99 protein-coding genes, 2 pseudogenes and 1 other annotated feature are annotated in these 111,035 nt (G+C 36.8%); of the genes and pseudogenes, 29 read left to right on the top strand and 72 right to left on the bottom strand.

Annotated elements, in window-relative coordinates:
- Window positions 1–494 (bottom strand): IS110 family transposase (locus AAFN87_RS12735; RefSeq protein ID WP_347791445.1); only part of this gene is annotated, 494 nt, incomplete at its 3' end.
- 360 nt (window positions 495–854) lie between these two features.
- Here AAFN87_RS12735 and AAFN87_RS12730 point away from each other — a divergent pair.
- From AAFN87_RS12730 to AAFN87_RS12720, 3 genes and pseudogenes are all read left to right on the top strand, one after another.
- Entirely contained in the window at window positions 855–986 is a 132-nt protein-coding gene (locus AAFN87_RS12730; RefSeq protein WP_347791444.1) for a hypothetical protein, read from the top strand.
- Window positions 987–1,144: 158 nt separating this feature from the next.
- A pseudogene (locus tag AAFN87_RS12725) lies at window positions 1,145–1,901 on the top strand (ISL3 family transposase); the annotation flags it as partial.
- A 554-nt stretch (window positions 1,902–2,455) separates the two neighbouring features.
- A complete protein-coding gene (locus AAFN87_RS12720; RefSeq protein ID WP_347791443.1) occupies window positions 2,456–3,649 on the top strand; it encodes an MFS transporter in 1,194 nt (397 codons plus the stop codon).
- Window positions 3,650–4,342: 693 nt separating this feature from the next.
- On the opposite strand, the gene AAFN87_RS12715 is transcribed toward AAFN87_RS12720, so the two are convergent.
- The 10 genes from AAFN87_RS12715 to AAFN87_RS12670 all read right to left on the bottom strand — a co-directional run bounded on the left by AAFN87_RS12715 (window position 4,343) and on the right by AAFN87_RS12670 (window position 14,497).
- Window positions 4,343–5,233: a LysR family transcriptional regulator gene (locus AAFN87_RS12715; RefSeq protein ID WP_347791442.1), complete on the bottom strand. Its 891-nt coding sequence runs from the start codon at window positions 5,231–5,233 to the stop codon at window positions 4,343–4,345.
- A 112-nt stretch (window positions 5,234–5,345) separates the two neighbouring features.
- Window positions 5,346–5,792 carry a cyclic-di-AMP-binding protein CbpB gene (gene cbpB / locus AAFN87_RS12710; protein WP_347791441.1) on the bottom strand — a complete coding sequence of 149 codons (447 nt, stop codon included), beginning with the start codon at window positions 5,790–5,792 and terminating at the stop codon, window positions 5,346–5,348.
- A 140-nt stretch (window positions 5,793–5,932) separates the two neighbouring features.
- Window positions 5,933–6,175, bottom strand: a complete 243-nt coding sequence (locus AAFN87_RS12705; protein ID WP_481886474.1) for a short-chain dehydrogenase — start codon at window positions 6,173–6,175, stop codon at window positions 5,933–5,935.
- 122 nt (window positions 6,176–6,297) lie between these two features.
- A complete protein-coding gene (locus AAFN87_RS12700; RefSeq protein WP_347791439.1) occupies window positions 6,298–7,911 on the bottom strand; it encodes a putative bifunctional diguanylate cyclase/phosphodiesterase in 1,614 nt (537 codons plus the stop codon).
- 47 nt (window positions 7,912–7,958) lie between these two features.
- Window positions 7,959–10,070 carry an RNA degradosome polyphosphate kinase gene (locus AAFN87_RS12695; RefSeq protein WP_347791464.1) on the bottom strand — a complete coding sequence of 704 codons (2,112 nt, stop codon included), beginning with the start codon at window positions 10,068–10,070 and terminating at the stop codon, window positions 7,959–7,961.
- Between the two features lie 65 nt (window positions 10,071–10,135).
- Window positions 10,136–11,683: a Ppx/GppA phosphatase family protein gene (locus AAFN87_RS12690; protein ID WP_347791438.1), complete on the bottom strand. Its 1,548-nt coding sequence runs from the start codon at window positions 11,681–11,683 to the stop codon at window positions 10,136–10,138.
- Between the two features lie 138 nt (window positions 11,684–11,821).
- Window positions 11,822–12,724, bottom strand: a complete 903-nt coding sequence (locus AAFN87_RS12685; protein WP_347791437.1) for a chemotaxis protein — start codon at window positions 12,722–12,724, stop codon at window positions 11,822–11,824.
- A gap of 245 nt (window positions 12,725–12,969) precedes the next feature.
- Window positions 12,970–13,833 (bottom strand): NAD(P)-dependent oxidoreductase, encoded by an 864-nt coding sequence (locus AAFN87_RS12680; RefSeq protein WP_347791436.1) that lies wholly within the window; start codon window positions 13,831–13,833, stop codon window positions 12,970–12,972.
- A 203-nt stretch (window positions 13,834–14,036) separates the two neighbouring features.
- Window positions 14,037–14,216, bottom strand: coding sequence for an aspartyl-phosphate phosphatase Spo0E family protein (locus AAFN87_RS12675; protein WP_347791435.1), 180 nt, complete (start codon window positions 14,214–14,216; stop codon window positions 14,037–14,039).
- 92 nt (window positions 14,217–14,308) lie between these two features.
- Window positions 14,309–14,497, bottom strand: a complete 189-nt coding sequence (locus AAFN87_RS12670; RefSeq protein ID WP_347791434.1) for a hypothetical protein — start codon at window positions 14,495–14,497, stop codon at window positions 14,309–14,311.
- Between the two features lie 255 nt (window positions 14,498–14,752).
- On the opposite strand from AAFN87_RS12670, the gene AAFN87_RS12665 reads away from it, so the two are divergent.
- The 4 genes from AAFN87_RS12665 to AAFN87_RS12650 all read left to right on the top strand — a co-directional run bounded on the left by AAFN87_RS12665 (window position 14,753) and on the right by AAFN87_RS12650 (window position 17,483).
- A complete protein-coding gene (locus tag AAFN87_RS12665) occupies window positions 14,753–15,673 on the top strand; it encodes an S-layer homology domain-containing protein (protein ID WP_347791433.1) in 921 nt (306 codons plus the stop codon).
- Window positions 15,674–15,862: 189 nt separating this feature from the next.
- Window positions 15,863–16,051, top strand: a complete 189-nt coding sequence (locus AAFN87_RS12660) for a YkvS family protein (RefSeq protein ID WP_347791432.1) — start codon at window positions 15,863–15,865, stop codon at window positions 16,049–16,051.
- Between the two features lie 82 nt (window positions 16,052–16,133).
- Window positions 16,134–16,745 (top strand): CPBP family intramembrane glutamic endopeptidase, encoded by a 612-nt coding sequence (locus tag AAFN87_RS12655; RefSeq protein WP_347791431.1) that lies wholly within the window; start codon window positions 16,134–16,136, stop codon window positions 16,743–16,745.
- A gap of 54 nt (window positions 16,746–16,799) precedes the next feature.
- The gene (locus AAFN87_RS12650) at window positions 16,800–17,483 is read left to right on the top strand and encodes a hypothetical protein (protein ID WP_347791430.1); all 684 of its coding nucleotides are present in this window, start codon (window positions 16,800–16,802) and stop codon (window positions 17,481–17,483) included.
- Between the two features lie 35 nt (window positions 17,484–17,518).
- Here the strand turns inward: AAFN87_RS12650 and AAFN87_RS12645 are convergent, their stop codons facing one another.
- Window positions 17,519–17,965: a MarR family winged helix-turn-helix transcriptional regulator gene (locus AAFN87_RS12645; RefSeq protein ID WP_347791429.1), complete on the bottom strand. Its 447-nt coding sequence runs from the start codon at window positions 17,963–17,965 to the stop codon at window positions 17,519–17,521.
- 169 nt (window positions 17,966–18,134) lie between these two features.
- Window positions 18,135–19,586 carry an ATP-binding protein gene (locus tag AAFN87_RS12640; RefSeq protein WP_347791428.1) on the bottom strand — a complete coding sequence of 484 codons (1,452 nt, stop codon included), beginning with the start codon at window positions 19,584–19,586 and terminating at the stop codon, window positions 18,135–18,137.
- 219 nt (window positions 19,587–19,805) lie between these two features.
- Between AAFN87_RS12640 and AAFN87_RS12635 the strand changes: the two genes are divergently transcribed.
- On the top strand, window positions 19,806–21,545 hold the full coding sequence (locus AAFN87_RS12635; RefSeq protein WP_347791427.1) for a B12-binding domain-containing radical SAM protein: 1,740 nt from the start codon (window positions 19,806–19,808) through the stop codon (window positions 21,543–21,545).
- Between the two features lie 465 nt (window positions 21,546–22,010).
- On the top strand, window positions 22,011–22,127 hold the full coding sequence (locus tag AAFN87_RS12630) for a YjcZ family sporulation protein (RefSeq protein WP_347791426.1): 117 nt from the start codon (window positions 22,011–22,013) through the stop codon (window positions 22,125–22,127).
- A gap of 146 nt (window positions 22,128–22,273) precedes the next feature.
- On the opposite strand, the gene AAFN87_RS12625 is transcribed toward AAFN87_RS12630, so the two are convergent.
- From AAFN87_RS12625 to AAFN87_RS12600, 6 genes are all read right to left on the bottom strand, one after another.
- Entirely contained in the window at window positions 22,274–23,623 is a 1,350-nt protein-coding gene (locus tag AAFN87_RS12625; RefSeq protein WP_347791425.1) for a TrkH family potassium uptake protein, read from the bottom strand.
- Between the two features lie 94 nt (window positions 23,624–23,717).
- Window positions 23,718–24,479 carry a TerC family protein gene (locus AAFN87_RS12620; RefSeq protein WP_347791424.1) on the bottom strand — a complete coding sequence of 254 codons (762 nt, stop codon included), beginning with the start codon at window positions 24,477–24,479 and terminating at the stop codon, window positions 23,718–23,720.
- A gap of 431 nt (window positions 24,480–24,910) precedes the next feature.
- The gene (locus AAFN87_RS12615; protein WP_347791423.1) at window positions 24,911–27,961 is read right to left on the bottom strand and encodes an efflux RND transporter permease subunit; all 3,051 of its coding nucleotides are present in this window, start codon (window positions 27,959–27,961) and stop codon (window positions 24,911–24,913) included.
- Between the two features lie 292 nt (window positions 27,962–28,253).
- On the bottom strand, window positions 28,254–29,825 hold the full coding sequence (locus AAFN87_RS12610) for a peptide chain release factor 3 (protein WP_347791422.1): 1,572 nt from the start codon (window positions 29,823–29,825) through the stop codon (window positions 28,254–28,256).
- A gap of 124 nt (window positions 29,826–29,949) precedes the next feature.
- Window positions 29,950–31,422 (bottom strand): UDP-N-acetylmuramoyl-L-alanyl-D-glutamate--2,6-diaminopimelate ligase, encoded by a 1,473-nt coding sequence (locus AAFN87_RS12605; protein WP_347791421.1) that lies wholly within the window; start codon window positions 31,420–31,422, stop codon window positions 29,950–29,952.
- 3 nt (window positions 31,423–31,425) lie between these two features.
- Window positions 31,426–32,487: a M42 family metallopeptidase gene (locus tag AAFN87_RS12600; protein WP_347791420.1), complete on the bottom strand. Its 1,062-nt coding sequence runs from the start codon at window positions 32,485–32,487 to the stop codon at window positions 31,426–31,428.
- A 99-nt stretch (window positions 32,488–32,586) separates the two neighbouring features.
- Here AAFN87_RS12600 and AAFN87_RS12595 point away from each other — a divergent pair, with 99 nt between their 5' ends.
- Complete coding sequence (locus AAFN87_RS12595) at window positions 32,587–34,158, top strand: two-component system sensor histidine kinase NtrB (protein ID WP_347791419.1); 1,572 nt, start codon at window positions 32,587–32,589, stop codon at window positions 34,156–34,158.
- 122 nt (window positions 34,159–34,280) lie between these two features.
- Here the strand turns inward: AAFN87_RS12595 and AAFN87_RS12590 are convergent, their stop codons facing one another.
- Window positions 34,281–35,669 carry an aldehyde dehydrogenase gene (locus tag AAFN87_RS12590; protein ID WP_347791418.1) on the bottom strand — a complete coding sequence of 463 codons (1,389 nt, stop codon included), beginning with the start codon at window positions 35,667–35,669 and terminating at the stop codon, window positions 34,281–34,283.
- 219 nt (window positions 35,670–35,888) lie between these two features.
- Between AAFN87_RS12590 and AAFN87_RS12585 the strand changes: the two genes are divergently transcribed.
- The 3 genes from AAFN87_RS12585 to AAFN87_RS12575 all read left to right on the top strand — a co-directional run bounded on the left by AAFN87_RS12585 (window position 35,889) and on the right by AAFN87_RS12575 (window position 37,746).
- Entirely contained in the window at window positions 35,889–36,035 is a 147-nt protein-coding gene (locus tag AAFN87_RS12585) for a hypothetical protein (RefSeq protein WP_347791417.1), read from the top strand.
- Window positions 36,036–36,650: 615 nt separating this feature from the next.
- Window positions 36,651–37,145 carry a hypothetical protein gene (locus AAFN87_RS12580; protein ID WP_347791416.1) on the top strand — a complete coding sequence of 165 codons (495 nt, stop codon included), beginning with the start codon at window positions 36,651–36,653 and terminating at the stop codon, window positions 37,143–37,145.
- A gap of 142 nt (window positions 37,146–37,287) precedes the next feature.
- Window positions 37,288–37,746: a hypothetical protein gene (locus tag AAFN87_RS12575; protein WP_347791415.1), complete on the top strand. Its 459-nt coding sequence runs from the start codon at window positions 37,288–37,290 to the stop codon at window positions 37,744–37,746.
- A 771-nt stretch (window positions 37,747–38,517) separates the two neighbouring features.
- Here the strand turns inward: AAFN87_RS12575 and AAFN87_RS12570 are convergent.
- The 4 genes from AAFN87_RS12570 to AAFN87_RS12555 all read right to left on the bottom strand — a co-directional run bounded on the left by AAFN87_RS12570 (window position 38,518) and on the right by AAFN87_RS12555 (window position 42,049).
- Window positions 38,518–39,453, bottom strand: coding sequence for an NAD-dependent epimerase/dehydratase family protein (locus tag AAFN87_RS12570; protein ID WP_347791414.1), 936 nt, complete (start codon window positions 39,451–39,453; stop codon window positions 38,518–38,520).
- Between the two features lie 463 nt (window positions 39,454–39,916).
- The gene (locus AAFN87_RS12565; protein ID WP_347791413.1) at window positions 39,917–40,441 is read right to left on the bottom strand and encodes a YceI family protein; all 525 of its coding nucleotides are present in this window, start codon (window positions 40,439–40,441) and stop codon (window positions 39,917–39,919) included.
- A 277-nt stretch (window positions 40,442–40,718) separates the two neighbouring features.
- Entirely contained in the window at window positions 40,719–41,369 is a 651-nt protein-coding gene (locus tag AAFN87_RS12560) for a thermonuclease family protein (RefSeq protein WP_347791412.1), read from the bottom strand.
- Window positions 41,370–41,467: 98 nt separating this feature from the next.
- A complete protein-coding gene (locus tag AAFN87_RS12555) occupies window positions 41,468–42,049 on the bottom strand; it encodes a phosphatidylglycerophosphatase A family protein (RefSeq protein WP_347791411.1) in 582 nt (193 codons plus the stop codon).
- 103 nt (window positions 42,050–42,152) lie between these two features.
- On the opposite strand from AAFN87_RS12555, the gene AAFN87_RS12550 reads away from it, so the two are divergent.
- The 3 genes from AAFN87_RS12550 (at window position 42,153) to AAFN87_RS12540 (ending at window position 43,903) form a co-directional block, all read left to right on the top strand.
- A complete protein-coding gene (locus AAFN87_RS12550; RefSeq protein WP_347791410.1) occupies window positions 42,153–42,872 on the top strand; it encodes an alpha/beta hydrolase in 720 nt (239 codons plus the stop codon).
- Window positions 42,873–42,957: 85 nt separating this feature from the next.
- Window positions 42,958–43,470: a YjcG family protein gene (locus AAFN87_RS12545; protein ID WP_347791409.1), complete on the top strand. Its 513-nt coding sequence runs from the start codon at window positions 42,958–42,960 to the stop codon at window positions 43,468–43,470.
- Between the two features lie 4 nt (window positions 43,471–43,474).
- A complete protein-coding gene (locus tag AAFN87_RS12540; RefSeq protein WP_347791408.1) occupies window positions 43,475–43,903 on the top strand; it encodes a GNAT family N-acetyltransferase in 429 nt (142 codons plus the stop codon).
- A gap of 49 nt (window positions 43,904–43,952) precedes the next feature.
- On the opposite strand, the gene AAFN87_RS12535 is transcribed toward AAFN87_RS12540, so the two are convergent.
- From AAFN87_RS12535 to AAFN87_RS12510, 6 genes are all read right to left on the bottom strand, one after another.
- Window positions 43,953–44,201, bottom strand: coding sequence for a stage VI sporulation protein F (locus AAFN87_RS12535; RefSeq protein WP_347791407.1), 249 nt, complete (start codon window positions 44,199–44,201; stop codon window positions 43,953–43,955).
- A gap of 12 nt (window positions 44,202–44,213) precedes the next feature.
- Window positions 44,214–44,357, bottom strand: a complete 144-nt coding sequence (locus AAFN87_RS12530; RefSeq protein ID WP_347791406.1) for a YjcZ family sporulation protein — start codon at window positions 44,355–44,357, stop codon at window positions 44,214–44,216.
- A 64-nt stretch (window positions 44,358–44,421) separates the two neighbouring features.
- Window positions 44,422–44,784 carry a stage V sporulation protein AE gene (spoVAE, locus tag AAFN87_RS12525; RefSeq protein WP_347791405.1) on the bottom strand — a complete coding sequence of 121 codons (363 nt, stop codon included), beginning with the start codon at window positions 44,782–44,784 and terminating at the stop codon, window positions 44,422–44,424.
- 10 nt (window positions 44,785–44,794) lie between these two features.
- Window positions 44,795–45,790, bottom strand: a complete 996-nt coding sequence (locus AAFN87_RS12520; protein ID WP_347791404.1) for a beta-ketoacyl-[acyl-carrier-protein] synthase family protein — start codon at window positions 45,788–45,790, stop codon at window positions 44,795–44,797.
- Entirely contained in the window at window positions 45,784–46,239 is a 456-nt protein-coding gene (gene spoVAC / locus AAFN87_RS12515; RefSeq protein WP_347791403.1) for a stage V sporulation protein AC, read from the bottom strand. The genes AAFN87_RS12520 and spoVAC overlap by 7 nt, the downstream gene beginning before the upstream one ends.
- Window positions 46,239–46,634 (bottom strand): YhcN/YlaJ family sporulation lipoprotein, encoded by a 396-nt coding sequence (locus tag AAFN87_RS12510; protein ID WP_347791402.1) that lies wholly within the window; start codon window positions 46,632–46,634, stop codon window positions 46,239–46,241. The genes spoVAC and AAFN87_RS12510 overlap by 1 nt, the downstream gene beginning before the upstream one ends.
- 141 nt (window positions 46,635–46,775) lie before the next feature.
- On the opposite strand from AAFN87_RS12510, the gene AAFN87_RS12505 reads away from it, so the two are divergent.
- Window positions 46,776–47,288, top strand: coding sequence for a CotY/CotZ family spore coat protein (locus tag AAFN87_RS12505; protein ID WP_347791401.1), 513 nt, complete (start codon window positions 46,776–46,778; stop codon window positions 47,286–47,288).
- A gap of 39 nt (window positions 47,289–47,327) precedes the next feature.
- Here the strand turns inward: AAFN87_RS12505 and AAFN87_RS12500 are convergent, their stop codons facing one another.
- The 6 genes from AAFN87_RS12500 to AAFN87_RS12475 all read right to left on the bottom strand — a co-directional run bounded on the left by AAFN87_RS12500 (window position 47,328) and on the right by AAFN87_RS12475 (window position 52,044).
- Window positions 47,328–47,657, bottom strand: a complete 330-nt coding sequence (locus AAFN87_RS12500; RefSeq protein WP_347791400.1) for a 4-diphosphocytidyl-2C-methyl-D-erythritol kinase — start codon at window positions 47,655–47,657, stop codon at window positions 47,328–47,330.
- Window positions 47,658–47,706: 49 nt separating this feature from the next.
- Window positions 47,707–49,083 carry a magnesium transporter gene (gene mgtE, locus AAFN87_RS12495; RefSeq protein ID WP_347791399.1) on the bottom strand — a complete coding sequence of 459 codons (1,377 nt, stop codon included), beginning with the start codon at window positions 49,081–49,083 and terminating at the stop codon, window positions 47,707–47,709.
- A 135-nt stretch (window positions 49,084–49,218) separates the two neighbouring features.
- Window positions 49,219–50,115: an RluA family pseudouridine synthase gene (locus AAFN87_RS12490; protein ID WP_347791398.1), complete on the bottom strand. Its 897-nt coding sequence runs from the start codon at window positions 50,113–50,115 to the stop codon at window positions 49,219–49,221.
- A gap of 11 nt (window positions 50,116–50,126) precedes the next feature.
- Window positions 50,127–50,921, bottom strand: a complete 795-nt coding sequence (locus tag AAFN87_RS12485; protein WP_347791397.1) for an NAD kinase — start codon at window positions 50,919–50,921, stop codon at window positions 50,127–50,129.
- A gap of 2 nt (window positions 50,922–50,923) precedes the next feature.
- Window positions 50,924–51,595: a GTP diphosphokinase gene (yjbM, locus tag AAFN87_RS12480; RefSeq protein WP_347791396.1), complete on the bottom strand. Its 672-nt coding sequence runs from the start codon at window positions 51,593–51,595 to the stop codon at window positions 50,924–50,926.
- A 74-nt stretch (window positions 51,596–51,669) separates the two neighbouring features.
- On the bottom strand, window positions 51,670–52,044 hold the full coding sequence (locus AAFN87_RS12475; RefSeq protein ID WP_347791395.1) for a UPF0738 family protein: 375 nt from the start codon (window positions 52,042–52,044) through the stop codon (window positions 51,670–51,672).
- Window positions 52,045–52,175: 131 nt separating this feature from the next.
- Between AAFN87_RS12475 and AAFN87_RS12470 the strand changes: the two genes are divergently transcribed.
- The 4 genes from AAFN87_RS12470 (at window position 52,176) to AAFN87_RS12455 (ending at window position 54,977) form a co-directional block, all read left to right on the top strand.
- The gene (locus AAFN87_RS12470) at window positions 52,176–52,769 is read left to right on the top strand and encodes a CYTH domain-containing protein (RefSeq protein WP_347791394.1); all 594 of its coding nucleotides are present in this window, start codon (window positions 52,176–52,178) and stop codon (window positions 52,767–52,769) included.
- A gap of 152 nt (window positions 52,770–52,921) precedes the next feature.
- A complete protein-coding gene (locus tag AAFN87_RS12465; RefSeq protein WP_347791393.1) occupies window positions 52,922–53,617 on the top strand; it encodes a lytic transglycosylase domain-containing protein in 696 nt (231 codons plus the stop codon).
- A 155-nt stretch (window positions 53,618–53,772) separates the two neighbouring features.
- The gene (locus AAFN87_RS12460; protein ID WP_347791392.1) at window positions 53,773–54,174 is read left to right on the top strand and encodes a globin domain-containing protein; all 402 of its coding nucleotides are present in this window, start codon (window positions 53,773–53,775) and stop codon (window positions 54,172–54,174) included.
- On the top strand, window positions 54,171–54,977 hold the full coding sequence (locus AAFN87_RS12455; protein WP_347791391.1) for a DsbA family protein: 807 nt from the start codon (window positions 54,171–54,173) through the stop codon (window positions 54,975–54,977). Before AAFN87_RS12460 ends, AAFN87_RS12455 begins: the two co-directional genes overlap by 4 nt.
- Window positions 54,978–55,543: 566 nt before the next feature.
- Here AAFN87_RS12455 and AAFN87_RS12450 read toward each other — a convergent pair.
- The 5 genes from AAFN87_RS12450 to spxA all read right to left on the bottom strand — a co-directional run bounded on the left by AAFN87_RS12450 (window position 55,544) and on the right by spxA (window position 61,793).
- A complete protein-coding gene (locus tag AAFN87_RS12450; protein WP_347791390.1) occupies window positions 55,544–55,804 on the bottom strand; it encodes a hypothetical protein in 261 nt (86 codons plus the stop codon).
- 613 nt (window positions 55,805–56,417) lie between these two features.
- Window positions 56,418–58,223 carry an oligoendopeptidase F gene (gene pepF / locus AAFN87_RS12445; RefSeq protein WP_347791389.1) on the bottom strand — a complete coding sequence of 602 codons (1,806 nt, stop codon included), beginning with the start codon at window positions 58,221–58,223 and terminating at the stop codon, window positions 56,418–56,420.
- A 56-nt stretch (window positions 58,224–58,279) separates the two neighbouring features.
- Window positions 58,280–59,413 (bottom strand): competence protein CoiA, encoded by a 1,134-nt coding sequence (locus AAFN87_RS12440; protein WP_347791388.1) that lies wholly within the window; start codon window positions 59,411–59,413, stop codon window positions 58,280–58,282.
- An 886-nt stretch (window positions 59,414–60,299) separates the two neighbouring features.
- Complete coding sequence (gene mecA, locus AAFN87_RS12435) at window positions 60,300–60,950, bottom strand: adaptor protein MecA (protein WP_347791387.1); 651 nt, start codon at window positions 60,948–60,950, stop codon at window positions 60,300–60,302.
- A 444-nt stretch (window positions 60,951–61,394) separates the two neighbouring features.
- On the bottom strand, window positions 61,395–61,793 hold the full coding sequence (gene spxA / locus AAFN87_RS12430) for a transcriptional regulator SpxA (protein WP_347791386.1): 399 nt from the start codon (window positions 61,791–61,793) through the stop codon (window positions 61,395–61,397).
- 513 nt (window positions 61,794–62,306) lie between these two features.
- Window positions 62,307–62,521: a binding site (T-box leader), on the top strand.
- Between the two features lie 127 nt (window positions 62,522–62,648).
- Here spxA and trpS point away from each other — a divergent pair.
- A complete protein-coding gene (gene trpS, locus AAFN87_RS12425) occupies window positions 62,649–63,638 on the top strand; it encodes a tryptophan--tRNA ligase (RefSeq protein ID WP_347791385.1) in 990 nt (329 codons plus the stop codon).
- A 280-nt stretch (window positions 63,639–63,918) separates the two neighbouring features.
- On the opposite strand, the gene fabF is transcribed toward trpS, so the two are convergent.
- Together fabF and AAFN87_RS12415 are read right to left on the bottom strand one after the other, a co-directional pair.
- The gene (gene fabF, locus AAFN87_RS12420; protein ID WP_347791384.1) at window positions 63,919–65,154 is read right to left on the bottom strand and encodes a beta-ketoacyl-ACP synthase II; all 1,236 of its coding nucleotides are present in this window, start codon (window positions 65,152–65,154) and stop codon (window positions 63,919–63,921) included.
- A gap of 19 nt (window positions 65,155–65,173) precedes the next feature.
- Window positions 65,174–66,112, bottom strand: coding sequence for a beta-ketoacyl-ACP synthase III (locus tag AAFN87_RS12415; protein ID WP_347791383.1), 939 nt, complete (start codon window positions 66,110–66,112; stop codon window positions 65,174–65,176).
- Window positions 66,113–66,325: 213 nt separating this feature from the next.
- On the opposite strand from AAFN87_RS12415, the gene AAFN87_RS12410 reads away from it, so the two are divergent.
- On the top strand, window positions 66,326–66,517 hold the full coding sequence (locus AAFN87_RS12410) for a YjzD family protein (RefSeq protein WP_347791382.1): 192 nt from the start codon (window positions 66,326–66,328) through the stop codon (window positions 66,515–66,517).
- 36 nt (window positions 66,518–66,553) lie between these two features.
- Here AAFN87_RS12410 and AAFN87_RS12405 read toward each other — a convergent pair whose 3' ends face one another.
- Window positions 66,554–68,674, bottom strand: a complete 2,121-nt coding sequence (locus tag AAFN87_RS12405; RefSeq protein WP_347791463.1) for an ATP-dependent Clp protease ATP-binding subunit — start codon at window positions 68,672–68,674, stop codon at window positions 66,554–66,556.
- Window positions 68,675–69,317: 643 nt separating this feature from the next.
- On the opposite strand from AAFN87_RS12405, the gene AAFN87_RS12400 reads away from it, so the two are divergent.
- Window positions 69,318–70,010 (top strand): Crp/Fnr family transcriptional regulator, encoded by a 693-nt coding sequence (locus tag AAFN87_RS12400; RefSeq protein ID WP_347791381.1) that lies wholly within the window; start codon window positions 69,318–69,320, stop codon window positions 70,008–70,010.
- A gap of 144 nt (window positions 70,011–70,154) precedes the next feature.
- On the opposite strand, the gene AAFN87_RS12395 is transcribed toward AAFN87_RS12400, so the two are convergent.
- Entirely contained in the window at window positions 70,155–70,469 is a 315-nt protein-coding gene (locus tag AAFN87_RS12395; RefSeq protein ID WP_481886473.1) for a metal-sulfur cluster assembly factor, read from the bottom strand.
- Between the two features lie 54 nt (window positions 70,470–70,523).
- Complete coding sequence (locus AAFN87_RS12390) at window positions 70,524–71,273, bottom strand: prolyl oligopeptidase family serine peptidase (RefSeq protein WP_347791380.1); 750 nt, start codon at window positions 71,271–71,273, stop codon at window positions 70,524–70,526.
- Between the two features lie 126 nt (window positions 71,274–71,399).
- On the opposite strand from AAFN87_RS12390, the gene AAFN87_RS12385 reads away from it, so the two are divergent.
- Window positions 71,400–72,206: a Cof-type HAD-IIB family hydrolase gene (locus tag AAFN87_RS12385; RefSeq protein WP_347791379.1), complete on the top strand. Its 807-nt coding sequence runs from the start codon at window positions 71,400–71,402 to the stop codon at window positions 72,204–72,206.
- Window positions 72,207–72,989: 783 nt separating this feature from the next.
- Here the strand turns inward: AAFN87_RS12385 and AAFN87_RS12380 are convergent.
- From AAFN87_RS12380 to AAFN87_RS12315, 14 genes are all read right to left on the bottom strand, one after another.
- Complete coding sequence (locus AAFN87_RS12380; protein ID WP_347791378.1) at window positions 72,990–73,127, bottom strand: hypothetical protein; 138 nt, start codon at window positions 73,125–73,127, stop codon at window positions 72,990–72,992.
- Window positions 73,128–73,741: 614 nt separating this feature from the next.
- Window positions 73,742–75,601 carry an oligopeptide ABC transporter substrate-binding protein gene (locus AAFN87_RS12375; RefSeq protein WP_347791377.1) on the bottom strand — a complete coding sequence of 620 codons (1,860 nt, stop codon included), beginning with the start codon at window positions 75,599–75,601 and terminating at the stop codon, window positions 73,742–73,744.
- Between the two features lie 282 nt (window positions 75,602–75,883).
- Window positions 75,884–76,789 carry an ABC transporter permease gene (locus AAFN87_RS12370; protein ID WP_347791376.1) on the bottom strand — a complete coding sequence of 302 codons (906 nt, stop codon included), beginning with the start codon at window positions 76,787–76,789 and terminating at the stop codon, window positions 75,884–75,886.
- 32 nt (window positions 76,790–76,821) lie between these two features.
- Window positions 76,822–77,784, bottom strand: coding sequence for an oligopeptide ABC transporter permease (gene opp4B, locus AAFN87_RS12365; RefSeq protein ID WP_347791375.1), 963 nt, complete (start codon window positions 77,782–77,784; stop codon window positions 76,822–76,824).
- A gap of 1 nt (window position 77,785) precedes the next feature.
- On the bottom strand, window positions 77,786–78,733 hold the full coding sequence (locus AAFN87_RS12360; RefSeq protein WP_347791374.1) for an ATP-binding cassette domain-containing protein: 948 nt from the start codon (window positions 78,731–78,733) through the stop codon (window positions 77,786–77,788).
- Complete coding sequence (locus AAFN87_RS12355) at window positions 78,733–79,743, bottom strand: ABC transporter ATP-binding protein (protein WP_347791373.1); 1,011 nt, start codon at window positions 79,741–79,743, stop codon at window positions 78,733–78,735. The genes AAFN87_RS12360 and AAFN87_RS12355 overlap by 1 nt, the downstream gene beginning before the upstream one ends.
- A gap of 723 nt (window positions 79,744–80,466) precedes the next feature.
- The gene (locus AAFN87_RS12350; RefSeq protein ID WP_347791372.1) at window positions 80,467–81,939 is read right to left on the bottom strand and encodes an alpha-amylase family glycosyl hydrolase; all 1,473 of its coding nucleotides are present in this window, start codon (window positions 81,937–81,939) and stop codon (window positions 80,467–80,469) included.
- A gap of 242 nt (window positions 81,940–82,181) precedes the next feature.
- Window positions 82,182–82,550, bottom strand: coding sequence for a YisL family protein (locus AAFN87_RS12345; protein WP_347791371.1), 369 nt, complete (start codon window positions 82,548–82,550; stop codon window positions 82,182–82,184).
- 110 nt (window positions 82,551–82,660) lie between these two features.
- Window positions 82,661–83,563 carry a fumarylacetoacetate hydrolase family protein gene (locus AAFN87_RS12340; protein WP_347791370.1) on the bottom strand — a complete coding sequence of 301 codons (903 nt, stop codon included), beginning with the start codon at window positions 83,561–83,563 and terminating at the stop codon, window positions 82,661–82,663.
- Window positions 83,564–83,615: 52 nt separating this feature from the next.
- Window positions 83,616–84,788, bottom strand: coding sequence for a DUF418 domain-containing protein (locus AAFN87_RS12335; protein ID WP_347791369.1), 1,173 nt, complete (start codon window positions 84,786–84,788; stop codon window positions 83,616–83,618).
- A gap of 403 nt (window positions 84,789–85,191) precedes the next feature.
- Window positions 85,192–88,893 (bottom strand): helicase-exonuclease AddAB subunit AddA, encoded by a 3,702-nt coding sequence (gene addA / locus AAFN87_RS12330; protein ID WP_347791368.1) that lies wholly within the window; start codon window positions 88,891–88,893, stop codon window positions 85,192–85,194.
- Complete coding sequence (gene addB / locus AAFN87_RS12325; protein ID WP_347791367.1) at window positions 88,865–92,419, bottom strand: helicase-exonuclease AddAB subunit AddB; 3,555 nt, start codon at window positions 92,417–92,419, stop codon at window positions 88,865–88,867. Before addB ends, addA begins: the two co-directional genes overlap by 29 nt.
- Window positions 92,420–92,559: 140 nt before the next feature.
- On the bottom strand, window positions 92,560–93,189 hold the full coding sequence (locus tag AAFN87_RS12320) for a TVP38/TMEM64 family protein (RefSeq protein WP_347791366.1): 630 nt from the start codon (window positions 93,187–93,189) through the stop codon (window positions 92,560–92,562).
- A 12-nt stretch (window positions 93,190–93,201) separates the two neighbouring features.
- The gene (locus AAFN87_RS12315) at window positions 93,202–93,753 is read right to left on the bottom strand and encodes a helix-turn-helix domain-containing protein (protein WP_347791365.1); all 552 of its coding nucleotides are present in this window, start codon (window positions 93,751–93,753) and stop codon (window positions 93,202–93,204) included.
- 110 nt (window positions 93,754–93,863) lie between these two features.
- On the opposite strand from AAFN87_RS12315, the gene AAFN87_RS12310 reads away from it, so the two are divergent.
- Both AAFN87_RS12310 and AAFN87_RS12305 read left to right on the top strand, forming a co-directional pair.
- Window positions 93,864–94,583, top strand: a complete 720-nt coding sequence (locus tag AAFN87_RS12310; RefSeq protein ID WP_347791364.1) for an AzlC family ABC transporter permease — start codon at window positions 93,864–93,866, stop codon at window positions 94,581–94,583.
- 15 nt (window positions 94,584–94,598) lie between these two features.
- A complete protein-coding gene (locus tag AAFN87_RS12305) occupies window positions 94,599–94,913 on the top strand; it encodes an AzlD domain-containing protein (protein WP_347791363.1) in 315 nt (104 codons plus the stop codon).
- A gap of 154 nt (window positions 94,914–95,067) precedes the next feature.
- Here the strand turns inward: AAFN87_RS12305 and AAFN87_RS12300 are convergent, their stop codons facing one another.
- The 7 genes from AAFN87_RS12300 to ftsE all read right to left on the bottom strand — a co-directional run bounded on the left by AAFN87_RS12300 (window position 95,068) and on the right by ftsE (window position 101,601).
- A complete protein-coding gene (locus tag AAFN87_RS12300; protein ID WP_347791362.1) occupies window positions 95,068–95,292 on the bottom strand; it encodes a DUF2198 family protein in 225 nt (74 codons plus the stop codon).
- A 12-nt stretch (window positions 95,293–95,304) separates the two neighbouring features.
- Window positions 95,305–96,474: a PDZ domain-containing protein gene (locus AAFN87_RS12295; protein WP_347791361.1), complete on the bottom strand. Its 1,170-nt coding sequence runs from the start codon at window positions 96,472–96,474 to the stop codon at window positions 95,305–95,307.
- A 100-nt stretch (window positions 96,475–96,574) separates the two neighbouring features.
- Window positions 96,575–97,996, bottom strand: coding sequence for a S41 family peptidase (locus AAFN87_RS12290; protein ID WP_347791360.1), 1,422 nt, complete (start codon window positions 97,994–97,996; stop codon window positions 96,575–96,577).
- Between the two features lie 72 nt (window positions 97,997–98,068).
- Window positions 98,069–98,635 carry a peroxiredoxin family protein gene (locus AAFN87_RS12285; protein ID WP_347791359.1) on the bottom strand — a complete coding sequence of 189 codons (567 nt, stop codon included), beginning with the start codon at window positions 98,633–98,635 and terminating at the stop codon, window positions 98,069–98,071.
- Window positions 98,636–98,743: 108 nt separating this feature from the next.
- Complete coding sequence (locus AAFN87_RS12280) at window positions 98,744–100,003, bottom strand: murein hydrolase activator EnvC family protein (RefSeq protein WP_347791358.1); 1,260 nt, start codon at window positions 100,001–100,003, stop codon at window positions 98,744–98,746.
- 25 nt (window positions 100,004–100,028) lie between these two features.
- Window positions 100,029–100,925, bottom strand: a complete 897-nt coding sequence (gene ftsX / locus AAFN87_RS12275) for a permease-like cell division protein FtsX (RefSeq protein ID WP_347791357.1) — start codon at window positions 100,923–100,925, stop codon at window positions 100,029–100,031.
- Window positions 100,915–101,601, bottom strand: a complete 687-nt coding sequence (gene ftsE, locus AAFN87_RS12270) for a cell division ATP-binding protein FtsE (protein WP_347791356.1) — start codon at window positions 101,599–101,601, stop codon at window positions 100,915–100,917. Before ftsE ends, ftsX begins: the two co-directional genes overlap by 11 nt.
- A 599-nt stretch (window positions 101,602–102,200) precedes the next feature.
- Here ftsE and AAFN87_RS12265 point away from each other — a divergent pair.
- Window positions 102,201–102,349: pseudogene (locus AAFN87_RS12265) on the top strand (IS5/IS1182 family transposase); the annotation flags it as partial.
- A 222-nt stretch (window positions 102,350–102,571) separates the two neighbouring features.
- Here the strand turns inward: AAFN87_RS12265 and AAFN87_RS12260 are convergent.
- From AAFN87_RS12260 to AAFN87_RS12245, 4 genes are all read right to left on the bottom strand, one after another.
- On the bottom strand, window positions 102,572–103,789 hold the full coding sequence (locus AAFN87_RS12260) for an SHOCT-like domain-containing protein (protein ID WP_347791355.1): 1,218 nt from the start codon (window positions 103,787–103,789) through the stop codon (window positions 102,572–102,574).
- 81 nt (window positions 103,790–103,870) lie between these two features.
- Window positions 103,871–106,738, bottom strand: coding sequence for an excinuclease ABC subunit UvrA (gene uvrA / locus AAFN87_RS12255; RefSeq protein ID WP_347791354.1), 2,868 nt, complete (start codon window positions 106,736–106,738; stop codon window positions 103,871–103,873).
- 7 nt (window positions 106,739–106,745) lie between these two features.
- Complete coding sequence (uvrB, locus tag AAFN87_RS12250) at window positions 106,746–108,728, bottom strand: excinuclease ABC subunit UvrB (RefSeq protein ID WP_347791353.1); 1,983 nt, start codon at window positions 108,726–108,728, stop codon at window positions 106,746–106,748.
- Window positions 108,729–108,894: 166 nt separating this feature from the next.
- On the bottom strand, window positions 108,895–109,155 hold the full coding sequence (locus AAFN87_RS12245; RefSeq protein WP_347791352.1) for an IDEAL domain-containing protein: 261 nt from the start codon (window positions 109,153–109,155) through the stop codon (window positions 108,895–108,897).
- Between the two features lie 192 nt (window positions 109,156–109,347).
- Here AAFN87_RS12245 and AAFN87_RS12240 point away from each other — a divergent pair, with 192 nt between their 5' ends.
- Window positions 109,348–109,839: a competence protein ComK gene (locus AAFN87_RS12240; RefSeq protein ID WP_347791351.1), complete on the top strand. Its 492-nt coding sequence runs from the start codon at window positions 109,348–109,350 to the stop codon at window positions 109,837–109,839.
- A 312-nt stretch (window positions 109,840–110,151) separates the two neighbouring features.
- Here AAFN87_RS12240 and AAFN87_RS12235 read toward each other — a convergent pair whose 3' ends face one another.
- Window positions 110,152–111,003 carry a DegV family protein gene (locus AAFN87_RS12235; RefSeq protein WP_347791350.1) on the bottom strand — a complete coding sequence of 284 codons (852 nt, stop codon included), beginning with the start codon at window positions 111,001–111,003 and terminating at the stop codon, window positions 110,152–110,154.
- Between the last annotated feature and the right edge of the window lie 32 nt (window positions 111,004–111,035).

Below are 111,035 nucleotides of genomic sequence, written 5' to 3'. Positions count from 1 at the left end.
TTCTCAAGTTCAGGAAATGTTTCATGGACGACCTTATGCAATCGACTGCGGGTGACGCTCAATTCATCATCCAATTCGCTGTAGTGTCTCGATAATCGTTTTAACTGACGGTAAACATCATTGGAATCTGTTTCAATCCGTCTTTCGTGCGTAAAGTGTGTGAGTGCCAATCGATGTGCATCACTTCGGTCCGTTTTATGGATCCGTAAGGAATCACATTGGAGTTTTGCTTCCAAGGGATTTAATAGGCAATAACAATAGTTGTTCTCTTGCATGAAACGTTCCAGTGTTCTTGAATAGACTCCGGTAGATTCAAATACGATATGAGGTTGCTCATCATATCCTTCAATTAAGTCATCAATTAACTTTTTAAGGTCCATAAATCCCGGACGATTGTGCGCGATTTCCTTTTCCAACTGACATTTTTTCAGCGCGTTATAGACAACCATATAACTCTTTCCCATACTAATATCAAAGGCGATGACATGTTTCATGTTCTCCCTCCCTATGTGTTTTGAAGTCTTCACATTAGCCTTATTGATTCCCATTTCTTATACACGATCTCAAAGGATCCAACATACTTAAACCTGATTCAAATAAGGTTGTGAAGTAGGTCAGTTTTTTTTACGGATTCAAGATCCAAAGAGCTGCCCGACCTTTTCTTCACCTCTACTATATAAAAAAATAGTAGTACGAACCAATGCCTTGGTCTGCACTACTAATCTTAGTATGTTTTTTATTATTTTTTGGGGTTCTATAATATTTGTTGGGGTGTTCGCACAATTTCACACAAAAAAAGCACACTCTTTTTTATATACTTGAATTGACTAGAAACAAGAATAAAAAGGTGAGTTATGAATATTAACATGTATATCCCAGGATTAAAAAACGTCATCATTGATCACCTAGAGGAACAGAAGCAACGTATCGTTCTGTACATTTCTGGTTCACCACTTTCACTTGGGGTTGATTTCCGTTCCTGTTGAGCGCTTTCCGGGGGCGTCTGATGAGCCGCTTCCCTCGCAAGCTCAGTCCAGGGTCTCATCTAGGACGCTAATCCCCCAGGAGTCGCCCAACCTCCACTACAATCAACACTCTCAATAAATTGTCACCCCTTATTTTTGTTGTTGCACCATTTTTATACAAAAAGGAACGCACTTGTCCGGCATATGGCCCAAAAACAATGAAAATACATGAATATCGGATACAAAAAATTAAACACCTAAAATGGTTTGAACGATTAACGATTTTATTTTATAAACGTCGTCGTATGCCTGTACATGTGGCAAACGTTTTTCCGAGAACCCCACTTTTATAGACCGCTATCAACGCTATTCTAAGGAATGGAATCAGGTTGTTCGAATTCGTTCAGTAAAAGCGAAAACGTTTAAAGAAGCAGCTGAGGTACTCGGCACTTCTTCAACAACAGTGATTCGACGTTTTAAGCAGTTGATATCAACCCTTCCAAGTGGCGTGCAGTTACCACGTGCCATTGCGATAGATGAATACAAAGCTGATACGGATGCAGGGAAGTATCAGTTGATCATTGCGGATGCCGAAACTCATGCGCCAATCGATATTTTACCGAAAACCGCCGTAAAGAAACAATTAAGCAGTATTTACAAGAGAACCGAGCCAATGTAGAAATTGTCGTAATGGACATGAACCCAAGTTTTAAGGCAGCTGTAAAAAAGGCATTGAATCGTCCGGTTATTGTCGCTGATCGTTTTCATTACAGTCGCTATATTCACTGGGCAGTGGATGAAGTACGCCGAAAAGTGCAGAAAGAATGGCATGCATATGATCGTAAAAAAGCGAAAAGAATGCGTTACGTATTAAATAAATCACCTGATGCTTTAACACTGAAAGAACGTCGGTATATAAATCGCTACATCAATATGGATTACGTTGATTGGAGCTCAGGGCAGCCGACTTCTGCGGGAACAGCACGGGCGGAAAATCAAATTGTTTCGGTTCCATCCGAAACAATTTAGTTGGAGCCGTGCCCGCGAAAAGCGTGCTGCCCTGAGTGGAAATCAACCTCTTTCGCAAGAAAGAGTGCAGTGAAATTATTCACTACACCCCAACATTTGAATTAGAACCTTTTTTTGTAGTAAATTTACGCTTTTACTAATAGTTAATGGCGTGGCGGTGCGATACTCCTGCTCGGAAAAGCATAATTCATGTAAACAACGAGACATAAAAAGTAATAAATGCAGCTCTTTTTCCTTATTAAATTCTTATTCATTGGGATATTTATTTTACGGCGTATTTTATGTTAATCAATGAGCAAGCAAATAGTAGCGCCCCCACTTACAATCTCCTAATATACACTCATTCCCCCAAAAATTAATTGTTTTTTTCGTTTGTCATTCTAAATCTGAATAAATAGCTGTCTATTAAAAGTTATGGTAGACTTTAAAGTATCGAATATATTTACAGAAAGAGGCAGTGTATGTCACAACAATCGAATAAATTCGCACTTTATATATTAATGTTTAATATGTTTATTACGATGGGCGGTATTGGTATTATCGTTCCTGTTATGCCTGCATACTTACAAATTTTTGGCGTTGGAGGACAAGTATTAGGCTTTTTAATTGCTGGATATGCACTTGCCCAATTCTTACTTTCTCCGATAGCTGGTGATTTATCTGACCGACACGGACGAAAAATGTTTATTATAGCCGGTCTTGTCGTATACGGCTGTGCGCAAATATTATTCGGGCTTTCAACACATGTATGGATGCTGTTTGTTGCACGTTTCCTTAGCGGAGCGGGAGCAGCCTTTATTATGCCACCAATTATGGCGTTCGTGGCGGATATTACAACTCACAAGGAACGCGGGAAAGGTATGGGGATGATTGGTGCTGCAATGTCACTCGGCTTTATGATCGGTCCAGGTGTCGGTGGCCTTTTAGCAAACATTAATTTGCATTTCCCTTTCTATATAGCAGGTGCCGTATCTTTAATTGCGGCTATCGTATCCTATATTGTATTGCCAAATATTAAAAGTACACCGAAAGAAATGGCGCCTCGCGAAAATATAGTTAAGCAATTGGCAAAATCTGTCCGCATGCCATATTTCGTCATATTGATCGTTGTCTTCACATTTAGCTTTGGCATTGCGAATTTCCAATCAACATTATCACTATATTTAGATAATAAATATAGTTATTCACCAACAGATATTGCGATTATTTTAACAGTAGGCGGATTTATCGGTGTAATTTTACAAATGTTTATTATTGATAAATTATTTAAGCGCTTTGGTGAGATGAAAGTAATTTTACTTAATTTAGTGCTAGCTGCTGTTATGATGTTCCTTATTATTTATATTAGCGGCTTCTTCATTATTTTAACTGTCGCAACACTATTCTCTGTTGCAACAACATTTATACGCCCAGCTGTTAATACCCTTATTTCGAAACTTGCAGGAGCTGAGCAAGGCTTTGCTGCCGGGATGAATAATGCGTATATGAGCTTAGGTAATATGATCGGTCCAGCACTTGCTGGTATTTTATTTGACTGGAACATAAATTCACCATATATTTTAGGAACAAGCATTTTACTCGCATGCTTCTTACTAGCATTCATGTGGACAAAGCAAAAAGCACCTCACTTAATGCAAGCTAGTACTAGTGAATAATTATAAAGGACTGAATTAAATGGAAGCAAAAAAGTAATACAACATTGCGAACAATGCGGTGAGGAATTTATTATAGATTTCGCTAAAGCGAGCCTATCCGTACAAATAGCACGCGTTAACGGCAAAACAATCGAAAACCGTACCTATATAGAAGCATGCCCAAACTGCAACAAAATCCATACAGTTGTAAGCGACAATCCGTCCGAATGGGGTAATCGTAAAACACCATCACCGAAAAAAATATTTTACGGATTAGGAATCGGCTGTGCCCTCACAGCTATTGCAGCCATTGCAATATTATGGTTTGCTGGCAAAGGCCTCGCAATTGTATGGAGCTGGTTGTTTTAATTAAAAACATAAAAAACTATCCTAAAATGAGAAAATAACTCATTGTGGGATAGTTTTTTATTTAGCCAGGTGTGTCGATTATACAAATATCAGAAAAAAGACACTTTCTAGTTGATTGGAGCGAAGGTGACTCGACTCCTGCAATTTTCTTTGCGACGAGTAACCGCAGGAGCAGGAAAAGCACGAGCTGAAAATCCATTTATTTCGGCTATAAGCCGAACTAAATTAGTTGAAGCCGTGCCTGCGGAAAGCGAGTCAGCCGTAGCGGAAATCAACGTATTCTTAATCTATAATTAAAAATAAAAGGTAAATCAACACACTTTTTATTTAGCTTTTAAAATTGACTCACTTCTTATATTCATACAAACAACGTGCATGATCTTGTACTACATTTGCAAATGCTGCAACTTGGCGTAACTCAAACGATGAATCATAACCAATTAACCATGTATCCCTCGTTAAGCCCAAATCCTTTTCAGAATTGGTCAGCGGAATTTTATTCACTTTTTCTTCTCCGTTTAATGTTATAGATGGTAAAATCGCATAGCCAATCCCATTCATAGCCATTTGTTTACATGTTTCAATTTGGTCAACAATTATTTGATGGCGCGGATTGGAATTGAAATGACGTTGCCACCAATGCTGAATTTCCTGATAATAATTCGAGTCACTTTTAAACTGTATAAACGGTCGATCTGTTGTTTGAATTTCTTGTAAATCGGTTATTTCTTTATCTACGAAATACATCATATCGCGAAATAAGTGGATTTTTGTCCCCTTCCAATCAACTTGACCGCGCACAATACCTACATGCGCCTCTCCTTCGTACAAAGCCTTAACAATTTCCGAGCTCCATCCCGTCATTAAAGAAATTTTGGCATCTGGATATAGCGTTACGAAATCTTTTAGTACTTTAGGCAACCAATTTTGACCAACAATTGAAGCACAGGCGATTTTTAACGTCCCATGAATTTTAGAATTTAGTGCTTGAATCGTTTCGAAAATTTCTTCCCTTCTTGCAATAGTTTCAATCGCATATTGTACAACTAGTTCGCCTGCTGGTGTTGGCGTTAAGCCTTTTGGTGAACGTAGGAACAACTGTATCCCCCAATCCTTTTCGATCGATTGAAGACGCTGTGAAAGTGCAGGCTGCGTTAAAAATAGTCGCTCTGCTCCCTTCCGCATATTTCGCTCCTCTGCTAATATTTTAATGATTTCAGCTTCAGTTGCCGTCATCTAACCACTCCATCCTAAACAGACAGCACTACAGTAGTATTGTAAGTGCTAGAATTCCTAATAAAAATCGACAAAACCCTTAATTAAGGACTTTGCCGACTCTATGAATCTGTTATTTTTCATTTGAATAAATATATTTTTTCAATTGCTTTAAAATTACACGGCGCGTCATAATACCGGCAAATGTTCCTTCTTCTCCATCGACAACACATAAAAAGGCATGATTAATAACTAAATCAAGCGCTCGTTGGAAAGTATCGGTCGTTTTTAAATAAGCAACTTCACTTTCCATTACATCTTCTACCTTTATTGATGCAAGCTTATCATATTCGATCCGTTCTAATCCTAAAATCGCTTCTGTAATCATTTTTATGCTGAGTAAGCCTTGTAAACGATATTTAACATCTAACACAGGAATTGAAGAATACCCTGTTTTTGTTAATACGAGTAAAGCATGTTCTGCACTATTACCACTTTGAACGTGCGCAACTTTTTCAGAGGATATAATAAAGTCGCTAATTGGCATGTCTAGTAAAGCTCTGTTGTTTAATGAAATCATGACGTTCTACTCCTTTTGGCGTCCCTAAAAAAGAACAACATACTACCTTTCTTTATAATATCACAGTTCTTTTCAGAATGACTATGCAAAAGGAGCAGAAGTTGCCATGAAATCCATAAGATACTATTCACTAAATTAAGTTAATAAGAGCTAGAAGTTGCCCAATAATAAAAAATCATAATTCCCATAAAAAGGCCGACAATAAGATACATCATAATAATTGGGTTTAAAATAAATGGATGATCTTTAATTGCTTCATGTATTGGTACGTCTTTATTACTATCGAGTTTTTCTGTTTCTTTTGCAACACGAACAGTCACATAATAACTCCATGCACAAAGCAAAATGACAACAAAAATAGCCGGGTAAAGCCATATACCCAATCGAAACACTCCTTCCGTTTCAGTTAGTATGCACTCATCCAGCTATTCATTATTCAATTATTAATATGGAGCAATTATGACAAGTATACTCCCTATTTTGCACTAGGCAACGTTAGAAATGTTTAATTCATAAAGTACTGTTCCACAATTTGGTTAGCGGGTAATGGCCGGTCGTATAAATAACCTTGGACTTTTTGGCAGTTAAACTTCCGTAAAAACTGTTCTTGCACTTCCTCTTCAACGCCTTCTGCAATTACTTCCATCCCTAAAGTATGGGATAATAAAATAATCGCTGCTACAATGGCCTCATTCTTTTTGTCCTTTTGGATATCCGCTATAAATGATTGGTCAATTTTAATAATATCAATTGGATATGTTTTTAAATAACTAAGCGATGAGTAACCTGTGCCAAAATCATCAACCGAAACATACACACCAAGCTTTTTTAAGCGGATTAAAATAGATGTTGTTTCATGCAAATTTGTCATAGAGCTTTCGGTAATTTCTAGCTCTAAATATTGCGGGTCTACTTCATATTTTTTTAATAACTGCTCTACACGCGTTACAAAATTTTTCTGTTTAAACTGCTTTGGCGAAATATTGACAGCAATTCTTACCGGACGGAATCCTTGTAAACGCCATTCTTTTTGATATTGGCAAACACGCTCCAACACCCAATCACCAATCGATAAAATCAGCCCTGATGATTCTGCTAACGGTATAAACTGCCCCGGAGATACCATACCGAACTTCCGATTATTCCAACGAATAAGAGCCTCAAAGCTATTAATCCTATTCGTATTTAAATCGATTTGTGGTTGAAAGTGTACCGTCAATTCATCTAGCTCTATAGCACGGTGTAAATGCGCCTCCATTAAAGCTTCATTCGGAAAATAATGACTCAATTGTTTGTCATAATAACGATAAGTAGTTCGCCCATTATTTTTCACATAAAATAATGCTTGATCGGCTTCATTTAATAATTTATCTAAATTCCGATGTTCATTTCCTACAGTCGCAATACCAATAGAGGCATTCATAAAATAATCTTGCTCATCTACAATAAATGCCTTTTTCAAGCAATTGAATATGTTTTTCGTGAATTCATCTACTTCTACTCTATCTACATAGTACATTATGAATACAAACTCATCACCACTATACCGAAATACATCACAACATTCACTGCTCAATTTTTTAAAACGACGACTTACTTCACGCAGTAAACTATCTGCTTTTGTCTTCCCGAGTGATTCATTAAATTTTTTAAAACGATCTAAATCAACTAAAATTAAGGCAATGCTTTTTTCATCTTTCAAGCTATTAATTTTTTTCCAGCGCTCATATAATGCACGGCGATTATATAAATCTGTAAGCTCATCACGATATGCATTTTCTCCTGCTGACATTACTCGAAGTACTAAACATACATAATGTACATTATCTTCTATGAAAGATTGGATACTGACTGCGAATTCCGAGTTATCGTCCAAAGTTATCATATAAATATCATGAGCATCTTGCATAATATTCGGCTTTAATAGCTGCCAATTAGACGTTTTAAAATATGCTTCTGCCTCCATACCTTGCTCAAACGTGTTAAATAAAGCTAATGCCTTTTCATTTACTCTCTCTACAATAAAACGATCGTCAAATTGTTGTAATACGGCAACTGCATCAAACGGATTTAATTGAATTAATTTTTCTAATATATTGTTCATATGTTTTTTCGTCATAAGCTGTTATAGTATCCTCCACTATTCATAGATGTCGTCGATGCTTGTTATTCTTCTACTTTTACAACGCCAATCGCTTCTTGTAAAAATGCTTCTTGGCTATTAATACGCTTCGTTCCGTTATGATCTTCCTTGTAATGATATTTACCGTTTGCATCTTGAATGCGTGCCTTTTGATTATCTTCAAGCTGTAAATTCATAATCGAAATAATACGCTTTTTAATATCTGAGGAATATACAGGGAACAATATTTCAACTCGTTTAACCATATTTCTAGTCATCATATCTGCCGATGATAAAAACATTTTATTTTCACCATTATGATGGAACCAAAAAATGCGAGAATGCTCTAAAAAACGACCGACAATACTAGTGACCGTAATATTTTCACTTATGCCCGGTATGCCTGGGCGAATACAGCAAATTCCCCGAATAATAAGCTCAATTTTCACGCCTGCTATTGATGCCTCATATAGCTTCATCATTAAATCTTTATCCGTTAAAGAATTCATTTTCGCCTTAATAAAACCATTGCCATGCTGTTGATGACACTTTATTTCCTCATCAATAAGTGCAATAAATTCATCACGAATATCGAATGGGGCAACAACCAAATGATGGAATTTTGGCTTTTCAGTATATCCACTTAAAAAATTAAAGAAGTTTGTCGCATCAATACCGAATTCTTTATTCGATGTGATGATCCCCATATCCGTATAAATTTTCGCTGTTGCATCATTGTAATTCCCTGTACCTAAATGGACAAACCGCTCAATTTTCCCTTGTCGACTACGTACTACTAATGTGATTTTCGAATGTGTTTTCAAGTTATTCATACCGTAAATAACTAAACAACCTGCTTGCTCAAGTAACTTTGCCCAATGGACATTGTTTTCTTCATCAAAACGTGCCTTTAATTCTACTAGCACAGTTACTTGCTTGCCATTTTCCGCTGCTTGCTTTAATGCTTGAATAATTGGTGAGTTCCCACTTACACGGTACAATGTTTGCTTAATCGCCAAAACAGATGGATCATTAATCGCTTCCGTAATAAAATCAACAATAGGCACGAATGATTCATACGGATGGTGGAAAAAGAGATCTTGTACAAGTGCTTTTTCAAATAAATTTTCATCAGACCTTAAATCTTGAGGGGGCTGTGGAATAAAACTTTCGAATTCTAAATGTTCCCGTCCAGCTGAAATTGCTTTTACAAACGAAAACATAAATGTTAAATCCAGCGGTCCATCAATTTTAAAAACGTCTGATTCTTCAATTTCAAATTCATCTAATAAGTATTCAAGTACATCGTCATTCATTTCTCCATCACGTACTTCAAGGCGACTTCCTACGCCCCATTTACGTTTTTTTAACTCTTTTTCAATTTCAACAAGTAAATCTTGTGCACCTTCTTCATGGATTGTTAAATCGGCATTTCTTGTTAAACGAAATGCTTGCGAAGATTTCACTGTATAGCCATAAAATAATTTATTGATTTGACTTGAAATAACATCCTCAAGTAACACAACGACTGTTTCTTTAGAATTACTTGGTACTTTAATGAAACGGTCTAGCACAGATGGTACTTGGACGATCGCAACCTTTTCATTATTTTCTATACTAGAGCTATTATTATTTTCCAGTAATACTAGTAAATTTTGTGTTCTTCCGAGTAATGTCGGAAATGGGCGATACGCATCTACTGCAACAGGTGTTAACACCGGGAAAATCTTTTCTTCAAATAGTTCATTAATATATTTTTTTTGCTCAGGTGTTAGTAGCTTTAAATCACGGATATAAACATTTTCCTTAGGTAATAAAACGCCAACTAAATGACGATACACTTCCGTTTGACGACGTACAAGTGCTTGTGTACGTTCTGCGATTTTCGTTAGTTGTTCTTTCGGTGTTAAGCCGGATTTATTTTCCGGTTTGTGGAAGCTTGCACGTACTTGATCTTGCAAACCGGCTACACGCACCATAAAAAACTCATCTAAATTAGAGCTAAAAATAGCTAAAAACTTTAAGCGTTCCAGTAGCGGATTGTTCTCATCCTCCGCTTCCTCTAGTACACGCTCATTAAACGCTAACCAGCTTAATTCACGGTTATTATAATATTGAGGTTTTGCAATTTCTTCTAATAGTATATTTTTCGACAGCAATGTATTCGCCTTGTCCTCGTCCTTTGCTACATGTTCTACATCAAAGCTTGTAGTCAACTTTCTTACCACCCTTCCTCTGTAAATCGAATACATACATATTGTTTAAAGACACGCTCAATATGCTTTTTCTGTTTTTCTGCCTCGTAAATTTCAGCAGCAGCACTACCCTTTGTCGTTACAAATATATGAATTTCTCCTTTAATTCTTGCAAATTTTACCGCGTTTACGATATTTCGCTTTGAGACGTTCAGTGCATAAACGAATTTTAGAAGGGCGCCAATATCACGTAATTCCTTTAACTCTTCGCGTGATATCCATGTTGCAAATGGTTGCGCAAAACGTCTGAAATAGTCACGATTTTTATAAGAGGCAAGTAATGCAAGTTTAATTCGCTCTACATGACTCATTCCAACAACGGACTGATTGGCAATTAAATAAAATGTATGCTGACTTGCTGAATCAAGCTCGATATATTCACCAATTGCAAACACTTTCGCGGCCTTTTTGATGAGTTGAAAATGCGCTTCATTAAAATTAATTAATTTTAAATGACAGCATTCACGATATATTTGCTCTGTTAAGGTGTATAGGGTATTTACTTCCTCTTCAGATCGACCATACTCGAATGCCATCCGACGCGCATTTTCTTCAAATACATTATATTTATCCAATGCCTTCATATCCGTTTGAAGTATGCGATTAATAATCACTCCTTCACGCAATCCTTTTTTGCTTAGCTGAAATTGAGTTGTCTGAACAATTTCCATAAGTAGTGCAAATACTTCAATTGCTAGTACGATACTATCTGCTCTGTCTGAAGATAAACCGTCTAATTGATGTAACTGTTCTAAAGTCATTACGCCAAGCTCTTTTTTTAATTCATCAATATCCTTTTTAGACATTTCGTATTGGTGCATACCAGAGATTGGGTAATCAATTTTTTGCTGATGTATTTGAGCTATATTACGCGCACTGCCACCGATTGCGATTACAGGTAAACACGCTTCGTTGATCCAATGAATTGATTCAAACTGCCGACGGACATATGCACGCAATTTTTCTTTTTCTTCTTCTGTAATGACCGCATTACTAACAAAATTTTGCTTTAACGATACAGTACCGAACGGGAAACTATATGTTTTTTGCAACTTTTTATTATTAAACATCGTAATCTCGGTTGACCCACCACCGATATCGATTGTCACAGCGGACGGTGTATGCATAGAATTGGAAACTGCTAAAAACCCCAAATATGCTTCCTCTTCTTCAGTTAAAATATTGATTTCTATACTTGTTTCTTCTTTCATACGGCTTGCGATATATTCATTATTCGTAGCTTGTCGCACTGCTGCTGTTGCGACTGCTTGAATATCTGTTACACCATAGTCTTGCAATATTTTTTTAAAGGACAGTAATGTTTTTGCTAATAATCGAATTCCTTCCTCCGACATTTCTCCATTCGGTAAAATATACGTACGTAGCCTAGCAACTGTTTTAATATTTCCAAATTCATGTAAACCTTCATTTTTATCATAACGGTACATAACTAAACGGACAGTATTCGAACCGATGTCAATAACAGCTGTTTTCAATTTTTGCTTAGCCCTCATTTCTCTTCTTGTTAATTCAAGTCATACAGCTATTTATCAATTTCTCAAAAATTTCTGATTTTATTTTTTGCTCCAAAAAAGCCGGAACAACTTTTCAAAGTATCCGGCTTTTGTAAAACATATATTATTTCGCAGCAATTACAAAATTAATTGGTCTATGCGTAAAATTAACTCTGCAATTTCAGGCTTAGAAATTTGATCCTCAGCACCAACTTGATCACCTTTATGGCGTAAATCATCTGTAATTAAGCTTGAGAAAATAATGACTGGTAATACTTTCAAATCAGCATGATTCTTAATTTTTTTCGTTAAATGGTGACCATCCATTTGTGGCATTTCGATATCAGTAACTACTAATTGCACATGCTTTGCAATATTACTATCCGCTTTTGCCAATGTCTCTAAATATTCATATGCATCTCGACCATTTTCGAAAAACTCTACATTCACATAACCTGCTTCATTCATTGTATCGTAAAGTAATTTACGTAGTAGCGGTGAATCTTCTGCTATAACAATTTTCTTTTCAGAACGTTCTCGTTGGCCTAGCTTTTTAACGGCTTCTACACTAATACCTGACTCTGGATTAATATCGACCATAATTCTTTCGAAATCGAGAAGTAAAATCATTTCTTCGTTTTGCTTAATAACACCAATTACTTGAGAATTACCACCTTGGTACATATCTGAAGGTTTTTCTATTTGATCCCAAGAAATGCGATGAATTTGCGTTACATTATCTACACGAAATACAACACGTTGTTTATTAAATTCAGCAACTATGTACTTTTGTTGTGGATTGCGATCAGCATTTTGGATACCTAATACTTTTAACATATCTACAACTGGTAAAACTTCACCGCGTAGTTGGATAATACCCTCTACATGAGGATGTGCATGTGGAATAAATGTCACTGGAATTGGTTGAATAATTTCTTTGACTTTAATAACGTTAATACCGAATTTGTTATTTGCAACCTCAAATTCAACAATTTCAAGTTCGTTTGTCCCACTTTCTAATAAAATCCCTTTATGTTCCAAAGGATGCCCGCTCCTTCCTTAAACCACTTGATTTATACATTAATTGTATCATAGCACTGTAATTTGTTATATAAGTGATTTTTATTTTTGACAGAGTTGTCATTATTTTTACATATTTTCTTCTTTAAAAATAAGACTAATGAACTATTGATTACAATATACCTCTTATTACTTCTTTACTTTACAATATGTGACATTTTACATCAATATAAATATGTCTAATTAGTGACATTTCTAAACTTACATTATTTATCGTAGTATTTAATTAAAGCTTGAGTCCCTTTTTCACCATACCCCTGTATAAGTAATTGGTCGTACATATCTTTTGCTAGCTGTAGCCCTGGTAATTGGATATTCATCTGTTCAGCTTCATCTAAAGCAATTTTCATATCTTTAATAATGTGCTTAATATAGAAACCTGGCTCTAAATCTTGCTGTAAAATACGTGGTGCTAAATTTGATAATGACCAAGAGCCTGCTGCACCTGAAGAAATTGATTTTAATACTTGCTCCATTGTTAATCCCGCTTTTAACCCGTAAGCGATTGATTCACAAACGCCAATCATCCCTGAGGCGATAGCAATTTGATTACACATTTTCGTATGTTGACCAGCACCTGCTCCTCCTTGATAGACGATATTTGTACCGAATGTTTCAAGAACAGGACGAATACTTTCAACAACTGCAGCATCTCCACCAATCATAATCGATAAAGTCCCATTTTGTGCGCCTATATCCCCTCCAGAAACAGGTGCATCTATACTATGCAAACCTTTTTCTAGCGCAATCATATATAACTTTTTAGCAAGTGTCGGCTCTGAAGTTGTCATATCAACTACGATTGCCCCCTGCTTTGCCCCTTCAAAAATACCATTCTGGCCACAAAAGACTTCTTCTACATCTTTTGGATAACCAACCATTGTAAAAATAATGTCCTTATTTTCGCTAGCTTGTGCTGGTGTTTCTGACCAAGTAGCACCAAGCTCTAATAACGGTTGCGCCTTACTTTTTGTACGTGAATACACCGTTACTTCATGTCCTGCTTTTAGTAAATGTTTTACTATACTTGCCCCCATAACGCCTGTTCCGATAAATGCAATTGCTGCCATTAATATTCCCCCTTAATATTTGTTAAATTAAGTGTATCAAAACTAATTGCAATAAAGTAAAAAAAAAACAAAAAAAGAGAGCAGATAGCGTATTTAGCGCTACTGCTCTTAAAGGGGGAAATGAGAATGTTGCTGTGTTCAAAGTTTATTATTCCCAACATCACGTGATTTAAACTCTATTTTAAAAATTATAATAAATTTTTTCAATTCATCATCCGATCATTCATTTCTATATATTGTGCTTCTTTAGCGTATTTGTTCATAAGGTGATCTAATTCTTTACTTAAACGGATTGTTTCGGCATTCAGCAGCCCTTTTTTCAGTCCTGATTGTATCATCATTTCACGAGTACGCTCTAGCTGCTTTAAAAAACCTTTATCCACCCTCATTTCCCCCCTAAGTTTAATCTATACTGTAATTATTATACTTATTTTCAAATCGATCATCAAAAATAACTTGCGACACTCTTCGACAGCTAAGTTCTAGCATTGTCTAAAAATGTAAAAACTATATCTCCACCTTGCTTCGCTTCTCCTCTAAAATGTTTGAATTGTGGATCTTGTATTAACACTTTCCGAAACTCTAAAAAGTTTTCTTTTGATAATTGTATTGATTGAACTTCCCCATTCCGTAATTCATCGATCATTTTTTCATAATTATTCATTTATTACACCCTTTCTATACATATCTTTGGACTTGAGTGAATACAACAAATCTCAAAGGTCTTTACAGTATTTTAAGCCATTTATCACTTAGACGTTATTTAGTTTCCTAAAGTCACCCACTTTATAGATTATCCTTGACGGAAATCAAATGTAGTTTATTAAAAACCACCTAAAATGACAAATGTAAAATTAATGACGCTCCTTTCAATTCAACAACCTTTCACTTATACTACACTTTAAAAGGAGGGTATAAATTGAAAAACTGGGTAATGACTATAATTTGCACTTTTGGACTACTTTTTATTTCGTCAGAGGCAAAGGCAGCAATGCAATATAAGGATGTTCAACCAACACATAATTTTTATTCCGCAGTAGAAAGCTTAATAGAACAAAAAGCAATTAGTAGCCACCTTGATTATTTTCGTCCGAATGAATATGTTACACGTGGGCAAGCAGCAAAAATAATTGCCATTGCAGCAGGTTTAGATTATGAGAATGCAACTGATCTTGACAATTTTAAAGATGTACCGAAATCCCATCAATTTTACAAATATATTCGCATTATGCATAATAAAGGAATTATCACAGGCTATAATTTTTATGAGTTTGGCGTTAATGATTATTTAACACGAGGGCAAATGGCAAAAATATTAGTGCAGAGCTTTAATGTACCTCTTCTTTCTATTCATACCTTTAATAATCCAGAAAAGTTTACAGATCTTCTGAAAGAGTACGATGGTGGGTTTGGTTATAAACAGTTTGGTAGAGAGGTAATGACATTAAACTACTTTAATTTAGTTGCTGGAATTTCTGAGTCAGAATACGGCTTATCTAAACCAGTTACGCGTTCCCAATTGGCATTAATGATCGAAAAACTCCAAAAACATAAAGATAGTTATACAAATTTACGAAAATTTTATATGTATGAACAATTCACAAATCCAGATGACATTCATAAATTAGTTATTGAAGATGAATCAATAGCCCGTATTGTAGCCTATACATCCGATTATGGAACAATAATCTCCTATGAAAATCCAATAAAACCGGCGATTGTGTTCATTAAACCAGTTAAAGTAGGAACGACCGTTATTACCGCCGATAATGGGGAATCCATTCGCGTAACCATTTTCGAACGGGATGGCGTACTGCGAGCATCTTATGAAAAATTGTAATGGATGTAGTCTATGTCATTGTGTTGTTCAATAAACTTTAAGGAAGTTACTTTCTGTTCGATTAGCAATTTCACTCCAATTTAGATGCAGTTACACTAATATTTTGAAGAAATTTTCAAAAAACTCTTTACGTTTACTGTATTTTATTGCAAACTGTTAGTTATTAATCGATAAAGGAGCTGACTGCCTGTGAAAATAGCTGAAGTTGGAAATATTGTCGAGTTTAAAGATGGTTTACAAGGTATTGTTGAAAAAGTAAACGAAAACTCTGTTATAGTAGATTTAACGATAATGGAAAATTTCACTGAACTTGAGATGGAAGAAAAAACCGTAATTAACCATAAACGTTATAAAATTTTGAATAGTAATGAAGTGTAATTTTTGAAAATTCCCTTTTTATCTTAAAAGATGAAGAAGGGGATTTTTTTTGTTACTATAACGTTATGGAGGTCATGTACTTATGAAATTATCCAAACAGACAATAGTGCTCCTGCTTTCTTTAGTTTTCATGTATGCAATGCTATTTTATACGTTTGAAGAAAAAGCGATTTTTTGGTACTTATATGCTTTTACAATATTAATCGGTATAGCCATTTCTCTCTTGTCAGGCAAATTTGAAGATCGCCTGCCTACTTGGCAATATTTATTGTACGGTATAGGCTACGGTACTATTACGTATGGGGTAGTAAAGCTAGGCTATATTGTATTACCTCTCATTAATGCAAACGTCGCTAATGACATTGAAAAATTTTTAGCAACTTATGGTCCAACTTCGATTTGGCATTATTTACTGCTAATATTTATTATCGCAGTTGGTGAGGAAATGTTTTGGCGTGGTTACGTACAGCAACAGCTAAAACGTTACACAAATAGGCGATACGCTGTTTTCATTACGGCAATACTATTTTCTTTATCAGTTGCGATTAGCGGCTTTACAGCAGGGGTAATCGCTGCATTTGTAACCGGATTAATATGGGGTACACTTTATGAGTGGAAAAAAAGTTTACCACTAATTATTGTATCGCATATTGTATTTGTTTTGTTACTATTTCTAGTTCTACCACTCGTATAATCGGAAACTTTACAGCAATATTCGCGTCTATACTACCAGAAGGGGGAATGTTCTATGCAAAAAAACATAATTTTACTTTCATTCTTAAGCATGCTACTTCTTGCAGCATGTAATACTACAACGAATGAGCCAGTAAATGAACAAGAACAACCTACTAATATTACAGCAAAAGATGAAAACAGTGAACTTGAAAAAGATAATGAAGCGGCCCAAAATAATGAGGAAATTACGGAAACTGGGCAACAAGAAGGCACTAATGAAGAGTCGAATGGAAAATTGCATTCCATTACTTATACAACTAAAGGAAAAGCTGTAACAAGCCCTACAGTTAACGTTAATAGCTCGCAGCAGGATTATACGATTAATTTACTCGATGGCTACACATTAACTGCAGAAGAGCCTGGGCGTGATATGGTACTTAATAATGAAAATAATGCTGTATCAATGCGTATTGAAACATTTAAGAAAGCAGAAGTAGTGTATGAAGAGTTATTAAATAACACAAAGGATAGTGTTTTGGCAATAGCCCCTGAAGGTCAATATAAAGAAATGGATTTGACTAATGTCGAAATCGGAAAGCAAATTTCAAATATTCATACTTTTCATGTTGAACTAGAAGCAGAAACAGTTTCAACAGTGCTTTACGAAGCAAATAACAAATTTATACGTCTAACTATTTTTGATGACGAGTCAGATTTAACAGACGCCTTTTTAAAAATGGGATTAACAATTCAATAATAAAAAACAAGTTCAGGCTTGCCTGAACTTGTTTTTTAATACGATAAATCTTTTATAGACAAACCTAATTTTTTCAGTAAATCAATTGCCGTATCTTTTTCTTCTGGTGACAATGCACTAAGTAGGTCATGTAAATGCTGCTCGTGCTGCGGGAAAAGCTCTCCCATAAACTGTGTGCCCGCTTCTGAAATTTCTGCATATGTTACACGACGATCAGACGGGCAAGATACACGCGCTAAATAGCCCCGTTTTTCTAGCTTATCAATTACATAAGTAATAGAGCCGCTTGCTAACAATATTTTATTACCAATTTGTTGCAACGGCTGACGTCCTTTATGATAAAGCAACTCTAAAACGGCAAACTCTGTTGGGTTGAGTCCATGCTGTTGAAAAAATTGATTTGTCGATTCGTTAATTGCTTTATGAGCTCGTGATAATACGATAAATAGCTTTAACGATTGTTTTACTTCCTCTGAAGACATGACAAATCATCCTTTATTTTCGAAAAGTTATACTTGCATTATAGCTATTCGTGGAAAGCTTTGTCAAAAAAATAAATATTATTATATATGGCATTTTATAATTTACTGAAAGCTTCCATTCATTCTATAATACTAAATTTTTATACATTCTATATACTGGTAGATTTAATCAATTTTGTGTACGTTTAGATGTGGGTATAAAAGGCTCCTGCTGTGATAATACACTTAATAAATATTCATTTTGTACAATTGGAATAGTAAATATGAATTCTGTACCTACTCCTTTTTGGCTCTTCACATTTACTTGACCGTTGTGCTCTGTAATTATTTTTTTCACGAGTGGAAGCCCTAGCCCTGAACCTGTTTCTTTCGTTGTGAAAAAAGGGGTAAACAAAGCTTGTTTCGTTTCATAACTCATACCAAGTCCTTCATCTTTAATAACAATTTCAATATCACCATTGACATTGAAATTCAAAGTAATTGTAATTGTTCCACCTAAAGGCATTACTTCAATCGCATTTTTAATAACATTAATTAATAATTGCTTTAGACGCGCATCATGTCCAAACATAATAAATCGTTCCATCGGAGGACATTGTAAAAGCAATAATACTTTATGTTCAATTGCTTGGGGCTGCATAATATCGATTACTTGTTTTACAATATTAAGTAAAGAGACTTCAGTATTTAAATACTGAGGCGGTTTTGATAAATAAAGAATTTCCTCTAATATCATTTCTAATCGTTCAAATTCAGAATCAATTATAGAAAAATAATACAATCCTTCTTCATCTGTATTAGTTTTTAGCAATTGTAAAAAGCCTTTTAATGATGTCATTGGATTGCGGATTTCATGGGCGATCGTTGCTACCATTTGATTCATAGTACTTAATAAATGTGAATCTTTTCTATCCACAGACTCCATTTTTGATGTTACATCCTTAAATGTTGTTATTAAAAGATTATATGCGAAATCTATACTCGTATAAAGCTCGTAGTATTTTGTTTTAAAACCAGGAATTTTGTTCTCGAAAATAATAGACCCAGTTGATTTGCGAATAATATCGTGAAAATATTGAGTAATTTGAGTTTCAGTAAAACCTAAAGTTAATAATAATTGTTCGTGTCTTTTATGTTGTATTTGGCTTTTTCTAAACCCTAATATTTTTAATACTTCAATATTAACATCGATGACGACCCCATTTTTATCTGTTAACAGCACGCCTTGTCCAACATGGTTTAAAACAGAGAAAAGCTGATTTTTTTCTAAAAGAGGCTGCTCGCTATTTATTGATGGATTTGTAATAAGCCGTGCAAAAATAATTTTTTGTTCTTTATGATAAGAACCAATCACTCGTGTATAAAGACGTTCATTTTCTACAATAATGTATACATCACAAAATGATACACTTGTACTTTGCATTTGTTTTACGAAACAATCCCATTTTTCAATAGAAGATTCATCAAGAATTAATTGATTCGGCATGTTTTTATCCACTTTTAAAAAATTTGCAGCTTCTTTATTAATCTTTTGAATTTGACCATTTTCGTGAATCGCAATTATCGACTCTTCGTTATCAACAAAAAGCTTATCCAACATAGTAATATCAATATAACCCAAAGAAAACGAACCTCCTATTATAGTTTTATCACATAGCGAAAATAGCTTGTATTTATATCCTATTAACTATTTTACCTTTTTATAACTCAATTTTCTATATTTTCCGAAAATTATTTTCATATTGTTCCAAAATTATACACAAAGTTATATCCCATAACAATAATATTGTCGCCACACCAGCACACTGCTACAATAAATAACATGTAGAGGAGAGAAATTATGAATATCGTACTAGCAACATTAAACGCAAAATATATCCATACGAACTTAGCAATTCGTTATTTAAAGGCAAGTGCTCGACCTCAATTCGACCCAGAGCTTGCTGAATATACGATTAAGGACCCCGCTTTTAATATCGTTTCAGATTTGTTTCAAAAACAGCCGGATGTTGTCGGCTTTAGCTGCTATATTTGGAATATCGAAGAAACAATTCGTGTTATAAAAATGCTAAAAACAGTTTTACCTAATACCAAGATCGTACTAGGCGGTCCTGAAGTATCTTATGACGTACATGATTGGCTAAAAAAATACGAGGAAATTGACTTTATTATTATGGGAGAAGGCGAAGTTTCCTTTAAAGAATTAATGCACTATTTTAATGGGGACATGCCACTTGAGGACGTACGAGGCATTTGCTATTTAGTAGATGGCAAAGTAAAAATCCATGCGCAGCCACCCAAAATTGATTTACGTGAGCTTGCTACACCATTCCGTTTTGAAGAGGACCTACCACATCTTGGCAAGCGCATTCAATACATTGAAACGAGTCGCGGCTGTCCTTTCCAATGCCAGTTCTGTCTATCGAGTATCGAAGTCGGTGTACGTTATTTTAGCCGTGATAAGATTAAAGAAGACATTCGCTTTTTAATGAACAACGGGGCGAAAACAATTAAATTCGTCGATCGAACATTCAATATTAGTCGAAGCTATGCAATGGAAATGTTCCAATTTTTAATTGATGAACATCAGCCAGGTGTTGTATTCCAATTTGAAATTACAGCAGATATTATGCGTCCAGAGGTTATTCAATTTTTAAATGATAACGCGCCAAAAGGTTTGTTCCGATTTGAAATAGGTGTCCAATCTACTAATGACTTAACGAATGAGCTTGTCAAACGCCGTCAAAATTTTGAAAAATTAAAGCGTACTGTCACAATGGTAAAAGAAGGCGGAAAAATTGATCAGCATTTAGATTTAATTGCTGGCTTACCTGAAGAAGATTATTCATCGTTCAGAGATACGTTTAATGATGTTTTCGCGATGCGTCCTGAAGAATTACAACTTGGTTTCTTAAAATTATTAAGAGGTACTGGACTGCGCCTAGAAGCCCCAAAATACGGCTACACATATGTCGATATGGCACCTTATGAAATATTTTCAAATAATGTGTTAACATTTGATGATATTGTGCGCATTAAACATGCTGAGGACGTACTAGAAAAGTATTGGAATGCACATAGAATGGACAATACGATTGAATATTTAGTGACGGATATTTTCGACACACCATTCGATTTCTTCCAAAGCTTCGGTACTTATTGGGAAAATAAAGGCTGGTCACGTATCGGTCATCAATTAGAAGACTTATTCCGCCGGTTAATAGAATTTTTACAAACGGTGCCAAATATCGAATTAGATGTTTTGAAAAATATTATGCAAATAGATTATTTATTACCACATCAGTTCCAACCGCGCAAGCCTTGGTGGGATGAGCGTGCAAATAGTGAGCAGTTAAAAGAACTTTACTCTGCAATACGTAATAATCCAGCAATTGTAGGAGAAGATTTTGCTGCAATGCAAGTAAGTGAAAAAGATTTATTTAAACACTCACTCATTATTCCATCTACAATTTCATATGAAGATTTTACAAATGGGCAAGTGTCGAAAAAGCAAGGTTATTTATTCACCTATTTCCGTCATGGACAGCAGCCATATTTTGCAGATTTAATACTTCAATAGGATATCCACTATATACCATTCCGACTTTTTGCACCTGTAAATAAAGATCAAGAATGTTGATTTAAAAACATTCTTGATTTTTTATTTACCGCCCCCTTCTGTAATCTAACGTACACTGTATTTTACAACATCTCAAAATTATACATCTGCAACATGCTATATCCTTGTGACAACAGCTTTGTAACCCCAAGGAGGCTATATTATATCCTTCGCCCGCGGAAAACTTCGGCAAACAACTGAAAAACTGCATAAAAAAAGAGTTATTAGACGATTTATCCCCCTAATATCTCTATAAGTGAAACTATAATGATTTTTTTAAATGCCCTTGCATGGATGCCAGTTTTTTTTATCCGCAAAATAGTTTGCATGTAATTTAAAATCTCAAAAAAAACTATTGATTAGATGATTAACCCTTCTCCCTTCTATAACTACACATATTATAAGTTGTAGAAAGGAGGTGTTTTCATGGGAAACTATGACAATGAAAACGACAACTATGGTCGACGCAATAACTCAGCATTCGCTCTAATAGTTGTCCTGTTCATTCTTCTAATTATTGTCGGGGCTAGCTTCATGTATTAAAAAAGACCTCTATTGCTATTAATGATAGCTATTTATTGAAATACTTCGGCACTTCCAATCTAATTTTTTTGTTAAGGGGTCACTTTCTTCCGAGTGACCCTTTTTTAGTACCCTGTAACCCCTTATAAACCAAGCTTTACAAGCCATCACCCGATAATGACGCGCTCTTTTGGATAGCGATATTTTAGTTTTTGCGATTTTCCACCAAGTGTATATAGGAATGATATTAAACCAACACGTCCGATGAACATTAGTATCATTATTACAACCTTACCAGCCGTTGATAAATCTTCGGTTATACCGAGCGACATCCCGCATGTTCCGAAGGCTGACGTAATTTCAAAAACAATTTGCATTGCTGTTGCATGAGGCTCTGTAATGAGTAAAATCATCGTTGCTAGTAACACCATAAAGAGCGCCAAAATAATAACGACGAATGAACGGAACACATCGATGAAATGGATTTCGCGGCCAAAAATTTGGATTTCATCTCGCCCATTCGCATACGTTATTAAAAATAATATCGCAATTGCAAATGTTGTCGTACGAATCCCGCCTCCTACAGAACTAGGAGATGCACCGATAAACATTAAAAAGCTCATAAAAATATCTGTTGCCTCACTAAATGTTCGGACATCATATGTTGTTAGCCCAGCAGAGCGCGTTGAAATTGAATGATACATCGCAGAAAATAACGCCTCATGCCATTTCATCCCTTTGAATGACTGAAAAGATTCGATTAGTAATATAACAAATGCACCAACAACAAACAAAATGCCATATGTTGTAGTAGTTATTTTTGTAAATAAACTAAAGCGAAAGCCAGGATTTTTGTTCTTCAAATATGTTTTCACTTCAATCAGCACGGGGAACCCGATTGCACCGAGCACAATTAACACCATCGTCACAAACTGCACAAAATAATCTAAATGGTATTGTTGCAAGCTTATGCCGGTAATATCAAATCCTCCATTTGTCGTTGCAGAAACAGATGTAAATATACCGTGAATAAATGACTCTTCCCATGTTTCAAAATAACGTTTGAAGTGCAATGATAAAATAATTGCTCCTAAAGCTTCAATTAAAAATAAAATTTTTGCAATTTCACGAATAAGCTGCACTACCCCAGCTAAATTGTACTGATTATGGTCTATCATAATAAGCTGACGTTCACGCATGCCGATTTTTTTCCCAACAAGAAGCCAAACAAACGTTCCGAGCGACATGATACCAATTGCACCTAACTGTAAAATAAGTAAAATTATAGCCTGTCCAAATACGGAGTACGTTTCAGAAATATTAATAGTCGTCAAACCCGTTACACTTACTGCACTAACAGCTAAAAATAAACTATCTAAATAAGCAACATGTACACCTTCCTGATGTACTCCTGGGAGCCTCAGCAATAAAAAAGACGTAGCAATAGCAATAAAATAATACGAAACAAGTACTTGGAACGGCGTTATTCCTTTTTTTTGTATTCTCTTGATGCGCATTTTAACGCCCCTCTCTTTACTTTGAACTTAAGTATAGAGAATTACGCGGAAAATGAAAAGAGGAAGCATAGTCGCCTCCTCCTTCTATTCAATATTAAGCTTGTTGTTTTTTGTTTTTTACAACGCCTGTGAAATAACCACCTACTGCAATACCGATTAAGACAGTCCAGAAAGTTAATTCCCATGCAGTAGAATGTGGGAAGTCGTGCGGTAAAATACCTACTTTATCGTGCGCAAGCGTTAATACTGCTAATTTCACACCTACCCAGCCGACAATTAAAAACGCTGCCGTCTCAAGCGATGGATAACTGTTTAGTACTTTAACGAACCATTGTGCCGCAAAACGCATTATTATTAAACCGATAATACCACCTAAAAACATCACAGTGAATTGACCTGCGTTAATACCTCCAATATGATACTCTGTCACATGTGGTAATGTAACTGCAATTGCAACTGCTGCTAACATTGAGTCAATAGCGAAGGCGATGTCTGCAAGTTCTACTTTTACAACAGTCATCCAGAAACCAGAACCTTTTTTCTGTTCTTTGTGATGCTCTTCTTCTTCCTTCTTGAATTTAACATCATATAAATGCTTAAGCGAAATGAATAATAAGTAAATCGCACCTATCGCTTGGATTTGCCAATAATTCACGAGAAAAGTAATTAAAAACAGTGCGATGAAGCGGAAAACAAATGCCCCGAGTAGTCCATAAAATAGTGCTTTCTTTTGCTTTTCTTGCGGTAAATGTTTTACCATTACTGCCATTACTACGGCGTTATCTGCTGCAAGTAATCCTTCTAAGAATACTAATACAACTAGTACCCAAGCGTATTCTAATAAAATTGCTTCCATTAAAATTGCCTCCTTTTGTTGTGATATACCTAAGTTCTAGGCATATTTAATTATCATTTTCTACAGAAATATCCATTTTTAAGGCAAAAATAAAAGACCTCTGCCTAAAAAGGCAAAGGTCTTGCTAAGCAAATTAATTGCTATCACACCCGATGGCTCCTACCATGTCATGACGAATGTGAAGTAAGTAGTGAAAGGCTGTTGCGAATAAAATCAATGCAAGCAGTCCCTAAACAACTTATAGCTACTCCCCTTTGACAAAATGTCAACGGATATTTAGTTGTTCTGCCAAACTATTATAACTTACATTTCCTATGTTTAGCAACAAAAAATATCCAAGCTTATTTTGCTTCTTTTAAATGGTGTTTCGATACTTAACAATCTCCTAAAGAATACAAGGTGAAGGAAAATCATTATAATTTAATTCCACATTATAATCTCCTTGTTTCCTTATCTAATAAGCTATATATAATCGGCACAATAAATAGCGTCAGCAATGTTGATGTTAGTAGCCCTCCAATAACAACAATTGCCATTGGTTCATTTATTTCTGTACCTTCACCTATACCGAGCGCGAGTGGGACAAGCCCGAGTATCGTTGTTAGGGCAGTCATTAAAATTGGACGAAGACGATCTTGGCAAGCAATAAGGATCGCATCCAAGGAACTATGACCTTGTGCTTTTTTCTGATTAATATAATCAACAAGCACAATACCGTTATTCACAACTATACCGACAAGCACTAAAATTCCGATAATCGCAGTTACACCTAGTAGTGTATTCGTTAAAAATAATGCTATCGCTACACCAATTATCATAAGAGGTACACTAAACATTATTACGAATGGATACTTAAATGATTCAAATTGTGCAGCCATCACAATATAAACGAGCACTACTGATAATAAAATGGCCATCAACATATCGTTTTTCGCACTGTCGAATAATTCACGATCTCCGCTAAATACGATTTTTGTCGTATCTGGTAAATCGATGTCATTTAATGCTTTGTCTACTTTTGATGAAATACCACTTAACGATTCGGATGTTTTATATTTCACGAAAAATGCTACAGCAGAAGCTTGATCTGAGCGTCTTATCGAAGTTGGGCCTGTGGCGATTGATACATCCGCTACTTCATCAAGTGTGATAAATAATCCAGCTGGTGTGCGAAGCTTCATATTTTTAAGTGCTTCTACACTTTCGTTAAATACGCCACCAAAGCTTGTATAAACAGATAATACTGTCCCGTCATCCGCAATTATTTGTGTAGTAAATAATCCCCGCGTCATACTATTAACCATTTGCGCAATTTGTGCGGGAAGTAGCCCGTAATCTTTCGCTGCTTCTCGGTCAACCTCAATACGAATTTCATCTGTCACACTATCTAAATCCGTCGTTACTTCTACGACTTCATCAATACTCGCAACTGCCCGTTGAATAGTTGCAACCGTCTCTTGAAGGCGTAATTCATTTGAATCTGTCGCACGGAATGATAATGTATTCGGTGTTGAACCTGAGGAGGATGCTAATGAAAAGGAAACTTCTGCTCTTTTATCAACGACGTCTGGCATCTTATTTTCAAGCATTTCAACAAATTCAAAAATCGATTGCTCTCGCTCAGCAACGGGTACAAGCTTTATATATAACTCCGCTTCATAGGCATTGCTCGTTCCACGGGATAATGTTTGCTGATTACCACCAATTAAACTAACAAGTACTTCTACTTCCTCATATTGCTTCATATGCTGCTCAATGTCTGCTACTACAGATTGTGTTGCCAGTAACGAAGATCCCCGTTCAAGCTTCACATTAGCTGTTACAAATCCTTCATCTGTAGGCGGAATAAATTCTGTCCCTGTACGATAAAGTAAAAGGCTAGAAATCGCAAATAAAATCACAGTCGTAACAAGGACAATCGCACGGTGATGAAGTGCCCATTCAACTGCTTTTTTATATGCGCTATATAGCTTTGATGGCCCTCTCTCCGCTTTTAAATTTTGCGCTTTCGGTTTTAAAAAGCGGCTAGCGAGCATCGGAACAACCGTTAAAGCTACAACTAATGAAGCAAATAAACTAAAAGAAATTGTCAGCGCGAATTCTGTAAATATTTGTCCGATTAAGCCTGTAATGAATATTACAGGCACAAAAACGGCCACTGTTGTTAAAGTTGAAGCAGTAATTGCTTGACTGACTTCCTTCGAACCAATTGATGCAGCTTCCTTAGGCGACTTGCCAAGTGCAATATGGCGTTCGATATTTTCAATTACAACGATTGTATTATCTACTAGCATCCCGATTCCTAATGCCAGTGCCCCGAGCGTCATAATATTCAGTGAAAAATGAGCAAAATACATTAGAACAAACGTAACAATAACTGAATATGGAATAGCTATCCCAACAATTAGTGGGCTTTTGAATCCTCGTAAAAAGGCAAATAATACGATCATCGCAAATATACCGCCGAATATTAAAGTAGAGCTAATATTACTAATAGCTAGCTTTACATAATCTCCTTGGTCAAATAAAATATGTGCCTTAACACCTTCATATTGGGGTTTCGTCAGTAATGTATTTAACTCTTTTTGAAAAGTATCGGAAACTTTCGCTGTATTAGCACCCGATTCTTGTAGCACGGAAATTAACACAGCTGGGTAATCATTTGCACGTGTTATTGTTTTTTGTTGTTGTTCTACACGTTCAACTTTCGCAACATCTTGTAGTCTTAACGCTTCCCCCGTTAACGGATTAACGGAAAGAATAAGGTTTGCTATTTCTTCTGGTGAAGTTAATGTACTAATAATACGTGTAGTTAAAAGTTCACCTGCTGCTGTATTAACTGATTCGCCCGGTAATGAAATATTATTCGCTTGAACAAGCTGGACAATATCACTCTGTGTTAACCCTTTTTCCTCAAGCTTGACAGCATCAGCAATGATTTGTACTTCCTCAATCAGTTTACCTGATACTGTAACACTTGCGACTCCCTCAGTTCGTTTCAGCTCCTGTTCAAGTGCTTCTGCAATAGCACGCACATCTACGTCTGGGCGCTCTGCTTGTAGTGATAATTGGATTATTGGAAACTGTGATGGGTCAAATTTTAAAAAGGAAGGCTTGCCCGCATTATCTGGTAACTTTACTATGTCAAGGCGCTGTAATATTTCCATTTGAATTTTGTCCATATCAGTAGACCAATTAAATTCTAAAATGATTAAATTGGCACTTTCTTGCGCTGTAGATTGTATCTTTTTAATACCTGGTAACGTTGCTAAGCTTTGTTCTAAAGGCTTTGTCACCTTTTCATTAACTTCTGTCGGACTTGCACCTGGATAGTTAGTAACAACAACTCCGATTGGCGGATTCAAGTCAGGGATTAGTGTCACCGGAATTTTAAATAACGACACAATACCTAATATTATGACAAGCGCCATCATTACGAGTGTAAATACCGGTCGCTTTATTGAAAAATCGCTTAATTTCATTATTGAAAACTCCTAACTTGAAACCGTAAATTGTTCGTTTTATTTTTCCCTCTATAAAAGTTATTATTCGACATTTTACTAGTAATCCCTTTCTTATTGTCGACAAGCATAGTTTATATATCTAATTTTTGTATTGTTTATATAATTTTGCAAGTTATTTATCTTATCTAATTAGAAATCATCTTTACGGCAAAAGTTGTCCTTGAACACAACCACGCTTTAAAAATCCACATAAAAAAAACTGCACCTCTAATTTTAGGTGCAGTTCACTTTTCGACAGCTCTTTCACAAATTAAAGCAAGCTGTATAATTTAATATCTTCGTTTTTATCTGAGAACCAACGCATTGCAAATTCGTTTTCAAATAAGAAAACATATTTGTCAAAACGGTCTTTTACTAACATTGAACGTGCAGAAGACATTGATTCTTTTACTGAATCTTCATTTTCAATCCAACGAGCGATTTTGCTACCGATTGGTTCCATTTTTACTTCTACATTGTATTCGTTTTTCATGCGGTGCTCGAATACTTCAAACTGTAATTGACCGACAGCACCAAGGATTACTTCTTCAGTATGCAGTGTTTTATAGTACTGAATTGCCCCTTCCTGTACAAGTTGCAAAATCCCTTTATGGAATTGTTTTCCTTTCATTACGTTTTTCGCTGTTACACGCATGAAAATTTCTGGTGTAAATTGTGGTAATTTTTCAAATTGGAATGTTTTCTTACCGCCAACTACTGTATCACCAATTTGGTAAGTACCTGTATCATAAAGCCCGATAATATCGCCAGCTACTGCTTCTTCTACTGTTTCACGATCATCCGCTAAAAATTGTGTTGATTGTGATACTTTAAATGATTTTCCTGTGCGGGAAAGCGTCATATTCATACCGCGCTCAAATTTCCCTGACACGATACGAACAAACGCGATACGGTCTCGGTGAGCAGGATTCATATTCGCTTGAATTTTAAAGATGAAGCCAGAAAATTCCCCGTATTCAACTGGATCGATAAATTGTTCGTCTTCCGTCAAGCGTGGTTGAGGCGTTGGTGCAAAATGTAAATATGTTTCAAGGAATGTTTGTACCCCGAAATTTGTTAACGCTGAACCGAAAAATACAGGTGTCAATTCACCACGGCGAATTTTTTCTTCTGAATATTCGTTACCTGCTTCGTTAAGTAGCATAATATCGTCCATTGCCTGTGAATAATACGACGTTACTTTCATAGGATGATCTACAGCTAATTCACCGTTTTCATCGATTGGTAAGAAGCGCTCGTCTTCCTCTGTACGGAACTGCTCAATTCGCTTATTGTAACGATCATAAATACCTAAAAATTCTTTCCCCATACCAATTGGCCAGTTCATAGGATACGCGCTAATGCCAAGTACCTCTTCTAATTCTTCAATTAGCTCGAGTGGCTCTTTCCCTTGTCGGTCTAATTTGTTAATGAAGGTGAAAATAGGGATACCTCGCATTTTACACACTTTAAATAATTTTAATGTTTGTGCTTCAATCCCTTTAGCCGCATCGACTACCATGACAGCACTGTCCACCGCCATTAATGTACGATACGTATCCTCCGAGAAATCTTGGTGCCCTGGTGTATCAAGAATATTCACACGGTTACCGTTATAATCAAATTGCATAACAGATGAAGTTACAGAAATCCCACGCTGCTTCTCAATCTCCATCCAGTCAGATGTAGCGAACTTCCCTGTTTTTTTACCTTTTACTGTTCCAGCATCGCGAATCGCGCCGCCGAATAATAATAATTTTTCTGTTATCGTCGTTTTACCAGCATCCGGGTGACTGATGATCGCAAATGTTCGACGGGATAATATATCTTGTTCTAAAGTCATTTTTTTGTTCGTCTCCTTTTTTCATACTTACTTATTTTAAAAGAAAAGGTGTACCCCGTACAACCATTTTTACTTTAAACGAAAAAAACCCCTTATTTGCTTGTTCACAAATAAGGGTTACAATTTACACAAATTTCAAGCGACCAGCTTCAATTGCTATATTCGCATCGCTATGCGGATATTTTGTATCTTCAATAATTTGATAATCCTCATGACCTTTGCCAGCAAAAATAATAATATCTCCTGGCTCAGCAACACTAATTGCATGACGTACCGCTTCTGCGCGATCGCCAATGCAAGCAAATTGGTCATGCTGCATACCTTTAGCCAAATCACTCGTTATACTGTCATATTCCTCGTAGCGCGGATCATCTGTCGTTAAAATAACATAGTCAGCTAATGATGCTTTTTCAGCCATCGCTGGACGTTTTGATTTATCCCGATTTCCTCCTGTACCAACTAAGAAAATCAGTTTTTTACCTTCTTTTTTATAAGGCAGTGCAGCATGTATTGCCTTTTCAATCGCATCTGGTGTGTGTGCATAGTCGATGAAAATTTGAATCGGTAAATCAGTCTGCACTTTTTCCATACGCCCTTTTACCGGAGGCAATTTTTCGACCTGCTCTAAAATTTGCTCTAACCCGAAGCCACTTGCATAAAAATATGCACACACCGCTAGCACATTATAAATATTAAATTCACCAAGTAAATGCATTGTCACCGGGAATGTACCTATTGGTGTAATCATATCAAAGCTAGTCATGCCATTTTCATAACGGCAATTTTCTGCTCGGAATAATGCATCTTTATTTTTCAAGCCATATGTCCATATAGGATACGGTGTCATTTTGGCATAGCGTTCTGACCACGGATCGTCGGCGTTCAATACAACATGTTTATTTTTTTCTAAATCTTGTCCCAGCTGCGAGAATAACAAGCCTTTCGCATGACCATATTCCTCCATCGTACCGTGGAAATCTAAGTGGTCATGTGTTAAATTCGTAAAAATAGCTGCATCATAGTCAACACCAGCTAATCGTCCAAGTGTTAATCCGTGAGATGATACTTCCATAACCATAGCACGGCAACCTTCCATTTTTGCACGGAATATCATTTGTTGCGTATTTAGTGCGTCACTAGTCGTATTCGCCGATTCGTACAAAATACCATTTAAGTTAAAGCCAATAGTGCCTGACAATGCTGACTTTTCACCTAAGCCAATTAGTATATTATGAATAATGCCCGCTACACTTGTCTTTCCGTTTGTTCCTGTCACACCAATCATGACAATATCCTTTGAAGGATATTCGAAAAACTTCGCAGACAATAAACCAAGCGCTCGGTCTGTACTATTTACAATTACTTGTGCAGCATTACCTGACAACTCTAATTCGCGCTCCGTCACAATAATTGTTGCGCCTGCATCCACTGCTTTTTGCGCGTAATCATGCCCATCGTGTGTATAGCCTTTTATACAAATGAAGACACTATTCGGCTGAACACTGCGTGAATCAATTGCAATATCTTTAACATTTGTCGGTAAGTGACCTATTATTTTCTTTTGCGGAATCGCAAATAATAATTCCTCTGCGTACATAAATTAATCCTCCATTTCAACCATTGGCGAAGTAATGTAAGCATATAATAACGCAGCTGTCGCTTGAAGGGAATCAATATGTGTTCGCTCGTATGCATGAGACGACTCAATGCCTGGTCCGAATAATGCATGGCGCACATCATAGCCCGCACGAATTGCTGCTGAAGCATCCGAACCGTAATACGGATAAATATCTAGCTTATAATCAATATTCCCTGCTTTTGCAAGACCTATTAAATGTTGAGTTAATTCATAATGGTAAGGACCACTCGAATCTTTCGCACAAATCGAAACCGTGTATTCATCAGAAGCTTGACCGTCACCGATCGCCCCCATATCAACTGCGATATATTCAACAACTTGCTCTGGAATATTTGAATTGCCGCCATAGCCGATTTCTTCATTATTTGAAATATAAAAATGTGTAGTGTATGGAAGTTTTACACTGTTTTCTTTTACGTATTTCATTAATTGCAGTAAAAGAGTTGTACTCGCTTTATCATCTAAATGTCGAGATTTAACAAATCCAGATTCCGTTGTTTCATAGCGCGCATCAAATGATACAAAATCGCCTACTTCAATACCTAGCGCACGTGTATCTTGTGCGCTGAATACTTTCTCATCAAGACGCACTTCGATATGATTTTCGTCGCGTTTCAAATCGCCTGCACCACGGTAAACATGGACCGTCGTTTCATGCATTAAAATTGTACCACGCACTTTTTTACCGCTCGCTGTATGAATTGTGCAATATTCACCTTCTACAGCGTTCCAGTTAAAACCACCAATCATTGCAAGCTTTAAACGCCCGCTTTGTTTTACTTCCTTTACCATTGCACCAAGCGTATCTGTGTGCGCCGTTAACAAACGATGCTGATCATCATTATCACCTTTAAATGTGACTATAATGGCACCTTTATTCGTTTTAGTATATGGAATATTGTGGTCTTGTAAAAATTGTCCCATAAAACGCATAATATTTGCCGTATAGCCAGATGGACTTGCAATATTCACTAGTTGTTCTAATAAAGACAATGTTTGTTGTTGATTAAATACATTATTCATAAAAAGCCCCCCATTTCCATCAATCATAACAAAATTTAGCATTTATCGACACAGTTAAATCATGTATCATAAAAATATTAACGAGATTAGGAGTGTGCAATGCAACAACTAGAAACTTTACATAAACGTAATTTATTCGTTTTCTATTCATTACTTATAAGCTTAACAATTCATATGACGGCAATTGCAATCGGTATTTATGAATATCTTTATTATTACCCAATGTTCGCCATTACTATCGTCATATTCATCGGGGCGTTTTTTTATTTCAAAGTCCATCCTCAAAAAATACAGTTAATATTAATGGTTGGATGGAATGTGGTAATCGTGTTTATAGTAACTCAAAGCTCACAAATATTTTCTTTATACTGGTTTCTTTATTACTTACTATTAATGTGTATTTACCGGTCATTAAAGGTAAATATTACTCTCACGTTACTAACGACAATAGAAGTTGCACTCATTTTAAGCTGGTTATATAAACATGGTGCTATAAGTGGAAATGTTACTACCGAGACTTACTTATTATTTTTATTGCTCAGTTGCTGCTTATTTCTAATGCAAACCCTTTATATAAAACAGCTTTGGGAGCATATTGAGAAAAGAATATTAGATAAAGAGCATGAACTATCTTCTACTGAAGCATATTTAAAACTGTTTTTTGAAAATGCGGATGATGCGATTGCTGTATTTGATTTAGACAATAAAATTATAGAAGTAAACCCTTCATTTGAAAAGCTATACGGGTGGACTCGTGAAGAATGCATCGGCAACATTTTACCTTTAGTACCTCCCGAAAATTTTGACGTTATGCAACAACGACTCCAAAAGATATTGAGAGGTGAACGTTTTCATTTAATTGAGACGCAAGATATGCGCAAAGATGGCACTTTATTTGACGCCCAAATTTCACTTGCTCCAATCTATAATTCGTATGGAGAAATGCTCGCTGTTTCCGTTATTTCTCGGGACAATTCATATATTAAAGAAAATGAAAAACTAATTATACAATCTGAAAAATTAAAACTTGCAGGTGAAATCGCAGCAGGTGTTGCACATGAAATTCGTAATCCTATGACTGTCATCTCAGGTTTTGTACAAATAATGAATGAAGATAAAGATTCCCCATATCATCCTTATACTGAAATTATTAAATCCGAAATTGAGCGCATTGATTTAATTATTTCTGAGTTTTTAGTGCTTTCAAAGCCACAAGCTGACACGAAGGAAATCATTGATGTTCAAAATATTTTAAATGATATTGGATTATTTTTCCAAATAGAGTTCGAAAATAGGAATATTGAATATTATACAAAAATAAATACCGTAAACCCCTTTATATTAGGGAATCGGAATCAAATTAAGCAAGTATTTATTAATATTATGAAAAATGCTATTGAGGCGATTCAACACGATGGAAAAATTACACTTGATATATATGATGACAAACAAAATGTTTATTTTGCAATTTGTGATGATGGGATAGGCATATCTGATTATTTAGTGGAACGTATTTTTGAGCCATTTTATACGACTAAATCAACAGGTACTGGCCTCGGCATGATGATAACGAATAAAATCGTCCAAGAACATAATGGCTTTATTAAAATTAGAAGTAAAGAAAATGTCGGTACTCAAATTATTATTAGTTTCCCTATTATTGAAAAATAATGCTTTTTATAAAGCGTTGATTATGTAGCAGTTGCAATTGTTCTAATGCAAGCTGTTCTTTACGACAGGTATTTGCAAAAGTGCCGATAATAAAAAGAGCTGGCAGTCGCCAGCTCTTTTTACTATTTTATTATCGCTCGCACAAGCTTTACTTTTTTCTTATATGGAGGGAATAATAAATTATTTGCCAATTTAGTAGAACGCTGTAAGATCGATTTAGGATGTGTAAAGCATTCGAAGCTCGCCTTACCGTGGTATGCACCAATTCCAGATGGTCCAACACCACCAAATGGTAAATGGGTGTTTCCAACATGGGTCATAATATCATTAATACACCCTCCTCCAAACGGTAATTCATTTAAGAAATAGTTCATCGCATTATCATTTTCTGTAAATAAATAAGCTGATAAAGGCTTCGGTAATTTGCGTACTTGGTAAATCGCGTTAGCTAAATCGTTATACGCCATAATCGGTAAAATAGGTCCGAATATTTCGTCCTCCATTACTTTACTGTCCCAACCAGCACCTTCGATAATCGTCGGCGCAACAAATAAATCTTCGCGATCCGTTTTTCCTCCAAATGTTATATGATCTGTTTCAGCATCTAAAATCATTTTTAAACGGTCAAAATGTTGTGTATGAATAACTCGGCCATAGTCTTTGCTCGTTTGAGGATCTTCCCCATAAAATGATGTTATCGTTTGCTTTAAAATTTTAATGAATTTTTTGTAAACAGATGAATGCACGAGTACATAATCAGGCGCGACACAAGTTTGCCCATTATTATTAAATTTCCCCCAAGCAATCCGTTTTGCTGCTACATCTAAATTTGCTGTTTGGTCAACAATTACAGGGCTTTTGCCGCCAAGCTCTAGCGTAACCGGTGTGAGTCTATCGGCCGCTGCACGCATAATTACTTTTCCAGTCGAGACACTACCTGTAAAGAAAATATAATCAAATGAAGCATGAATAAGTGCCTCAACTTCCGCTTTTTCCCCTTCCACTACACGTACATAATTTTCTTCAAATACTTCTGCGATGATTTTTTTTATAATATTTGTTGTATTCACTGACGCTTCAGATGGTTTAACAATCGCTGTATTACCAGCAATAATCGCACCAATTAACGGCTCCATAACGAGCTGGAATGGATAATTAAAAGGGCCAATAATAAGTACTACTCCATAAGGCTCCCGAATAATATAGCTTTTCCCTGGCTGAAACTGTACAGGGGTTTTCGCTGCTATAGGCTTTGCCCAGTCATTGATATTTTTCACCATATAAGAAATGCTATCAAGCACAATACCAACTTCTGTCGTGTACGCCTCAAATTCACTTTTATTTAAATCTAATTTTAAAGCGCGCATAATGTCGGCTTCATATTTTTTTATTGTTTCTTTTAGCTTAATTAATTGCTGTTTACGAAACTCGATATCCTTTGTAACGCTTGAAAAATACAAGTTTCTTTGCTCTGAAATCCAATCTTCTACATCTTGGGCTGTAAAATTCACAAAAAAAACTTCCTTCCCTTTTTTAATTTTTATGCATATTTCAATAGTTTTCACACATATTAACTACTATAACGGTCACGTGAAATCCTTTTTACAGCATATTCAAATTGAATTTGGTAGCATCTTAACACTTCTACAACTCGTTTACAAACAAACACAATTGGGAATACACTGGTAAATAACAAATTTATTTCTACAGTGAACAAGGGGGCAATTTCAATGATTATAACAGAAACTTGGTGGGAAGCTATTTTTTCTGGACCTTTATCTATTGGTATTAATGAGCAAAAAATGGTAGAACTTGAGGATGAATCATTTTTATATTTCATAGTACAACATTTGCCGCAGGAAGAACATACATCTTAATAAAAAATATGCCTAAATATAGGCTTCGACTCTCTCAAAGAAAGGGGTTGTTTCAAAAGTCTTTTTTTGAGACAACTCCTTTTCATACATTATTAAATGAGTATCGTTTTCGGTTCACACAATTTAAACCGTTACCTTGCTCATACATGACATTTGTTTGTATCACGATGACCGTTTACATGAACTGAATATAAGAAAAAGCACATTTACGACAAGATTTATCTTTAATTAGGGCATAAATTCAAATTACTCAAAACTTCCATATTACAGTAGTATGCCACTCTACTCCTCATTGAAAAGCCACCGTTTGCAATTATACAAAAAACATCGTATAATTTTTTATTAGGTGCCAAACCTATGTGACATTAGTCGGAACAACTAATGCCACTACAAAAGACCCCACTAACGGCGCGGATTGCCGGGGGTCTTTTTCATATTGTAATGCAGTGCATTGCTATAAACTACATAGACCTTATTTAAAGAATTATTTAGTGAGCAAAAAATATAGTAAGCCTTTATACTTAATAATGTAGAATACAAAAAAAATCTATCTAAAATCAATGTTTTAATTATTACTGTTCTTTATCATTCAATAAACAATGGGGGACACAGTCAATGAAAAAATTCGTAAACTTTTATATAGTACTACTTGTTCTATTTATTGTATTGGGTCTTTTTGGAATATCTATTACAAATGACAAAGAAACTGAAGACGTAATTGAAAAAAACGTTTTAGAAAATACACCTGGCTATGAAACGATGTTAGCTATTAGTGAAATGACGAAAGAACAGCAATTACAAGATGCGGTTTTAGATATTCAAGTAACGCCTGAAAAAAATAATGAAATTGTATTAGTAAAAATGCAAAGCTCGGAGTTTATGACAGCGGATATTTTATTAAAGGATAGCTATAACATGCTAGTAAAAATAGCGAATTCCCCACAAATTGCGGAGTTTACATTCGTTTGGTACCAAGTTATTAATAGTGAAAACACTGAAGTACTTACTATGACGTTTGACAGAGCTGCTCTCGATCAACTGCAAGCTGTTTCTTATAAAGATTTGGCAACTATTGCGACCGTTTTTGAGCAACATAGTGAATTAAAATAAAGGGCTGTTCCAAAAGGGCATAATAATGACTTTTTGGAGACAGCTCTTTTCTTTTTACAAAGTATGACTGATTTCCGAAGTAAATCGATATTCGGTAATTCAAATAAAGGGCATGCCCACATGACAGTAGGAGTATTATTTCATGAAAAAGTTTAATATAGTAGGAATATTGTTAGTAGTGATGGTGATAGGTGCGGTTTTTTATCAGCAGCATAAGTTAATAAAAGATTATAGGGCACTACTTTACGATCAACTGTACATAATACAAATGCCAATAGAACGTATTTTGATATTCCAAGAAACAGCAGAACAATATACGCATGAGCATAGGGCGCAATTAATTAAGCAATTATACGATGCATTTGCAGATGTTGCTAATCATACTGGTGGTGGACTTCAATTAGAGCCACATATTAAAGAATCGTATTTTATGGATTATATGGATACGAAGAACAAATATGTTCAAAGCGTAAATGCCTATATAGAGGCGAGAACACCAGAAGAGCGTGAAGAAGCGCATAAGCATCTCAAAAAGCAATACGAATACTACCAAAAATTTTTAATAAAGGCTGAAACAGAGTTAGTTGAACGATATGAGTAAGGATCGCTATTATTGAAAAACGTTTTATTAAGGGGCGAGGGCACTGAAAAAGTGTATTTACCCGAAATTTTATGATAGAAATTCGCTTTCTAACTAACAATGATTTAGCATTCTGTTGATATATTTATCAAGTCAATCGCGCTAGCGCATGAGACGCACAAGCCAGTTGTACTGTCTTATACGACTCGTTTTTGCGCTTCATGCAAGGCGCGATTGAGTATGAATTTTCCTTCTGAACCTATTGAATTAGTGTCTCTAACTAAGTAGGAATTGTAATGTACATAGTGATTAGAAGATAATAAGCGTGTTTCTTTAGTGGACTATTTAATAAAAGACTTGATAGTTGATTGGAGCGGAGGGGACTCGACTCCAGCAATTTTTATTTGCGACGAGTAATCGCAGGAGCAGGATACACACGAGCTGAAAATCCATTTATTTCGGCATTAGCCGAAATAAATTAGTTGAAGCCGTGCCTGCGGAAATATTGGAACGAATACTAAAAGCGTCACATCTTCTGACAACGTATTCGTGACCAACATCGTGTTGGCCTCTGCAGTAGCGGAAATCAACGTATTCCAATTCGACATTTAACAATAAAAGGTAAATAAACATGCTTGTAATAGAAATTTACTAAAAAAATAACGACTAAGTTTTCAGTGCCCTCTTAAGGGGCTGCATCATCTTTTGATGTAGCCCCTTAAGTTTTTTTCCAAGATGCTCTTTTATGCAATATTATTGATTTATCCGAATTACAGACTAGCGTCTACAATCTCAACTAATTTGGGCTGAAGCCTGATTTTTGCTTTCAATACAACGCTGAATACCTTCTTTTATCGACACAGTTGGCTGCCACTGAGTCGTCTTGACAATTTTTTCGTTAGATAACAATGAATGCTTAATATCGCTATCCTTTGCCTGCTCATTATTTACAGTAAGCGTATAACCTAATTCTCGTACAGTTTGGATAAGTTCATTCAATGAAATATGCTCATTAGTTGAAATATTGTATATGCCTTGTAAACGGCTTTCAACACCTCTTATAATCGCATTTGCTATATCATCTACATAAATAAAATCACGCGATTGGTTACCATCTCCGTAAATTGTTAGCACTTCATTATTAATAATTTTCTCTGTTATTCTCGGAATAATGGCATCAGTCTGATTAGCTCCTGGACCATATACGTTTGAAAAGCGGTAGATCAAAGTAGGGAGATTGTGAAATTGCTGCCACCGCTCACAATACATTTCTCCAATTTGCTTATTCATACCGTACACCGACAAAGGGTTTAACTGTCGATCTTCAGTAATTGGCAATTCTAGTTGATCGCCATATACAGCTGCAGAGGATGTAAAGACAAAATGTTCAACATTATATTTTTGAGCCCACATTAACATTCTAATTACACCAAATACATTGCTATAACTATCTTGTATCGGATCTTTCATAGATGTAGTAACACTAGTTTGTGCAGCGCAGTGTATAATAATATCAATTTTATGTTGCTTAAAAATCGTTTCACATAGTGCATCTTCCACATTCATTTCGTATGCATTATGCGGGAATGGCACCGTTCGTTTATTCCCCGTGCTACAATTATCAACAATAGTTATTTCTGCTCCCTGCTCGTATAACTTTCGAGCAACAACACTTCCTACAAAACCGTATCCACCTGTGATTAATATACTTTTATTATTCATTTCCATATAATAAGCTCCTTTTTTTACATTCTATTTACTATATGAAATGAACTTATGAAATATTTAGTAATAGTGTAAATTTTGTTTTCAATAATAAGAAAAAACTGCTATTCACAAACCGAATAATGCCTTCATACTCTTCTATGATATTGACCTAATTTTTGATTCTATTGACCTTATTTTCGATTCTATTGACCAAATGCTCAAAAATGCCCCTCGAGGCCATGAAAAAAACCACTATCCCAAACCGAATAGTGACTTCCTACTGACCATATCCCAAAAATCCCTTCGCCGCTAAGAAAACTGCCTGCGCTTGCGAACGGCTCCTAGCGTGTTTGCCACGCGTAGAGACTTTCGAAGCTACCTCGATCGTCTAGCGTGAATGACTAGACATCTCTAAAAACTTATACTTTCTTATTTTTCAAAAAAAGCTTAAAAGAGTGCGTCTCTTTTAAGCTTTTTACATTTATTACGCTGGATTTAATTCTAGTTCAACTTGAATTTTAATGTCTTTGCCAACAAGTACCCCGCCTGTTTCAAGTGCAGCGTTCCAAGTCAATCCAAATTCTTCGCGGTTAATTTTAGTTTCCGCTTCGAAGCCGTAAACATCCACGCCCCATGGGTTCTTCCCTTTACCGTTGAATTCTGTATCAAATGTCACTGATTTTGTAACATCTTTAATTGTTAAATCACCAGTCACTTTATAAGTATCATCTGATTTTGTAATATTAGTTGATTTGAATGTAATTTTTGGATATTTTTCTCCATCAAAAAAATCAGCTGATTTTAAATGATTATCACGGTCTTCACTACGCGTATTAATGCTTGCTATATCAAAATCGAAACTAATATTAGCACTTGTTAAATCCGTTAAATCCTCTGCTTCAACATCTGCAGTATAAGAATCAAAAACGCCTTTAACTTTCGAAACCATCATGTGTTTCACTGTAAAGCCAATGCTTGAATGCGAACGATCAATTGCCCATTTTGCCATTTAATAATTCCTCCTAAGTACGATGTGATTTTATCTCGAATTCGAGATAATGGATTAAAAATATAATAGCTTGACGATAATTTAGATTCCCTAATAATAGGTACTAAAAATCGTGCCGCTATTTATATATGTTGAATAGTACAGTTTTATAACTTACTATTCATAACTTAGTTTAATTTAACAACTTCATTACGTCAAGTAACCTTTTTTTAGAAGATCATCTTTTTACATCAAACTAAAAGGGGATGAGCTATGCTGTCCCTATCCCCTTTTGTTATTATTGTACTGCTTCTACGTGGAATTGGTTATTTTCAAAATACCCTTCGTGCGCCCAAATATTCAGCTTGCTTGCTTCTGCCTGTGCTTGCACATCACGCAGCTCTTGTTCTAGTGTATTATTCGGTTTATTCATATAACGCATTACTGCTAGTCCATTTTCCAGTAAAGCCTCTTGTAAAAGTACACCATCTACATAAACATACGCTAGTAATCTGTCGTATTTATCTGTTTTAGGTCCAACGTCAAATAGCAACTCAATTGTAGAAGCATTTTTCAATAAATCTTCAGTGAAAGCTTTTGCTTCTGCTGCATAGGGCATCGGTTCGCCTTTATTGTAGTTCATTTCCGTAGTATCTACCATTAATAATCGAACTTTTTGTTTTTTACCATCAAGTTCAACACTAAATGTATCGCCGTCATTTGCAGCAAGGAATTTTACTTGCTGTAGTTCATTTCCAGTTGCTTGCTTTGCATACTCCGCTGGAATTTTCACTTCCGAAGTAGTTTGTTCTGTAGCAGTTCCTTGCTCTATTTGATAAGGCGTATCTTCTACTTTCTTTGGCGGTGGATCAGCGAAAATAAAATATAATGCTAGTCCAAGTAATATAGTTCCACTCGTAATAAGTGTTTTAATATCTTGCAGTTTCATACAAATTGATCCTCTCTCGTTCAATACTTATATCCTATCAAAAAAAGAAATTAATCGCCATTCACAAATCGTAGTGAATGGCGATTTACATGTCTATTTTAGATTTCTGTTTTTGGCTTTGGCTGTGGTCCAAGTACAATTGGCGGTATATCTGCAAACGTTTCGCCTTCCTCCTCTAAATCGCGCATACGGTGAGCGATACGTGAAGCGGCACATGCAGCAATACTTCCGACTAAATCATCTAGGAATGTATGTATACCATGCCCAGCTTTTGTATCAAGTTTTTCAATAATTCCAATCTTTTGTTTATCTAAATGACCAAATGTTGTCACCGCAATACTACCGTATGTAAACACTGATCCTAATGCAATTGTTTCATCCACACCAAATAACCCTTCATCTGCTTCTATAATTGATTGTAATGGCTCTGATAATAATTTCTTCTCAGCTAATTCGTCAAGCTCTATACCAACTAAAACAGCATGCTGAACTTCACGTTTATTTAAAACTCGCTCAACCGATTTAATGCAATGCTCCATCGTTAAACCTTCATTATATGAGTTTTGCATTTTATATACGATATCTGCAATATCAGCAACTTTTACACCCCGGCGTTCAAGAGCAGCATATGTTGCAGCCATTACTTGATCTGAATGAACACGAATATTTTTGTTATGCATAGAAAAATCCTCATTTCATTAATTATTTTTCTTCTCACCATATTATACCTTTAAATGTGGATATGATACAATTTCGGTACAACTGTGAGAGGGAGTGACTTTTGTGAATAAAGGAACAGTAAAAGACTTAACCTTTTTTAGTGATGCACTGCAAGAACAAATGCAGCTGCTCATCTATATTCCAGCAAATTATTCTCCACTATATAAATATAACATTTTAATCGCTACTGATGGCAAAGACTATTTTCAATTAGGGGGAATTCCTCGATTAGCTGATGAACTTATTGATAATTATGAAATGGAACAAACGATAATTGTCGGCATTCCATATAAAGATGTTTATGATCGTCAAAAAAAATATATCCCTTCAGGTGAAGAGCATGATTCTTTTCTTCGTTTTTTGGCACACGAGCTTGTACCTTATTTAGATGAAGAATTCGCAACTTATCAGCTCGGCTCTACTCGTGCTGTAGTTGGGGATTCAATGGCTGCTACTGCTGCATTAATGGCCGCAATAAAGTATCCGAGCGTATTCGGTAAAGCAGTACTACAATCACCATATGTAGACGATCTTGTACTCGCTGCCGTTACAAATGCCAAAAATTACGAAGCGTTATTTATTTATCAGATTATCGGTACAGGCGAAGATCGAGTAGTAACAACCGATAAATCAGTAAAAGATTTTTTAACGCCTAATCGCGCACTCCATACATTGCTTGCAGAGAAAAATTTCCAAACCTTTTATGAGGAATTCGACGGCAACCATACGTGGAAATATTGGAAACCTGACTTAAAAAGAGCTTTAGTAGAAATTTTCGGCTAAATGGGCGTATGAAATGTCGAAGGCTACAACTTCTGTTATACTGATAAAAAGAAAAAATATTAAAACTATTCGGGAGGTTATGAACTTGAAATATGGTATTGTTGCGTTTCCATCGAACAAACTGCAAGATTTAGCGAATAATTATCGGAAAAGGTATGACCCGCATTATGCGCAAATTGCCCCTCATATGACGCTAAAAGATGCTTTTGAAGCGGATGAAAGCAAATTAGAAGAAATTACTTCAAAGCTGAGCGAAATTGCATCGAAATATGCACCTCTGACGATTCACGCATCGCGCATTAGTTCGTTCTTCCCAACGACGAATGCAATTTTCTTCCGTGTTGAGCCGACAGATCAGCTTGCAAGCATTCATAGTGCGCTCCAAGAACAAATCACATATGGCACATCAAAACATGTCTTCGTCCCACATATTACTATCGCACAAAAACTTTCCTCAGCTGAACATGACGACATTTTCGGGCAATTACGAATGGCAGGTATAAATGAAAAAGAAACAATTGATAGCATTCATCTACTAAAAGAGGATAACGGTAAATGGGTAACTATCGAAACGTTTAGATTGAGTGGAGTTGAATGATTTCATGTTTGAAGTAAAATCCGTAACAACAAATGAACAATTACAGCAGGCATTTGCAATTCGTACAAAAGTGTTCGTTGAGGAGCAAGGTGTACCTGTACATTTAGAGCTAGATGAGCATGATAAAACTGCTCTTCATTTTATTGTAATGGACGGTGACACAACGATTGCTGCCGCGCGCCTACGTGAATTCGAGCCACAAGTAGGCAAAGTTGAACGTGTATGTGTGCTAAGCGAATACCGCGGTAAACGCTTAGGTATTTTATTAATGGAGTATATCGAACAAGTTGCTAAAGAAAGTAATTTGAAAAAGCTTAAGCTGAATGCACAAAGCTATGCTGTACCATTTTACGAAAAGCTGCAATACGTCGTTACTTCTCCAGAATTTATGGACGCTGGTATTCCGCACCGCGCAATGGAAAAAAATATTTAACAAAAGAGAAGGGGGTGTTTCAAATCGTTTTGAAACCACCCTCTTCTTTCTATCTCATCATTTTCTCAATTTTACTCATATCAAGAGAATGGCCATCTTTTATTATAGACTGAACAATTTGGTCTTCTAATTGTGGTGATATATTTCTATTTGCGACTTTACTTACTTTTCGAACAATTTTTCTCACTTGTTTTTCGCTCGTAAAATCTGCATGTTGAATCGCTCGGGCTAGTGCAAATACTTCATCCATTTGGACACCCGTTTTTTTTTCAAATTGTTTGAAAAACTTGTTTTCCATTATCCTCCCTCCTTATAAAAATACACTTCCGACAATAATCAATAAAATGAATAATACGACAATTAATACAAATGTCGAACCGTTATTATGACCACTGTAACAATTGTTATAAGCAGGTTGCACGTTTCCACATTCTTGCCATCCATAGCCAGACATACATACCCCTCCTTTCTACATTTTAGTGTATGCTTCACTAAAAATGAAAAGAGGGCTAAACGCCCTAGTCTACTTTGCCTTTTGAGCGGAAAATAAGTGCACCGATAAAGCCAAAAATAATGGCTGCACTAATTCCTGAGCTTGTTACTTCAAACATTCCTGTTAAAACTCCTACTAATCCATGTTTTTCTGCTTCAGCTAGCGCACCATGTGTAAGTGCATTACCAAAAGATGTAATTGGTATCGTGGCACCAGCACCTGCAAAATCAATGAGTGGCTCATATAAACCAAAACCGTCTAAAATCGCGCCCAATACGACTAATGTAGATAATGTATGCGCTGGCGTTAGCTTTGCAACATCCATTAATAATTGGCCAATGACACAAATGATGCCTCCTACTAAAAAAGCAAATAAAAAAGTATACATTTATCCTACCTCAGTTCATCGCTATTTCAATTGCATGGGCTGTACAAGGAATCGATTCACCCTGTTGGAAAGACAAAGGTGAAAGTAAAGCACCAGTTGCCACAAGTAGAACCCGTTTATAACGCCCTGTTTTAAACTGACTTAATACGTAACTAAAAAACACCGATGCTGAACATCCTGCTCCACTTGCTCCTGCTAGGAATGATTTATCTTCACCATAATATTCAGCTCCAGCATCTCGAATAAGCTTTAATTCATCATTGCTTATTCCATCTTGTGCGAGCATAGCCTTTACTAATTTCAAGCCGATATTACCTAAATCACCCGTCATAATCATGTCGTAATCATAGATTTTCTGTTTACGCTGCTTTAAATGTGTTGTAATGGTTTCATAAGCTGCTGGTGCCATTGCCCCGCCCATATGAAAGGGATCTGTATCATTAAAATCTACAACCTTTCCAACAGTAGCTGCAACAACATAAGGAAACTCAGGATTATACTTTCCAACAAGAGTATAACCGGCAGCTGTAACAGTCCATTGTGCAGTAGCAGGCTTTTGTGCACCGTAGTCCACTGGATATCGAAATTGACGCTCTGTTGCATTATGATGACTTGAGGAGCCCGCAATCGCTAATTGCGATGCACCAAGTTCAGTTAGTAAACTTGCAATAATTACGGAGGATACAGATGTTGCACATGCAGAAAACAAGCCAATAAACGACACCGCTAGTTCGCGTGCTGCGAAATTTGTCGGGGTCATTTGATTGACTAAATCGCCACTTAAAAAATAATCCACATCTAAATTTTTTATTTGTGCCTTGTCCATCACTAGCTGGCAAGTATCTGTAATTAAACGACTCTGCCCACGCTCATTCGTTTTCTCCTGGAAAAGCTCATCTTCTGCTACTACATCGAAATAAGAGCGAAATACACTACGAGATTCTAACGGGCCTACTATTGCAGCTCCAGCTAATAATGACGGCTTCGTTTGAAAAAGTATTACCATTGAAGTACCCCCATCATTACAAGAAGTGTTTTAATGAGTGCGACAAAAAATGCAGATACGGTACCAAATACAATAACAGAACCCGCAAGCTTAAACATATTGCTACCAACCCCTAAAACTAGCCCTTCAGTTTTATGCTCAATCGCTGCTGAAATAACCGCGTTACCGAATCCAGTTACAGGAACAGCGCTCCCCGCTCCAGCGAATTGTCCCAGTTTGCGATAAAGTCCAAATCCAGTTAAAATCATAGAAATAAATATCATCGTCGCAACGGTTGGATTGCCTACAGTTTTTTCAGTGAAGTCAAAAAATATCATATAAAAAAAGGCAATAGCTTGTCCTATTACACAAATTAACCCTCCTACGACAAACGCTTTAAATGCATTAAGTACATACGGAGTAGCTGGTGTAATTTGTTGTTCTATTGTTTTGTATTGTTGTTGCTTCATTAAGACTCCTCCTTCGCTAGTTTTTTCAATTCCTTCACTTTTTCACTTACTCTTTGCCTATCTTTTTCAGCAATTAATTTCGAGGTTTCCCAATATAATTTAAAATCTGACGATACGAGGATGTCATAGTTCGGCCATTTTTCTTCTAATTTATCTTGTAGTTTTTTTGCTGTTTTTCTTTCTTTAAATGAGTTCAACGGTTTTGTTTGTACCGCCACAAGTATTTCGTCATCGATTTCTACAACATTTGCCTTCTCTACTTCCTTTGTTTTTTCCAACTGTTGTTTTATTTCCCTCGCCTTATCACTTTGTTCATCGTACATCACAATTTTTTCAGCTGATGCACAAGCAGACAGTAGGAGCACACATCCTACAATGCTCAAAAAATATTTCACCTTTGTGCCTCCTTTTTTGCGAAGTATGTGCGTATTTTTATTTCTTTATTCACAAATATAGGCAGTTGTTTCTATGCGAACGCCCTATTCAGTCGGGAATCCTCTCATATTGTAGAGAGAAATTATCTAGGAGGTGAGAGCATGGGTTGTGGAAGAGGAGAAGTTAGCCCTACAAGCTCGGGTAGAGGTTGTGTTTGTGAAGTTGTACGTTCCATTTTAGACATCCAAAATCAAGCAGTACAAGATGAGTGTTCGACTTGTACAACAAACTGTTTTTTAGAGCCATTAGGTGGAATTGTTAGTCCTGCGAGATCTTCAGCAGATACACGTGTATTTATGCTATTAACAAAATTCGGTACACCGTTTGTAGCAACTTTTAGTACAGATGATTCAACAGATTGTGTTTGCACATCAGTATTTTTCCGAGTAGAAGATGTATTTGATGATTGCTGTGCAACATTACGTGTATTAATTCCATTAGATCGCGGTGGAGACGTAGTAGATTTATTAAATGGTGATGGTACTAAAGTATCATTAAGAGCAATTTGTGAAGTAACGGATTTCAAAGCATCAGATAGCTGTATTACTGTAGACTTAGATTGCTTCTGCGCAGTACAATGTATCGCAGACGTCAACTTAGGTATTTGTAACTAAAAAAAGCGGCAAAGTTCTTTTAGACCTTTGCCGCTTTTTTTATTTTTTTGATACATAAATTGCTACGATGTCATTGCCATCAATAATAACTTTTTTCTCAAATATTTTCATCGTTACATCAACCCCTTGCAGGCGCTCCACCGTCCCGACTAAGCGTTCGTCATTTTTCAAAACGACAAGCAACACCCTATCTTTTTTCGTTGGTCGAGCAAAAAAGCGTAGCTGATGCGCAATCAATGCGTTTTCTATTACTCGTGGAGCCTGTATTTCATAAATGGACGTACTTTCATCAAATAAAGTACTTTCATTAATTGCGAGCTGCACAGCATATGACGGCGTTTTTATAAAAAGTAACGGTTCATGTTCCATCCATTCGCCCACCTTTTTTCCTTACGATATGCAATTGCTCTCTGCGTTGTTACATTATCTGATTGATAAACGTCGTCGCTAGACCTAAGTATATTATTATACTTGTTACGTCATTTAAAGTTGTAATAAATGGACCAGATGCAACAGCAGGGTCAATACCAAGCTTATGCATTAATAACGGAATAAAGGAACCTGCTAATGTAGCAACTACAATGGAGCAACAAATCGCGACTCCTACAAGTAAACCAATAATAATTTGATGCTTCCAAATGAATACTATACCGACAACGATTATTCCGCATACAACACCTGTTATTAAACCAGTTAAGCATTCCCTTGCTAATAGCTTAAACTTGCTATGACCTCCAACTTCACCCGTTGCAATACCGCGTATCGCAACGGCCAGTGCCTGTGTACCACTATTCCCGGATGTACCCGAAATAAGTGGAATAAATACTGCAAGCAATGCTACTTTATCAAGCGTTTCTTCAAATTGCCCCATTAAGTTTGCAGTTAACATTCCTAAAAATAGCAAAATTATTAGCCACGGTAAACGCTTTGTTGCAGCTTTAAATGGACCAGAATCAATATCGTCCATATTAGAAATACCGGCAAGCTTCGAGTAGTCATCTGACGCTTCTTCATCGATAACGTCGATAATATCATCGACAGTAATAATCCCTTGCATTTCACGATTTTCATCAATTACTGGAATCGCTAAGAAATTATAGTCTCTCATAATTTGAGCAACGTCTTCCTGGTCATCTGTAACTTTTACCGACACGACACGTTCACTCATAATATCGCTAATTAATGCATCCTCCTTAGCGATAATTAAATCTCTGAGCGAAATAACACCGGTTAATTGACGCATATCATTAACGACGAAAACATAGTAAATTGTTTCAGCATTCGGGGCTTCATTACGCAGCACCGCCATGGCAGAACGTACTGTCGAATTTTCTAAAATCGACACATATTCCGTCGTCATAATCGCTCCAGCAGTATATTCTGCATAGCCTAACAGTTCATTAATTTCATCTACTGTTTCACTATCCATCATTTCTAAATAGCTTTCGCGCTGCTCATTATCTAGTTCATTTAATACGTCTACTGCGTCATCTGTATACATAAACGAGAGCATAGCGGCTCCATAAGACGTATCCATTTCACTTAAAAAGTGTTCATATTCATCATCTTGGAGCTCTATCGCTTCAAAAATAACCGCCAGTTCTTCAGGAGACAAGTATGAATAGATAGTACGTCGTATATCAGGTCCCACCTTTTCATAAAACTGGGCTTGATCATACGGATGTAGCGCTAAAAATTGTTCACGGAATACTTCAATTTCTTCTTCTAATAAAAGCATTTGTAAAAATTCTTCATTATAACGCACTTCATCATTATCATATTTTGGTTCTTTCATCCTTGTCCCCTCCTCTCAAAACTTATCATATTTCGATATTGCGAATTCGTAAATCTTTATTTTCTTATATACAATCTTTTCAATTTTACATCTTAAAATAAGGAAAAGATGTTCGTATTAAGCGAACATCTTACTTTAATCATTGTCATTTAATAGCTTTTTTAACGATTTAGGTAGCTCCCTCGAAAAGGTTAGCTGCTGTTTCGTTAATGGATGTTCAAATGTGAGCGACACGCAGTGAAGTGCTTGTCTGTCAATAATTTGATTATCGCCACCGTATAATTCATCTCCGACTAGAGGATGTCCGATGTACGCCATATGCACACGAATTTGGTGCGTGCGTCCAGTATGCAGTTTTAAACGAATATGTGAAATAGGTGTACCGCATGTTTTAGCACGCTGTAACAATATCACATCTGTATGAGCAAATTGCCCATCTGATCGTACCTCGCGCTCAATAATGCTCGTATCCTTACGCCCTATTGGTTCGATAATGGACTGACTTTGTACTTCACCATGAACAATCGCCTCGTATTGTCTTTGTACATCGCCACGTTTTTGCGCTTCACTCATTAAATGATGAATATGTCGATGTTTGGCAATACACATTAGCCCAGATGTATCACGGTCAAGACGAGTTACAATATGAACTGTCGATGCAAGTCCTTGTTGCTGAAAATAACCATAGACAAAATTCGCCACACTACTATCAGGATGCTCCCGCGAAGGAATCGAACTCATATATGGTTGTTTATCAATGACAAGCAGTGCGTCATCTTCATATACAATATTTAACTTACCATACTGTGGGACTAGCCCTTCACTTACCTCTTCTGCAGGAAAAATGATTTTCACAACATCTCCCTGCACTAATCTATATCGAACATTGCGCTCTATATTATTAACAAAAATACCGCCACCATCAAATTTTATTGATGTAAGAGCCCGCTTGGAAATCCCCCAAGTAGCAATGGCCTCGCGCAGTAGTATTTCCTCAGTTGCAACAAATTGAATTTCAAATCTATTATTCATATTTCCCTCATTTATTCATTTGAAACGAATGAATCATGCACACGCTCCCAAAACGGGAATGGACGAAATCTCGCGAACCGCACACGTTCATTTGCTACATTAAATGTAATTGATTTGACATCAGATTCTGTTAACTGCACATGGTCAATCGTCATGTTAAACCTTTGATCATTAACCGGCTTTAATACGCAATTATGATGGGCTGGCAACACAAGTGACGATCCAACAGTACGGAACACACGGTTATTAATTGATGCCATTTCCGTTAATTGAAATGCATGCAATGTCGGATGGATTATTGCTCCACCTAATGCTTTATTATATGCCGTACTACCAGATGGGGTAGATACACAAAGCCCATCTCCTCGGAACCGCTCAAAATGATTGCCATTTAGCTCGACATCCATCACAAGTGTCACATCAGGTGATTTTATCGTCGCTTCATTCAATGCTAAATATGCACTAGGCTCAGACTTATGACGGTGCACCTGTACTTCGAGTAACGGATATTCTACAACATTGAATTCCTTTTTGGCAATGGATAATACTAACTTTTCTAGCTCAGATGGCTTCCAATCCGCATAAAATCCTAAGTGTCCTGTATGGATTCCAACAAATGCTACTTTATCTAAACGGTGCGAATAACGATGGAATGCGTGTAGAAGCGTACCGTCTCCCCCGATAGATAGGACAATATCCGGCTCTTTTTCATCAAATTGTAAACCAAAGTCTTGCAAATAAGTTTTTGCGAGATCCATCAGTTCATTCGATTGAGAATCTCGGCGTGATTGAATTGAAAATTTCATCTTTAGTCACGCTCCTTGTCCTTTGTTGTGTGTAATGCTGGATTGGTTGCTTCTTTAAATTCACTAAAATACGCCTGTGCTTCTTGAATTTCATTACGTATAAGTGACATTTCTTCATCAAGACGAAAAGCTGCTTCCGCGGCACTTTGCAAGCGATTTTTAATTTCTTCTGGGAAAAGACCTTTATATTTATAATTTAAGGAATGCTCAATCGAAGCCCAAAAATTCATAGCGAGTGTACGAATTTGAATTTCGGCTAGGACAATTTTCTTTCCTTGAATTGTTTCAACCGGATACTCTACAATCATATGATGTGAACGATAACCACTTGGCTTACTATGCGTAATATAGTCTCGTTCTTCAATGACTTGCATATCTTTTCGCTGACGGATAAGCTCCGTTACAGTTGATATATCATCAACGAACTGGCACATAATGCGCAATCCCGCAATATCTTGAAGCTCTGTTGCTAATTCATCCGCAGGTTCAAATGGGATACCTTTTTCAAGCGATTTATCGTAAATACTCGCTAATGGCTTTACCCTACCTGTTACAAATTCAATTGGTGAATTCGCATTAACGATACCAAATTGCGAACGCATACCTTTTAATTTTACTTTCAACTCATCAACAGCTTGTTTATACGGACCTAGAAAAACATCCCACTGTCCCATAATGAAAACCTCCCAACATGAAATAGTAAGTAACCCTATTTCATCAACAAACTACTACTAATCATTTTACTATGTTATGCATTAAAAATAACGCCAAAACTTTCTTCAACTGCTTGCACAAAAGCACTGCCATAATTATCGTTACCTTGAATATTCCAAAGTAGTGATTCGAGTTCCTCAAAAAAATTCGTCAACTCTATATTCGGGTATAAAAATGGGTTGCGCCCGTTTTGTACTACTTGGACAAGCGCTGGCCATACTTTTTTAGGGAAACTTAAATAACTATATACACCCGCTTCTTCTACGATATAAATAAATGCCTCATTGTCCGAATCTGCAATTACTTGACCAACAGGTTGAAATTGAACTGCTAGCCCGCTATTATTTAGACTAAAGTAAATGTCGTTATGTAATTCTTCAGTATGATGAATGGTATAAATGTTACGCACGAGATTGTTCTCTCCTTCAAGTCATTCTGTTCATATTTTATCATACCGCAAAGTTTGATGCAGTGTGGTTTTTACAGCATTGAAAGAAGAATGTATTTTACTATAAAAAAACACCGAATAAAGGATGGAAAATGATGAACCAAGAAATTGAGATCGAATTTAAGAATATGCTGTCGAAATCGAAATATGACGAACTACTTACAGCATTCGACATAAATAGAGATTCGATTATTCGGCAAGAAAACCATTATTTCGATACACCTGATTTCCAACTAAAAGCTTTAGCGAGTGGGCTGCGTATTCGCATTTTACCGAATAAAATTGAATGTACATTAAAAGAACAAGCGAATGAAAATACACATATTGAAACTACTGATTTATTAACTGTAGATGAAGCAACACAAATGACTAATGGGCTAATATTTCCTGCAAGCAATGTGAAAGCAAGACTTATTGAACTCGGCATTGATGTTGAGAGCCTCTCATTATTCGGTTCATTAGTAACTGATCGTGTCGAAATAGCATATAAAGGTGGTTTATTAGTACTTGATCATTCTTATTATTTGCAGTGCGACGATTATGAGGTAGAATATGAAACACAAGATGAAATAGTTGGAAAAAACATTTTCCGACAATTTTTAGTAAAATACAATATCCCTGTCGCGCACGCTCAGAAGAAAATTGCGCGTTTTGCTGCCGCTTTAGCTGCTAGTCAATCCGAATAATAATACAAGCGCTTTCTTGCCTTTTTACACGCGAAAAGCGCTGGAGAAAATTACCGAAGCGACCTTGAGCATGTGGCGTGAATTCCGAATGCCTGGACGCTCTTTCAACTCAAAATTATTCTTTTTTATCTTTTATAGAAAGGTTGGTCATTATGGATATCCAATCAATAAAAACACTCATGGAACTACAAGCTCTACAAACGATAAGTGGGACTAACTCCAATTCAGCTAGTCCATCCGTTTTTTCATCAATGGTTGACGACTTACTGCAATCAGAACTTACAGACGCAACTAAAAATGCCGCAAGTTTGTTAAATAGCTACAGCTCAATGGCATCTGCTGACTCATTAGCTATCTCACCTAAAAATTATTTAGACGCCTTTCTTTTGGAAGGACAGGCGAACACTACAATAGATCAATATTTAAATGATTATACTGGACAAAGCGGTTACGAAAATGTGTTAGCTGGAGCGAGTAGCTATAGCGAAACTATTGCACAAGCCGCAAATACATATAATGTACCTGAAAAATTAATTGCTGCTATTATTAAACAAGAATCTAATTTTAATCCGAACGCAGTTAGTACTGCTGGTGCAACTGGACTTATGCAGCTAATGCCTTCTACAGCAAAATTTTTAGGTGTTACCGATCCAACTAATCCTGAACAGAACATAATGGGAGGCGCTAAATATTTACGTCAAATGTTAAATCAATTTGACAATGACATTGAAAAAGCACTAGCCGCCTATAACGCCGGGCCAGGAAACGTAAAAAAATACGATGGCATTCCACCATTTAACGAAACAACTAATTATGTGAAAAAGGTATTAAACTATTATCGTACTTAGTAATTTAGTAGTTCTGTAATTTTGTGTAGAGCTGTTTGTTTGTTAAATCGAAAAGACGTTGTTAGAATAAGGCTATCACTAATATAATTAACCAACTGTAAATACAACTTAAATATACGAATACAAGTAACTGCAAGTACAAAGGAGTATCACCTATGAATCGAAAATATACGATTCCTTACGAGGAGCTTGGTGCTGAAAAACTTTCTGAGCTTTTGCATGCTTTTTACGCCCGTGTTGGGAAACATCCTGAATTAATCCCGATTTTCCCAGAAGATTTAACTGAAACAATTCGTAAGCAAATCCAATTTCAAACCCAGTACTTAGGTGGACCTAATCTATTTACAGAAGAGCACGGTCACCCAATGATGCGTGCTAGACATATGAATTTCAAAATAACACCTGATCGTGCACAGGCTTGGCTAGAATGTATGGCAGAAGCGATGGATGAAGTTGGTCTAGACGGTAAGTTCCGTGACGTCTATTATCAACGCCTCGTGTTAACTGCTCATCACATGGTCAACTCACCGAACGAAGATGAGGAGGGATTTGAGTGAATAATATCCAAATGTTACCGCAACCTACCGCACCTTCTACACTAAATAAGCCAGTAGAATTATATGTATTCATTGACCCTTTGTGTCCGAATACTTTTGCAATGCAATCTATGCTTCGTAAACTACAACTAGAATACGAGCATTATTTCTCTTGGCGTTATGTGTTAAGTACGGAGCTATCAACTCTGAATTGTGTAAGCAACCGTATTAAAGGCTGCGTGTCAGGTGCAGAATTGGATATTACCCATCCAGTATTACCTTCAATTGCAATTAAAGCTGCTGAATTACAAGGTAAGCGTGCTAGTTTTCGTTATTTAACGAAAATACAAGAACATGCTACATTGAAAACAAAAAATGTACATTCCCATGCTGCTTTACTACAAATTGCACAAGAAGTGAATTTGGACATGAATGAATTTCGTGTTGATTTTGGCTCAAGAGAAGCAGCACATGCTTTCCAATGTGATTTATATATTAAACGGGAAATGCAAGTTGAAGAAGTACCGAGCATCGTCTTTTTTAGTGAGTGCATTGAAGAAGAGGGCTTAAAAGTAAGTGGTGTTTATACATACGAAGTGTATGAACATATTTTACAAGAAATGATTCAGGAACAATTAATCCGTCAGCCTCTACCGACACTGGATGAATTACTCAATCGCTTCCAAACGTTAACAACAGCTGAAGTAGCAGAAATTTATCAAATTAAAGAACAAACAGCTGAGCGAGAATTAAAAAAACGTATGCTGCAGCAAAAAGTAGAACGTATTACGAATGATGATGTAACACTTTGGCGACAAAAATAGTCCTAATTAGAAGACTACTAGAAACTCACTTTTTAACTACGAAATTATTTTTAGCATTATATACAAGGCACTTTTCGTCAATTTTGACCGAAGAGTGCTTTTTTTCTATTCTTTAAAATTTGTTGGAGTATATAAAAAAAGCGTAAAGTGCATTAAGAATGGCATGCATATGATTGTAAAAAAGCGTAAAGAATGCGTTACATATTACTTAATCACCTGAAGCTTAACACCGAAAGAACACTGGTATTTAAACCGATACATCGACATGTCACCAGAATCGAAAGAAGCGTATGAATTAAAAGAACTGTATAAGAAATGGCAAGAGAGTGCGAAAGAAAAACAGAACATTTCTGTCGATCCTGTATTTTTAAAAGCAATCAAAATGTTTAAAAATTGGCAGGTAGAAATTCTAAAGTAGCTATGTGTTCGGCTATTTGGATGTTTTTTAGAGGCGATTAATAATGCCTCAAAACTGATAAAAAGAAACGCTAATTGTTTTCGAAAGCATGACCATTTTAAAGCGAAGATATTATTGAATTATGAATATAAAAATGTAGGAGTGCATCTTAGTTAGAAAGATTACGTTGATTGGAGAGGAGGGCAGCCGACTTCTGCGGGAACAGCAAATTACTATCTGTGACGAAAGCAGAGCGGAAGTCACAATGTTTTCTACGGCGAAAGGACAGCGACAGTCGCACGTGCGGAAAATCCATTTTTTCGGGATTAATCCCGAAAAAATTAGTTGGAGCCGTGCCCGCGAAAAGCGCGCTGCCCGGAACCGAAATCAACTTCTTTAGCAAGAAAGAGCGCAGTGAATAGCAATCCATTGATCCAGTGCCTGCCGCTACGCTTTCGTCAGAGGAAGAATTCGCTTTAGTGGGTACGGGTGAAGCACAGTTATTTGTTTACTACATCGTCCTATTTATCTAATGTGGTCAGCTATTTATCTTAGGATTTTTCAAACTAATAAGTAGCTAGCAGAAAAACAAAAGAGGCGCCCTATTCTCGACAAATAGGACGCCTCTTTTTCACAAAGGGGATGGGAGAAATGTTCACGTTCAAACAAAGGGGTGTATGTTTGTTATGTGATTTATTTCACGTATATTACTTTATCATGGAATAATAATTGTTGCAACGCTCTATGAGTTGTTTCACAAAATCGCCATATAGTAAGCGGTTGCATTCATATTATTTCCCAAAATTCCTGATTTTATACTTAAATCTCATAATAGTTGTGAAATCAACTTTTTCAGCTACTTATTATTCCAAATAAATAATAATATAGTAATTAAAACCTTTATTTCTTTTAAAATAATAGAATTACAATGCAACTTTTCATTTCACAAAGTCAAATTAATTGAGTAGATTAACGTTATCCCCACAAAAACATTTCATAATAAAGCAAAAAGCTACAGATAGTGACCTGTAGCTTTCCAGCCATTAATTATTCAACAATAACTTTTCTAACTCAATTAGTTTTTCTTCAAACACTTTACACGCCTCTGCAATCGGTGCTGGAGATTCCATATCGACACCTGCAGCTTTTAATACTTCAATTGGGAAGTTTGAGCAACCCGCTTTGAGGAAGTTGTTAATATAACGATCTACTGCCGGTTGACCTTCTTCTAAAATTTGTTTGCTTAGCGCAGTGGCAGCTGATTGACCTGTAGCATATTGGTATACATAGTAATTGTAGTAGAAGTGTGGAATACGTGCCCACTCTAAACCGATTTCCTCATCCACTACCATTGCATCTCCGAAATATTGTTTGTTTAAGTTGTAATAAACTTCAGTAAATTTTTCTGCAGTTAATGCTTCACCATTGCGATCCATCTCGTGGATGATGTGCTCAAACTCAGCAAACATTGTTTGACGGAATACAGTTCCACGGAATCCATCTAACCAGTGATTTAATAAATATATTTTTTGTTGTGGATCTTCAATTGTTTTTAATAAATAGTCAAACAATAATTCCTCATTACAAGTAGAAGCTACTTCCGCTACGAAAATTGAGTAGCTAGCGTATGGATATGGCTGATTTGCACGTGTATAATAACTATGCATACTATGACCAAATTCATGCGCTAAAGTAAATAAGTTATCCATATTATTTTGCCAGTTCATTAATACGTATGGATTCGTACCAAATGTACCCGAAGAATACGCACCACTACGTTTACCTTTGTTTTCCATTACATCGACCCAGCGACTATCTAAGCCTTTTTGAACCGTTGCTTGATATTCTTCTCCAAGTGGCGCAAAGCTTTCTACCATTAAGCCTTTCGCTTTGTCGTACGGCATATCCATCTTTGATTCTTTCACAAGAGGTGTGAATAAGTCATACATATGCAGTTCTTCTAAGCCAAGTACTTGTTTACGTAATGCTATATAACGGTGTAGCAATGGTAAATTATCATGAATTGTAGAAATTAATTGATCGTACACTTTTTCCGGAATGAAGTTATTACTCATCGCCGCATGACGTGCCGATTCATAATTGCGCACTTTTGCATCTGCATTTTGCGCCTTCACATTACCTGATAAAGTAGAAGCAAATGTATTACGGAATTTACCATAAGTTTCGTACATCGCTTTAAATGCGCCTTCACGCACTTCACGGTTGGCACTTTCTAAGAACGAAATGTACGAGCCATGCGTTAATGGCACTTCTTCACCTTCATCATTTTTCACTTTTGGAAACTCGATATCGGCGTTATTTAATGCACTAAAAGTTTGACCTGACGCATTAGAAACTTCCGATAATTGTGCTAAAAGCTCTTCTTTGTCAGCTGACAATATATGCGGACGACCTAAGTTTAATTCTTTTAAGCTTTGCTCGTATAATTTTAAGTCATCATTTTCTGCAATATATGACGCAATAGTTGCTTCGTCTAATGATAAAATTTCCGGAATCATAAATGACATTGCAGTACTTAATTTTGCACTAAGTGATTTGACGCGGCTATCCATTGCTTGATATTTGCTATTTGCCGTATCTTGATCATGCTTTAAATGGCTATAAACATATAATTTGTTAAAGCGTTGTCCAACATTATCGCTAAATTGTAATGTTTCAAACAAGCCTTTTGCGCCTTCTGCTACTTTTCCTTTATAGTTTTCTGCTTGTCCTATTAGTGATTGAATTTCTGAAAATTCTTGCTCCCATGCTTCATCTGAAGAAAAAATTGATGTTAAGTCCCACGTCAATTCTGTAGGTACTTCCTCACGCGTTAATAATTTCGCCATATTTTAACAGCCTCCATACTATTTATTTCAAAATTCGAAATTGCTCTTCTATTTTCTCAATTATCCTGTAAAAAAGCAATATATTCTCCGTATAATTGATTGAATATTGAATTTTCATCAATTTCGGTATGAATATATTTTACGCCTATTTTTTTCAAAAATGCCACATAGCGCGAAATAAGTCGCTGGGCATTATTTGTTTCTGATAAATTGTTCCACATTAAAAACGCATGAATCACTTGGTCACTTATTTGCGTAAGCTTCATATTTGTTATATGCAAAAAATAAAATAAATTTAACTGCCATTCTGCGCTAAATAAAGGAATCGCTTCGCTTCCCAAAATTGGGATTCCTATAAAGTGCGGCAGTGCCTCTCGCGATAAACGAAGTTCATAAATGCCCCGCAAAAAAACATCATTTACTCCGCTACGGCTTAGTAATATTCTTGATTTCAAAAAGTTTTCTCGATGTATTTTATAAGTTATCCATAGTAGATTATACTCCTTTTCGGTTAATCGTTTCGGGACAAAGAAGGGAAATTGTTGGCGCTCAATCGGCAATGTTTGGACTTTACCTAACCACATACTTCCTTGAACATAATGTAAATTACTAAAGTACGTAAAGACACGCTTTTCTGAATTATACGTTAATAAATAGCGATCATTTTGATAGTGTGCGATAAATTGCTGATAAAATTCATTTAATGAAATTTTTGAAATGCCTTGTTTTCGAAACTGGTGGGGTGTTTTCACAAGCCAAAGTGGGGTAATTTGAAAGTTTTTATAACCAGCGGATCTTTCATGTATTTGCGTAGTAGGGATACGGCTACATTGAAATTCAACTGCATATTGTTTATTTTGATGTGTTACGAGTAGATCAGGCCGCTGCTTTAGCTGAGGGATATAGCTCTCAAGTGCAACAGCGTCCGTTCGTTTAGAAAAGAAAGTAAAAAGTTGTTGTTTACCTTGTAAGTGTGTGGCTGATTCACCTTCTGAAAAAGTAGTATCACAAAAATTAGTTTGCAGGTGGGCAAAGTGAGGAATCTTAACTCGTCCAATTTTCAATTGCAATTTACTCTGACATTGCGGGCAAAAAAAGCTTGTCCTTTTACGCAATTCGCTTAGTTCATTAGGACATAAATCGGCAGTTAATATTAATAACTCTCCATTCATTGTACGTGCAACTAACACACATACTCAACTCCTTTACTTCTATTGTAAAAGTAGCTGGCATCATTTTCAAAGGAAAGTTAAAAAAAGCTCCAAAGTTAATAAATCGCACTTTGCGTTAACTTTTGGTTGAAACTTATAGGGTAGCTTTCTAACAGGGTTCAGATACCTGCCCTGTCATTACATCTCGTACACTGTTTTTTTATCTAATTTTGCATGTTATCGGTTCATCACCGTAACTTGGCGTCGATCTCCGTTCCAGTTGGGCGCTTTCCGGGGGGCGTCCGATGAGCCGCTTCCCTCGCAAGCTCAGTCCAGGGTCTCATCTTGGACGCTAATCCCCCAGGAGTCGCCCAACCTCCACTCCAATCAACTCGTGCTATATTAAATAATTGGTTATCCCTGATTTTTAGTGGTAAACCATTATTTATTCAGAATTTGTAGAACATGGAACGGAGAACGGCTACTCCAGCGGGAATAGCAAATCATGTGACGAAAGCGTAGCGACAATCACATGGGCTGATGGCCCCACAGGAATGAGGTACGAGCGACGAGGAGACTGAGGCCATGCCCGCGGAAAGCGTCAGCTTGGAGTACAGTATGCCATGTATATATAACACCCCCAACTTTTGGGTAACGAATCAGTTATTTATCTAATCCACTAACAAATCAACCTTATCGCATATATTATTTACCTAAGTGCTTTGTAAACAGATAAAATTGATTTTGATTGAGTGATTCATATGTGGTTTACTATGAAAAGTGCATTCACGTCCGCTTCACACGTCACAAAATCGCACAAAAAAATCCCTAGCTCACATATAGACTAGGGATTTCAGCGTGACGACAAAGTAATAATTGACTTATTCTTCACGTAATTTTATAGATAAAAAATCAAGCTATTCATTTAAGCAAAGTATTGTATAACCGTTTCAAAACAATCTTGTGGCATTACTGGTATACCATATTCCTCAATACGGTGAATTGTTATTCTTGTAGGCTGTAAATACTCTTTTAATATCGCTAACGCATTGCGGCGCTCTCGTGCATCATTTACTGTTGTGAAATCAACCGATAAAAAGTATTCATTTTCCATTTTATATAGGGAAGATGCTGTTCCATATGCGACAATCCGTTTCGCAACAGGGATTAATTCATCTATATCTTTAAATTTAAAGCGTGCACTTAATAAAATGGATTCTTCCTCTTGTTCTTCAGAGTCAGTTGTTTCATAAATCGACTCTTCCATTTCACGTAATTGCGCTGCGACATCTCGATTTTCCTCAAAGTTTTGCATCAAGCTTTCGCCTTCCATGCCCATATTCGCACGTGTTACAATTACTTCAAGCCCTTGCTCCGATGCGTTTATATGAATCCATATCGGGCCTTCTAAATCGAAATAATCATCTGTATTAACTTCGCTGATGACATCCCAAAATAGTTCCTCACCTTTGGAACGATTATACCAAATCTCTTCACGTGAATAACCACGGTCTTCAATATCACTGTACGTGATGAACAGTTTTAATGTATTTTCATTGATACGTTCAATGTCCATTCGACCTCAACTCCCTTCACAGTCATTTGTTGAGTAAACATGTACGGGCTAATTTCTTTATCTTTCAACTTTTAAAGCTTTTTCATACATGCACTTTCAACAGTTGAACATGTCACTACAGCTGTAGAAAACAAACTATTTTCTATAACTCTATTGTATGATGTTCCGTCGTAAAATGAAAAGGAAAAACATTAACAAAATATAAATTATTTGAATATTAAAATTGTATTGTACTATAGATATGAAAACAAGACAAATTTTGCAACAAGGAAAAGGGCTGTTGCCCATTTTTCCCTTAAATAACAGATTTTACAGTTCCGCACTACAAAAACGGGGATGCAAGACATTTATTATGTAATTTAATACCCTGTTTGCTATCCCTATAAACAATAAAAAGATGCTACGGCATATAAAAGACGCAACATCTCAAGAGTCCATTATTCATTAGTTAACCATACGCTGTGCTTCTTGCAATTGGTAGGCACGTACTTTTCGTGGTAAGAAACGGCGAATTTCATCTTCATTGTAGCCAACTTGTAAACGCTTTTCATCTAAAATAATTGGTCGGCGAAGTAAGCCGGGATATTCTTGGATAAGCTCGTACAATCGTTGTAGCGGTAAATTTTCAACATCGACATTCAACTTTTGGAAAATCTTCGAACGAGTTGAAATAATTTCATCTGTGCCATCTTCTGTCATGCGCAAAATTTCTTTTATTTCACTAATTGTTAACGGTTCAGAAAAAATATTGCGTTCTGTATATGGAATCTCATGCTCCTCAAGCCATGCTTTCGCTTTTCTACATGATGTACAACTTGGAGAAGTAAATAAAGTAACTAGCATCGTAACCCTCCCTTTCCTAATAAGATCATCTATTTCATACAGAGTTATTAGTTTAGAATTAATTTAATTTAAAATCCTATGTCCATTATACACCATTTGTTTTCTTTTGAATATAGAATGTCAACAAAAAACCCCTTTCATCTATCTAATAAATATTCGATTTTTAGCTCGAAAATACAATTATTTCATCAGATTATTGAAATTGGAATTTTTTAAATACTCATTCAATAAAAGACTAGTACACCAATTTGACGTATTTTTTCTCAATTATAAAAAGGTAATCGAGAAAAAATAAGGAAACAGTTTACTTACATATACGTTTTTTCAACTAATTAGTTCCATAAGATGAAACTTCCATTAGCTTTGAAGTAAGTTTTCAGTCCTTTTTACACCGTTAGGAAAATGCTTACGCGATTATATTCCTATAAAAATCGTATCCAAAAAACGCGGTTATTATTCATGCGGAAAAATAATTTGCATTTTTGTACATGTCTATAATATAATTTAGCAAATATAAAAACGATGACGAAGAGTAGTATGTTTGATTTTGATGTGTAGAGAGTCTGTGGTTGGTGTAAACAGACCATCATGCAAACAGAATGGACTTCCGAGTTAGCTTTATGAACGGATTAGTAGTAAAGCTCGTTCACTTCACGTTACGAAGGTAAAGTGGCTCGTTGTGAGCAAGCTGGGTGGTACCGCGGATTTAAACATCATTCGTCCCATGTCGAAAACTCGACTGGACGCTTGATGTTTTTTTATTTATAAAGAAATTTTTGGAGTTGAAGGAGTGTCTAGGTATTCGTGTCTAAACGAGCGAGGATGCGCATTCCTTAATTCGAAGGAGGAAAAAGGATGACAACTATTTTTTCAGGTGTACAACCAACAGGCACGATAACAATTGGCAACTACATCGGAGCAATTAAACAGTTCCCCGCTCTTCAAGATGAAGGGCAAGCAATTTATTGCATTGTAGACCAACATGCGATAACAGTGCCACAAGACCGTCTCGAGTTACGTAATAATATTCGTAGCTTAGCTGCAATGTATATTGCAGTCGGTATTGATCCAGAAAAGTCCATTTTATTTATCCAATCTGAAGTTCCAGCACATGCGCAGGCAGGCTGGATGCTACAATGCGTTGCTTCAATCGGTGAATTAGAGCGCATGACACAATACAAAGACAAATCAGACGGTAAAGAATCTGTACTTGCTGCATTATTAACATACCCGCCATTAATGGCAGCCGATATTTTACTTTACAACACAAATATTGTACCGGTTGGGGATGACCAAAAACAGCATATTGAATTAACGCGTGATTTAGCAGAACGATTTAACAAACGCTATAATGATGTATTAACAATTCCGGATATTCAGTTACCAAAAGAAGGCGCTCGTATTAAATCATTACAAGAGCCTACGAAAAAAATGAGTAAGTCTGATCCAAATACAAAGGCGACAATTCGTTTACTTGATACAGCAAAAGAAATCGAAAAGAAAATTAAATCTGCTGTAACAGATTCTGAAGGTATTGTTAAATTTGATGTTGAAAATAAACCAGGCGTATCAAACTTACTTACAATTGAATCAGCTTTAAGTGGCACGTCCATTTCAGAATTAGAAAAAAAATATGCTGACAAAGGGTACGGCGACTTTAAAGCAGGCGTGGCAGAAGCAATCATTGCGCACTTAACACCCATTCAGGAGCGCTACTATGCATTAATCGATTCACCTGAACTAGATGATATTTTAGATGCGGGTGCTAAAAAAGCAAATGCTATTGCATCTAAGACGCTTAAGAAAATGGAGAACGCGATGGGCCTTGGCCGTAAACGACGATAAATAATACAATAAGCGAGCCAAGTGCGATATATAGCTCATATGTATGCAGTATAAAATTAAAAACGGCATGCCAGGAATAGCCTAGTGTACGGTAATTTAAATACATGATACAGTTACTTATCGACATTACACACAGCCCGTAGCTAAATAAAAACAATGCAAATCTTACGATAACACCATCCTTTCTTTACACAAATATTCAAATGTAAGCAAAAAAATGCGTCTAGGCGATAACCTAGACGCATTTTTCTTCAACTACGGTACCGCAATGACCGAGTTTCTAGTATTTTTTAAATAGTAAGCATGCGTTATGGCCGCCAAAGCCTAGCGAATTACTTAGCGCATATTCAATCGAAGCTTCGCGCGCTTCATTTGGTACGTAATCTAAATCGCATTCAGGATCTGGATCTAGTAAATTAATCGTCGGCGGTAAAATGCCCTCTTTTAACGCGAGCACCGTAAAGATCGCTTCAATACCACCTGCAGCACCTAGTAAATGTCCTGTCATCGATTTCGTTGAGCTCATCGCTAAATTATAAGCATGCTCACCGAACACTGATTTTACTGCTTGTGTTTCAAATAAATCATTATAAGGCGTACTCGTACCGTGTGCGTTAATATAACCAACTTGACTTGGCTCTACGCCACCGTCTTGTAACGCTTGTGCCATCGCACGTGCAGCTCCTTCTCCGCCTGGTGCTGGCGCTGTAATGTGATGCGCATCACCAGTTGAACCATAGCCTACTACTTCTCCGTATATTTTTGCCCCACGTGCTTTAGCATGTTCTAACTCTTCTAAAATTACGATACCCGAACCTTCTGCAATTACGAATCCGTCACGGTTAGCATCAAATGGTCGACATGCCGTTGTAATATCCTGATTTAAAGTTAAAGCTGTATTGGCACAAAAACCCGCAATTGCCATTTGAACTATTGGCGCCTCTGCACCACCAGTAATCATAACATCTGCATCACCGCGCTCAATAACTTTATAGGCATCGCCAATGGAATTTGTTCCTGAAGCACAAGCCGTTACAGAGCATGAGTTAATACCTTTTGCACCTAAATAAATCGATACTTGCCCAGAAGCCATATCAGGAATCATCATCGGTACGAAAAACGGACTAACGCGGCGAACGCCTCGCTCTTGGAATGTTACAAACTGTTGTTCAAATGTTTCCATACCACCAATACCAGAACCAATCCAAACGCCAACACGCGGCGCCATTTCTTCTGTAATTGTTAAATCTGCATCTTTAGCTGCCATCATTGAAGCCGCTAATGCGTACTGTGTAAAACGGTCCATTTTACGTGCTTCTTTGCGTTCTATAAAATCTTCAATATTAAAGTCATTTACTTGAGCGGCTACTTTTGCAGGGAACTTTTCTGCGTCTACTCGCGTTAATGGTCCTACACCAGACTTACCTGCTTTAATTGCTTCCCAAGTTTCTTCGATTGTATTACCTAAAGGTGTCACTGCGCCAATACCTGTTACAACTACTCTTCGTTTTTCCATTATGCTTACCTCTCTTTCGTTATTTCCCCCAACGGATTGCAACGGCACCCCATGTAAGGCCACCACCAAAACCTACTAATACAAGTATATCATCATCTTTAATTTTGCCTTCTTGTAAATCATCCACAAGTGAAATGCCGATTGATGCTGCAGATGTGTTACCATACTTGTGAATCGTTTTTGACATTTTTTCTTCAGGCAGCTCGAGTCTTTCACGAGCAGCTTCCATAATGCGAATATTCGCTTGATGAGGAATTAAATAATCCACGTCCTCTTTCGAATAACCCGCCTTTTCTACTACATTCATCGCAGATTCGCCCATTTGACGGACTGCAAATTTAAATACTTCACGGCCATTCATCGAAATCGTTTTCTCATCATTTAAAAGTAAATGTTTGCCACCTGTACCATCTGCGCCTAACTCAAATGATAAAATGCCTCTTCCTTCCGATACTTTTGATACGATAGCCGCACTTGCTCCATCTCCAAATAAGACAGCTGTATTGCGGTCATTCCAATCGACTACTTTCGAAAGTTTTTCAACACCTACTACTAATATATATTCATAACTATTACTTTCAACAAATTGCTTTGCTGTTACCAGCCCATAAATAAATCCAGCACATGCAGCTGAAATATCCATCGCCGCAGCATTTTTTGCACCCATGCGCTCTTGAATTTGACAAGCTACACTTGGAAACGCTCTATCAGGAGTAACCGTAGCAACTAAAATCAAACCGATTTGTTCTGCCTCAATTCCCGCTGATTTGATCGCTTCCATAGCCGCATTATATGCCATATCGGATGTTTCTTCTGTTTTTTCAGCAATTCGACGCTCTTCAATACCCGTTCGTGTTCGGATCCACTCATCATTTGTATCTAAAATTTTTTCCATATCCACATTTGTCATAATTTTTTCAGGTACATATTTTCCAATTCCAATTATGCCTGCATTCATAAAACATCCCCCTTTGCAGTTACCACTTATTATTAGCACTTGGTCATAATTATAGCTAACAATTTTTCTGATAGCAACTAATAATTTCCCCCTACGTTTGGTCACTAAATGTTTGAAAAGAACATTTTTCTTTTTATTCAACGTATGATATGATATTAAGGATGTAATATTAAATAAAGAAGCAATTATTAAGTCTTATATGAGGTGAAACTGATGCAATATATCATGACATTCTTTTGGTCATTCCTACTAGTTTCAATGTTAAACTATGTAGTAAGCTCTGTAATTGACGTACCATTTAACTTCGCTGACGGTGCTATCGTTTCTGTAGCATTCAGTGTACTAGTGTTAATTATTGCTGCAATTATTCCGAACGAACCAGTTGCAGACACTGACCATCACTAATAAAAAAAAGGTTGTCCATTACCGGACAACCTTTTTTTATTTTTTCTCAACATGTAAGGTATTATTCATTAGTGACACGTTTAATGTATCCCCCGGTAATACGTCTCCTCGCAATAATGCTTTTGCCACAGCTGTTTCAACATGACGCTGTACGAAACGTTTTAATGGACGTGCACCGAATTGTATATCGACACCTTGCTCAACAATCCAATCGATCACTTCATCTGATACGACTATTTCAATCTCCTGCTCAGCTACACGCTTTTGCAGCTGTTGAACATATTTCCAAGCAATCGCATGGAAATGCTCGTCTGATAATGCGTGGAATAGTATTATATCGTCAACACGGTTTAATAACTCTGGCTTGAAATGCTGACGTAGTGCTGCCATAACTTGCTGCTCTGCCCCTTCAGTCTCCTCTAATAAATAGCTCGAGCCAATATTTGACGTCATAATGACAACAGTATTACTAAAGTTCACTATTCTTCCTTGGCTATCTGTAATGCGTCCATCATCTAATACTTGCAGTAAAATATTCGAGACATCCGGATGTGCTTTTTCAATTTCATCAAGTAATACTACTGAGTACGGATTTCGACGCACAGCTTCCGTTAGCTGACCACCTTCCTCATAGCCGATATAACCAGGTGGTGCACCGACAAGTCGCGATACGCTATGTTTTTCCATATATTCACTCATATCAATACGAATAAAATGTTCCTCCGAGTCAAATAACTGTGCAGCAAGTGCTTTTGCGAGCTCAGTTTTACCGACACCTGTAGGACCAAGGAATAAAAACGAACCAATTGGCTTAGTTGGATCTTTTATACCTGAACGAGCACGCCATACTGCCTCAGTCACAAGAGTAACGGCATCGTCTTGTCCGACAACACGCTCATGCAATGTGTCTTTTAAACGTAGTAATTTTTCGCGCTCGCCTTCCACAAGCTTTGTTACTGGAATACCAGTCCAACGAGAAACGATAGACGCAATTTCATCGGATGTTACTTCTTCACGTAAAATTCGCGACTCTTCATCACTAAGTGCTGCCTCTAATGTAGTGAGCTCTTTTTCTAATGCTGGAATTTTTCCGTGACGTAACTCAGCCGCTTTATTTAAGTCGTATTTACTTTCTGCTTCCTCTAAATCACGACGGTATTTATCTAGTTGCTCTCGTTTTTTCTGAATCGATTGCAGCCCTTCTTTTTCTGCTTCCCACTGTTTTTGCATACCGTTAAAAGATTCTTTTAATTGATCAATTTCACCGCGTAATATTTCAAGTCGTTTTTTACTCGCTTCATCTTTTTCTTTTCGCAACGCCTGCTCTTCAATTTCAAGCTGCATTAAACGTCGTTTCACTATATCTAATTCTTGTGGCATCGAGTCGATTTCCGTACGAATCATAGCACATGCCTCGTCAATTAAATCAATCGCTTTATCTGGCAAGAAACGTTCTGTAATATAGCGGTTCGATAACTCAGCAGCTGCAATAATAGCACGGTCATGAATGCGTACCCCATGATGCAGTTCAAAGCGCTCCTTTAATCCACGTAAAATGGAAACCGTATCTTCAATCGATGGCTCACGCACTAATACTTGCTGGAAACGGCGCTCAAGTGCAGGATCTTTCTCGATATACATACGGTATTCATCTAATGTTGTCGCACCAATACAATGCAGCTCACCGCGCGCAAGCATCGGCTTTAACATGTTCCCTGCATCCATCGCACCATCTGTTTTCCCTGCACCAACAATTGTGTGGATTTCATCAATAAATAAAATAATGCGCCCTTCTGATTCCTTTACTTGCTTTAATACGCCTTTTAAACGCTCTTCAAATTGACCACGATAGCTTGCACCTGCAATTAGCGCACTCATATCTAGCTCGTAAAGCAAGGCATCCTTTAAGCCTTCTGGTACATCTTTCCGCACAATACGTTGGGCCAAACCTTCCACAATAGCTGTTTTACCGACACCAGGTTCACCGATTAACACTGGGTTATTTTTTGTTTTTCTCGTTAAAATACGAATGACATTACGGATTTCTTCATCTCGACCGATGACAGGGTCCATTTTGCCGTTTTTAACTTCTTCAATTAAATTTCGTCCAAATTGTTCTAAAGGCGGACGGTTATCTTCTGTTTGTTTAAATTGCATCATATATCCCTCCAAAAAGTTTGACCTTTACTGACTAATTTGATTATAAAATGTTCCTTCATAAAATGCAAAAAAAGACGCGACCCATTTTCTTTATATAAAGGTTTGATTCAATCATTCGCGAAGTGCTCGTGCCAGTACTTTTTACATGAGCCTTTAAAAAGAGTGTAGTCTCAATCTCCAAGTTCATACTCTTGTTACCGAAAAAGATTTGCTACTGTCGCTGCACTTGCGACGTAGAAATGATATGCTTTTTGCAGTACGTATGAAGCATGGCTTATTTATCTAATTTCATGTGGTATTTATCTAATATTGTAAGTTATTTACCTAATTTGATACGATATTTATCTATTATTGTAAGTTATTTACCTAATCCGCTAATAATCAGCATATCAGTAACGCCTTTCAAACGAGAAATCGATGTTGAGCGAGCTTACTATCGGATTTTATTCGAAAAACTACATTCATGATCCCCTAATTGCCACTGTCTCCACAGTTGAAATCAAGTAAATTTCAAGGTCAGCTATTTTTTCAGCTCCTTCAACTAAAATATTATATTTTCCCTATACATACTGTGATATTATTAAACAAGCGAAAACCCATGTTATTTATTTACATTTTTACAATGGATGTGAATTCAATTATGACTTTAGCAAAAATACCAACGAAAATTCATGAATTATTTATAGAGCATGGGTTAGTTATTAAAGTTGAAAAAGGATGCCAGCTCTTTCAGGAAGGCGAGCGAGCAGAAGATATATTCCTCATTCAAAGTGGCATCATTCAACTTAGTAAAGAAACTGAAAACGGCAAAGAGTTAACATTACGAATTTGCAGCACAAATGGCATGATTGGTGAAGGCTCACCGTTTTGCAATTTACATTATCATGTAGCAACTGCGAAAGCATTGGAACATACTACATTACTTGCACTGCAATACCGCTCTTTTGAGTTATTATTAACCGAACATCCTGCTTTAATGTTAGATTATTTAAATTGGCTGCAAATAGAAAATATGAAAAATCAGAGTCGTTTACGCGATTTAATGCTACATGGAAAAAAAGGAGCTTTGTTTTCAACTTTGATACGTTTAGCGAATACATACGGGGAGATGCGTGAGGATGGGGCAATTTTCATCAATTTTGCCTTAACAAATACCGAAATAGCAAACCTTTGTGCCACAAGTCGTGAAATGATTAATCGTATGCTAAATGACTTAAAAAAACACAATATTATTTCATTTGACAAAAGCTATATTACGATTTTAGATTTCCATTATTTAAAAGATGAAATCAACTGCGAAAACTGCCCGATTAGTATTTGTCGCATTGATTGAAGGCGAGAAAAAGTATGTCTCTGGTAAAACACGATAAGTCGCCGGTAAATCTCCAGAAGTCGTGAAATCACCTCATGCAGTCAAGTTAACCAAATTTCTACTCCATACAAAAAACCCGTTGCATTCACAACGGGTTTTTATCTTTTAGCGGATACCTAAAGCCATTTTCGCATAACGAGACATATTGTCTTTTGACCATGCTGGTGTCCACACGATATTTACTTCTGTTTCTTTTACTTCAGGAAGCTCACCTAAAGCTGTTTTCACTTGGTCAACAATTACTGGTCCAAGTGGGCAGCCCATTGACGTTAAAGTCATTGTAACTGTCGCTAATCCGGCTTCATCTAAATCTACATCATATACTAAACCTAAGTTTACAATATCAATACCTAACTCAGGGTCAATTACATTTTCTAAAGCTCCAAACATGCTATCTTTCATATCTTGATCGATTGCCATAAAAGTATTCCCCTTTCACAAGATGTTAATTGTAATAATAGCAGAACAATGCGCTTATGCCAAATGTTGTACAAGCCAGTCCGTTACCGCAAGCATACCTTCTCTCGATACTACATGACCCGCTTTTTCATCTACTATATAGGTAGAGCAAGAGTTTTCACCATGTTCTTCAAAATAAGGGTGAGTCATCGCAAATGGTACAACTGTATCTTGCTTGCCATGCCAAAACATAATTGGCACACTGTTTAATATATTTTGCTTGTCTTCTAAATCATACTGTTTAAGCATCGAGAAAATATCATTACGCTCTTTTTCCGTCATCGGAAAATCCAACCCATCTTTTTCAAATTGCTCAAGCTGATATTGCGCAAACTTTGTATAACTTACTGTGCCCATACAAATACCAGCAGTTTTTACCCAATCATATATTTTTAAACAGCCGGATGTAACGATTCCCCCCATTGAAGTACCAGCAAGACCAATATTATTTGTCGTTAGTATGTTTTTTAAGTGTAGTTCTTGAAAAATCGTATTTACTTCTGCGACTGTTTTTATGACTATTTTCCAAAAAGCTAGCTCCATTTGCATATCACTATAATTTTCTTTACGTTCTCCGTGTAAATATGTATCTGGCAAAATGACGCGTACACCTTTTTCAGCGAGCTGATAAGCGTAATGTAGATTATGCTCCTTAGCACTATTAAACCCGTGAATGAATATAACTACCGGACTTTCGGAAGTCATTTGCTCATTATAAACATGTAATAATGGAATGCGCTTCCACACTTCTTTTTGTACAATCACTCTTTTCACCACCTAAAATTTGTCTCTAAATTAGAGTAACAAAAAATTAATGTAGTTACAAAATTTTGACTTGCTATACTACTTAACGATAAAATTAACAACGTAAAGAAAGGGGGATTTCCCAATATGAAACAACATTTAATCGTCTTAGATTTAGACGGTACATTACTAACAGACCAGCAAAAAATTTCTCCTTATACAAAAGAAACTTTATTAAAAGCAAAAGCTGCCGGACACGCTGTCATGATAGCTACTGGTAGACCTTACCGCGCAAGTGATATATACTACCGTGAGCTCGGACTAACAACACCGATCGTGAATTTTAACGGTGCGTTCGTTCACCATCCGAAAGATAGCTCTTGGACACCGTTACATTCACCCATTTCAATGAGCGTCGTTCACGATGTTGTCGATTCAGTAGATAAATACCATTACGAAAATTTAATAGCAGAAGTCATTGATGACGTTTACCTTCATACTGATGATGAGCGCATGTTAAATATTTTGAGCATGGGCAATCCGCGTGTGACAACAGGTAACTTAAAACTTAATTTACTCGATGATCCAACTAGCTTATTAATTCAAGCGACCGATGCGAATGTACCGATTATTCGCCAGCATTTAGAAGCTGTGCATGCAGAACTAATCGAGCATCGTCGTTGGGGCTCACCATTCAACGTCGTAGAAATCGTCCGTAAAGGCTTAAATAAAGCTGTCGGTATTTCGCATATTGCGCACGAAATGCAAATCCCACGCGACCGCATTATTGCTTTTGGTGATGAAGATAATGATTTAGAAATGCTTGATTATGCAGGAATTGGTGTCGCGATGAATAACGGTATTGATGAGCTTAAAAAAGTGGCAAATGAAATTACCCTTTCTAACAACGAAGACGGTATCGGCAAATTCCTTGCAGAGCGGTTGAAGTTATAATTATTATCGAATAGTAATAATATGTCCTTACACCTAAGGCGAAATATACAAGCCCATAACAATCTCATGTCAATTGAATTACTACACCAATATTTTACGTAGTAAACCGTTATGGGCTATACACATCTTTTCATATCAGAACGAGCAAAATAGAGACATTACTTGAACTAGACAATAAAAGGTCTGTTGAATTAATTCCACTGGTGTTAGATAGTTCAGAGTTCCTTGAATCCGAAGTTTATTGAATCAATGTACGCAAATATTCAAGTTCCAAGCTCTGTTAGTGAATCCTTTTATATTCCTCTAACATCGCTTCAGCCACAGCGTTATCAAAGGGCTTCCCTGCATACTCAAATATTTCTTGACAGTAACTGCACGAAATTTACCATCTTAAAATAGCATCACAAGTTTAAATTCTGTTGTAAATGTCCGACATTGACGCTTCATCCTAGCATGTTACTTAAATAAATAGTTTAATCCTAAAGCAATTCTTTTCTGTTACTTTGGTTACCTTCGCTAGGAAACAAAAGAGTGAACGATCTTCTTAACCAAACACTTTAAGTTTTAATATCATCCCTTCACAGTAACTTTATGAAGTTAAAAATAATCAAATACTTTCTCTAATCAATGATCCCTATTAAATATCGTTGAATGTCATTCAGTATAAATCCTTGCGATTAATAATAATTATTCAAAACAAAAACTCCTTATAAGATTGACAGATTTTATTTATCCTCTGTCTACCTAATAAGGAGCAAAACAATAATTTAAATAATCATTGCTTTAGTTATTATTTTCATAACAGGGTTGACCAGAAGTACCACATCCTTGCCACAAACCACCTGCAGATGCTCCGCTAGGTACTACAAAGAATGCAGCAAGACATAAAGTAGCTACAACAATTTTAATATTTTTTTTCATGCTATGCTCCCCCCTCTCTTACTAATATATGTATATATTAACATATAAAGGATGTTATTGGAAGTTTAAATTACCAAATATTCGGATTTTTGAGACTTGGTATTTTGTGAAATGAATTTCTTATCTCACCTGGAACATTGCGATCGAAATCATACCACTCAACTTTTTCAGGCTAAACTACCATAAGTTTTCTTATTTATAGCCCCGACGTGTTATGGAATTCTATCAATAGGAAGTTGGTTTGGAAAATTTTTATAAATTGTTTTGTTTTTACGTATACGGATTCTCAATAATATATAAAACAGCACCCGCTAATAGAAAAGTGGATTGATTTTTTGGGATGATACGTATAACTTTGTTCATCTTATTACTTCTTTAGAAATGTAAGAAATAACGCGAAACAATTGGTCATTCGGAATTGGATAAGATGTTTTTTGGATGTGGTCAAACAAATGGGTGTAACTAATTGCATTTAAAATAAAAAATATATAGCAACTGAAATTAGTTAAATTAATAATCTTTCGATTTTTACGTAAATACACAAAATTCCAAAAACCTCCTTCTCACTAAAAGCAAGAAGGAGGTTTTCATATACTGATTACCCGAATTAAATATTATTTAATTGGCGCTTCAGCAGTTAATTCAACATTTTCAAGGTTATCAAACGTTGACTTACCGTATTCAATAGTCCAATTTTTAACACGTTTGTTTACTGGTACAAGTTCTAAACGGTACATCATTGGGATGACTGGCGCTACTTCTGCCATATGTTTTTCGAAAGCAGCGAACTGTTCTGCACGGTAACCTGCATCAAACGATTTATTAGAATCGATGTTCTTTAAAATTGTTTGGAAATCCTCAGAAGTATAACGAGCAAAGTTGTATGCAGCATTATGCGCATATGTGCCTGATGGAGATGGGTTAGAACCTACACCCCATGCAGCCATGTAAATATCGATATTTGGATCGTCAGCTTCTACTTTATCATAGAATGAGTTGAACTCAATTGTACGACCATCAGTATAGCTTACATTTAAACCAACGTCTTTCCAGTTTTGTAACCAGTAAGCAGCAATTTGTTCTGCAACGTCGTCACCAGACATTGTAGCGAATTTGATTTCGAATGGTTTACCTTCTTTATCTTCACGGATACCATCACCATCAACATCTTTATAGCCAGCTTCTTCTAATAAAGCCTTCGCTTTTTCTGGATCATATTTAAATCCTTCTAAGCTTGAATCATGGAATGATGAGAATGCTGGAGGAATAATTCCAGTAGCACGTGTACGTAACCCATCATAGAATACTTCTGTTACTTCTTCTACGTTCAAAGCATATCCCATTGCATGACGTAATTTAACGTCACCCATTTTTGAACCTTCAATATTAGTAGCTACTTCTTTCGTAGTAGTATCCCATTTACCTAGTTTAAACCCTAAATAGTTATAGTAAAGCTCAGGACGTGCTAAAAGATCCATATTTGTTAAGTGTTTGATTTCAGCGTATTTAGATGAGCCGAACATAGCTACAGTGTCATATTCACCAGATTCTAAAGCTTTTGCAATAGAAGTTGATGGTACTACTTTCATGATAACGCCATCTAATTTCGGCTTACCTTTCCAGTAATGTTCATTAGCTTTAAATTGTACAGATTCACCTGGTACTACTTTGTCGATTACGAAAGCAGCAAGAGAAAGTGGGTTTTTACGAACCGCATCATGTTCAATTAAATCTGCTACAGGAACTTCACCAAGAACATGGCTTGGCTCAGCATAAGACAAGAGACCATCTCCACCTGAGAATAAACCAGGAGAAACCGTTTTTAAGTGTAACTCTAAAGTTGTTTCGTCAATTTTGATAAGACCAGCAATAGTGTCGGCTGTGCCATCGTGATACTCTTCAGCACCAATAATGTTACGGAATTGTGAGTTATAACGTACACCCGTATAATCAGCATGACCGATAATGTTGTAAGGTAACATTAAGTCTTCAATTTTTAAAGGCTCACCGTCAGACCATTTAATGCCTTCACGGATTTTGATTGTTACGATATTTGGCTCATCAGTACCTTCAGTTGCTTGTTTTGTTAATTCCATCGAAGCGATACCTGTGTCAGTTAATAAGAAGTCACCATCAGCATCAAAAATTGATGTGTTAGCATATGCCATTATTTCTGCATCAAAGCCATCTTCATAAAGGGCATATGAGAAGATTCCTTGGAAAGGCTCTTCTTTTTGTAGCGCTACCATTAAAGTACCGCCATTAATAGCAGTTCCTTCATTTGTAACTTCAAGACCTAATTCTTGATCGCCTACTGGTACCGCCACTTTTGCTTCAGTTTTTGTGCCACTGTCTTTTTCGCCAGCGTCAACAGTACCTTCTTTACTTGTTTCTTCTTTATCTCCGTTACAAGCAGCTAATACTAATAGAACTGCAAATAACATCGCAAGAAGAGACCAACGTTGTTTTTTCATTGTTTTTCCTCCCTTTTTCTTCTTAAGCTAGAAAATTGTACCTAAAAAACTAGCTATCTTTATAAATAACATATTCCCTATTAAATGGCAAATATGATGGTACCAAATTCAATAAATTATTCTAGTAAATCACAAAATAATTAATATTCAGTTATTTTAGCGCATAACTTAAGGGCTGGTAAATCCTTTTTTAAACATATTTTAATTGTATGCTCTAAATCTAGCAATTTGAACTTATTTTAGGAGGATTAGTGCGCATGCACTAATCCTCTCAAACTACTATTATCCTAAACGTTGGCGTGCATCCGCAGAACGGCGTAATGCTTGACCAACATAGTTAATACATAACATTAAGAATAAAATTAACAATGCTGCAGGTAACCATGCCCACCAATAATTTTCAATTACTAATGGCGATCTCGAGTTACTAACAAGCATACCTAAAGAAGGTGTTTCTGGTGGTAACCCATAGCCTAAGAAAGTTAAACCAGTTTCAATGCCTATGTTTCCGGCAAAATTTAACGTTAGCTCTACAATTAAAATCGAGCTTATATTCGGCATTACTTCTTTTAGAAGAATGACAAAATCATTCGTACCGAGTGTTTTCGAAGCATTGACATAATCGCGTCTACTTTCAGATAAAGATTTTGAACGAACAAGACGCGCTGTACCAGTCCATAGGAAAACACTTACAATCGCAATAAACGCCCAAGCATTATACTTCGGGATAACTGTTATTACTACAATAATTAGCATTGTAGATGGAATTGTAATGAAAAAGTCGATAATACGCATGAACAGATTATCAATCCAGCCACCAAAATAACCACACACAAGGCCGACAAAAATACCGAATGCTCCGGTAATTACTGTAACAACGATTGCGATCAATAATGAATTTTTCGCACCAATGATTAGCTGACCGAAGACATCACGACCACCTACATCTGCACCTAACCAATAATCTGCACCTGGAGGAGCAAATTTACCACGTAAAGAAATTTTCATTGCCTCTTCTTGATCGATAAAGAAATACGCAGCAATGAATATACTTACAATGGTAATAACCAACGCTACTAATGAGAACATGGCCACTTTATCTTTTTTAAACTCACGCCAAACAACTTGCATACCTGTCGGCGGAGAGCTTACTACTTCTTGTTTTTCTTTGTTATCTTGTTGAACCATTTCAATCACCTCTCCTTAACATTTAGTATGGTCTATTCAATCCTAATGCGTGGGTCAACAATACTCATAATAATATCGGATAATAGACTACCTAATAATGCTAAGAAGCCAAATAACATTACAAGCGTTGTAATGACACTATAATCGCGAGATGCAATAGATGAAATGAACAGCGACCCCATGCCTGGGTAGCCGAAAATTGTTTCGATAAATACCGAACCACCTAGTAAACCCGTGATAGTAAAACCGATGAACGCTGCAATTGGTAATAATGAGTTACGGAAAATATGCTTTGAGTATACTTTACGTGTTGGCACACCTTTAGAACGAGCTGTTCTTACATAATCCATCGTTTGCGCATCAATTATTTCTGTACGTAAATATTGAATAATACCTACAGTACCAAGCAATGCAGCCGTAATAGCCGGCAATAGCATATGATAAATTTTACTCATAAAATAACTGAATGTTCCCGGATCGAATCTTACATCAACCGAGCCAGTTGTCGGGAACCAATGCAATTTGAAACCAAAAGTATAAAGTAAAAATAATGCTAAAACGAATGTAGGAATCGCATAACTAACAAAACTATACAGCACGACTCCCCGGTCAAACCACGAATTTTCATAACGTCCTGCAAAAACCCCTAGTGGAATTGCAATCCCATACAGGAGAATAACAGTTAGTAACGATAGCCAGAACGTATTTAATGCTCGTTCACCGATTAATGTCGTTACTTTTACTTTATACGTATAACTATTACCAAGTTCTCCTTGAGCGACATTGCCTATCCAGCGAACATATTGTTCATACCAAGGATCATTTAAGCCTGCTTTTTCACGTAATTCTTCAACACGAGCAGGATCTGTTTCCGGTGTAATCTTCCCTGTGAACGGATCTCCCGGCATAAATTTTGCTAAAACGAAAATTAATAAACTAAGTACAAATAATTGTGGAATCATAACCACCATACGTCGTAATATCGTTTTCCACATATTAGTTGCCTCCCTTCAATTCTGAAGTGGCTGCTACAAGATGCGTATCGGAAATTGGCACTAAGTCAAATACACGGCCGTTTTCATCGAAGTATTTTTTATGTTCATCTTGATAGTGGCGTTCTACTTCGATTCGCTCACGCTTACGCAAGTCACGTCCAATTGGTGTTACTTCTGGAATCGCCGATAATAAACGTTTCGTATAAATATGTTGCGGGTTTTCATAAATATCTTGCTTCGAACCAGACTCTACAAAACGCCCTTTATACATAATCGATATAACATCGCACATATGCTTCACTACACCAAGGTCATGTGAGATAAATAAATAGCTTAAGCCATATTCCTCTTGAATGTCTTTCATAAAGTTTAACACTTGTGCTTGAACAGATAAATCCAGTGCTGAAACTGGCTCATCAGCAATAATTAACTTCGGATTTGTAGCAATTGCACGCGCAATCCCTAAACGTTGCTTTTGGCCACCTGAGAATTCATGTGGATATTTTAGCTTTGCATCGTCTGGCATACCAACAATTGCGAGTAGCTCACTAATTTTACGGCTTTCTTCTTGTGGTGTTAGCTTTAAGAAGTTACGAATTGGTTCTGCTAAAATATCTTGTACACGTTTTCTTGGGTTTAAGCTCGAATTGGCGTCTTGGAAAATCATTTGGATATCACGATTATATGATGAAGTTCGGTCACGACGTTTATTCGTTACGTTTTCTCCTTCATAAATGATCGAACCAGAAGTGATTTTTTCCAAACCGATAATCGATTTACCTGTTGTCGATTTACCACAACCAGATTCACCTACTAAACCGTATGCTTTCCCTTTTTCAAACTCAAGAGAAATGCCGTCTACTGCATATACATTGTCAACTACTGTATTAAAAAATCCACCGCGAATTGGGTAATGGACTTTCAAATCGTTAATTTGCATAAAGCTCATTATGAACGTCCTCCTTCTTCGCCTTTAAAATGAAACTCTTTATAGCATGTACATCTTACAAAATGACCCGGTGCTACTTCATGGAGGGCTGGATTTGCCTCGTGTGCACTTGCTGGAATCCACGAAATACGTGGAGAGAATCGACAACCTTGGCGAGGTAATTTTAATAAAGAAGGGACTATTCCTTCAATTACATTTAACTTTTCCCCACTTGAGTTCATTTGAGGGATAGAGTTAAACAATGACTTTGTATACGGATGTTGCGGATTCGTAAATAATTCCTCAGCCGATGCTTCTTCGATAATTTGACCCGCATACATAACAGCTACTCGGTCAGCTACTTCAGCTACTACACCTAAATCGTGCGTAATTAAAATAATTCCTGCGCCAGTTTCCGCTTGTAAATCTTTCAGTAGGTCTAGAATTTGCGCTTGAATTGTTACGTCAAGAGCTGTTGTTGGCTCGTCGGCAATTATAATTTGTGGCTTACAAGAAATCGCAATGGCAATAATAACACGCTGACGCATACCACCAGATAGTTGGTGTGGGAATTGTCTCGCAATACGTGGAGGGTTTGGAATCCCTACTTGTGCTAATAACTCTAGCACGCGTTCTGCACGCTGCGCTTTCGTAAAATTCGTGTGATAAATCAAGCCTTCTTCAATTTGCTCTCCAATACGCATTAACGGATTTAGTGCAGAAAGAGGATCTTGGAAAATCATTCCGATATCTAATCCACGGACTTCATTAAACTGATCCTCAGTCATTGTCGCTAAATTTTTGTTTTTAAATAAAATCTCGCCTTGAACACGTGTTTTTTTGTGATCGTGAAGACCAATAATTGAAGTGGCTAACGTACTTTTACCACAACCAGATTCTCCAACAATCGCAAGAATTTCATTTTTTCTTAGCGTAAGTGAAACACCGTCTACTGCATCGAAGTACGAATCTCTAATTCGAAAACCTGTATGCAAATCTTTAATGACTAAAAGCTCTTCTGACGTTTTCAAATTCTTTCTCCTTTCAAGCAACCGGTTGAGAATATTATGAAAATTTAATTTATAAAAAATCCAGTGATTCTACTAAAACCGCTTCCTATTTCTATTATTTAATACATTAAATAGATAACTGCTCAAATTATACTATTTATAAATAATTGAAGTCAATATATTCATTTCTAATTATTCTAATATAACAAAATTTTAAGACTAATCTAATATTTTTACAAGTTATTTTCGCTATTCCTACTTTAATACTCTAAAGCGCTAGTTTATGCATATAATTCTTTTAAAAAACTAGACACTCTTTACGCAATATCGATATACATATTATGTCAAAAAAGATATTTTATTGAATATCGATTGTATAAAAATCCGAAATTTTATGTACACTACTCGTGCATTATTCGACAAATAATCTATTAACCTATATCAAATAACCTATATAAAATATTTTATATAACACCACCTTGCAAAAAGTTATGTGTAGTAATCTCTTTTTTACCGATGTTAATTATCAGAAAATAGAAATAAAATAGAAACGACTTATTCCACAATACACATTTTTTTACATAAATGCAAACTATATATTTTTTTGTATTATTATAATTTATTTTTAATATTAAGGACTTTCCTTTGTAAAAAAAAAGCCGTAAATACTTTTTGAAAGCATGTACGACTTTTTTTATTCTATTATATGATTGGCGCCGCCCTGTTACGGCAGTTTATAATAAACTATTTTTCACCATCTTGTATTGCACGACGTTCACGACCACGTTTAATGATTATGATCACAAATGCAATAAATAGTACGTACACTAAACCTAATGCGACTAAATACGAAACATTTAAACCGCGCTTATCGATGATTTGGAATACTTCAACTACTTCTCGATCTAAAATAACCGCGTAATTTCCGTCTTTATTAGCCCGGATAATATCACTATCTAACATCCCACGAAGTTCTTTATCTTCTCCGATTTCCTCTTGTGAAATATTTACATGATTCGTTTTACTCGTATTATTAATAACAACAAGCCATTCTTCTTCTGCTGATTTACGTGTAAAGGCGATAAAGCCATTTTCGTTTTTCAACATTTTAAAGTCACCGTGGCGAAGCGTAGATGATTCGTTGCGAAGCTTTTGTAAATTTTCGATATAATGGATTAGCTCTTCATCTGTTTTAAAATTGTAGAACTGGTGTGCTTCTGGACCCGCTTCCCCGTTCATCGCAATTTCAGAACCATACTGTACAACCGGCACTCCTGGTAAAAATAACGTGGACGCATACGCTGCTTTTAAGCGAGTCGGAGGAAACATGTTTTGCTCCGCTGAATCGAATGTAAAACGATTTGTTTTTAACGAGTCGAACATAATTTGAGCTGGCACTTCCTTACCAGCTAAATACGGGTCTACATATTTCAATAAGTTACTTGAATCTAAGTCTACATTTTTATAAATATTACGATAAATTTCATTCGTTTCATTGTAAAATTTCGCATCAAAGTTTGCATCGCTTTCTTCATTTGAAATAATATACAATGCAGGATTTTTAGCTTTCAATGTATCAATTAAGCTATTAATGTAAGCCGTATCGGCACCTGTAATATTTGTTAAACGCACCCCACCAATATTATAGCTAGTTACAAAGTTGACAAGAGCTTCTTTTAAAGCCATTTGTACATCTGTATTTGATAAATCCCACTCTACAAGTCCGTTTTCGGTTGCTTTAATCCACGATTTTTTCGCAGCATCTTGTGCCCACTCATGATTTTCGCTCACTTTTGAAAGCGGAAAGTCAACCATAATCGACATATCGTCTTTTTTATATGTATCTATTACGTTTAGAAATTCCTCACTTGTTCCAAAATGCTCTTCTATCTTTTCATAGCTCGTTACAGCTTGGCCATCGTATGTTTCTGTTTCAAACACTGAGCCAATTGAGACAATAGTGAATCCCATATCTTTTATTAAAGAGCGCTTTTTTACTAACCCTTCAAAATCGCCACCTGCAAATTGTGTTACATCTTTCGTGTTGACATCAATATCATTGTTCCCTGAGCCGTTGAAATAACGGTCAACTAATACATCATATATACTTTCATCTGCGATTGTTCGGGTTTCTTCAGCAGAAATTGAAGCTGTTGAAAACGAGGCTGCTAGTATAATGCTAGCTGCAGTCGCACTGATCCACTTTTTGAATCTCAATATAATCCCTCTCTTTCAAAACAATCCAACTTCATTCTACCAAAATTCCACGTGCTGGTTGTATTATTTTCTTTAATATTGTCACAATTCAAATCACAAATACGTCTAAAAGGTGAACTTATCCATGAAAAGAGCATTCTTCCATACTGATTCAAGGTGAAAATCAGATTTATCTACTATTCTCCTTTTTCCCTTTACATAAAAAAAATCTGTGAAGCATCATAGCCTCACAGATTTTACTATTAGAAGTTCATGCTAATGCCGCCAAATAAACCAAGGTAAAGTGTTACTAAAAATACGATACCGAATAGTACCCAAAACATCGTAGTAGACTTACCTTTCGTTTTACGGACTAAAATCATTTCCATAAATCCGATTACTAATACACCGAATAATAATTTCATGTCATACCACATACCGCCTTCAGCAATAATACTGCGGTTTTCCATGAATAATGCTCCACCAGTAATGATGATTAATATGTACATTACGCGGAGTGCCATATGTACACCTTTATTTGGTTTGCTAGCTAATGCAGCAATTAAAAATAGTACGATTGCGAGTACCCATGTTGTAATGTGGATGTGCGTTGAACCAGTTAAAAAATCCATTATTTCCCCACCTTATATTTTTCTTTTCATGCAATATCCTACCATGAGAGGTAGTTCGTTTCAATGAATAAGAACTTACAAATATAATTGTAGAGCCATTTTGCTCATTTTTAAGCAAAACGATTTGTTAATGTACCAATCCCTTCGATGGAGATTTTCACTTCATCTCCTGCATTCAAGAAAGTTGGGGGTGTCATCCCTTTTCCAACTCCAGCTGGCGTACCTGTTAAAATAACATCGCCCGGCTCTAAAGTAACGTGCTGCGATAACGTTGAAATTAATTCAGCTACGCTAAACATCATATCTTTCGTCGACCCATTTTGGCGCACTTCACCGTTCACTTTCGTTACTACTGACAATACGTGCGGATCTGGAATTTCATCTTTTGACACTAAGTAAGGGCCAAGTGGACAAGTACCTTCTAGGCTTTTACCCAAAAAGAACTGTTTATGTTTGGATTGCAAGTCGCGTGCTGTAAGATCATTACCAATTGTATACCCGAATACATAATCATATGCCATCCCTTTAGGAATTTCTTTACCGCGCTTGCCAATGACTACTGCTAATTCACCCTCGTAATCTAGCATACTCGTTTTATTTGCATGGACTGGTAATGTTGCCTCATCAGCAGCTATAGCAGTCGGAGATTTTGTAAATACCATTAAATGCTCAGGAGCTGCATCTGCACCCATTTCTTTCGCATGCTCATTATAATTTTTACCGATACACATAATATTTTTCGGTGTACGTGGAATCGGTGAAAGCCATTCAATCTCTTTAAATGTATGTTTATATTGGTCCGCATTTTCACTTTTTTGCGCTGCATCAACTAGTTTGCGTGTTTGCTCTACAAAATCAAAACCTAGCGAAATACCTTCAATTATCGTAGATGGAAAAGAAGGGAGAACTTGAAGCGTTTCTTGTATTGCGAGTACATCCCAAACAGCTTCTTCTTTTTTCACTTTTGGTCCAAATTTTACTTGCCCATCAAACTTAAATGATAATAATTTCATAATTAAGCTCCTTCTTTTTTCTACATCATACATCATACGCCACTAAAAAGCCTTACTTTTCTGACAACACTTTTCCGTAAGTTAATCTTTTAATCGCTGCTTCAAGTGGCCCTTGTGAAAACTTAGAAAGCCACAATTCTGCTATGATGAGCTGTGATACGAAAATGGCAACTGCAATATACGTACCCATTTGCACATCTACTTGACCGTATAAACTAAAGCCAAAGTTATAAAATAAAATTGTACAAATTATCGACTGCATAATATATAGCGTCATCGACATACGCCCTGCTTTTGCAAGAGGCGATAAAATTTTAACAGCAACCGGAAGCATACATATCACATTTATAGCTGCGATATATCCTACTGCTAATATCGGTCCACCTATATAGACTTTTAAATAATCTAGTAAGTATGTTTGTGTAAACATAAACGGTGCACTTTTTATAAATAAGCCTGCACTAATACAAATGATTGCTAGTGCGATCCACAGTACTTTGAGGTCTTTCGCACGTTCAATTAAACGCCATTTTGCTGCTGCTGCACCAATTAACATATACGGTAAAATTGTAAATAAAGCAGAGAACCACATGCCGAAGCTCATTTGCACTGATAAATCTGTTAAGCGTTGCATAAAGGCATCTGTCCACGAGCCAACTCCGTAAGCTGTTATAGCATCTTGCACTTTGACAATATCAACAAAGCGGGCATCTACTTCCTCTAATAGCAAGCCTGCTGCTGAATAGAGGAATAAAATAAATGCATGCATGAGGCCATTAAGTGTTATGGCGATTGTAATTAGCCATCCGCTTTTTAAACGAATTAGCGCTAGTAGGAAAAATCCACAAAATGCGTACATCGTTAATATATCACCCCACCAAATAAGAAATGCATGAATTAAGCCAATTATTAATAAAATGACTAAACGCTTCGGCGCAAACTTATAAAAATTCACATCTGTTTTTTTAGATTTCATAAACTGCATCGCCAATCCATACCCAAATAAAATAGAAAACAGCGGGTAAAAACTACTTTGCACGTAAATATCTAAAGTTTGATGCCAAATAATATCTTTCGCTTCTGTAAACCATTGACTTAAATCGATATGAGGCATTGGTAAATAAAAGCCAAACATATTAACTAATAATATACCGAGCAAACTAAATCCTCTTAAAATATCCAATGTGTGAACACGTTCATTCACTTCTGTTGGCTGAAACTTCACAGCTGTGCCCCCTTCCTTGATGCGTTGTAAAAGTTAATTTCTTTTTATGAATGCTATTACTTAGGCTAAAAACTATAACATTTCATTCTAATTCTATCTTACATTAAGTTCGAAACGAAGGTCGTATTAATTGTGATGAATTTATAGCAGATTATTACTTAGTCGTGAAATTGCACGGGATTGTTCAATCTAAAATAGGGGATTCGCACGCAAGAACGGGGAATTCGCACTCAAGCTTAAGGAAACCGCACGCAAGACCGAGAAATGCGCACACAAGCTCGAGAAAACCGCACTCAAGCTCCAGGAATTCGCGCGAGACTCGAGTTTTCGCCCGTAAGACTCACAATCCAGCTCACTTGCAAAAAAAGCTACCCCCAACAAAAGTCGAAGGTAGCCCGCTAGCTTAGCTCAATATTATCGTTTCACCAACATCATATAAATACAATACTTTTTCTGTTACTGGAATACGTTTAATCGACTCGACTGCCTCTTTATAAATATCGAGCTGGACACCATAGCGACTAGTCATTTCTTTTGTTAAAGCTGGCTCCTGATCGTATGGCGCTCGCACTTTATCTGTTTTATAATCTAGCAATACCCAGCTGCCATTTTCTTCGAACAAACAGTCGATAACACCTTGGACAATTTGCACATCCCCGTCACGATCCGCTCGACTGAGTGTAAACGGTACTTCCCGCAGTAGCGTATTCGCTTGTTTGAAGCGCTGTCCAATTGGAGATGCAAAAAATTGCAGCACTTTTTCCATATCCATTACATCGGCTTCTTCTGCTGTAAGTAACTCGCGTGCCACTAAGCTTTGCAAGAAGTCATTGGCATCTTCTAGTGACGTAAATCCTTGTTGCGGTACATGTTGCATAACTGCGTGGACTACCGTACCCATTTCTGCTGAAGACAAAGCTTTTGCTTGAATAAAGCTCGGTCGTTTTGCTAATGATGCCTGTTTTTTTGCTAAAGGATTATACGTTATATCCTCTTCCTGTTGAAGAGCTTCGAAACGTTTAATTTCTGAAACTGATGTTTTCGATTTTTTCTTTACTGCCTGTAAATACCTATAAGAAGCAGTGAAACGCTCGGTTATTTCAGCTAAAAGCGCGTTATCTACTACATGCTCATTTACCTGCTCTGAAACTTCTAGCTGCTCTACTTTGCCACTGAATAACTCAACCGGCAACACTTTCACCGACCATAAAGACTCCGTTTGTGGCTTGATAAATTCCATACTAAATGCCTCATCTTGAGTAGACAACGTTAAAAAATCACTATGACGAGCAACAGCTGGGCCAACCCAATCGAGATAGCTGCTTGCATTTGCACGTATATAATCAGGTAAAATAGCGCGATCTGGTAAATCTTGCACCGCTTCCCAATCAGCTTTTTTCTTCTCCCAATTTTTCACTGTACCTAGTAAAATCAATTGCTCCTTCGCACGTGTCATTGCTACATACAAAATTCGCATTTCTTCTGCCTTTAGCTTAGCTATTTTTTTCTCTTTCATCGCTAAATATGGAAGAGATGTGTAAATTGTACGGTCCTCGGCATTAATTGCCTTCACAGCTATTCCAAAATCTTGGTCGAATAAATAAGAGCCTTTAAAATCTTGCTGATTAAATCGATGTGTCATCCCTGCTACAAACACAACTGGGAATTCTAGCCCTTTTGATGAGTGAATCGTTACTAAACGTACGACATCATCACTTTCTCCAATTGATTTGGCAATACCTAAATCATCTCCACGCGATTTCATACGGTCAATAAAGCGTAAAAAGCGGAATAATCCACGGAACGATGTCTTTTCATAAGCGAGTGCACGGTCGTGAAGTGCACGTAAATTAGCTTGTCGTTGCTTCCCGTTTGCCATTGCGCCGACCATCTCATAATAATTCGTATCTAAATAAATCGTCCAAATTAAATCCGCAAGCGACCATCGTCTTGCAAGCTGTCGCCATTTTTCAAGCTGTTTCAAAAAGCTTGATAATTTTTCCGCAGTATGCATATTCGTTCCTTGCTCTACATACTCCTTTACCGCAACAAAATACGGTACATTCCGCTTAGTTAAACGAATTTCAGCTAGTTCATTTTCTGTTAAACCTATAAACGGCGAACGTAGTACCGAAGCAAGTGGAATATCTTGGTACGGATTATCAATTACTTTTAACGTATTTAACATGACCATCACTTCAAGCGCTTCAAAATAGCCTTTTGAAGACTCGGCATAGAGTGGAATTCCTGCTGCTTTAAACTCCTCTGCCAAATCCGATGCCCATTTCATCGAACGCATTAAAATTACAATATCACTGTATCGAATTGGACGAGTTGAGCCGTCCTTTGGATTAAACACCGGCACTTCATTTTCAACCATATATTTAATACGTTGAATCATATAGCGTGCTTCCTGCTGTGATGTTTTTAGCTCTTCATCTTCTTCATCTGTTTCCGTAACGGATAAATCCTCATCTTTTTCGACAAATTGATCTAAAATCACAAGCTCTACTGGAATATTATTGTCATTGTAGCTCGCACTAAATTTCAGAGCGGCTTGATCATCGTAGTCGATTTCCCCAACTGCTTCATCCATTACTTGCTCGAAAACATAGTTCGTACTCGCTAATACTTCTGAACGACTGCGGAAGTTGGCATTTAAATCAATTTTCATCCCCGTATTTATAGGATTTTCTTCAAAATCTTTATACTTACGCAAAAACAAGCGCGGTTCAGCAAGTCTAAATGCGTAAATCGACTGCTTTACATCTCCCACCATAAACATATTGCCATCTGCTTCACTACCACTTTTCACAAGCTGTAAAATGGTTTCTTGTAACATGTTGACGTCCTGATATTCATCAACTAAAACTTCTTTAAATCGTTCTTGGAAATCTTTTGCTACTGCTGAAGGGCATAATTCGCCATCTACATTTTCAGTTAAAATTTCTAAAGCGTAATGTTCTAAATCTGAAAAATCGACTAAGCCGCGCTCAAGCTTGGCCGCTTTAAATGCAGCACTATACACTTTAACAAGCTTAACTAGCGTGTCAATAATCGGTTTCATTTGACGAATTTCCTCAACTAAATAATGCGGCTGACGGACGAAAAACGTATCTTTAATGCCTTTGACAATATCTTTGGCAATATCGCGATGTTCTTTTGCTAAATCTTTTATAATAGGATCTGCATTATCCGCCTTTTTAATAGTCGGGATGCGTCCCCAAGCCGCGTGTTGCATATGATCATGAACATCTTGCCATGTACCATACTTAAGTTTTTCTAGCACTACTTGCACAAATGCTAATTCCTCATTTGCAGTTGGTGCGTATGCAGTAAGACCAAAATCCCCTTCCGCATAGCGCTTCATTGATAGCAAATTTTTCTCTGCTGCGATTAACGAATGTTCGATTGATTTTTTTAGCTCTTCTACAAACTCGAGTTCATCTACTGTTGTATTTGGTGGTAAATCATACGCTTGCGACAATGTATCTAGCCATTTAAACGGCTCTGGTTGCACGCGCGACATTTCATATAGTTGCTCAAGTAATACTTCAATCTCTTGGTCATGACGGTCAGACGAAAAACTATCAACTAGATGATAGACTTCTGTTTGAGACAGCTCGCCTTCTTCGCTATATGCTTTTTCTAAAACAGTGGCAAGTACATCATCGCGCAGTAGGGCCGCCTCATCTTGACTGGCAATTCGGAAACCTGGGTCAAGGTCAATCATATATGCATATTGGCGACAAATCGCTAAACAAAACGAGTGTAGCGTAGATATTTGCGCTTTATTGACTAAGCTTAATTGACGTCTTAAAAATGAATTATGAGGGTCTTTTGCAATCGCCTTTTCAAGTGCTGCCGCTAAACGACTACGCATTTCTGCAGCTGATGCATTCGTAAACGTTACGACAAGCAGCTGATCGACGTCGATTGGATTGTCTTTCGCCAATATTTTTTGAATAAGGCGCTCGATAAGTACGGCTGTTTTACCGGAGCCAGCTGCTGCCGAAACGAGTGTATCCTGTCCAGTCGCCCAAATCGCCTTCCACTGTTCATCGGTCCACTGAGCATCAATCGGTTTCTTCGGTATACTCAACATAACCACACTCCTTCTTCATTCGATTAATGACATCCCCAGATTTCTGTGTTTTTAACTGGTGATAATGCTGATGCCCATCACTCGGATCAAACTGACAAACGGCTTTAAATTGACAATAATCACAAGCCGTTGAATTTTTTAATTTGTAAGGGTGAATGGCTGTTGTGCCAGAGAAAATTTCATTGCCAGCTTCTTTATGCTTTTCAATAACGAACTGCTGCAACATCGGCATATCATTTGCCTCTACAGTTTTGGAATGTGCTCCAATCGCACCTTTAGACGTAACACTTACTGGAATAATAGTCGATTTTTTGTTTTCTAATAAGTTTTCATCCATCGCCTCTAGTACATCAAGCTCATTTGTCACTAGGCCTTGCATTCTATATTTTTCAAGACGCTGTAATTCACGCACTTGCTCGTCGACGTATTCCTCTAACCGAATTAGTGGGTCATGTACGTGCACATAAAGCATTCCTGCTGGAGCGACAATTATTTCTTTATCATTTGCTAGTGGCAATAGCTCATTTGCATTTTGCAGTGCAACATCTAAATAAGTTAATAATTGCAATGAAATACCGTGATACACTTCATTCAGATCTAAGTCGCGACTCGATGATTTATAATCGACGACGCGTAAATACACTTGCTTATCCTCCTCGAATGCATCAATCCTGTCAATTTGCCCTCGTAAATACATTTTTCGTTCATTATTTAAAGGAATCTCAAGTGCCGGTAATGGTACAGAGCCTTGATCGGTTGCTTTATCATCACGCTTACCAAACGGCTTTTCATGTACAATCGGCTTAAACTTCGATACTTTTGCGTGCTCTGTCAATGCAAATAATGTACGAGCAACAACTCGAATTAGTTTTTCCTTAATATATGTGTAGCGCGCATTACTTTCCAAAATACGATACGAGAAAATACCAACGAGTGGCTCAATCGTGTCGCGCGCTTTCTGTAAACATTCCAAATAGTTTTTTGGAGGTCCATCTGTACTCGCTAAAATTGTACGTAACGCCTCGTGGAATAAATCACCCATTGCAAATGTTTCAAGACGATATTCCGAGCGTTCCTCTAAGCGTAAACCGTACGTCGTAAAATGTGAAAACGGACAACGATAAAATTTCTCTATGCGTGAAACACTCGATTGCAACTCTTGCCCGTACAATGCTTCTGTCACTTCTGGCGTCAATGGTTCTGCTTCATTCTTTTTGTATAATGGTTTCGTTACTATTTGAAGGACCCGTTTCCATTCTGGGTATTGCTCATAAAATGCATGTAGGGCAACCCATTCTGGTGCTAATTCTTTCGTGTGCTGCGCTTGCTTTAACTGCATTGTTAAATAAGCAACAGATGGACTCGGATGACGAATATATGTTAAAACACGCTCTACATCCATTTCTTCAATTGGGTCAATAAAGACTCTAATATGAGGTAATGTACGTTTGCCGTCAATTGTAAATAATTTATGCAAGCGGTTTATATAAAGCGATGGTAATAATCCTTTACTTTCCTCATCGGCAGTTGGGTAAGTAATATAAAGTTTTGATGTTGGTGATGTCATCGCTCGGTAAATTAAAAATGCTTCTTGCAATAGACGACTTTTTGAATTTGGCGATAGTTCGTAATCAATGCTATCAAAGAATTCGCGTTCTGCATCTGATACTAAGCCTTCTTTATCGATACGCATCGGATATACGCCATCATTCACACCGATAATAAATACCGCTTTCATATTATCAAAGCGAGAATATTCAACAGTAGCAATCGTAACTTCATCTATTGCTGGTGGGATATTTGAAAATTGGAGTGAATCATAGCCCTCATCTAGGATTTGAGCCGCTTCTTCTAATGATACTTCCTGTTCTCCAAACATCAGTACAAATTGCTCAAGTACATTTACCCAACCATTCCACACTTGGTCGTGTTCGCTCGCGAAATCGAGTGCAGCACTTTCTAATTCCTGTTCCTTCATCACTTGCAACTTTTCATACAGCTGTAAATCCTCTGCATACGCGTACAATGCATGCCCAATGTCTAGCCCTGTTGTCGCTTGTTTTAATGCCGTTTGCAGCTTCATTAATGGTGTACGCACAATATTTCGTGCATCTGCTAATCTTTTTTGTATCGCTAGCTCACTATCAGTTTGTACATTTTCAAACTTTTCGAGCGCACGGAATCTTCGGTATTGCCACATAAAGTCATCATGCCAGCGATTGCCGATAATCCCCTTGGCAATTACAAAGTTTTCGAGATTGTCCATTTTTTCGCGGTATTCGCTAATATTCACGCCTAATGGAAAAAATAAATCAGTTTTTATACTCCGAAATACCGGTTCATATTGCCAGTTTGAAGTGATTGCTTCTAATGATGAGCGCATAAATTCTATGAACGGATGATGCAGCATTGGGCGCTTTTCATTCATGAAAAATGGAATATCATATTGTTGAAATGTTGTGGAAAGAATCGGGTCATATACATCTGCTTGACGGTACATAATCCCAATATCTTTATACCGAAGATTTTCCTCTGTAACGAGGCGTACTATTTCCCGAGCAATACTTTGCACTTCTGCACGGCGATTGGCCCCTTCAAAAATTTGCACATCGCCTGTCGCTAGCTGTGTAGCCGGTATTGGTGCATGAAAATTCGCTTCAATATGCGCTAAGTCCGGATTATTAAAGCGATGTCCTCTCTCTAAATGCACGCGAGATTCGACATCAATGCTTTGCTGCATCGCAAAATTTATGAGCTTATCATACGTAAATGCGGCACGGTGAAATAATGCTTCCGGCTCAGTAGCAGCGTGCACATCATCAAATGGCAATACGATTGTTACACGTTTCGCTAAAGCAAGTAATTGTTCTACAATGGCAAATTCACGGACGGTAAACGCTGTAAATCCATCTATATAAACATCTGCATCTTTTATTTTGGATGAGTTTTTCAATTGCTCTACTAAAATAGGGTAAAAGCCTTCTCCATCTACATAGCTTTCTCCGATATACACTTCTAGCTCTTGTAAAATGATTTGGAAATCTTTCATTTTCGCAATTAAAGTGTTTGGTGCTTTATTTGTCTCCAGCTCAGCAATGACATCAATAATCGATGTACTTGTTACATCATATTGACTAAATTCACGTAGTAATAATTCTACTTCTTGCGTAAAACCACGCTTCCCGGCTGCTTGTCTAAAAAGTGAAAATCGTTCTTTATTATCTTCTAAAATACGGCGAATGAGCATGCGATAACCGAAGCTATCAATTTTCTCACGTGCAATGCCGCCCGTTTCCTGTAATATAAACCATGCTAAACGTTTAAATGTGAGAACTTGTGCACGCATAATTCCTTGTATGCCGTATTTATTTGTTAAATCATATTCTGCCTTGAATGACATTTGGTCTGGCACAATCATAAAGATTTGTGGACCAAATGGATTGTCCTTTAAATCTTGTACAATTTCCTGGTGAATCATCGTCGTTTTACCAGTTCCGGCACGCCCAGAAATAATACGTAATGACACGCAAATCCCTCCTCTTATTTTCTATTATACAAAGAATATACGTTCGTGTAATGCAAAAAGGGGACGTCTGAAAAGTAATTTTGAGACGTCCTCTTTTAATTGATAATTAACAAAAGGCGAAAAGGGTGTTCAGAAAGTTTTTACTTTCTGGACACCCCCTTTTCCTTTTCCAAAGCACGCAAATCTCGCTCTACTTTTTTATTTAATCGATTTTCCATCTGCTTGCCAGCAAACCATAATATGACGAGCACAATCGTTACTAATACAAGCTTTATAGGATCCGTTAATAATGCGCGTATATCATAGCCAAGTCCGCTCATCGTCAAGATCATTATTAATTTACCGACAAGAATTGCTATTAAATAATATTGTTTGCGCAAATTCGATAAGCCTGCAACGATATTCACGATAATTGCTGGGGTAAACGGAAAACATAGCAAAATTAATAGCGGTGTAAAACCATTCATATCAACCCATTTGATCAATTTTTGTACACGCTGCCGTTGGATATATTTTTGAAACTTCGGATGTTTACCAAATTTCCTTACGACTAAAAATAGCAAATATGCACCTATTGATGAACCTGCCCATGAAATAAGAAAGCCGAACAGGAACCCAAATGCATTTACATTTGCAATGACGATTACGACAAGAGGTATAAACGGTATAAAAGCTTCTACCGCCGTTAGTAACATACTAAAAAGCGGTCCTAGCATTTGATACTGTTGAATAATATGTTCTATAGTGTCAATTGTAAACCATTCTTTCACTGCCAATCTCCTCTATCTATATTGAATTATTAAATGCAATGTTGTTAATTGCTCAGTTGGATTTTCATATTGATGTGCTTGCTGTCCCGAAAAAACAAGTGTTTCGCCTGCTACAAGAGTTTCTTTCATGCTGCCAGATTGAATAATAGCTTGTCCTTGTATAACAGTTACAGTTTCTTCAACCCCATCAGTATGGGGCTCACTTCTATGAATAACACCTGGCTCCATTTCAATTTTATAAAACTCCCAGCCGCGCTCCGGATCATACGGAATAATCGAATATACACGATATTTGCCTTCATCCTCTGCAACAAAATCAGCGAGGTTACTATTGTATTTTTGAAATTGCTCTTTTGGTGGCTGCAAAAGAGAGGAAAATGAAATGCGAAGGCCTGATGCGATTTTCCAAATTGTCGATACAGTAGGATTCGACTCACCTTTTTCGATTTGCGCAAGCTGTGCCTTACTGACACCTGTAGCTTTTGCAATATCGTCTAAACTCGCTTGACGTTGCTGACGAATTTTTTTTAGCTGAAACCCAATATTGCGACTCATTTCTTCCATTTTTTCACAACCTAATTGTTTATTTAAAAAGACAAATGTATACTCTAATAAACATTATAGAATATTTTCTTTCATTATAGCCAAAAAAATTAAGTTAAGGCGGTTGAAAAATGACAAAGCTTGGATTTTTTAATGGATTAAAAGCAGGCATGCCGATTGCGATTGGCTATTTCCCCGTTGCTATAACGTTTGGTTTGCTCGCAAAATCAACTGGTTTATCTTTATTCGAAGCTATGGCCATGAGTATTTTCGTATATGCTGGCGCTTCCCAATACATTTCATTAACGCTCATTTCAAAAGGAGTGGATCCAATTGTAATTGTGTTAAATACATTTGTCGTCAACTTCCGTCATTTTTTAATGTCTGCCTCATTAAATGAAAAAATGGCAGCGGATAAAAAATGGCGAAAAGGTATTTTCGCTTTTTTAGTAACGGACGAAACATTTTCTGTTTTAGCTACTCGCAAAGAAGAACGATTACCACTCGCATTTGGTTGCGGCGTTAATATCGCTGCATATACGAGCTGGTGGCTATTTACTGCTGTCGGGCACTTAATTGGTGCTAATTTACCGCTATTTTTACAGTCCGCTATGTCGATTGCTTTATATGCAATGTTTATCGGTCTGCTCGTTCCATCTATGAAAGGCAATCGTAAAATCGTAATATTAGCCGCTAGTGCAGCACTTATTAACTGTTTATTTTATTGGACAAATTGGCTAACAACAGGTTGGGCAATTATTGTCTCTGCGCTCGCATCAGCACTTATTGTAGAAATCGTATACAGACGATTCGACAAGAAAAAAAAAGGGGCACAACATTCCCTAACATAAGAAAGAAGGTTTCCTATGGGTATTTCCTATTGGTGGATGATTTTAGGTATGGCACTCGTCACGTATTTACCTCGTGCAGTTCCGTTAACTTTTTTACAAGGCATTGAGCTACCACCATTTTTAACAAGTGTCTTGCGTAATATACCATTTGCTATTTTAGGTGCACTTATTTTCCCTGCGATATTTTACGTGAAACAAGGAGATTATTTCTTTGGGATTTTAGGCGCTGTTGTCGCTTTTGGCATTGCCTATTCGGGGGTGAACGTGATTTTTGTTGTCCTTGGGGCAATCGGAGTGCTAGCCATTTATAGTTTAATGTTCTATGTATGAAAGGGCTAAATCATACACGAGCTTACATTAATGAAAAAGATTATACGTCAAATGTTAGATGTGGAGAATTTCACTGCACCCTTAGACTGTCAATACAACATAAAAAAGCTGTCCTTAAATGAGTTGAAATCCTCACTTTTAGGACAGCTTTCTATTATATTTCTTTTGCTTTCATCAAATGAGTGGCAACTGCAAAGCCAACTGTTAACGACAGCGCATCAATAACAAATAGGGTAGCAGACGAAGTATAGCCTGCATATACTGACACCGCAATCAGTGCGATTGCGAGTAATAACGCAACGTAGCGATTATACGTTATACGTGTAAACAGCACGACTAACAGCCCCGGTAAAAATAATGCGAATACTATTTTTCCCACGAATCATACCCCTTACCTTGCCAATAATAAACCGATTCGATAATGGTCATCACTATGTACGACATGCTGTGTTAATCGTACTTCCTTTTGATGATCCAGTACTTCTAGTCGACAATGGGCTGCATTGATTTGCAACGCTTCGTATAACTCGCTCTCTGAATATACTTCCATACCGTTCACTTTCCGGATAACCTCGCCTGCTACTAACCCCATCTTCTCTGCTGGAGAATTTGGTAATACAGCTGCAATCATTGCACCTTTAGATGATGGTGCCACCGCATAAGCATCGGTACGCTGCTGTAACTTATAAACGAGACTCATTATTAAGCGTATGATCGCCGCTACAGCTAGCACTATAGCACCGATAATCGGTTGAAAATAAGCGGCTAAACCACCTATTACAACAAGTTGCGCTAAAATCATAAGCGAGCGGCCGTATTTCGGATAAAAATAATGTGGTAATGTACGACGTGTTATTTGCTGGAATCCTATTACAAAAGGAAACATAACAAGTGAAAACTGCTCAGCTCCTAAAGTGACTTGTGGCCACCAAGGTAAATTTGCACTAATCGCATCTCCTGGCACAATAAAAAATAAAGGCACTAACATAAGTTTTTTACTAAAATACGGTACAACATTCAACCCGCGTTTCGTTTTTTCTAGTAATGGGGATGCAAATTTCGCCCCCGTTTTTCGAATTAACCGCGCTTCCGCCATTAATAACAAACCAGCGATTAACGTAATCGTAACGATTGAACCGTCCATTAAATTAAAACCGCTCAGCTTGTAGCCAAACAGGTGAAAACTCTTATCGAAATAATGCATCGCTACAAGAAAAAAGTAACTTGCGGCAAACAACACAATCGGTGATAAGAAATGAAATACGTAAGATAGTAAAGCAACAATACTAACTAAGGTGATTACTATTAAAAACGACACAGGCACTGTCAATCCAATACCAATACTTAGAATTGAAACGACTAAACTTATTAAAACGGGTACTGCTAAAAAGCTACGTAACTCTGACCAACCATCTAAAATACGAATATTAAAATGTCGTCTTTCTCTTTTCACACGGCGGTAGCCAAGGAAAATGGAAAAAATAACAGCTATATACAATAGTGGATTCATAAAAAAACGTCCGATTGCCATTAATAGTTCGATTACAATGTTTGAATACACATTTCCACCTACCGTCCTCTATTTCTACTATTATTGTAACAAATGGCTAGTACGTTGCGTAGTATTAATTGTCTCAATATAAAATTAGTACTCTAAACGGTTATTTAACACTTTCAAGTTGGTGCATTAAAAAGCTAATGGCCATCTCTAACTGCAAATCATGTTCAGGCTGTGCTTTATAATTCATCGCTTCTTCTTGCAAAGCGACAAAAAATGCTTCATCCAAGCCATCTCCTTCACGTAAATCATGACGTTCTCGGAATAATTTTACCGCTTCGGCAGTTGGCCCATCAAAGAAACCATCCTTTCGCACAATCGCATAACCAAGTTCATTTAATACATGTTGTGTGTAAGCAATTTCCTCACTGAAATCACCTTCTTTAAATACTCCAGCTAAAGGAATGATCTCCAGCGCGAATAATGGATGCTGCTTCACTTCAATATCTGGTAAAATCCCTTTACCATGAATCCATTCTTTTTTAGGTGTTAACCATTTATTCGTTGAAAGCTTCACTTCCCCGCCATTTTGTAATTCCCATGATTTTTGCACTGTCCCTTTACCGAAGCTTTTCATCCCTATAATTGTAGCACGCTCCCATGCTTGTAACGCTCCTGTGAATACTTCACTTGCAGAGGCACTTCCTTCATTTTGTAGCACAACAACCGGTTTTTTAAGTGCATCAATTTGCGCAGGCTTTGTCAGTAACGATTCCATAGCACCGACATTATTTTGCATATACGCAAATAGTCTCTCTCGTGTTTCGAATGTGCTAATCAAATCAGCTACGCTAAATAAGTAGCCGCCTGGGTTGTCTCGCACATCAATAATCCAACCGGCAATTTTTTCTTGTTCGATCTTTTCTAGCGCTTTTTTCCATTCTTCTGCTGTTTTTTCACCGAATAAGGAAATCGATATATAGCCAAACTGAGCATCTTCACGCTCAATCATATGGGCTTCTACCGTTTCATTTTTCATTTCCGCCCTTTCAATTGTTACTTTAATATGACGGTCCACATTCGGTCGAAATAATACTAGTGCTACTTTTTGTCCTGCCTTTCCTTGCATAAGCCGCATTACATCTCCCATTGTCTTTCCTTCAAGGCGAACGTCATTAATTTGGATTATTTCATCTAGCGGACGTACCCCTGCTTGCTCTGCCGGAGATTTTTTCACAGGCGCTATTACAATGAACCGCCCATTCTTCTCCGCTAATTCAACCCCAATACCGACTCGTTCTCCAGCGAGCGACTGTTTATGCATCTCAGCCTCCTGCTCATTATAATACGTGCTATACGGATCTTTAATAGCAGACGCCATTCCTCTAAGCGCGCCTTCTACTAACGCATCTGTAGCCGTATCATAAACAGATTGCTTCGATATAATTGAAAATAATTCATTGACAACTGCAAGCTCATTATCGGTATTTTTACTAGCGAATTGTATCGGATTTTTCCACCACATGACACCAGCCGCAACAAAACATACAATCCCTAACAATAAAAAAATTCGGGTTTTACGCATCCACACTAACCTCCTACTAATCAAATTATGAAAAGCTAGGTCAAGTCATACATAAAAGCCGAACCTCTTTAATTATTTTAAACTGTGGACATATTCCTTTAATGATGCTTGATCAAGCGGACCGACAATTTGATGCTGAATACGCCCGTCTGTATCGATCATAAATGTTGACGGTAGTGAGATTACTTTATATGTATTTACAACTTCTTTGTTACCCATCATTAAAATCGGAAATGTTATATTAAAGCTGTCGATAAATTGTTGTACTTTGTCTTTCGAACCATCTTCATACGTTAAGTTCGCTGCTAAAATGACAACATTTTCTTTGTCCGCATACTTTTTATAATAGTCTTGCATATGTGGCATTTCAGCTTTACATGGCGGACACCATGATGCCCAAAAATTTAATACAATCTTTTTCCCTTTATAATCAGAAAGCGAAACCGTATCGCCTTCCAATGTCTGAAGCGTAAAATCAGGTGCCAGCTTTCCTTTTTCAGCCCCTACTAATTCTACTTCTCGACCGATAGATTCGGCTTTTATTTGTTTACTTTTTTCTATTTGCTCTGTAATATATGTCCCGAGCATAATCGCTACTAATATAAGAACGAGTATGAGCCCAATATTTTTTTTGTTCATATGTACCCTCCAAATTGTGCTAGTTTGAGGATAGCACAATTAAAGAATACTTGAAACGAAAAACGGTTTCACCTGTACAGTGCAGTACGAGTGAAACCGTTTTGTTCGTTATAGTGAAATGTAACGTAATGGGTTAACTGAGCCGGTGCTTTGTCCACGCCATGCACCAATATGAATTTCAAAGTGTACGTGCGGTCCTGTTACGCGACCTGTTTTGCCCATTGCTCCAATAGTTTGCCCTTTTGACACAACATCTCCAACACTTACATTAAAGGCACTTAAATGTGCATAAACAGATGTGAAAATTTCACCATCAATAGAATGCGTCAAAATAATACAATTACCAAATGTCGATAATGGAGCAGCATATGAAACCACTCCGTCTGTCGAAGCAACTACAGGTGTACCCACAGAATTGGCAATGTCAAGACCATAGTGAAACTCTGCACCACCAAAACTTCTCCAACCATAGCCAGAAGTAAATCGCCCATTCGCAGGTTTCATCCAAGTACCAGAAGATACGTCAGGAATATTATTATTCGCCATTTCTTGCTTACGTTTTAATTCTTCTTGACGAGCAATTTCAGCAAGACGCTTTTGCTCAGCAACAATTTGCTGTTGCAACTCATCACTAATTTGTAGCGCTTCAGAATAATCTTCTTCTAATAATTTCTTCTCACTTTTTAGCTTTTCTTGCTCACGTTCAAGCTCATCTATTAGCTTGTTTTTATCTTTCTTTTGTCCGCTTAATGAATTGCGTAAACGCTCAAGCTCTGCATAGTTTTCTTCTAATTTCTTTTTCTTATTTTCTAAAATAAGTTTTTGTTCTTCTAAATTTTCAATATCTTCTTTTTGATCACGCATAATTTGGCGATCGGCTTCCATTAACGTATTAACTGCTGAAAATCGGTCAATAAAATCAACAAAGCTATTAGCACCAAGCAGTACATCTAAATAGGAAACCGTGCCACCTGCTTGAATTGCACGAGCGCGATCACGCAATAACTCATCGCGCTTCTCTATTTTTTTCTCAAGTTCTTCTATAGCTGTCTCTAGCTCCGCAATTTCTTTGTTTGCTAGTTTAATATCTTCTACAACAGCTTCGATTCCTTTATTTGTTTTCGTAATTTCGTTATCTAATTTTTGAATTTGCGCTATTAATTTATCTTGCTTATTTTCAATCGTATTTATTTCAGCTGATTTTTCATTGATTGATTTATTTAAGCTACTTTTTTGTTGTTCTACTGAATTTTTTTTATCTTTTAAATCATTTAGTGTATTTGCATAGGCAGCTGGTACTTGTAGCACAAGCAACATCGCCATACTTAATGCAATCCATTTTACTTGCTTACGTCGTAACGGTTTCAATGAGGAGTACTCCCTTCAGTGCTTGTTATATTTTCAAGAATTTACGTACAGACATGAAGCTTCCCCATACACCGATAAACACGCCAAGTAAAATTAACAAACCGTTCACTTGATATAGTAGTGGTGTCGTAGGAAGTATCTGTAGTAGTTCGCCCTTTAAGCGCGGCGCTAGCTGAATGTAGATATTGTAATATACAACGGATACAACAATCATCGGAATAATCGAGCCTAAAATTCCTAACCACATACCTTCTAAAACGAACGGAATTCGGACAAAGGAATTCGTTGCCCCTACAAGTTTCATAATTTCAATTTCATCTTTTCGCGCAATAATCGTAATACGAATTGTATTAGATATTAAGAATATTGCTGTAAATAATAAGCCTAAAATCAAAACTAGTCCGATGTTACGACTAATTTTAATGTAATTAAATAATTTCTCTACTTTACCTTCTCCATACTTCACATCATATGTATTGTCGAAAGTTGCAATCTTCTCTGCTACTTGTGCTGTTTGTAGTGGGTCAACAGCTTTTACGTAGAGCACATTATGAAGCGGATTATTTTGTTCATATAAGCTTAGCTCATCACCGAAATCTTTTATTAGCTTATCAAGCTCATCTTTTTTCGATGAATAGACAACCTCTGCCACTTCCGGCAAATTATGAATTTCATCAATGAGCTGTTCTTCCGCTAGTTTTGCTTCCTTTTGATCAGGTATTATATCAATAAATACGCGAATCTCTACATCATTTTCTAAATCCGTTGCGACTTTATTCAAGTTCAACATAATGACGGCAAACACGCCGACAAGCAGTAAAGTTACTGTGACAGCACTAATCGAGGCTAAAGTCATCCAGTTATTACGGCCTAAAGACTTAAAGCTCTCGCGGAAATGACGACTTAATGTTCTACCCTTCATAGCCGTAGTCACCTCCGTATTCATCACGTGCAATCATGCCACTTTCGACTGCAATAACACGTTTACGCATCGTATTAACAATTTCGCGGTTATGTGTCGCCATGACAATTGTTGTACCACGTGTATTTATTTCTTCAAAAATCCGCATAATTTCCCACGAAGTTTCTGGGTCTAAGTTTCCTGTTGGTTCGTCTGCTATGACAACTTTCGGCATATTCACAATTGAGCGTGCAATTGCCACACGTTGCTGCTCCCCGCCTGATAGCTCATTTGGTAGCATACGTACTTTATGCTTTAATCCAACAAGCTCTAGAACTTCCATTACACGTTTACGAATCATTTTCGGATGTTCTTCAATTACTTCAAGCGCAAACGCCACATTTTCATAAACATTTAAACGCGGTAAAAGCTTAAAGTCTTGGAATACTACGCCTAGTTGGCGACGTAACTGTGGTACACGACTATTTTTTAATGTCGCTAAGTTAATACCGTTTACAATTACCTCACCAGAAGTTGGCTTTTCTTCTCTATACATTAATTTTATAAAAGTAGATTTCCCTGCACCACTTGGGCCTACTACATACACAAATTCACCTTGCTTTATATCAATTGTTATCCCGTTTGTTGCTACAACGCCATTAGGATATTTTTTTATGACATTATTCATCTGAATCATCTATTTGACCACCTATATTCTAAAAAATAACTATATTTATTTTATAGATTTTTTCTTACCCCACTATTATAGCATTCTACCAGACTGTTTTTATTACATTTTCATTTCAATATTATAGTTTTTACATGTAATTTATGGCGCAAATTTCATATAAAATTGCTATATTTTTCATATTTTTCTATAGACTATCATATTGTCAGGCATTAGGCTATTAGCACGCGTTGTTAGTTACATATACTATTTCGATCCTTAAATATAGAAAAAAAGCCGCTCTCTATTTAATGAGAGCGGCTCAGACTGTAGACAAACTCATAGAAATTTGAGTTTGCCTACTAGAATAAATAGTAAGAAACTGTTGATTTCCGTTCCAGACGCTCCCTTTCCGCGGGCACGGCTTCAACTAATTTTTGCGGCGGATCGCCGCAAAAATGGATTTTCCGCCCGTGCGACTGTCGCTCTGCTTTCGCCGTAGAAAACATTGCTGTTCCCGCAGGAGTGTCGCACCTTCCACTCCAATCAACTTGCATTGTCTAATGGTAAAATATCTCACTCTCAACTTGCTGAAAATACTGTAAAGGATTATTAAGTGCTGACCATGTTTTATAGATTCAACTCATGTTAAAGCAAGTGCGAATAAACGCAAGTTCGTAAAGAAGATAGTTCGCGTGCATATGAAGCAAAACTTCAGGAAGAATTGAATCGAGATCGAATTGATCACGGGAAGATACCACCTGATAAATTTAAAAAAAGACATGGCAAGCATCAAGAAACGGTCTAAATCAGAATACTCAAATAGCCTTTTGATTAAAATAAAACTGTAAAATACACAAAAAACTTTTAAAAAAACAAAAGGGCTTCAGAACGAGACCGTTCTGAAGCCCTTTTGTCGACAATCTGAGCCGCTCTCTATTTAATGAGAGCGGCTTAGATTTTTTACTTATATGTGAAATTTCTTCCTATTGTATAACTATTAAAGGTTATTTATATAACGAACAATAACCGAGCCCGTGCGTGTTTCACCTACTAGTTTTAACACTGGAGCATTTTCTAAAATTTTGTCGAAATGCATAGTTTTCAATAAAAATTGATCTTCTTCTGTACGCATTGTTACGTCTTGCAAGCCGACATCTGTTTTACCAAAATTCGTTGCAACTTGCCCGTCAATCGATACAGTTTTCGGTACGTATAATTCAACAGTACCTGCAACGGTTGTAGCTTTTACTTTATGAGCAGCTTCGGAGCTATTAGTGATTGTAACAGGGCCATTAACAGATTCCGCTTCTACTTCCTTTAAACTACCATCGATATAAATGCGACCATTTACAGTTTCTGCTTCTAAGTCCTCACCTTTAACGAATCTTGCTTCGATCATGCCGTTTCCAGATTCAAGGTTTGCACTATTAAACGTCGCGTGCTCTACTTTAATAGTACCGTTATATGTTTTTACTTTTAATAATTTTGTATCAATATTACTAATTGTTACACTACCGTTTAATACGCGGGTAATGAATACATCATATTGTTTTTCCGGTACGAGTAAACGAACTGACACAGCTGCCATTTTAACATTTGTCGCAACTGTTACTTTCCCCTCTTGTAATGTAACAAAGCCATCTGTAAAACGAGCGATTGTTTCTTCTTCATTGTTATCTGCATTTCGAGGTACTTTGACTTGTGTTTCAACTAACACTTGTGAATCCTCAGATTTTTCAATTGTTAGCTTACCGTTTGGAACATCCACTTCAAAGCCATTCACTTCTTCGGCATTAAATGCATATGTTTTTTCGAACTCGACCTTTTCTCCAAATGGAAATTGAAAATCAAAATCCTTCACCTTTGAGAAAGTTGTATTCATTAAGTTCGCCATACGATTACTAAATTGTGATAAGTCTTCTTTTAAATCATGCATAAACTCATTCATTTTTTTATTCATTTCTTTATCATTAAATGCTTTACCGAAAAGATCTTCAAAGCCTGTCGTTTTTTTCTGCTGATCAGCACCTGCTGAGCCAAAATTTTGAGATGTTTGTTTCGGTTCCTCTCTCGGTTCCTCCGCTTGTGGTGTTAAAGGCATCACGGACTCTGTCGGCTTGTCCTTTCCTAACGCCTCTAATAACATAATGGCCTCTTCTGCTGAAATCGTTCCATTTTCGACTAACTGTAGAATACGTTGACGTTCATTTTGCATAATAAAAAGCCTCCCTCTACTTTGTATAATAAATTATACGACGAGGGAGGTAAAAAAGTTTCATATACGCTCTGTAGAATTTTATTTCGCGGTAGCTTCAGCAATTTGCTTAGCCATACGCGCGCGATCTCGTTCTAAAATTGGTTTTAAATAACGTCCAGTATGACTAGCCTTAACCGTACAAATTTTTTCTGGTGTACCAGTTGCTACGATCGTTCCACCTTTATCTCCGCCTTCAGGACCAAGATCAATTAAATAATCAGCTGTTTTAATAACATCTAAATTATGTTCTATGACAAGTACCGTTTCGCCATTTTCTACTAGGCGTTGTAAGACGACAAGTAAACGGGCAATATCATCTGCATGTAGACCTGTTGTCGGCTCATCTAAAATATAAAACGACTTACCTGTGGAGCGTCGATGTAACTCAGAAGCTAATTTCACACGCTGCGCCTCTCCACCTGATAATGTTGTGGCAGGTTGTCCAAGCTTCATATAGCCTAGACCTACATCAACAATCGTTTGCAGCTTGCGATAGATTTTAGGGATGTTTTCAAAAAATACGACCGCATCCTCAACCGTCATTTCGAGTACTTCGGCAATATTTTTCTCTTTATATTTCACTTCAAGCGTTTCACGGTTATAGCGTTTGCCATGACATATTTCACAAGGTACATACACATCTGGCAGGAAGTGCATTTCGATTTTAATAATGCCGTCACCGCGACAAGCCTCACAACGTCCACCTTTAATATTAAAGCTAAAGCGACCTTTTTTATAGCCACGCACTTTCGCTTCATTCGTTACTGCAAAAACATCACGAATATCATCAAATACACCTGTATAAGTCGCCGGATTGGAGCGTGGTGTACGACCTATTGGAGATTGATCGATGTCAATTACTTTTTCAAGTTGTTCTACACCTTCAACCGTTATATGTGCACCTGGCTTCGTTTTAGCGCGATTTAATTTATGTGCCAATGTTTTATACAAAATCTCATTAATAAGTGTGGATTTCCCAGAACCAGACACTCCTGTCACAGCGACAAACATGCCCAGTGGGATATCGACATTTACATTTTTCAAATTATTTTCCGTTGCACCTTTTATCGTTAGCTTACGCCCATCTGACTTACGACGTTCAACAGGTAAAGGAATAAACTTCTTACCACTTAAATACTGCCCTGTTATTGAAGCATCATTGTTCATTACTTCAGCAGGTGTTCCTTGAGCAATAATTTGTCCGCCATGCACACCAGCACCTGGGCCAACATCAATTAAATAATCAGCAGCTAGCATCGTATCTTCATCGTGCTCGACGACAATTAACGTATTCCCTAAATCACGCATGCTCTGTAATGTTGAAATTAATCGGTCATTATCACGCTGATGCAACCCGATAGACGGCTCATCTAAAATGTAGAGTACACCTGTTAAACGCGAGCCAATTTGCGTTGCTAAACGAATACGCTGTGCCTCCCCACCTGATAAAGTTCCCGCAGCACGCGATAATGTTAAATAATCTAAGCCGACGTTAACTAAAAAGCCAAGTCGTTCATTAATTTCACGTAAAATTAAACGGGCAATTTGAAAATCCTTTTCCGATAAATGAAGCCCATCAAAAAATGCATTCGCTTCTATAATGGAATATTGTGTTACTTGCCCAACATGCTTACCATCGATTTTTACCGCAAGTGATTCTGGCTTTAACCGGTAACCATCACACGAAGGACACGGCTGCTCCGCCATATATTTTTCCATTTGCTCCCGTATATAATCAGACGAGGTTTCGCGGAAGCGGCGTTCAATATTTTTCAACACGCCTTCAAATTCTGTTTTTTGACTACGCTTATGTCCAAATTCATTTTCAAAATCGAACTGGATTTTCTCTTTTCCTGAGCCATTTAATATTTTGTCTAGTTGCTCTTTTGGCAACTCTTTTACCGGTACATCCATTGGAATGCCGTAATGATCACATACTGCTTTTAATAGCTGTGGATAATATTGCGAGCTTACCGATTCCCATGGCGCAATTGCATTTTCTAAGAGAGATAGATTCCAATCAGGGATAACTAAATCAACATCGACTTCAAGTTTCACTCCAAGCCCATCACATGAAGGACAAGCGCCAAATGGACTGTTAAATGAAAACATACGTGGCTCTAATTCACCGATTGAAAAGCCACATTGCGGACAAGCATGATGCTCACTAAATAATAATTCCTCATGCTCCATCACATCGACAAGTACTCGACCTTCCGCTATACGTAGTGCAGCTTCTAATGAGTCGCTTAAACGTGCGGCAATCCCTTCTTTAATAACAACACGATCAACTACAACTTCAATCGTATGTTTTTTATTTTTATCAAGCTCAATATTGTCATCTAGGTCACGCAGCTCGCTGTCAATGCGAACACGCACATAGCCTTGTTTTTTCAAGTCTTCTAGTAGCTTGATATGCGTTCCTTTACGCCCTTCAATTATTGGTGCTAGTAGCTGCATTTTCGTCCGTTCTGGATATTCTAGTAAGCGATCGACCATTTGTTCAATTGTTTGCGATGTAATTTCTATGCCATGCTTTGGACAAATCGGCTTACCAATACGCGCAAATAATAGACGTAAATAATCGTAAATTTCTGTAACGGTCCCAACTGTTGAACGTGGGTTGCGGCTCGTCGTTTTTTGGTCAATCGATATAGCTGGGGATAATCCTTCTATTGCGTCAACATCCGGCTTATCCATTTGTCCTAAAAATTGGCGCGCATACGCAGATAAAGACTCGACATAACGGCGTTGTCCCTCTGCGTAAATCGTATCGAACGCAAGAGACGATTTACCTGATCCAGATAAGCCAGTTAGTACGACTAGCTGATCACGCGGAATTTTAACATTAATATTTTTTAAATTATGTGCACGTGCGCCTTGCACAACTATTTCGGTATTTTTCACATTAAATCTACCTTTCTGCCTTCAACTCAAAAACAGTATCACGAAGCTCTGCGGCACGTTCAAAATCTAGTGCTTTCGCTGCTTCTTTCATTTCTTGCTCAAGTGATGCAATTAACTTGTCCATTTCTGCCTTCGTTAATTTTTTTCCTTTCGTCACTTTTGTAACATATGTTTCTTCCTCTTCTGCTGCTTGTGTTGCACGAATGACATCCGGTATTTTCTTTATAATTGTTGTCGGTGTAATGCCATGCTCTTCGTTGTATGCTATTTGAATCGAGCGTCGACGATTTGTTTCCTCAATTGCCTTTGTCATCGAATCGGTCATATTATTCGCGTACATAATGACATGTCCATTCGCATTACGCGCGGCACGACCGATTGTTTGAATAAGCGAACGCTCAGATCGTAAAAACCCTTCCTTATCCGCATCTAATATAGCGACTAATGATACTTCCGGAATATCTAAACCTTCACGCAGTAAGTTAATACCAATTAAAACATCATACGTCCCTTTTCGCAGTTCCCTAATAATTTCAATACGCTCTAAAGTTTTAATTTCCGAATGTAGATATTCTACTTTCAAGCCCATTTCCTTTAAGTAAGCAGATAAATCCTCGGACATTTTTTTCGTTAATGTAGTCACTAACACACGTTCATTGCGCTTAATTCGTTCATGAATTTCATCGATTAAATCGTCAATTTGACCTTCAATTGGTCGGACATCTATTGTTGGGTCAAGCAAGCCAGTTGGACGAATAATTTGTTCAACCATTTCTGGTGTATGCTCCAACTCAAATGGACCCGGCGTAGCTGATACATATACAGCCTGCCCAAATTTTGTCTGAAACTCATCAAATTTTAATGGACGATTATCTAGCGCTGAAGGTAATCGGAAACCATGTTCAACAAGCACCGATTTTCGCGCCTGGTCACCGTTAAACATCCCGCGCACTTGCGGTAATGTAACATGACTCTCATCAACAACTAGTAAAAAATCTTCAGGAAAATAATCAAGTAGTGTATAAGGTGTTGCCCCGGACTCTCGTAAAGTTAAATGCCGCGAATAGTTTTCAATTCCTGAACAAAAGCCCATTTCCTTCATCATTTCTAAATCATAATTCGTTCGTTGCTCAAGTCGCTGCGCTTCTAGCAGCTTCCCCTCTGAACGGAACTTTTCAAGCTGTTGTTCTAGCTCAACTTCAATATTTTCAATTGCTTTAATCATTTTTTCTTCACGCGTAACGAAGTGGGAAGCTGGGAAAATAGCTACATGTTCGCGTTCTGCTAAAATTTCACCCGTTAATGCATCTACCTCGCGTATTCTGTCAATTTCATCACCGAAAAATTCAACTCGAATACAGCGCTCATCACGAGATGCTGGGAATATTTCTACGACATCTCCGCGCACCCGAAATGTTCCCCGAGTAAAATTAACATCATTACGTTCATATTGCACATCGACTAATCGCCGTAAAAGCTGATTACGTTCTATTTCCATGCCGGTACGAATTGACACGACCATTTCACGATATTCTTCCGGAGACCCTAAACCGTAAATACAAGAAACCGAGGCAATAATAATGACGTCTTTACGCTCAAATAATGCTGATGTCGCAGAATGTCGTAGCTTATCGATTTCGTCATTAATGCTCGAGTCTTTTTCGATATATGTATCGGTTTGCGGTACATATGCCTCTGGTTGAAAGTAATCATAATAACTAACGAAATATTCTACTGCATTATTCGGAAAAAACTCTTTAAATTCACTATATAACTGACCTGCTAATGTTTTATTATGTGCCATTACAAGGGTAGGCTTATTTACTTGTTGAATCACATTTGAAATTGTAAATGTTTTCCCTGTCCCTGTCGCCCCGAGTAATGTTTGATGTCGTTTTCCCTCTTTAATACCTTGCACTAGCTCCAGTATCGCATTGGGCTGATCACCATCCGGTTTATAAGGAGACTGTAAATCGAAAGTTTCACTCATCAGTTTTTCGTCCTTTCTTACGACCCTAATATGTTTATATTAGCATAACCATTTCCAAATATCGATTAATAAGCGAACGTATATTCTTTTTATTTTCACAAAAAAACCACAAACCGAAGATTGTGGAAGTAAGGATTTTTACGTTCATATTTATAAGTTAATTTGGTTAGCAAAAAGAAACGTTTTCTTCATTCGGTTGTTCTTGTAACTCTTTCAGTTCGCTTGCGTATTCATAAAACGCTGCTTCATTTTTTTGATCCAATGACGTATCGATGAGCATTTTTAACTGTTCAATTCTGTATAAACGTTGAAGCCGGTTTAAAAATAAATCTAAATAAATGTCACTCAACAACTGCTCACATTGATTTTTATGAGAATACTGCCCTACTGCACGTAAAAAATCTGTGTATGAATAATATTTATCCATCGATATCACCCCGATGCTCTTTTTTCTATTATAAAAAAGGCACAATCAATTTGCAATATTTTCTGACTTCTATTTTTTTCTCGAAATCGTTACTTTTAGCTGAAAACGGTATTGAATTTACTTGTTTTTTGTATTATGATGGATATTATAGAGGATAAATTGACTATTTTATTTATTGAAGGAGGTTTAAAATTGAACCGAAACATTAAACAACTAGACTTTTATCACATAACAAATGCTACTTATTTACTTATTCCACTTCGTCATGAAAAAAAACTACACACCGTTGTTTATGACAAAACAGGTATCCTCCATGTTACACAAAGCCCAATGAAGATTATTCGCGCTTCCTGTCGACAAATGGGCAGTAGCTATCAATCCGCCCTCGACATTTCCAAACAATATTTCGGTGAAAAAAAACATAAACTGCCGATTGTTGTTGCTATGGACTATGGTAATCCGTGTATTATGTTCCCTTTAATGTCCCCAAAATCACCCTATAATTGCTGGGTATCCTTTAATTCCTTGATCAACATCCAAGACCGCGCAGGCCAAATCAATGTCACTTTTAAAAATCACACCGAAGCCGACTTAGACATCCAATACGCATCCTTTTGTAAACAATACGTTAGTTCAGCGATGTTACATAAATATTTAACATCAAAATGGACACGCCATTTTTAATAATTTTTGTAATATTATCCTCTATACAATAAGGAGTTGTCTGAAAAGTCTTTCGAGACAGCTCCTTTTTTCTATAAAAATATCATTTTAAGTAAAATATCCAATATTTTTATTGTCCAGTCATTAGCGCTTAGTGAATGCGCCTCTTCAAACCGTGTAGGCTATCACAAATTGTAATGGTAAAAGTTCGTTTTGGATTTTAGCTCCAAGGGGAATACTTGCGTCTCAGCGAAACCAATATATTGACGCACGCCACCAGACATACGGTAATCCAATTAAAAATTGATAGATTTTGAATACTTGTATACAAGGTTAATATTCTAGTCCTGCAATACCAAAACCTCCAGGGCCTGAATGAGTAGTAATCATAGCACCGGCTTGAATCCAAGTTGTATTTTCGAAACCAGTTTCATTGGCAATTTCATTCATCCGTTGCTTAATACTTTCACTGAGTCCGATTGAGTATATAAAATAAATTTGTTGTTTATCAATGTCATATTGATTTAAATAGTCACGCAATAACTTTTCCGCAACAGCGCTCATATTTCCACGGTATTTCTTAGTTGAAACAAGCTTTCCTTCTATTAATTCAATGCATGGTTTTATTTTCAACAAAGCACCTCCGAGATAAGCTAAATTACTTACTCGCCCACCCGCTCTTAAAAAATCTAAGCTACCTGGAATAAAAGCCAGCCTTGATTTAGGTACCTTGGACTCGATTTTTTCTATTAAGTGAATGGGTTCAATCGTAGGTTCTTTCTCTAGCAATTTAACAGCATACATTACAACTGCAGTTAATCCGCCTGTAACGTTTAAAGCATCAATTAAATAAAGATCCTTAAAATCTTCCGCTGCAATTACTGCATTTTGAAAGGAAGCAGATGCCTTTGACGTATAACCAACGTGAATAATAATACTATCAGGAAAATCATTTCTTATTTTTGTAAAAAACTCATAGTATTCATGGACATTAGTCGCAGATGTAGATGGTATCTTTTTTGTCCGATCATGATAATCAAAAATTTCTTCTACTGATAGATGGCCATCTAAATAATCCTGACCTTCCATGATGACGTGCATCGGTACCACTTGTACTTCATGATTGTCAGCTAAAATTCCAGGCAAATCCGCCCCACTCTCAGTCGATAAAATAATTCTTCTCATTAAGATTCCCTCCAACTACATATAATTGGTGT

This window comes from Solibacillus sp. CAU 1738 (assembly GCF_039888725.1).
Taxonomy (GTDB): domain Bacteria; phylum Bacillota; class Bacilli; order Bacillales_A; family Planococcaceae; genus Metasolibacillus.
This window is presented reverse-complemented; position numbering and strand designations above follow the sequence as displayed.

What these genes read in the sequence shown, in the direction of transcription:
- AAFN87_RS12595 (WP_347791419.1), top strand. Translation starts at nt 32,587, where the DNA reads ATGCAACAACTAGAAACTTTACATAAACGTAATTTATTCGTTTTCTAT.
- spoVAE (WP_347791405.1), bottom strand. Translation starts at nt 44,784, where the DNA reads ATGTATACTTTTTTATTTGCTTTTTTAGTAGGAGGCATCATTTGTGTC.
- AAFN87_RS12315 (WP_347791365.1), bottom strand. Translation starts at nt 93,753, where the DNA reads ATGGAAGAAATGAGTCGCAATATTGGGTTTCAGCTAAAAAAAATTCGT.
- AAFN87_RS12700 (WP_347791439.1), bottom strand. Translation starts at nt 7,911, where the DNA reads ATGACGAAAAAACATATGAACAATATATTAGAAAAATTAATTCAATTA.
- AAFN87_RS12540 (WP_347791408.1), top strand. Translation starts at nt 43,475, where the DNA reads ATGTTTGAAGTAAAATCCGTAACAACAAATGAACAATTACAGCAGGCA.
- AAFN87_RS12450 (WP_347791390.1), bottom strand. Translation starts at nt 55,804, where the DNA reads ATGGATTGCTATTCACTGCGCTCTTTCTTGCTAAAGAAGTTGATTTCG.
- AAFN87_RS12360 (WP_347791374.1), bottom strand. Translation starts at nt 78,733, where the DNA reads ATGAGCTTTATGCAAATTAACGATTTGAAAGTCCATTACCCAATTCGC.
- ftsX (WP_347791357.1), bottom strand. Translation starts at nt 100,925, where the DNA reads ATGAAGGGTAGAACATTAAGTCGTCATTTCCGCGAGAGCTTTAAGTCT.
- cbpB (WP_347791441.1), bottom strand. Translation starts at nt 5,792, where the DNA reads ATGATTTCATTAAACAACAGAGCTTTACTAGACATGCCAATTAGCGAC.
- AAFN87_RS12670 (WP_347791434.1), bottom strand. Translation starts at nt 14,497, where the DNA reads ATGAATAATTATGAAAAAATGATCGATGAATTACGGAATGGGGAAGTT.
- AAFN87_RS12585 (WP_347791417.1), top strand. Translation starts at nt 35,889, where the DNA reads ATGATTATAACAGAAACTTGGTGGGAAGCTATTTTTTCTGGACCTTTA.
- AAFN87_RS12555 (WP_347791411.1), bottom strand. Translation starts at nt 42,049, where the DNA reads ATGCATAACAAAAATATTCGTGTTCATTCAGATCAAGTAATGGCTGCA.
- AAFN87_RS12285 (WP_347791359.1), bottom strand. Translation starts at nt 98,635, where the DNA reads ATGAACAAAAAAAATATTGGGCTCATACTCGTTCTTATATTAGTAGCG.
- AAFN87_RS12260 (WP_347791355.1), bottom strand. Translation starts at nt 103,789, where the DNA reads ATGCAAAATGAACGTCAACGTATTCTACAGTTAGTCGAAAATGGAACG.
- AAFN87_RS12385 (WP_347791379.1), top strand. Translation starts at nt 71,400, where the DNA reads ATGAAACAACATTTAATCGTCTTAGATTTAGACGGTACATTACTAACA.
- AAFN87_RS12635 (WP_347791427.1), top strand. Translation starts at nt 19,806, where the DNA reads ATGAATATCGTACTAGCAACATTAAACGCAAAATATATCCATACGAAC.
- yjbM (WP_347791396.1), bottom strand. Translation starts at nt 51,595, where the DNA reads ATGGGACAGTGGGATGTTTTTCTAGGTCCGTATAAACAAGCTGTTGAT.
- AAFN87_RS12460 (WP_347791392.1), top strand. Translation starts at nt 53,773, where the DNA reads ATGAATCGAAAATATACGATTCCTTACGAGGAGCTTGGTGCTGAAAAA.
- AAFN87_RS12560 (WP_347791412.1), bottom strand. Translation starts at nt 41,369, where the DNA reads ATGAAACTGCAAGATATTAAAACACTTATTACGAGTGGAACTATATTA.
- AAFN87_RS12645 (WP_347791429.1), bottom strand. Translation starts at nt 17,965, where the DNA reads ATGTCTTCAGAGGAAGTAAAACAATCGTTAAAGCTATTTATCGTATTA.
- AAFN87_RS12370 (WP_347791376.1), bottom strand. Translation starts at nt 76,789, where the DNA reads ATGGTTCAACAAGATAACAAAGAAAAACAAGAAGTAGTAAGCTCTCCG.
- pepF (WP_347791389.1), bottom strand. Translation starts at nt 58,223, where the DNA reads ATGGCGAAATTATTAACGCGTGAGGAAGTACCTACAGAATTGACGTGG.
- AAFN87_RS12505 (WP_347791401.1), top strand. Translation starts at nt 46,776, where the DNA reads ATGGGTTGTGGAAGAGGAGAAGTTAGCCCTACAAGCTCGGGTAGAGGT.
- ftsE (WP_347791356.1), bottom strand. Translation starts at nt 101,601, where the DNA reads ATGATTCAGATGAATAATGTCATAAAAAAATATCCTAATGGCGTTGTA.
- AAFN87_RS12485 (WP_347791397.1), bottom strand. Translation starts at nt 50,921, where the DNA reads ATGAAATTTTCAATTCAATCACGCCGAGATTCTCAATCGAATGAACTG.
- AAFN87_RS12235 (WP_347791350.1), bottom strand. Translation starts at nt 111,003, where the DNA reads ATGAGAAGAATTATTTTATCGACTGAGAGTGGGGCGGATTTGCCTGGA.
- AAFN87_RS12655 (WP_347791431.1), top strand. Translation starts at nt 16,134, where the DNA reads ATGAAATTATCCAAACAGACAATAGTGCTCCTGCTTTCTTTAGTTTTC.
- AAFN87_RS12625 (WP_347791425.1), bottom strand. Translation starts at nt 23,623, where the DNA reads ATGCGCATCAAGAGAATACAAAAAAAAGGAATAACGCCGTTCCAAGTA.
- AAFN87_RS12290 (WP_347791360.1), bottom strand. Translation starts at nt 97,996, where the DNA reads ATGCGTAAAACCCGAATTTTTTTATTGTTAGGGATTGTATGTTTTGTT.
- addA (WP_347791368.1), bottom strand. Translation starts at nt 88,893, where the DNA reads ATGTTGAGTATACCGAAGAAACCGATTGATGCTCAGTGGACCGATGAA.
- AAFN87_RS12600 (WP_347791420.1), bottom strand. Translation starts at nt 32,487, where the DNA reads ATGAATAATGTATTTAATCAACAACAAACATTGTCTTTATTAGAACAA.
- AAFN87_RS12500 (WP_347791400.1), bottom strand. Translation starts at nt 47,657, where the DNA reads ATGGAACATGAACCGTTACTTTTTATAAAAACGCCGTCATATGCTGTG.
- AAFN87_RS12565 (WP_347791413.1), bottom strand. Translation starts at nt 40,441, where the DNA reads ATGGCAAAATGGGCAATTGATCGTTCGCATTCAAGCATTGGCTTTACA.
- AAFN87_RS12650 (WP_347791430.1), top strand. Translation starts at nt 16,800, where the DNA reads ATGCAAAAAAACATAATTTTACTTTCATTCTTAAGCATGCTACTTCTT.
- AAFN87_RS12610 (WP_347791422.1), bottom strand. Translation starts at nt 29,825, where the DNA reads ATGACTTTAGAACAAGATATATTATCCCGTCGAACATTTGCGATCATC.
- AAFN87_RS12615 (WP_347791423.1), bottom strand. Translation starts at nt 27,961, where the DNA reads ATGAAATTAAGCGATTTTTCAATAAAGCGACCGGTATTTACACTCGTA.
- trpS (WP_347791385.1), top strand. Translation starts at nt 62,649, where the DNA reads ATGACAACTATTTTTTCAGGTGTACAACCAACAGGCACGATAACAATT.
- AAFN87_RS12465 (WP_347791393.1), top strand. Translation starts at nt 52,922, where the DNA reads ATGGATATCCAATCAATAAAAACACTCATGGAACTACAAGCTCTACAA.
- AAFN87_RS12630 (WP_347791426.1), top strand. Translation starts at nt 22,011, where the DNA reads ATGGGAAACTATGACAATGAAAACGACAACTATGGTCGACGCAATAAC.
- mgtE (WP_347791399.1), bottom strand. Translation starts at nt 49,083, where the DNA reads ATGAAAGAACCAAAATATGATAATGATGAAGTGCGTTATAATGAAGAA.
- AAFN87_RS12530 (WP_347791406.1), bottom strand. Translation starts at nt 44,357, where the DNA reads ATGTCTGGCTATGGATGGCAAGAATGTGGAAACGTGCAACCTGCTTAT.
- AAFN87_RS12620 (WP_347791424.1), bottom strand. Translation starts at nt 24,479, where the DNA reads ATGGAAGCAATTTTATTAGAATACGCTTGGGTACTAGTTGTATTAGTA.
- spoVAC (WP_347791403.1), bottom strand. Translation starts at nt 46,239, where the DNA reads ATGAAGCAACAACAATACAAAACAATAGAACAACAAATTACACCAGCT.
- AAFN87_RS12490 (WP_347791398.1), bottom strand. Translation starts at nt 50,115, where the DNA reads ATGAATAATAGATTTGAAATTCAATTTGTTGCAACTGAGGAAATACTA.
- AAFN87_RS12535 (WP_347791407.1), bottom strand. Translation starts at nt 44,201, where the DNA reads ATGGAAAACAAGTTTTTCAAACAATTTGAAAAAAAAACGGGTGTCCAA.
- fabF (WP_347791384.1), bottom strand. Translation starts at nt 65,154, where the DNA reads ATGGAAAAACGAAGAGTAGTTGTAACAGGTATTGGCGCAGTGACACCT.
- mecA (WP_347791387.1), bottom strand. Translation starts at nt 60,950, where the DNA reads ATGGACATTGAACGTATCAATGAAAATACATTAAAACTGTTCATCACG.
- AAFN87_RS12375 (WP_347791377.1), bottom strand. Translation starts at nt 75,601, where the DNA reads ATGAAAAAACAACGTTGGTCTCTTCTTGCGATGTTATTTGCAGTTCTA.
- spxA (WP_347791386.1), bottom strand. Translation starts at nt 61,793, where the DNA reads ATGCTAGTTACTTTATTTACTTCTCCAAGTTGTACATCATGTAGAAAA.
- AAFN87_RS12305 (WP_347791363.1), top strand. Translation starts at nt 94,599, where the DNA reads ATGGGTATTTCCTATTGGTGGATGATTTTAGGTATGGCACTCGTCACG.
- AAFN87_RS12575 (WP_347791415.1), top strand. Translation starts at nt 37,288, where the DNA reads ATGAAAAAGTTTAATATAGTAGGAATATTGTTAGTAGTGATGGTGATA.
- AAFN87_RS12715 (WP_347791442.1), bottom strand. Translation starts at nt 5,233, where the DNA reads ATGACGGCAACTGAAGCTGAAATCATTAAAATATTAGCAGAGGAGCGA.
- AAFN87_RS12380 (WP_347791378.1), bottom strand. Translation starts at nt 73,127, where the DNA reads ATGAAAAAAAATATTAAAATTGTTGTAGCTACTTTATGTCTTGCTGCA.
- uvrB (WP_347791353.1), bottom strand. Translation starts at nt 108,728, where the DNA reads ATGAGTGAAACTTTCGATTTACAGTCTCCTTATAAACCGGATGGTGAT.
- AAFN87_RS12410 (WP_347791382.1), top strand. Translation starts at nt 66,326, where the DNA reads ATGCAATATATCATGACATTCTTTTGGTCATTCCTACTAGTTTCAATG.
- AAFN87_RS12520 (WP_347791404.1), bottom strand. Translation starts at nt 45,790, where the DNA reads ATGGTAATACTTTTTCAAACGAAGCCGTCATTATTAGCTGGAGCTGCA.
- AAFN87_RS12395 (WP_481886473.1), bottom strand. Translation starts at nt 70,469, where the DNA reads ATGGCAATCGATCAAGATATGAAAGATAGCATGTTTGGAGCTTTAGAA.
- AAFN87_RS12405 (WP_347791463.1), bottom strand. Translation starts at nt 68,674, where the DNA reads ATGCAATTTAAACAAACAGAAGATAACCGTCCGCCTTTAGAACAATTT.
- AAFN87_RS12245 (WP_347791352.1), bottom strand. Translation starts at nt 109,155, where the DNA reads ATGGATAAATATTATTCATACACAGATTTTTTACGTGCAGTAGGGCAG.
- AAFN87_RS12310 (WP_347791364.1), top strand. Translation starts at nt 93,864, where the DNA reads ATGACAAAGCTTGGATTTTTTAATGGATTAAAAGCAGGCATGCCGATT.
- AAFN87_RS12400 (WP_347791381.1), top strand. Translation starts at nt 69,318, where the DNA reads ATGACTTTAGCAAAAATACCAACGAAAATTCATGAATTATTTATAGAG.
- AAFN87_RS12580 (WP_347791416.1), top strand. Translation starts at nt 36,651, where the DNA reads ATGAAAAAATTCGTAAACTTTTATATAGTACTACTTGTTCTATTTATT.
- AAFN87_RS12345 (WP_347791371.1), bottom strand. Translation starts at nt 82,550, where the DNA reads ATGGATTTTTTAACTGGTTCAACGCACATCCACATTACAACATGGGTA.
- opp4B (WP_347791375.1), bottom strand. Translation starts at nt 77,784, where the DNA reads ATGTGGAAAACGATATTACGACGTATGGTGGTTATGATTCCACAATTA.
- AAFN87_RS12605 (WP_347791421.1), bottom strand. Translation starts at nt 31,422, where the DNA reads ATGTACGCAGAGGAATTATTATTTGCGATTCCGCAAAAGAAAATAATA.
- AAFN87_RS12730 (WP_347791444.1), top strand. Translation starts at nt 855, where the DNA reads ATGAATATTAACATGTATATCCCAGGATTAAAAAACGTCATCATTGAT.
- AAFN87_RS12340 (WP_347791370.1), bottom strand. Translation starts at nt 83,563, where the DNA reads ATGAAATTATTATCATTTAAGTTTGATGGGCAAGTAAAATTTGGACCA.
- AAFN87_RS12415 (WP_347791383.1), bottom strand. Translation starts at nt 66,112, where the DNA reads ATGAATGCAGGCATAATTGGAATTGGAAAATATGTACCTGAAAAAATT.
- AAFN87_RS12690 (WP_347791438.1), bottom strand. Translation starts at nt 11,683, where the DNA reads ATGAGGGCTAAGCAAAAATTGAAAACAGCTGTTATTGACATCGGTTCG.
- AAFN87_RS12470 (WP_347791394.1), top strand. Translation starts at nt 52,176, where the DNA reads ATGATGAACCAAGAAATTGAGATCGAATTTAAGAATATGCTGTCGAAA.
- AAFN87_RS12570 (WP_347791414.1), bottom strand. Translation starts at nt 39,453, where the DNA reads ATGGAAATGAATAATAAAAGTATATTAATCACAGGTGGATACGGTTTT.
- AAFN87_RS12680 (WP_347791436.1), bottom strand. Translation starts at nt 13,833, where the DNA reads ATGGCAGCAATTGCATTTATCGGAACAGGCGTTATGGGGGCAAGTATA.
- AAFN87_RS12720 (WP_347791443.1), top strand. Translation starts at nt 2,456, where the DNA reads ATGTCACAACAATCGAATAAATTCGCACTTTATATATTAATGTTTAAT.